Source organism: Azonexus hydrophilus (assembly GCF_038368255.1).
Lineage (GTDB): Bacteria > Pseudomonadota > Gammaproteobacteria > Burkholderiales > Rhodocyclaceae > Azonexus > Azonexus hydrophilus.
Window position 1 is genome coordinate 1,746,247 of sequence record NZ_CP151406.1, and the last position, 109,831, is coordinate 1,856,077.

115 protein-coding genes, 6 tRNA genes, 1 pseudogene and 2 riboswitches (2 of these 124 running past the window's edge) are annotated in these 109,831 nt (G+C 60.2%); of the genes and pseudogenes, 75 read left to right on the forward strand and 47 right to left on the reverse strand.

Annotation, left to right across the window (positions count from 1 at the left end; all coding sequences use genetic code 11):
• The 20 genes from AADV58_RS08335 to AADV58_RS08430 all read right to left on the reverse strand — a co-directional run.
• Nucleotides 1-173 carry the 5' portion of a hypothetical protein gene (locus AADV58_RS08335; RefSeq protein WP_341742877.1) on the reverse strand. The gene continues 292 nt to the left of window position 1, outside the view, so only the first 173 of its 465 coding nucleotides appear in the window; its start codon is at nt 171-173; the stop codon falls past the left edge of the window.
• Nucleotides 174-202: 29 nt separating this feature from the next.
• A complete protein-coding gene (locus tag AADV58_RS08340) occupies nt 203-583 on the reverse strand; it encodes a hypothetical protein (RefSeq protein WP_341742878.1) in 381 nt (126 codons plus the stop codon).
• 98 nt (nt 584-681) lie between these two features.
• Nucleotides 682-915 carry a hypothetical protein gene (locus AADV58_RS08345; RefSeq protein WP_341742879.1) on the reverse strand — a complete coding sequence of 78 codons (234 nt, stop codon included), beginning with the start codon at nt 913-915 and terminating at the stop codon, nt 682-684.
• Nucleotides 902-1,126: a hypothetical protein gene (locus AADV58_RS08350; protein WP_341742880.1), complete on the reverse strand. Its 225-nt coding sequence runs from the start codon at nt 1,124-1,126 to the stop codon at nt 902-904. The genes AADV58_RS08345 and AADV58_RS08350 overlap by 14 nt, the downstream gene beginning before the upstream one ends.
• The gene (locus tag AADV58_RS08355; protein WP_341742881.1) at nt 1,123-1,488 is read right to left on the reverse strand and encodes a hypothetical protein; all 366 of its coding nucleotides are present in this window, start codon (nt 1,486-1,488) and stop codon (nt 1,123-1,125) included. Before AADV58_RS08355 ends, AADV58_RS08350 begins: the two co-directional genes overlap by 4 nt.
• 260 nt (nt 1,489-1,748) lie before the next feature.
• Nucleotides 1,749-2,627: a hypothetical protein gene (locus AADV58_RS08360; protein WP_341742882.1), complete on the reverse strand. Its 879-nt coding sequence runs from the start codon at nt 2,625-2,627 to the stop codon at nt 1,749-1,751.
• A gap of 13 nt (nt 2,628-2,640) precedes the next feature.
• Entirely contained in the window at nt 2,641-5,607 is a 2,967-nt protein-coding gene (gene mobF, locus AADV58_RS08365; RefSeq protein ID WP_341742883.1) for a MobF family relaxase, read from the reverse strand.
• A gap of 54 nt (nt 5,608-5,661) precedes the next feature.
• The gene (locus tag AADV58_RS08370) at nt 5,662-5,952 is read right to left on the reverse strand and encodes a hypothetical protein (RefSeq protein WP_341742884.1); all 291 of its coding nucleotides are present in this window, start codon (nt 5,950-5,952) and stop codon (nt 5,662-5,664) included.
• 51 nt (nt 5,953-6,003) lie between these two features.
• Nucleotides 6,004-6,552 (reverse strand): hypothetical protein, encoded by a 549-nt coding sequence (locus AADV58_RS08375; protein WP_341742885.1) that lies wholly within the window; start codon nt 6,550-6,552, stop codon nt 6,004-6,006.
• Nucleotides 6,553-6,909: 357 nt separating this feature from the next.
• On the reverse strand, nt 6,910-7,212 hold the full coding sequence (locus AADV58_RS08380; RefSeq protein WP_341742886.1) for a hypothetical protein: 303 nt from the start codon (nt 7,210-7,212) through the stop codon (nt 6,910-6,912).
• Nucleotides 7,212-7,541, reverse strand: a complete 330-nt coding sequence (locus AADV58_RS08385) for a hypothetical protein (protein WP_341742887.1) — start codon at nt 7,539-7,541, stop codon at nt 7,212-7,214. Before AADV58_RS08385 ends, AADV58_RS08380 begins: the two co-directional genes overlap by 1 nt.
• A gap of 92 nt (nt 7,542-7,633) precedes the next feature.
• Nucleotides 7,634-8,047 (reverse strand): hypothetical protein, encoded by a 414-nt coding sequence (locus AADV58_RS08390; protein WP_341742888.1) that lies wholly within the window; start codon nt 8,045-8,047, stop codon nt 7,634-7,636.
• 48 nt (nt 8,048-8,095) lie between these two features.
• The gene (locus tag AADV58_RS08395) at nt 8,096-9,625 is read right to left on the reverse strand and encodes a type IV secretion system DNA-binding domain-containing protein (protein ID WP_341742889.1); all 1,530 of its coding nucleotides are present in this window, start codon (nt 9,623-9,625) and stop codon (nt 8,096-8,098) included.
• A gap of 36 nt (nt 9,626-9,661) precedes the next feature.
• Nucleotides 9,662-10,087, reverse strand: coding sequence for a hypothetical protein (locus AADV58_RS08400; RefSeq protein WP_341742890.1), 426 nt, complete (start codon nt 10,085-10,087; stop codon nt 9,662-9,664).
• Between the two features lie 420 nt (nt 10,088-10,507).
• On the reverse strand, nt 10,508-10,783 hold the full coding sequence (locus AADV58_RS08405) for a hypothetical protein (RefSeq protein WP_341742891.1): 276 nt from the start codon (nt 10,781-10,783) through the stop codon (nt 10,508-10,510).
• A 569-nt stretch (nt 10,784-11,352) separates the two neighbouring features.
• On the reverse strand, nt 11,353-11,559 hold the full coding sequence (locus AADV58_RS08410) for a hypothetical protein (protein WP_341742892.1): 207 nt from the start codon (nt 11,557-11,559) through the stop codon (nt 11,353-11,355).
• Nucleotides 11,556-11,975 carry a hypothetical protein gene (locus tag AADV58_RS08415; protein WP_341742893.1) on the reverse strand — a complete coding sequence of 140 codons (420 nt, stop codon included), beginning with the start codon at nt 11,973-11,975 and terminating at the stop codon, nt 11,556-11,558. The genes AADV58_RS08410 and AADV58_RS08415 overlap by 4 nt, the downstream gene beginning before the upstream one ends.
• Nucleotides 11,976-11,985: 10 nt before the next feature.
• Complete coding sequence (locus AADV58_RS08420) at nt 11,986-12,588, reverse strand: hypothetical protein (RefSeq protein ID WP_341742894.1); 603 nt, start codon at nt 12,586-12,588, stop codon at nt 11,986-11,988.
• Entirely contained in the window at nt 12,585-12,971 is a 387-nt protein-coding gene (locus AADV58_RS08425; protein WP_341742895.1) for a hypothetical protein, read from the reverse strand. The genes AADV58_RS08420 and AADV58_RS08425 overlap by 4 nt, the downstream gene beginning before the upstream one ends.
• A 439-nt stretch (nt 12,972-13,410) precedes the next feature.
• Nucleotides 13,411-13,501 (reverse strand) — tRNA-Ser (locus tag AADV58_RS08430).
• Between the two features lie 151 nt (nt 13,502-13,652).
• On the opposite strand from AADV58_RS08430, the gene AADV58_RS08435 reads away from it, so the two are divergent.
• Nucleotides 13,653-14,192 (forward strand): putative metalloprotease CJM1_0395 family protein, encoded by a 540-nt coding sequence (locus tag AADV58_RS08435; protein ID WP_028995816.1) that lies wholly within the window; start codon nt 13,653-13,655, stop codon nt 14,190-14,192.
• A 7-nt stretch (nt 14,193-14,199) separates the two neighbouring features.
• Here the strand turns inward: AADV58_RS08435 and AADV58_RS08440 are convergent, their stop codons facing one another.
• On the reverse strand, nt 14,200-15,012 hold the full coding sequence (locus tag AADV58_RS08440) for an inositol monophosphatase family protein (protein ID WP_028995815.1): 813 nt from the start codon (nt 15,010-15,012) through the stop codon (nt 14,200-14,202).
• A 70-nt stretch (nt 15,013-15,082) separates the two neighbouring features.
• Here AADV58_RS08440 and AADV58_RS08445 point away from each other — a divergent pair, with 70 nt between their 5' ends.
• Nucleotides 15,083-15,844, forward strand: coding sequence for an RNA methyltransferase (locus AADV58_RS08445; protein WP_028995814.1), 762 nt, complete (start codon nt 15,083-15,085; stop codon nt 15,842-15,844).
• Here the strand turns inward: AADV58_RS08445 and AADV58_RS08450 are convergent.
• Genes AADV58_RS08450 through rlmF form a run of 4 tightly spaced genes read right to left on the reverse strand, consistent with a single transcriptional unit; the run spans nt 15,841 to nt 18,485 of the window.
• Nucleotides 15,841-16,290 (reverse strand): YaiI/YqxD family protein, encoded by a 450-nt coding sequence (locus AADV58_RS08450; protein WP_028995813.1) that lies wholly within the window; start codon nt 16,288-16,290, stop codon nt 15,841-15,843. The two genes, AADV58_RS08445 and AADV58_RS08450, sit on opposite strands and share 4 nt — an antisense overlap.
• Nucleotide 16,291: 1 nt before the next feature.
• Nucleotides 16,292-16,597 carry a hypothetical protein gene (locus AADV58_RS08455; RefSeq protein ID WP_028995812.1) on the reverse strand — a complete coding sequence of 102 codons (306 nt, stop codon included), beginning with the start codon at nt 16,595-16,597 and terminating at the stop codon, nt 16,292-16,294.
• Nucleotides 16,594-17,457, reverse strand: a complete 864-nt coding sequence (gene asd, locus AADV58_RS08460; RefSeq protein ID WP_341742896.1) for an archaetidylserine decarboxylase — start codon at nt 17,455-17,457, stop codon at nt 16,594-16,596. Before asd ends, AADV58_RS08455 begins: the two co-directional genes overlap by 4 nt.
• Nucleotides 17,458-17,486: 29 nt before the next feature.
• A complete protein-coding gene (gene rlmF / locus AADV58_RS08465) occupies nt 17,487-18,485 on the reverse strand; it encodes a 23S rRNA (adenine(1618)-N(6))-methyltransferase RlmF (protein ID WP_341742897.1) in 999 nt (332 codons plus the stop codon).
• A gap of 166 nt (nt 18,486-18,651) precedes the next feature.
• Between rlmF and AADV58_RS08470 the strand changes: the two genes are divergently transcribed.
• Nucleotides 18,652-20,352 carry an ATP-binding protein gene (locus AADV58_RS08470; protein WP_028995809.1) on the forward strand — a complete coding sequence of 567 codons (1,701 nt, stop codon included), beginning with the start codon at nt 18,652-18,654 and terminating at the stop codon, nt 20,350-20,352.
• A 7-nt stretch (nt 20,353-20,359) separates the two neighbouring features.
• On the opposite strand, the gene AADV58_RS08475 is transcribed toward AADV58_RS08470, so the two are convergent.
• Nucleotides 20,360-20,560, reverse strand: coding sequence for a SlyX family protein (locus tag AADV58_RS08475; RefSeq protein ID WP_028995808.1), 201 nt, complete (start codon nt 20,558-20,560; stop codon nt 20,360-20,362).
• Between the two features lie 242 nt (nt 20,561-20,802).
• Here AADV58_RS08475 and AADV58_RS08480 point away from each other — a divergent pair.
• The 15 genes from AADV58_RS08480 (at nt 20,803) to rpoS (ending at nt 32,142) form a co-directional block, all read left to right on the forward strand.
• Nucleotides 20,803-20,879 (forward strand) — tRNA-Val (locus AADV58_RS08480).
• Between the two features lie 134 nt (nt 20,880-21,013).
• On the forward strand, nt 21,014-22,930 hold the full coding sequence (gene thrS, locus AADV58_RS08485) for a threonine--tRNA ligase (RefSeq protein WP_028995806.1): 1,917 nt from the start codon (nt 21,014-21,016) through the stop codon (nt 22,928-22,930).
• Nucleotides 22,931-22,955: 25 nt separating this feature from the next.
• Complete coding sequence (infC, locus tag AADV58_RS08490) at nt 22,956-23,483, forward strand: translation initiation factor IF-3 (RefSeq protein WP_028995805.1); 528 nt, start codon at nt 22,956-22,958, stop codon at nt 23,481-23,483.
• An 85-nt stretch (nt 23,484-23,568) separates the two neighbouring features.
• On the forward strand, nt 23,569-23,766 hold the full coding sequence (gene rpmI / locus AADV58_RS08495) for a 50S ribosomal protein L35 (RefSeq protein ID WP_028995804.1): 198 nt from the start codon (nt 23,569-23,571) through the stop codon (nt 23,764-23,766).
• A gap of 11 nt (nt 23,767-23,777) precedes the next feature.
• Nucleotides 23,778-24,137 carry a 50S ribosomal protein L20 gene (gene rplT, locus AADV58_RS08500; RefSeq protein ID WP_028995803.1) on the forward strand — a complete coding sequence of 120 codons (360 nt, stop codon included), beginning with the start codon at nt 23,778-23,780 and terminating at the stop codon, nt 24,135-24,137.
• A gap of 78 nt (nt 24,138-24,215) precedes the next feature.
• Nucleotides 24,216-25,262, forward strand: a complete 1,047-nt coding sequence (pheS, locus tag AADV58_RS08505) for a phenylalanine--tRNA ligase subunit alpha (RefSeq protein ID WP_298393278.1) — start codon at nt 24,216-24,218, stop codon at nt 25,260-25,262.
• Nucleotides 25,263-25,283: 21 nt separating this feature from the next.
• Complete coding sequence (pheT, locus tag AADV58_RS08510) at nt 25,284-27,668, forward strand: phenylalanine--tRNA ligase subunit beta (protein ID WP_341742899.1); 2,385 nt, start codon at nt 25,284-25,286, stop codon at nt 27,666-27,668.
• Between the two features lie 11 nt (nt 27,669-27,679).
• Nucleotides 27,680-27,988 (forward strand): integration host factor subunit alpha, encoded by a 309-nt coding sequence (locus AADV58_RS08515; RefSeq protein WP_205750560.1) that lies wholly within the window; start codon nt 27,680-27,682, stop codon nt 27,986-27,988.
• Complete coding sequence (locus AADV58_RS08520) at nt 27,972-28,349, forward strand: MerR family transcriptional regulator (RefSeq protein WP_298393282.1); 378 nt, start codon at nt 27,972-27,974, stop codon at nt 28,347-28,349. Before AADV58_RS08515 ends, AADV58_RS08520 begins: the two co-directional genes overlap by 17 nt.
• A 34-nt stretch (nt 28,350-28,383) precedes the next feature.
• Nucleotides 28,384-28,460: transfer RNA gene (locus AADV58_RS08525), tRNA-Pro, on the forward strand.
• Nucleotides 28,461-28,578: 118 nt separating this feature from the next.
• Nucleotides 28,579-28,896: an H-NS histone family protein gene (locus AADV58_RS08530; RefSeq protein WP_298393284.1), complete on the forward strand. Its 318-nt coding sequence runs from the start codon at nt 28,579-28,581 to the stop codon at nt 28,894-28,896.
• A 3-nt stretch (nt 28,897-28,899) separates the two neighbouring features.
• Complete coding sequence (gene surE, locus AADV58_RS08535; protein WP_298393286.1) at nt 28,900-29,640, forward strand: 5'/3'-nucleotidase SurE; 741 nt, start codon at nt 28,900-28,902, stop codon at nt 29,638-29,640.
• Nucleotides 29,628-30,299, forward strand: a complete 672-nt coding sequence (locus AADV58_RS08540; RefSeq protein WP_298393288.1) for a protein-L-isoaspartate(D-aspartate) O-methyltransferase — start codon at nt 29,628-29,630, stop codon at nt 30,297-30,299. The genes surE and AADV58_RS08540 overlap by 13 nt, the downstream gene beginning before the upstream one ends.
• Nucleotides 30,296-31,204, forward strand: coding sequence for a peptidoglycan DD-metalloendopeptidase family protein (locus AADV58_RS08545; RefSeq protein ID WP_341742900.1), 909 nt, complete (start codon nt 30,296-30,298; stop codon nt 31,202-31,204). The genes AADV58_RS08540 and AADV58_RS08545 overlap by 4 nt, the downstream gene beginning before the upstream one ends.
• Entirely contained in the window at nt 31,201-32,142 is a 942-nt protein-coding gene (gene rpoS, locus AADV58_RS08550; protein WP_341742901.1) for an RNA polymerase sigma factor RpoS, read from the forward strand. The genes AADV58_RS08545 and rpoS overlap by 4 nt, the downstream gene beginning before the upstream one ends.
• Here the strand turns inward: rpoS and mltB are convergent.
• From mltB to AADV58_RS08570, 4 genes are read right to left on the reverse strand one after another with little or no spacing between them, the layout of a single operon-like run.
• The gene (gene mltB, locus AADV58_RS08555) at nt 32,139-33,143 is read right to left on the reverse strand and encodes a lytic murein transglycosylase B (protein WP_341742902.1); all 1,005 of its coding nucleotides are present in this window, start codon (nt 33,141-33,143) and stop codon (nt 32,139-32,141) included. The two genes, rpoS and mltB, sit on opposite strands and share 4 nt — an antisense overlap.
• A complete protein-coding gene (locus tag AADV58_RS08560) occupies nt 33,140-35,083 on the reverse strand; it encodes a DUF3488 and transglutaminase-like domain-containing protein (RefSeq protein WP_341742903.1) in 1,944 nt (647 codons plus the stop codon). Before AADV58_RS08560 ends, mltB begins: the two co-directional genes overlap by 4 nt.
• On the reverse strand, nt 35,080-36,033 hold the full coding sequence (locus tag AADV58_RS08565) for a DUF58 domain-containing protein (protein ID WP_341742904.1): 954 nt from the start codon (nt 36,031-36,033) through the stop codon (nt 35,080-35,082). Before AADV58_RS08565 ends, AADV58_RS08560 begins: the two co-directional genes overlap by 4 nt.
• Before the next feature lie 5 nt (nt 36,034-36,038).
• A complete protein-coding gene (locus tag AADV58_RS08570) occupies nt 36,039-36,986 on the reverse strand; it encodes an AAA family ATPase (RefSeq protein ID WP_051295492.1) in 948 nt (315 codons plus the stop codon).
• Between the two features lie 123 nt (nt 36,987-37,109).
• On the opposite strand from AADV58_RS08570, the gene AADV58_RS08575 reads away from it, so the two are divergent.
• The 5 genes and pseudogenes from AADV58_RS08575 to AADV58_RS08590 all read left to right on the forward strand — a co-directional run bounded on the left by AADV58_RS08575 (nt 37,110) and on the right by AADV58_RS08590 (nt 41,218).
• Nucleotides 37,110-38,036, forward strand: coding sequence for a histone deacetylase family protein (locus AADV58_RS08575; protein ID WP_341742905.1), 927 nt, complete (start codon nt 37,110-37,112; stop codon nt 38,034-38,036).
• Between the two features lie 85 nt (nt 38,037-38,121).
• A complete protein-coding gene (locus tag AADV58_RS08580) occupies nt 38,122-39,342 on the forward strand; it encodes an aspartate kinase (RefSeq protein ID WP_028995789.1) in 1,221 nt (406 codons plus the stop codon).
• Nucleotides 39,343-39,399: 57 nt separating this feature from the next.
• Nucleotides 39,400-39,492, forward strand: a tRNA-Ser gene (locus AADV58_RS08585).
• Nucleotides 39,493-39,601: 109 nt separating this feature from the next.
• Nucleotides 39,602-39,796 (forward strand): annotated as a pseudogene (locus AADV58_RS18650) (DUF6538 domain-containing protein); the annotation flags it as partial.
• A gap of 24 nt (nt 39,797-39,820) precedes the next feature.
• A complete protein-coding gene (locus AADV58_RS08590) occupies nt 39,821-41,218 on the forward strand; it encodes a site-specific integrase (protein ID WP_341742906.1) in 1,398 nt (465 codons plus the stop codon).
• A gap of 30 nt (nt 41,219-41,248) precedes the next feature.
• Here the strand turns inward: AADV58_RS08590 and mobQ are convergent, their stop codons facing one another.
• Nucleotides 41,249-42,877, reverse strand: a complete 1,629-nt coding sequence (gene mobQ, locus AADV58_RS08595) for a MobQ family relaxase (protein WP_341742907.1) — start codon at nt 42,875-42,877, stop codon at nt 41,249-41,251.
• Between the two features lie 293 nt (nt 42,878-43,170).
• Here mobQ and AADV58_RS08600 point away from each other — a divergent pair, with 293 nt between their 5' ends.
• On the forward strand, nt 43,171-43,641 hold the full coding sequence (locus AADV58_RS08600; protein WP_341742908.1) for a hypothetical protein: 471 nt from the start codon (nt 43,171-43,173) through the stop codon (nt 43,639-43,641).
• 397 nt (nt 43,642-44,038) lie between these two features.
• Here AADV58_RS08600 and repC read toward each other — a convergent pair whose 3' ends face one another.
• Complete coding sequence (gene repC, locus AADV58_RS08605; RefSeq protein WP_341742909.1) at nt 44,039-44,905, reverse strand: replication protein C, IncQ-type; 867 nt, start codon at nt 44,903-44,905, stop codon at nt 44,039-44,041.
• A 157-nt stretch (nt 44,906-45,062) separates the two neighbouring features.
• Between repC and AADV58_RS08610 the strand changes: the two genes are divergently transcribed.
• The 8 genes from AADV58_RS08610 (at nt 45,063) to AADV58_RS08645 (ending at nt 55,036) form a co-directional block, all read left to right on the forward strand.
• Nucleotides 45,063-45,824: a HeH/LEM domain-containing protein gene (locus AADV58_RS08610; RefSeq protein WP_341742910.1), complete on the forward strand. Its 762-nt coding sequence runs from the start codon at nt 45,063-45,065 to the stop codon at nt 45,822-45,824.
• A 67-nt stretch (nt 45,825-45,891) separates the two neighbouring features.
• Nucleotides 45,892-46,236, forward strand: coding sequence for an H-NS histone family protein (locus AADV58_RS08615; RefSeq protein WP_341742911.1), 345 nt, complete (start codon nt 45,892-45,894; stop codon nt 46,234-46,236).
• 295 nt (nt 46,237-46,531) lie between these two features.
• Nucleotides 46,532-49,123 (forward strand): ATP-binding protein, encoded by a 2,592-nt coding sequence (locus AADV58_RS08620; RefSeq protein ID WP_341742912.1) that lies wholly within the window; start codon nt 46,532-46,534, stop codon nt 49,121-49,123.
• A 247-nt stretch (nt 49,124-49,370) separates the two neighbouring features.
• Entirely contained in the window at nt 49,371-50,744 is a 1,374-nt protein-coding gene (locus AADV58_RS08625; RefSeq protein ID WP_081700273.1) for an outer membrane beta-barrel protein, read from the forward strand.
• A gap of 21 nt (nt 50,745-50,765) precedes the next feature.
• Nucleotides 50,766-51,368, forward strand: a complete 603-nt coding sequence (locus tag AADV58_RS08630; protein ID WP_081700272.1) for a polysaccharide biosynthesis/export family protein — start codon at nt 50,766-50,768, stop codon at nt 51,366-51,368.
• Nucleotides 51,369-51,493: 125 nt separating this feature from the next.
• Entirely contained in the window at nt 51,494-53,641 is a 2,148-nt protein-coding gene (locus AADV58_RS08635; protein ID WP_051295490.1) for a GumC family protein, read from the forward strand.
• A 28-nt stretch (nt 53,642-53,669) separates the two neighbouring features.
• Nucleotides 53,670-54,395 carry a tyrosine-protein phosphatase gene (locus tag AADV58_RS08640; RefSeq protein ID WP_341742913.1) on the forward strand — a complete coding sequence of 242 codons (726 nt, stop codon included), beginning with the start codon at nt 53,670-53,672 and terminating at the stop codon, nt 54,393-54,395.
• A complete protein-coding gene (locus tag AADV58_RS08645) occupies nt 54,386-55,036 on the forward strand; it encodes a hypothetical protein (protein ID WP_028995785.1) in 651 nt (216 codons plus the stop codon). Before AADV58_RS08640 ends, AADV58_RS08645 begins: the two co-directional genes overlap by 10 nt.
• A gap of 8 nt (nt 55,037-55,044) precedes the next feature.
• Here AADV58_RS08645 and AADV58_RS08650 read toward each other — a convergent pair whose 3' ends face one another.
• Nucleotides 55,045-55,734: a transglutaminase-like cysteine peptidase gene (locus AADV58_RS08650; protein ID WP_028995784.1), complete on the reverse strand. Its 690-nt coding sequence runs from the start codon at nt 55,732-55,734 to the stop codon at nt 55,045-55,047.
• Nucleotides 55,735-55,971: 237 nt separating this feature from the next.
• Here AADV58_RS08650 and AADV58_RS08655 point away from each other — a divergent pair, with 237 nt between their 5' ends.
• The 4 genes from AADV58_RS08655 to AADV58_RS08670 all read left to right on the forward strand — a co-directional run bounded on the left by AADV58_RS08655 (nt 55,972) and on the right by AADV58_RS08670 (nt 61,909).
• Nucleotides 55,972-57,165, forward strand: a complete 1,194-nt coding sequence (locus AADV58_RS08655) for a lytic transglycosylase domain-containing protein (protein WP_341742914.1) — start codon at nt 55,972-55,974, stop codon at nt 57,163-57,165.
• A complete protein-coding gene (locus AADV58_RS08660; protein ID WP_051295487.1) occupies nt 57,165-59,243 on the forward strand; it encodes a putative bifunctional diguanylate cyclase/phosphodiesterase in 2,079 nt (692 codons plus the stop codon). The genes AADV58_RS08655 and AADV58_RS08660 overlap by 1 nt, the downstream gene beginning before the upstream one ends.
• Nucleotides 59,244-59,390: 147 nt before the next feature.
• Nucleotides 59,391-59,894 (forward strand): hypothetical protein, encoded by a 504-nt coding sequence (locus AADV58_RS08665; protein WP_028995783.1) that lies wholly within the window; start codon nt 59,391-59,393, stop codon nt 59,892-59,894.
• Nucleotides 59,895-59,953: 59 nt separating this feature from the next.
• Nucleotides 59,954-61,909, forward strand: a complete 1,956-nt coding sequence (locus tag AADV58_RS08670; protein ID WP_341742915.1) for a bifunctional diguanylate cyclase/phosphodiesterase — start codon at nt 59,954-59,956, stop codon at nt 61,907-61,909.
• Here the strand turns inward: AADV58_RS08670 and AADV58_RS08675 are convergent.
• Complete coding sequence (locus AADV58_RS08675; protein WP_341742916.1) at nt 61,906-62,277, reverse strand: Mth938-like domain-containing protein; 372 nt, start codon at nt 62,275-62,277, stop codon at nt 61,906-61,908. The two genes, AADV58_RS08670 and AADV58_RS08675, sit on opposite strands and share 4 nt — an antisense overlap.
• A 69-nt stretch (nt 62,278-62,346) precedes the next feature.
• Here AADV58_RS08675 and AADV58_RS08680 point away from each other — a divergent pair, with 69 nt between their 5' ends.
• From AADV58_RS08680 to AADV58_RS08755, 16 genes are all read left to right on the forward strand, one after another.
• The gene (locus tag AADV58_RS08680) at nt 62,347-63,594 is read left to right on the forward strand and encodes a pyridoxal phosphate-dependent aminotransferase (RefSeq protein WP_028995780.1); all 1,248 of its coding nucleotides are present in this window, start codon (nt 62,347-62,349) and stop codon (nt 63,592-63,594) included.
• A gap of 3 nt (nt 63,595-63,597) precedes the next feature.
• Nucleotides 63,598-64,908, forward strand: a complete 1,311-nt coding sequence (locus tag AADV58_RS08685; protein ID WP_028995779.1) for a homoserine dehydrogenase — start codon at nt 63,598-63,600, stop codon at nt 64,906-64,908.
• A gap of 140 nt (nt 64,909-65,048) precedes the next feature.
• The gene (locus AADV58_RS08690; RefSeq protein WP_051295485.1) at nt 65,049-65,321 is read left to right on the forward strand and encodes a DUF2249 domain-containing protein; all 273 of its coding nucleotides are present in this window, start codon (nt 65,049-65,051) and stop codon (nt 65,319-65,321) included.
• A gap of 1 nt (nt 65,322) precedes the next feature.
• Nucleotides 65,323-66,447 (forward strand): hypothetical protein, encoded by a 1,125-nt coding sequence (locus tag AADV58_RS08695; protein ID WP_051295484.1) that lies wholly within the window; start codon nt 65,323-65,325, stop codon nt 66,445-66,447.
• A 33-nt stretch (nt 66,448-66,480) separates the two neighbouring features.
• The gene (gene thrC / locus AADV58_RS08700) at nt 66,481-67,908 is read left to right on the forward strand and encodes a threonine synthase (RefSeq protein ID WP_281985172.1); all 1,428 of its coding nucleotides are present in this window, start codon (nt 66,481-66,483) and stop codon (nt 67,906-67,908) included.
• Complete coding sequence (locus AADV58_RS08705; protein ID WP_281985170.1) at nt 67,905-68,531, forward strand: SAM-dependent methyltransferase; 627 nt, start codon at nt 67,905-67,907, stop codon at nt 68,529-68,531. The genes thrC and AADV58_RS08705 overlap by 4 nt, the downstream gene beginning before the upstream one ends.
• A gap of 325 nt (nt 68,532-68,856) precedes the next feature.
• Nucleotides 68,857-70,197 (forward strand): Na(+)-translocating NADH-quinone reductase subunit A, encoded by a 1,341-nt coding sequence (locus tag AADV58_RS08710; RefSeq protein WP_341742917.1) that lies wholly within the window; start codon nt 68,857-68,859, stop codon nt 70,195-70,197.
• A 2-nt stretch (nt 70,198-70,199) separates the two neighbouring features.
• Nucleotides 70,200-71,414 (forward strand): NADH:ubiquinone reductase (Na(+)-transporting) subunit B, encoded by a 1,215-nt coding sequence (locus tag AADV58_RS08715; protein ID WP_028995773.1) that lies wholly within the window; start codon nt 70,200-70,202, stop codon nt 71,412-71,414.
• Nucleotides 71,404-72,189, forward strand: a complete 786-nt coding sequence (locus tag AADV58_RS08720; protein WP_341742918.1) for a Na(+)-translocating NADH-quinone reductase subunit C — start codon at nt 71,404-71,406, stop codon at nt 72,187-72,189. The genes AADV58_RS08715 and AADV58_RS08720 overlap by 11 nt, the downstream gene beginning before the upstream one ends.
• A gap of 2 nt (nt 72,190-72,191) precedes the next feature.
• Nucleotides 72,192-72,860, forward strand: a complete 669-nt coding sequence (locus tag AADV58_RS08725) for an NADH:ubiquinone reductase (Na(+)-transporting) subunit D (RefSeq protein WP_028995771.1) — start codon at nt 72,192-72,194, stop codon at nt 72,858-72,860.
• A gap of 1 nt (nt 72,861) precedes the next feature.
• Nucleotides 72,862-73,470, forward strand: coding sequence for an NADH:ubiquinone reductase (Na(+)-transporting) subunit E (nqrE, locus tag AADV58_RS08730; protein WP_028995770.1), 609 nt, complete (start codon nt 72,862-72,864; stop codon nt 73,468-73,470).
• A gap of 12 nt (nt 73,471-73,482) precedes the next feature.
• Nucleotides 73,483-74,709 carry an NADH:ubiquinone reductase (Na(+)-transporting) subunit F gene (gene nqrF / locus AADV58_RS08735; RefSeq protein ID WP_028995769.1) on the forward strand — a complete coding sequence of 409 codons (1,227 nt, stop codon included), beginning with the start codon at nt 73,483-73,485 and terminating at the stop codon, nt 74,707-74,709.
• Nucleotides 74,710-74,736: 27 nt separating this feature from the next.
• Nucleotides 74,737-74,967: a (Na+)-NQR maturation NqrM gene (gene nqrM / locus AADV58_RS08740; protein WP_028995768.1), complete on the forward strand. Its 231-nt coding sequence runs from the start codon at nt 74,737-74,739 to the stop codon at nt 74,965-74,967.
• Between the two features lie 2 nt (nt 74,968-74,969).
• Complete coding sequence (locus tag AADV58_RS08745) at nt 74,970-75,365, forward strand: CBS domain-containing protein (protein ID WP_028995767.1); 396 nt, start codon at nt 74,970-74,972, stop codon at nt 75,363-75,365.
• A 24-nt stretch (nt 75,366-75,389) separates the two neighbouring features.
• Complete coding sequence (locus tag AADV58_RS08750; RefSeq protein ID WP_028995766.1) at nt 75,390-76,283, forward strand: arginase; 894 nt, start codon at nt 75,390-75,392, stop codon at nt 76,281-76,283.
• 61 nt (nt 76,284-76,344) lie between these two features.
• Nucleotides 76,345-76,545 (forward strand): hypothetical protein, encoded by a 201-nt coding sequence (locus AADV58_RS08755; RefSeq protein ID WP_028995765.1) that lies wholly within the window; start codon nt 76,345-76,347, stop codon nt 76,543-76,545.
• A gap of 7 nt (nt 76,546-76,552) precedes the next feature.
• Here the strand turns inward: AADV58_RS08755 and AADV58_RS08760 are convergent, their stop codons facing one another.
• The 4 genes from AADV58_RS08760 to gcvT all read right to left on the reverse strand — a co-directional run bounded on the left by AADV58_RS08760 (nt 76,553) and on the right by gcvT (nt 81,547).
• Nucleotides 76,553-77,077 carry a DUF2946 family protein gene (locus AADV58_RS08760; RefSeq protein ID WP_043421625.1) on the reverse strand — a complete coding sequence of 175 codons (525 nt, stop codon included), beginning with the start codon at nt 77,075-77,077 and terminating at the stop codon, nt 76,553-76,555.
• A complete protein-coding gene (gene gcvP / locus AADV58_RS08765; protein WP_028995763.1) occupies nt 77,077-79,956 on the reverse strand; it encodes an aminomethyl-transferring glycine dehydrogenase in 2,880 nt (959 codons plus the stop codon). The genes AADV58_RS08760 and gcvP overlap by 1 nt, the downstream gene beginning before the upstream one ends.
• Nucleotides 79,957-80,045: 89 nt before the next feature.
• On the reverse strand, nt 80,046-80,432 hold the full coding sequence (gene gcvH / locus AADV58_RS08770; RefSeq protein ID WP_121459540.1) for a glycine cleavage system protein GcvH: 387 nt from the start codon (nt 80,430-80,432) through the stop codon (nt 80,046-80,048).
• 23 nt (nt 80,433-80,455) lie between these two features.
• Nucleotides 80,456-81,547: a glycine cleavage system aminomethyltransferase GcvT gene (gcvT, locus tag AADV58_RS08775; RefSeq protein ID WP_341742919.1), complete on the reverse strand. Its 1,092-nt coding sequence runs from the start codon at nt 81,545-81,547 to the stop codon at nt 80,456-80,458.
• Nucleotides 81,548-81,624: 77 nt separating this feature from the next.
• Nucleotides 81,625-81,704, reverse strand: a riboswitch (glycine riboswitch).
• Between the two features lie 108 nt (nt 81,705-81,812).
• A riboswitch (glycine riboswitch) is annotated at nt 81,813-81,901 on the reverse strand.
• 110 nt (nt 81,902-82,011) lie between these two features.
• Between gcvT and AADV58_RS08780 the strand changes: the two genes are divergently transcribed.
• From AADV58_RS08780 to pnp, 14 genes are all read left to right on the forward strand, one after another.
• The gene (locus tag AADV58_RS08780) at nt 82,012-82,851 is read left to right on the forward strand and encodes a 3',5'-nucleoside bisphosphate phosphatase (protein WP_028995760.1); all 840 of its coding nucleotides are present in this window, start codon (nt 82,012-82,014) and stop codon (nt 82,849-82,851) included.
• Nucleotides 82,852-82,855: 4 nt separating this feature from the next.
• Complete coding sequence (locus AADV58_RS08785; RefSeq protein ID WP_028995759.1) at nt 82,856-83,482, forward strand: L-threonylcarbamoyladenylate synthase; 627 nt, start codon at nt 82,856-82,858, stop codon at nt 83,480-83,482.
• An 11-nt stretch (nt 83,483-83,493) separates the two neighbouring features.
• Nucleotides 83,494-84,144: a site-2 protease family protein gene (locus tag AADV58_RS08790; protein ID WP_341744540.1), complete on the forward strand. Its 651-nt coding sequence runs from the start codon at nt 83,494-83,496 to the stop codon at nt 84,142-84,144.
• A gap of 13 nt (nt 84,145-84,157) precedes the next feature.
• Nucleotides 84,158-85,360, forward strand: coding sequence for a tryptophan--tRNA ligase (locus AADV58_RS08795; RefSeq protein ID WP_281985143.1), 1,203 nt, complete (start codon nt 84,158-84,160; stop codon nt 85,358-85,360).
• A gap of 43 nt (nt 85,361-85,403) precedes the next feature.
• On the forward strand, nt 85,404-86,273 hold the full coding sequence (locus tag AADV58_RS08800; protein WP_281985142.1) for a segregation and condensation protein A: 870 nt from the start codon (nt 85,404-85,406) through the stop codon (nt 86,271-86,273).
• On the forward strand, nt 86,242-86,787 hold the full coding sequence (gene scpB, locus AADV58_RS08805) for an SMC-Scp complex subunit ScpB (RefSeq protein WP_028995756.1): 546 nt from the start codon (nt 86,242-86,244) through the stop codon (nt 86,785-86,787). Before AADV58_RS08800 ends, scpB begins: the two co-directional genes overlap by 32 nt.
• On the forward strand, nt 86,774-87,784 hold the full coding sequence (gene rluB, locus AADV58_RS08810; protein WP_043421619.1) for a 23S rRNA pseudouridine(2605) synthase RluB: 1,011 nt from the start codon (nt 86,774-86,776) through the stop codon (nt 87,782-87,784). The genes scpB and rluB overlap by 14 nt, the downstream gene beginning before the upstream one ends.
• Nucleotides 87,785-87,923: 139 nt before the next feature.
• Nucleotides 87,924-88,364, forward strand: a complete 441-nt coding sequence (rimP, locus tag AADV58_RS08815; protein WP_028995755.1) for a ribosome maturation factor RimP — start codon at nt 87,924-87,926, stop codon at nt 88,362-88,364.
• A gap of 21 nt (nt 88,365-88,385) precedes the next feature.
• Nucleotides 88,386-89,858: a transcription termination factor NusA gene (gene nusA, locus AADV58_RS08820; protein WP_028995754.1), complete on the forward strand. Its 1,473-nt coding sequence runs from the start codon at nt 88,386-88,388 to the stop codon at nt 89,856-89,858.
• Between the two features lie 17 nt (nt 89,859-89,875).
• Nucleotides 89,876-92,635: a translation initiation factor IF-2 gene (gene infB, locus AADV58_RS08825; RefSeq protein WP_028995753.1), complete on the forward strand. Its 2,760-nt coding sequence runs from the start codon at nt 89,876-89,878 to the stop codon at nt 92,633-92,635.
• Entirely contained in the window at nt 92,635-93,012 is a 378-nt protein-coding gene (gene rbfA, locus AADV58_RS08830) for a 30S ribosome-binding factor RbfA (RefSeq protein WP_298393350.1), read from the forward strand. Before infB ends, rbfA begins: the two co-directional genes overlap by 1 nt.
• Nucleotides 93,013-93,019: 7 nt before the next feature.
• Nucleotides 93,020-93,925 carry a tRNA pseudouridine(55) synthase TruB gene (truB, locus tag AADV58_RS08835; RefSeq protein ID WP_341742920.1) on the forward strand — a complete coding sequence of 302 codons (906 nt, stop codon included), beginning with the start codon at nt 93,020-93,022 and terminating at the stop codon, nt 93,923-93,925.
• A gap of 104 nt (nt 93,926-94,029) precedes the next feature.
• The gene (gene rpsO / locus AADV58_RS08840; protein ID WP_028995750.1) at nt 94,030-94,299 is read left to right on the forward strand and encodes a 30S ribosomal protein S15; all 270 of its coding nucleotides are present in this window, start codon (nt 94,030-94,032) and stop codon (nt 94,297-94,299) included.
• Between the two features lie 247 nt (nt 94,300-94,546).
• The gene (gene pnp, locus AADV58_RS08845; protein ID WP_341742921.1) at nt 94,547-96,673 is read left to right on the forward strand and encodes a polyribonucleotide nucleotidyltransferase; all 2,127 of its coding nucleotides are present in this window, start codon (nt 94,547-94,549) and stop codon (nt 96,671-96,673) included.
• Between the two features lie 134 nt (nt 96,674-96,807).
• On the opposite strand, the gene dksA is transcribed toward pnp, so the two are convergent.
• Complete coding sequence (dksA, locus tag AADV58_RS08850; RefSeq protein ID WP_028995748.1) at nt 96,808-97,233, reverse strand: RNA polymerase-binding protein DksA; 426 nt, start codon at nt 97,231-97,233, stop codon at nt 96,808-96,810.
• A 165-nt stretch (nt 97,234-97,398) separates the two neighbouring features.
• Here dksA and AADV58_RS08855 point away from each other — a divergent pair.
• The 5 genes from AADV58_RS08855 to AADV58_RS08875 all read left to right on the forward strand — a co-directional run bounded on the left by AADV58_RS08855 (nt 97,399) and on the right by AADV58_RS08875 (nt 100,794).
• Nucleotides 97,399-97,475, forward strand: a tRNA-Pro gene (locus AADV58_RS08855).
• 21 nt (nt 97,476-97,496) lie between these two features.
• Nucleotides 97,497-97,573, forward strand: a tRNA-Arg gene (locus AADV58_RS08860).
• A 12-nt stretch (nt 97,574-97,585) separates the two neighbouring features.
• Entirely contained in the window at nt 97,586-98,767 is a 1,182-nt protein-coding gene (locus AADV58_RS08865) for a nucleotide sugar dehydrogenase (protein ID WP_341742922.1), read from the forward strand.
• A 3-nt stretch (nt 98,768-98,770) separates the two neighbouring features.
• Complete coding sequence (locus AADV58_RS08870) at nt 98,771-99,778, forward strand: NAD-dependent epimerase (protein ID WP_028995746.1); 1,008 nt, start codon at nt 98,771-98,773, stop codon at nt 99,776-99,778.
• A 77-nt stretch (nt 99,779-99,855) separates the two neighbouring features.
• Complete coding sequence (locus AADV58_RS08875) at nt 99,856-100,794, forward strand: diguanylate cyclase (RefSeq protein WP_341742923.1); 939 nt, start codon at nt 99,856-99,858, stop codon at nt 100,792-100,794.
• Nucleotides 100,795-100,801: 7 nt separating this feature from the next.
• Here the strand turns inward: AADV58_RS08875 and AADV58_RS08880 are convergent, their stop codons facing one another.
• Nucleotides 100,802-101,764, reverse strand: a complete 963-nt coding sequence (locus AADV58_RS08880; protein WP_281981233.1) for a hypothetical protein — start codon at nt 101,762-101,764, stop codon at nt 100,802-100,804.
• Nucleotides 101,765-101,914: 150 nt separating this feature from the next.
• Between AADV58_RS08880 and AADV58_RS08885 the strand changes: the two genes are divergently transcribed.
• Complete coding sequence (locus AADV58_RS08885) at nt 101,915-102,586, forward strand: SIMPL domain-containing protein (RefSeq protein WP_341742924.1); 672 nt, start codon at nt 101,915-101,917, stop codon at nt 102,584-102,586.
• A gap of 5 nt (nt 102,587-102,591) precedes the next feature.
• Here AADV58_RS08885 and AADV58_RS08890 read toward each other — a convergent pair whose 3' ends face one another.
• On the reverse strand, nt 102,592-102,984 hold the full coding sequence (locus AADV58_RS08890) for a hypothetical protein (protein WP_341742925.1): 393 nt from the start codon (nt 102,982-102,984) through the stop codon (nt 102,592-102,594).
• Nucleotides 102,985-103,046: 62 nt separating this feature from the next.
• Entirely contained in the window at nt 103,047-103,904 is an 858-nt protein-coding gene (locus AADV58_RS08895) for an SDR family oxidoreductase (RefSeq protein ID WP_341742926.1), read from the reverse strand.
• Between the two features lie 90 nt (nt 103,905-103,994).
• Here AADV58_RS08895 and AADV58_RS08900 point away from each other — a divergent pair, with 90 nt between their 5' ends.
• A complete protein-coding gene (locus AADV58_RS08900) occupies nt 103,995-104,405 on the forward strand; it encodes a helix-turn-helix domain-containing protein (RefSeq protein ID WP_341742927.1) in 411 nt (136 codons plus the stop codon).
• A gap of 7 nt (nt 104,406-104,412) precedes the next feature.
• Here AADV58_RS08900 and modC read toward each other — a convergent pair whose 3' ends face one another.
• The 4 genes from modC to AADV58_RS08920 are packed head-to-tail and all read right to left on the reverse strand — an operon-like array spanning nt 104,413 to nt 107,763.
• The gene (gene modC, locus AADV58_RS08905) at nt 104,413-105,483 is read right to left on the reverse strand and encodes a molybdenum ABC transporter ATP-binding protein (RefSeq protein ID WP_341742928.1); all 1,071 of its coding nucleotides are present in this window, start codon (nt 105,481-105,483) and stop codon (nt 104,413-104,415) included.
• A gap of 1 nt (nt 105,484) precedes the next feature.
• Nucleotides 105,485-106,162 (reverse strand): molybdate ABC transporter permease subunit, encoded by a 678-nt coding sequence (modB, locus tag AADV58_RS08910; protein ID WP_341742929.1) that lies wholly within the window; start codon nt 106,160-106,162, stop codon nt 105,485-105,487.
• Nucleotides 106,163-106,175: 13 nt separating this feature from the next.
• Nucleotides 106,176-106,922, reverse strand: a complete 747-nt coding sequence (modA, locus tag AADV58_RS08915) for a molybdate ABC transporter substrate-binding protein (protein ID WP_341742930.1) — start codon at nt 106,920-106,922, stop codon at nt 106,176-106,178.
• 22 nt (nt 106,923-106,944) lie between these two features.
• Nucleotides 106,945-107,763 (reverse strand): TOBE domain-containing protein, encoded by an 819-nt coding sequence (locus tag AADV58_RS08920; protein WP_341742931.1) that lies wholly within the window; start codon nt 107,761-107,763, stop codon nt 106,945-106,947.
• A 176-nt stretch (nt 107,764-107,939) separates the two neighbouring features.
• Here AADV58_RS08920 and AADV58_RS08925 point away from each other — a divergent pair, with 176 nt between their 5' ends.
• On the forward strand, nt 107,940-108,368 hold the full coding sequence (locus tag AADV58_RS08925; RefSeq protein ID WP_341742932.1) for a TOBE domain-containing protein: 429 nt from the start codon (nt 107,940-107,942) through the stop codon (nt 108,366-108,368).
• Nucleotides 108,369-108,382: 14 nt separating this feature from the next.
• Here AADV58_RS08925 and AADV58_RS08930 read toward each other — a convergent pair whose 3' ends face one another.
• Nucleotides 108,383-108,901 carry a DUF2478 domain-containing protein gene (locus AADV58_RS08930; protein WP_341742933.1) on the reverse strand — a complete coding sequence of 173 codons (519 nt, stop codon included), beginning with the start codon at nt 108,899-108,901 and terminating at the stop codon, nt 108,383-108,385.
• A 137-nt stretch (nt 108,902-109,038) separates the two neighbouring features.
• Here AADV58_RS08930 and rimO point away from each other — a divergent pair, with 137 nt between their 5' ends.
• Nucleotides 109,039-109,831: the 5' portion of a 30S ribosomal protein S12 methylthiotransferase RimO gene (gene rimO, locus AADV58_RS08935; RefSeq protein ID WP_298393072.1), read on the forward strand. It continues 530 nt past the right edge of the window; the window shows 793 of its 1,323 coding nt (coding positions 1-793); its start codon is at nt 109,039-109,041; the stop codon falls past the right edge of the window.

A 109,831-nucleotide genomic window follows, 5' to 3' on the forward strand; every position in this document is an offset into this window, starting at 1 on the left:
GTGTCCGGCTTGATTTCGACCGGCCGCACGCTGACGACGTGCATTTCGGCGGCTTTGCCGGCGCTCTGCGCTTGTTTGCCGGCGTAGCGCGCTTGGTCAAACTCGTTGCGCGGCTGAGTCGTTGTGCATGCCGCGCTGGCGAGCGCGGCGAGGAGGACGATTGCTGTTTTCATGATGTAGCTCCTGGTGTTGAAGGTCTGGGTTATGCGCCGTCGAGATAGATGTGCGTCGGTGGCGTCGGCAGCTTTTCCCATTCAGCGGCGGCATCGCACAGGGTTGCTCTGAAATCGTCGAAACCACTCGGCATCGCCGCCAAAAAATCGCTCAAGGCGCTGAGCGGGAGAGACAGTGTCGTGTACGCACGCTTCTCGCCGTCTTTATAAACGCTATAAAATCCGACGCCGGCGATCCCATTGCTCGCGTTGCGAAGCAAGGTGCAGTCGGGGCGCGACAGATGCTCGATCACTGCTTGCATGATCTTTGCTGGTACTGCGATTTTTGCTGTTACTCGCTCAGTCACACTGATCTGCTCGTTGATAACTCTGCTGACGGTCCCCATGAGGACGTGCGGTGCTGTTTTCATGACTTGCTCCTTTTGATTGAGGTGTACGGGTTATCGGCGGCGCTGGTCGCCTTGGCCGGCCGGGAGGCCGGGGGTCTTGCGCCTCCGGCGCGCGGGCGTCAGGCGAGCATGTCGTCGAGGCGCTCGATGACCTCGCGCTGCTCTTCGAGCGTCAGGCGCAGGGACTGCCGCCAGGCTGCGAGGATCACGTCAGCGTCGGGCGCGCGGCCGTGCAGTTCCATTGCTGCGGCGGCGATCTGGCGAGGCGTGCGAGCCTGGCCGATGCTTGTTTCTGCTTGCAGCAAAACGGCAAGCGACGGCGAGCGCAATTCAAGGAGTTCAGCTGTTTGCATTTGAGAGTCCTCCGAAAAAATCTCGAATACGGTCGATGAGCCCGCCGGCTGTGCCGTTCGCCGCGAGGTTTTTTGCTAGCGCGGCGAGCTCGTGAAAACCGTCGGTGATGTGGCTAACGACGGTGTCGATGATGTCGCCGCCCAGGAAGTGGCCGGCGAGCATCAAGAGCAAAACCACGGCGATGCCGTGGATCAGGAGGCGCAGGATCATTTCGTCGCCGGGCGGGATTCGCCGCCGTCCATCAGTGCATCGCGCATCGCATTGAGGCGAAGAAGAGTGGAGAATTGATCGAGCGCGGCAGGCTCTTTGTCGCGCGCCGCTTGTAGCTGTTCGAGCGCCTCGCGGTATTTGTTGAGCGCCTGGCCGGTCCGCGCCTCCGCGGCTGCGAGTTGCTTGCAGATGTTGTCCGGCGTCTCGCCGGGCGGGAGGCGGACGGTGTATTCGTCGCTCAGCTGCCAGAGTTGATAGCGCTCGTTCACAATCGTTGCGCCGGCGAGGACGCCGATTGCGAGTGCGGCGAGCAAGGGGAAAAACTTTTTGGCGAATGCGCCGGCGCGTTCGTGCTTGTTCATTTTGTGCTCCTGGTGGTGGTTGGTAGTGATCGTTATGGGCACGGCCGGTCATCGCGCAGGCGCTGCGCCCGGGCGGCGGCTTTTCGCTTGTCGATTTCGGAAAGTGATTTCCGATTCGCTTTCCGATTTGGAATACGATTGGCGGGCATGAAAAAACCCGCCGGGGTCCGGGAAGCCTTGCGGAGCAAGGCTTACGGGGCGGCGGGTTGGGGTTGGAGGTTTCCGATTCGGAATCCGAATCGGATTCGGATTGGTGCGGGTCAGCGGCTGTAGCCGGTATCGCGCTCGGCTGTTTTGCTTGCTTCCTGGCCGGCGGATTTTTCGGGTTCGGGGGCTGCGCGCTGGGCCAGTTGCTCGGCTTTTTCGAGCGCCTGGCGGCCGATTTCATCCGACGGGCGATCGTTGGTGTTTTCTGAGTCGCGGGATTTTTCGTCGCGCGTCGATTGCCGCTGCTCGGTTTTTTCGTGAGCCTTCGGCTGCTTGGCTTGCTCGGCGGCTTTGACTTTGGCTTCGAGGTCTTTCGTCGCTGCCTTGATCGCTGCCCTTTGTTCCAGTTTCATTTGGATTTTGGCGGTCAGCGATTCGATAGCCCCGGCTTTTTGCCAGTTTTCCATCTTCTTGAGCGCGTTATCCGTCGTTTTCGCGCCGAATTTCTCGATAGCGTTGCCTTTTTCAAGGTTTTTGCGGTTCATGTCGCGCAGTTTTCCGGCAAGCTCGCTGGTCAGTGTGCCGCCGGACTTGATGATGCCGTTGCCTGTGTCGACGTATTTTGTTGACGTGAGGCCCAGGTGATTCAAGTTGCGGCTTGTCGTTGATGTGGCGGACCGGTTGAGCGATTTTGCATAGACCGCGCCGGTTTTCTTGTTCTCAAAATACTGTCGGCCCTCGCTGTCTTTCGTTGGTTTGATATCGCCGCGCTTGATCGCTGTTTCGAGCTCCTTGCCGCGCGGCAGTTTGTCGCCGGCGCGGTGGGCTTCCAGTGCGCGGCGGGCGAGCTCGCCGTCGCGGATTACGTTAGCCTCTTTCGTCGCTGGGGTCATGCGGACCGGTTCGGCCGGCGGGCGGGGCTCTTTGGCTTTTTCGATTGCTGCTGCCTGCTTCGCCTGGGCGGCGGCGAGGCTGGCTTTGGCGGCGCTCATGTCTGAGCGCGCATCAGCCAGCTGCCGCTCGATCTTTGCTAGCTGCTTTTCGCTGCTTCGCGAGCCGCCTTCTCTGCTGCTCGCTGCTCGCTGTGCCGCCCTGGCTTCTTTCTCCGCTTCGTACTGCGCCCGCTGTTCTTGCCGCTGCACCGCTCGCTCTGCTCTGAGCTTCGCTTGCATCAAGAGCATTTCCCGGCCGTCGCATTCCACGATCGGGTTCAGTTCGCCGGACTGCCAGCTGATGACGTTCATTGCTGAGCAGTGGCATTTCATCGAGTCGTCGAGAGCCTGAAAAAACGTCGCGGCCGGACAGGTTTCGCAGCTCGTAGATGGGGACGGGCGGTACGGGTCGGGCAAGTAGCGCATTAGTGCTGTCGGCCCCGCGTCCGGGAATTGAGACATCGCGTTGACTTGCTGCGTTTGCGTATCTGTCATGTTGTTGCTCCTTGAGTGTGGGTTGGTCGTGGGGGTTATGCGTTGGCGCGGACATCGCCGCTGCCTTGGCTTCGAGCTCTGTGATGCGTGCCGCTGCTTTGTCGATTCGTGCCTGGGCGCGGTCGATTTCGCCCTGGTGCGGCTGGACCTTGTTGTAAGCCGCGCTCGTGTCCTTGGCTTGCGACTTGCCTAGGTTTTTAGCGAGCTCGCCGCGTTGATCGCGGGTAATGTGCATCTGCACGCTCTCACGCTGTCTGCTCAATGCGACGTAGCTCATTTCGCGGTGCGTCATGCCGCTGGGCGCGTAGTGCGCTCGATCGACGGTGACGCCTTGGCTCTTATGCACGGTCATCGCATAGCCGTGGTCGAGGCGGTTGTATTTCTCTTGCTGCACGTCGACGCGGGTCTCTTTGCCGTCGAGCTTGACGACAAGCCGGCCGTCTTCTGACTTTTCGACACTGCCGGTCGTGCCGTTCTTCACCCCGAGTTCTTTGTCGTTTTTGAGGAAAATAACCCGGTCGCCCGGCGCGAATTCACGGGCGCCGCGTTCCGCTTGGAATGATTTATCTTCGCCCTGGACGATGCCGGCGGCTTTGGCGTTTTCGCGGGCAATCTGATTGATGTTGTGCACTTCGGCGCGCGACTCAGCCAGCGCCAGCGAAGTTTTGCCGTTTTTGAGATCGTCGATTGTCGCGGCAGCCATCGCTTTTGCGACATCCGTGCGGGTTTCGTGCTCGTGCAAGCGGCCGTTTTTGTCGAGGTATTCAACGACTTTGTCTGTCCTGCCGGCCTTGGCGTCGTGAACCATCGCTTTTTCGGCGGCGTCGCCCTGGCGTCGGATTTCGTTCATTTCTGCCCAGCGGCCGACGGCGTCGCGCTGAGCGCGCATTGCGCCGCCGGCGTCGATCGGCTGGAGCTGTTTTGTATCGCCGACAAGGACAAGCTTCGCGCCGGCGCGGTCGACATGATCTTGCAAGCGGGACATGAGCCGGCTGTCGCACATGCCGGCCTCGTCGACAACGACGATGCTTTTACTGTTGAGCTGCAGCGAGCCGCCGTCGAGCTGGGCGAGCGTTGAGTGGATTGTCGCGCTCTTGATGTTGGACGATTCTTGGAGGCCTTCGGCTGCTTTACCGGCGAGCGCGCAGCCGTGGATCTGGTAGCCCTCGCGCTGCCATGCCTCGCGGGCGGCGTCGAGCATGTAGCTTTTGCCCGCCCCGGCAGTGCCTTCGATGATCGCCAGGCGCTCGCTGCCAGTGACATGCTTCAATGCAGCGGTCTGCTCTTCGCTCAAGCCGTCGCCCCGGCCTGCGGCTTGAGCCTTGGCGGAAAATTCATCGAGGACTGATTGCACGGTTTCTGCGCGCACGTCGTGCGTGTGTTCGCGCGACATTGCGCCAGCGCGCTCGGCGATTCGCTGCTCGATTTCGTACATCTCGCGCGACGTGTAGCGGGTATTCCCGTCGTTGTCGCGCAGTTCGATCAGTTCGCCGGACTGCTTGAGTTGGTCAAGGTATTCGCGGGCGCCGGCGATGTCGGTGATGCCCTGGGCGGCTTGGTAGACTTGGGCTTCGAGCTGCTGGGGCGTGAGTGTGGATGCTTGACGCGTGATCTCGCTTGCGAGGTCGGCGTGCGTTGGCATTTCGCGCGGCTCGTGTTGCTGTGACGACTGGCGCAGGTCGTTGATTTTGTCGGGCGTGATGCCGTATTTTTCTGCTGTCAGCTGCGCTTGGGCGAAGAGTTTTTCGCGGTCGACTTCGCCTTTGTTTTCGCGGGTTGCGAGCGTGGCGGCCGCGCTTGCTTTGCCGCCGGACATGCCTTTGTCGCGTAGCTCTTTTTCGATTTCTTGTCGGCGAGTGGAGAAGTCGCGTTCTAGTTCTTTTGGAATGTCGGCGATGCGGAAACTTGATTTGTCGCGCTCGATCTGGAAGCCCAGCTTTTGCAATTCTGTTGCGAGCTCGGCGCGGTAAGCGGCGCCCAGGGCCATTTTTTGTTTGCCGTCGAAATCGATATTTCGGCCGCTGTCGCTGATGTTCAAAACGATGGCGTGAGTGTGCAACTGAGGATCGCCGTTGCGGCTGGTTGAGTGCTCGAACGTCGCGACGGCAAGGCCGCCGGTGTATGCCTGTTTGTCGATGCCGTTGTGGCCGTGCTGTGTGCGAAATGCGCCGGACTGCTCGGCGTGTTTAATCGCCGATTCAACCGCTCGTTGCTGCGCTTCGCTGATTGCTCTGCGCGTCGCTTCGTCGCCGGCCGCCCAGGCGATGGAAACGGATTTTGGGGCGGAGAAGGTTAAATCTTCGCCGGGTTTGTGTGCATCGCCGACGCGGGCGGTCAGCGCTTCTCCGGTGCGCGGGTGGAAGCCTTGCATTGCGGCGCCGAGTTCGCCTTTTTGGACGTGGCCGGCAAGTTCGAGGCGTTCCGCTCCGCTGCCGATCCAGTGCCCGGGCGGTTCGCCGCCGGCGGTGTAGTAATCCTCTTTTGCGAGGTTGTCGTAGTAGCTTGCGGCGTCGCTGCCGGCTTTAATGCCCTTGCTTGAAAGCATGCTGTTTTTCTCCGGGTTGCGGGATTCGCCCGGCGGCTGGCCGGGCGGTTTTCGTCACAGCGCGGCGGTGTCGATGCCGCCGGTTTCGCCGCTTACCAGTTCCGCCAGCGGCCGGGCTTGCGGTTGTTCTCGCGCTGCGTGTTCTTGCGTTTCACCCAGCCGCTTGAGCAATTCGTCGAGGGGCGTTTCGAGCAAGCCACGCGCTTCGAGCGCGGCGACGAGTGCTTTCGTTTTTGCGGCATTTTGTTTTTCCCTTTCTGCGGCGATTGCGGCGTCGAGCTGCTTGATTTGCTGCGCCAACGCGGCGCGTTTTTGCTGCATTGCTTCGATTGATTTGCGTGCCATGTCATTGCTCCTGCGAGGGTTGAACGTGTGGGTTATGAGCAGGCTTGGTCTTCAAACCGGGCCGTACTGTTGCTCGTAAATTTTTCTCACTCTGAGCATCCGGGCGGTGGCGGTTTCACCCTCGAATGCGAACGGCTGCGACTGCAGCCAGGCGGACCAGTCCGGGCGCCCAGGGACCGGCTTGAGCGGCGCCGATGGCGTCGGCGGCGGCGTTTTTACTGCGCCAGTGCGCGCCCAGGCTTCGTCGCTGCGCGGGTCGTTAACTGAGCCGGCGGCGGCGCCGTAGCCGCGCGCGTTTTGGAGTTTTTCGACGGCGCCAGCGAGCGCAAGAATTGCTTTTTCTTGCTGGTGCAGGCCGGCGATAATTTCGCCGAATTGTTCGCTGCCTGCCGTTGCCGTCGGCGCGGTTTCGAGCGATTCGAGACGCGTAGCGAGCGCGGCGAATGCTTCGATAAATGCCTCTGTTTGTCCGCTGCTTCCGCTGCCGACGGCAAGCGCTCTGACGGTTTCTGCGATGCTCGCGCCGGCTGCTGCTGCACGGGTCTGCACGGTTTTGTATTCAGCTTCGGAGAGCCGGATCGTGATTCGTTTTTGCTGCATGCTTCACTCCTGATTTTCGGGTGGCTTTCATGCAGTTATGAGCGCCGTTGGGCGCGAAATGCCGGCAGCCGGCAAAAGCCCGTTTTTGCTGGGCTTGCCGCTGGGGTGGCTGCCACGCGGCAGCCGTGGCACGAAGGTCCGAAAAGCCCGTGGTTATTGAGCGCGCGCGGGTTTTTACATCTGTCGGCGGCAGCCGGCAGATAAGGCAGGTGTGTTAATTAATTGCTTTTGCTGGTTGGGCTTAGATTGCAGCGGGGTTTGCCGCCCCAGCTTTGTGCTGTTGCGTGCAATTTGTGATGATTGCTGACGTAAAAAACCCGGCTGGTTTTGCCGGGTTGGGGTTGAGGGCTCGGGTGCTTAATGCACTGCTGTTGCCGGTGGCGGGGTGGGCGGCAGGATGCCCAGATCAACGAGCGCCGCGTCGAGTTGATCGCGTGTTGCACCGATTGCTGCAGCGACGTGCTCCACGTCGTGGCGGCCCGGAAAATAGGCAAGCTCGGCAGCGCTCTTGATGATGTTGACCGCGCCCTGTTCGTCCGTTTTGTATCGCGCCGCCAGGGCGGCAACCAGCGCCCGGCGGGCGGCGTAGCACGACGCGAAATAGTCGGCGTACGGCTCGTCGACCGGCGAGCGGCGCGGGCGTGTTTTGCGCTGGCTCATCACTGCGCGGGCTCGATGATTTTGTTTTGCGGGTCGCGGCACTCTGCGGCAGGGAAATCGACTGCGCCGAGGATCGGCGAGATGTCGAAATTTTCGCCGACGCGGGTGATGATGATCGTCGCCGGCTGGCCGTCGCGATGCGTGCCGATTACAGCGAGCTCAGTCGCGCCGCGCGTCGCATTGGTGCAGATGTGCGAGAGGTCCGCGCCGTGATTGTGAAACGTCAGCACAGCGGCGAGCACGGCGGCTTCCGGGGTGTCGAGTGGGGACGCCTGGGCGGTTGCGATGGCGGCGGCGGACAGGGTGATTGCTGCGAAAATCTTTTTCATGATGTAGCTCCTTGAGGGGTGGTCGTGACTGTTATGAGAGCAGCTGGACGTGGCGAAAAAAGCCCGGCAGGTGCCGGGCTGGGGCCGTGGCATTACCAGCCCGGCGGCGAGTGCGGGTATGTGATGTGCAGCTCGAGTAGCGTTGTTGCGGCTGGCGAAGCTAAATAGCAATACATGCCGGCAGCACGGTTGAACAAGACCGGCTCGCCGTTTATTTCCCCAGCTATTTCCGGATCTGCCTCGCAAAACTCCATCCATTCCTTGAGCGGCAGAGTCGTAAAGACGACGTGGCTAGCAACCCAGCTCGCGATTGTCTCGCCGGCCTCGATTGCGCTTCTCAGCGTCGGCCCGGAGCCCCCTTCTGCGGCGCCCCTGCGCTCAAACAAGTGGTGCAAGTAATTCATTTCGAGGCCGGCAGCGTGCGCTGAAACGAGCTCGGCGAAAGTCGCACGAGCAGCCGGGGGGTAATCGCGCTCGACTTCTTGCCTGATCTTTGAGTTATCCATTTTGTTCGCTCCTGAAGTAGCCCGGCAGGTGCCGGGCTGGGTGGTCGGTTACGCGGTCTTGCGGATGAATTCCGGTGCTACTGCCGGCGGGTTGATCGGCTCGATCCGGACAGCGCAGGGAGGGATATCGCCCACGATATTCAAGAGGGCAGTCAAATCTGGAAGCTGTTGCAGCTCTGACGGCAGAACTACTTTGTCTGTGCGAAGTTGGTAGCTCGTAGCGTCGCCGCGCTCAGTGCCAAACTCGCGCGAATTTTCCGAATGCTGCGCTTCGATTCGTTGTTCGTCGCCAAAAAGCTGGCTGGCCCACTCCGCTGTCGCGGGGTCCGGGAGTCGGAGCACAACCTGACTGCCGAGACAGCTACAGAGCGTGTTCGTCACGTCGCGGCCGTAGTGAGTGAACATCTGCGAAATGGACTGAATCACGACGATCGCGAAGCCGCCGAAGCGCCGGCCGCGGGTGAGGAGTGAGTCGATGCCTTGGATGCGCCCCAAGCTGTCAAATTCGTCCATCACGAACGCAATACGGCGGTCCGGATCTTCTTTCAGCGACAGCAAAGCGGAGATTGCCAGCGAAAAAACTGCGGTGATGATGGGCTTGAGTTGAGAAATGCTGCGGTCGGTAAAATTGCAGAATAGCCAGCTTGTCGAGCCCTCGCGCTCAACCCACTCTGTCACGCTGAACGCGTCAGCCCCGGCGTTTTTATCAAGCATCGCCAGGGGCGTCGCGTACGTCGCGCAGATCGCCATGACTGAGCCCATCATTTTCGAGTTTTCGTCGGCGAGCATGCCGGTCACCGGTAGGCCGGCGAGCGCTTCGCGCAGCTCACTCAACGGCATGCCTGTAAGCATGTGAACGATGTCCGAATTCGTCCCGCCGGCTTCATGCACGCGCTGCAGCACAGCAGCAAGGATTCGTTGCGCGTACAGCTGCCACTCTGCCGCGCTGCCTTCGCCGTCTGGGATGATCGCCTTCGCGATCAGCGGGTAATCTTCCGGCCCGCGCACTTCAGCCAGGGGGCTCCAAGGCACGCTGCGAGCGTCGAGAGGGTTTAGTACGATGTCGCCTTCGCGATAAAATTTCGAGACGAGGTTCCCGCCGATGTCGACACAGAGCGCGCGGGCGGACGTTTCGCGCAAGGGCTTGAGAATACCAAGCAAGACCTTCGTTTTCCCGACGCCGGTACTGCCTGCAAGGAGCATGTGCCTGGTCTCGAAGCGCTCCGGGAATGGCACGCCGCCGATTGAAAAACGCGATTTTTCGCGGGCTACCATCTGCTTGACTGTGTCGGCGCTGACAAGCTGATTGCCGCGCACGTGCCCGGTGTTTTCAGCGGCTTGGTGGATGCGCCAGCGGAAATACTCGCTGAGCGCGACGATCATGACAGAGAGGTAAAGCGTTGTGCCCAGGAAATCGCGCGAGCCTGCGGCGAGGAGTGCGGCGAGACCGACGTAAGCCGCCAGGCGGATGGGCAGGCTCAGTGCATTGAAGCCGACGGTTTCGAGCGCAATAGCGGGCAATGCGATCAATTTGCCGAGGCCGGCACCGAGCAAGCCGCCGAGTTTGAATGCTGACATTTTTAAATCTCCTTTTTGATTGAGGTGTACGGGTTATCAGCGGCGCCGGGCGTCGGCGAGCGGGCTGCGTTTTTGTGCGTACGGATCTAGCTTGCGGCGGCGGCGGATGAGCGCCAGCAGGCCGGCGATGGTCAGCGGCAGGCCCAGGGCGCCGACGCCGGCGCCGGTGGCCATTGCGGCAGGGAACTCGTCAAGCTGGGCGGCGAGATCGGGCGCGTTGCGCTGCGCGTGTGCTCGCGTTGCGAGCCAGGCGTTGGGGACGATTGCCGGCGGCAGGCGGGAGAGGTTGTGCTGTGCGATGTAATTCGCGCTCAGAACCGTCTGCGCGGGCTCTGGGAGCGTTTTGAAGTGAATGGCAGGGGCTACCCCTGCGCCGGCGACTGCGCCGGCCAGGGCGAGCGCTAGCGTGATTTTTGCGTTTGCGCGTGCGTCGTTGAGCGCTTGCGCGGTTGTGAATGACATTTTTGACCTCCGGTTTTGTCGACTGACATGAGTTATCGGAGGTCGCGGTCATGCGCAGCTATCCACGCCCTGCCCGCGAGGGCGAGACGCCAGGGCGGCGAGTTAGGCCGGGCTCTGCACAGAGCAAAGGCCGGTCGGGGTGTGGAGAGTTGCCTGTTTTTTGTGCAAACAACCGCCGGCGCTGGAAAAGCAAGGGGTTTGCCTGGGTGGGTCACCCGGTTGTCCACAGAATCTGGGGATAACCGGGCGGCAGTGGCCGGCGGGTGGCGGCTCGATGCCGCCCTAGACGGCCGGGGTTACAGGGTGCGGCAGAGGGTGCGCCACACCGTGTGGCGCAGGGTGTGGCGTTGATAAATTTTTGGCAATAAAAAACCCAGCGGCGTTAGTGCTGGGCGGTGTGTGAGGCTGGGTGCTGCAACGCTACTTCGCGAGCAGGCGACATTGTCGCCGGAATCTCTCTTCTGACTGGCTAGAAAGCCGCATTGTGCTGGCGACTGCGCGTTCGCATTTGTCGATCAGTTCGCGCGTTCCATGAAAACAACGGACCTTTCGTGACGCTTCTTCATCTGGCGACATGCGCGGCGCGGCGGTCACGCTCATGAGGCAGCTGTCCACCTCGGTGATGGTCTTGACCTGGGCGGGTGCGGCGAGCGGAAAGAGCGCCAGGGCGCTCAAAAGCGAAGCGGCGAGTTTCATGACTTCGTATCCAAAGCCTTAATTCTGAAGTCATTTGGCATTTTGTACAACTGGCGTCCTAACCTTCCGCCCGCTCGGGCGGTGGTCTTGCGCCGCTGGCGCGCTAGGGAGTAGCCCGCCCTTTCTTGCTCGCTCAGCGGCCCCGGAGGGGCCAAGACATGGCAGCGCTCAAGGCAAACGAATTGAGCAAGGCGACACACGCTCGCCGCTGGCGGAGGCGGGCGCAGCCCGGCGAGCGCATGCAGAGTAGTCTCTGTGTACTCTCTGTTTGTAATCTCTGTATATAGAGAGTGGTTGTTTTTGCACCGCCGGGTGGTTGATTCCTCAACTCCGGATTGTCGATTTTGCACACTGTAGAAAATCAATGACTTAGCAAAAACACCCGGATTGCTGTTTTTGCACACTGTAGAAAATCAATGACTTACGTTACACCACACGGTGTGGGACATGGTGTGGGACATGGTGTGGGACATGGTGTGGGACATGGTGTGGGACATGGTGTGGGACATGGTGTGGCGGGCGTAAAAAAACCGCCAGGGCGGGCGGTTTGGCGAGAGGGGGGATTGTTGCTAGATCTCTTTTAAAACTTCGTCGCGTAGCTGCTGCAGCCCGGCGGCGATTAGTAACCCCTCGGCGGCGGATTCCGGCGTTTGAGCGACGCCGGCGCGCACTAGGTAATCGACAAGGCTTTCAGAGCGTCGCGGCGGCGGCAGGTGGCGCATGTCGAGTTTGCCTGCGGCACGCAGCATGCGGCAGGCTAGAGAGTGAGGAGTCATGCCGCTTTTTTGTCCTTGCATTTTTCTTTCTTCTCGCGTTTTTCTTTCTCTTTCGCGTCGTCCGCGTCGAGCGCTGCAGCGAGTTTGTCCCAGCGGACGCGGAACGTGAGCGTGTTTTTAAATAAATCTATTTCTAGCTTGCGCATGTCGCTTTCCTCGATCAGCCCGCGGCCGGTTAAAGCGCTGCGGGCGGTGCGCTGCTCGGCGCGCGTCAAGCACGTCTCTTGCTCCCACTCCGCTGCGTCTTTATAGATCCAGCCTTCGGGGTGCTTGCCTTTCCCGCTCCAGTAGATGAGTTGGCTGAGAAAAAGCCCGGCGGCGGCGCTGCCGCCGACTCTAGCGAGTGCCGGGTGAAAAGCGATTGTTTGCTCGAAGCGCTGTTCCAACTGTGCTTTTTTCTGTTCGATCTCGTTCATTGCTCGGTCCTCAGAACAGCGCCGGTTGCTCGGCAGCTGGCAAGGTTGGCGCCTGGCGTCGAGGCTGGCGAGGCTTGTTGCTCGCGCGGGTCGGTTCTGCCGGCAAGTCGAGCGATAGCGCCGGCTGGCTGGGCAAGCCGCCCGCTTGTGCCAGCGCGACGATTTCGGCGCAGGCGCGGCGAATCTGACGCTCATCAATGCCCAGCAGCTCGGCTGCTGCTTCGCGGTCAAAGCCGGTAACGACTAGAGCGCGCGCTTTGTCGCGCAGCTCAACAGGCAGCGCGTTAATTTTCTCGATGTGCTCTGCGGTGATGTGGCCGTCGCAGCGCTCATCGTCGTCGTCGGGCTGGTACCCCGTTTTATCCCAGAGTTCTTCGCAGAAGATTAGCCGGCCTGAGCCGTACGTCTGGCGCGCTTCGTGTTTGTAGCGCGACAGCAGGAACGTTTCGAGCGATGCGCCGCGGCTGGGGTCGTACTGCCCGGCGTGGCGCAGGATTGTGTCTTCGAGATCTTGAAGAATGTCCTCGGGCGTGATCGAGACGTAACCGCTAGTCAGTGCGTAAGCTGGCTTAAACATCGCCCGAGCGAGCGGGGAGTAGTCGCGGGGGCTCATGCTGCACCGCCTGCTGCGCGGGCGCGGTACTCTTTAACTGACAGGCCGGCAGCCTCAGCCGCCTCGCGCTCGATTCTTGTAGGAGCGCCGCGCTTTCCTTGCGCAGCTGCATGAGCAATTTCATTGCGCTGGGCGGTGGCGGTGACACCCTTGCCGCCGCGGAGCCGTGGACGATCTTCCGCGCGGCGCATAGTCTCCAGCCACGCCTCAAGCTCGCGGCGGTCCCAGAGTTGAGTGCCCGGAATGGCGAGTGGCGGCGGGAAGCCGTGTTCGCGTATTAATCTAGCTTTCGCGTTGCGGAAAGTTTTTTCGGACTGACGCAGGACGTACTGTGCAACATCCGCAGCATTGAGCGTCAATAGCAGAGGTGGGTGATTAGACACAGCGAATCTCCGGTGAGATTCGCGCAAGTCGGGAGATGCGCTGGCGACTATCGCCAGCCTCCGGGGTGTCTGTACTACCTACCGCCCCGCCCGACGCCTTGGCGCCGGGACCGTCCTTCGCCGGCATCCTCGCTCGCCGGCTATCTACGTTGTGTCAGTTCCAATTATTACTATTTGCGTGGGCAGTGTCAAGTAAAATTTTAAAATATCCCTTAATATTCAGTTCGTTATATATAAACGGAACGGTGTTGTGTTGCACCGGGCACTATTCGGGCACACAGTGCCAACGGGAATTGTTCGGGCACTACGCGGGCACACTTTGGGCACACTTGAAATTGTGCCCGAGCTAATAACCCTTTGCCTCTGTCGGGTAATATTGGCGGCGCAGAAAAAGAAAAACCCCGCTAATCGTTTGATTTAGCGGGGTTTTTATGTGTTCTGGCGGAGAGGGCGGGATTCGAACCCGCGGTGGGCTATTAACCCACACACGCTTTCCAGGCGTGCGACTTAAACCGCTCATCCACCTCTCCGGAAGCCGCGCATTGTAGCAGAAGCGCGGAGTGGGTCAATCAAATGTCTGTGAATTTTGTATTCAGTGAGCTTTCTGGCCGGCGCGAAAATTGATTAAATCGCGTCAGCGCCTAAGATGAATCACGGGCATTGGTTTTCAACAGGGTTTTGATGAACGTTTCAGGTGTCAGTGCGGGAGGTAGCGCCTATGCATCGGTCGCCAGTCGATCGGGGCAGGGTGGTGCTGCGTCCGGTGCGGCGAAAACCCTGACGCCGGAGGAGCAGCAACAGGTCGCCGAGTTGAAGAAGATCGATCGTCAGGTTCGCCAGCACGAAATGGCGCACATGGCGGCCGGTGCCGGGATGGTGACTTCGGGGGCCAGCTACAGTTACCGCAAGGGGCCGGACGGGGTGAATTACGCCGTGGCCGGTGAGGTGCGGATCGATACCTCGCCGGGGCGTACGCCGGAAGAAACGGTGTCGCGGGCACAGCGTATCCGCGGGGCGGCGCTAGCCCCATCTGATCCTTCTCCGCAGGACAGGGCGGTGGCCGCTGCCGCTACCCAGATGGAAGTTTCGGCACGTATGGAAATGGCTCAGCAACGCTCGGCGGAAATGCGCGGCGAGACGGATGACGGACGAGGCCGTCTGGCGGCCTACGATTCACGGCCCAGGTCGGCCGCAGGGACTACGGTCAATACCTGGGCCTGAAGCGGGTTCAGCCGCGGATCGATTCCGGCAGCTTGTCCTCGATCAGCTTGAGAAGCGGGGCGAAGACCTTGGGTGTGCCGGCGATCAGGTTGCCGGTTTCCAGATAGTTGGCTTCGCCGCGCAGATCGCTGACCAGGCCGCCCGCTTCCGAGATCAGCAGGGCGCCGGCAGCCATGTCCCACGGGGCCAGACCGAACTCCCAGAAGCCGTCGTAACGGCCGCAGGCGACATAGGCCAGATCGAGCGAGGCGGCACCGGGACGGCGCTGGCCGGCGGTCTTTTCCGCCAGTTCCTTGAAGATGGCCAGGTAGAGGTCGATCTTGTCGAATTCGCGATAAGGGAAGCCGGTACCGATCAGGGCTTCGCCCAGGCGGGTGCGCCGGGAGACGCGGATGCGGCGCTCGTTGAGGAAGGCGCCGGCACCCTTGGAGGCGGTGAATAGCTCATTGCGGTTGGGGTCGAAGACGACCGCGTGTTCGAGGACGTTGCCACGGGCCAGGGCGATCGACACGGCGTATTGCGGCATGCCGTGGATGAAGTTGGTGGTTCCGTCGAGCGGATCGATGATCCACTGGTACTCGGCGTCGCGGCCGCCCTTGGCCGGGGTGACACCGGACTCCTCTGCTAGAATGCCGTAATTCGGATAAGCCTCGGTCAGCACTTCGATGATCGCCGCTTCGGCTGCCTTGTCGACCTCGGTGACGAAGTCGTTCGGCTGCTTCGACGAAACCTTGAGCATGTCGAGGTCGTTGGAAGCACGGTTGATGATCTGGCCTGCGCGACGCGCGGCCTTGACGGCGATATTGATGACTGGATGCATGGCTTATGAAAGAGCGATCGGTGGGCCGTGACCCGCCGATTCATATTTGGGAAAGCGCGAATTTTACACCATGAAACCAGAAGTCCTGTTGTCCCGCATCAGGGTGGTCCTGTGCCGCCCCAGCCACCCGGGAAATATCGGTGCGGCGGCGCGGGCGATGAAGACCATGGGGCTGTCCGACCTGCGTCTGGTCAGCCCGAAACAGTTTCCCGATCCGGAAGCCGATACCCGGGCGACCGGCGCCGTTGACCTGCTGGCCAACGCCAGGGTCAGCGACTCGCTGGCCGAGGCCCTGCACGGTTGCGTCTTCGCCGTTGCCCTGTCGGCGCGGCAGCGTGATCTGGGGCCGGCTATCGGCACGCCGCGCGACACCATGGCGCGCTTGCTCGAACGGGCGAGCCTGGGCGAGGTGGCGCTGGTGTTCGGTAACGAAACCATGGGCCTTTCCAACGAGGAAGTCCTGCAATGCCAGGCGGCGGTGACCATTCCGACCAGCCCGGATTTCAGTTCGTTGAACCTCGGCGCCGCCGTCCAGGTGCTCTGCTACGAATGCCGGATGGCGGCGTTTTCCGGTGCCGCGCCGCTGCGCGAGCAACTGACCACCCCGTTCACTGCGCCGCCGGCTACACATGACGAGATCGAGGGCCTGTACGGCCATCTCGAGGCGGTGATGACCGACACCGGCTTTCTCAATCCGGCCCAGCCCGGCCGGCTGCTGCCGAAGTTGCGTCGGCTGTTTGGCCGGGCCGATCTGGAGCGGGACGAGGTCAACATCCTGCGCGGCATCCTGGCGGCGACGCAGCAGCGCACTGGCCACGGTCGCAAGGGCTAGCCGGGAATTTTCGCCAGGAAGCGGTCGAGCTGGTTGGCGAAGGCCTGTCGGTCGGCCTGGCTGAAAGCCGCCGGGCCGCCGGTCTCGATGCCGGCGGCGCGCAGGCCTTCCATGAAATCGCGCATGTTCAGGCGCTCGCGGATGGTTGCCGTGGTGTACAACTCGCCGCGCGGGTTGATCGCGTACGCGCCGCGTTCGATGACCTGTGCAGCGAGCGGGATGTCGGCGGTGACGACGAGGTCGCCGGCGCTCAGTTGATCGACGATGTGCGCGTCGGCAACGTCGAAGCCGCTGGCCACCTGGATGGCGCGGATGAACTTCGATGGCGGCGTGCGCAGCATCTGGTTGGCCACCAGCGTGGTTTTGATCTGCTTGCGCTCGGCGGCGCGGTAGATGATTTCCTTGATGACGCCGGGGCAGGCGTCGGCATCGACCCAGATCTGCATCTCAGTCGTGGAAGGCCAGCCAGGCGGCGAGGCCGAAGAAGACAATCATCAGGTAGCCGGCGATGCCGCCGATCAGCATCTGCTTGTCGCCTTGACGGCCGAGCGGCAGCATCTCGGTGACCTGGACGCGGCGACCGTAGCGCGCTTCGCCGGCCTGGCCGATGCGGATCGAAACCAGCGAGGCGGCGATGCCAAGGGTGATCAGCAGCGGCACCGGGGTGTACGCCCAGGCGATCCACAACATCGGCAGGAAAATGGCCAGGGCGCTGACGCAGCGCATCAGCAGGATGGCGCGCTTGTCGTTCATGCGCCCTCCCGTGCGATCTTCTGCCCCATGGCCTCGCCCATGCGGATGGCGCGGGCCGGTGCCCAGTCAGGATTGAAGCTCAGGGTGTTCTTCGGGAACAACATGACGACGGTCGAGCCGAGCAGGAAGCGGCCCATTTCCTCGCCCTTCTTCAGCCTGACCACGGTCTCGCCGTCGTAGCGCCATTCGCGGACGACGCCCGGGCGCGGCGGATTGACCACGCCGTGCCAGACGGTGGCCATGCTGCCAACGATGGTGGCGCCGACCAGCACCAGCACGAAGGGACCGCTGGCGGTGTCGAATACGCAGACGACGCGCTCGTTACGCGCGAACAGTCCGGGCACGCCGCGCGCCGTGGTCGGGTTGACCGAAAACAGCGCGCCGGGAACGTGGATCATCCGCGTCAGCTGGCCGTCGCAGGGCATGTGGATGCGGTGGTAGTCGCGCGGGCTGAGGTAGAGCGTGGCGAAACTGCCATTCTCGAACTGCGCGCCGAGTTCGCGGTCGCCGCCGACCAGCGCGGTGGTCGAATAGCTGTGGCCCTTGGCTTGGAATACCTGGTCGCGCTCGATCGCGCCGAACTGGCTGATCGCGCCGTCGACCGGGCAGAGGAAATCCGCTGCCGCCGGCAGCCGGGCGTCATCCTTGAGCGGCCGGGTGAAGAATTCGTTGAAGCTCTTGTAGCTGGCAATGTCCGGATTGGCTGCCTCGGCCATGTTCACCCCGTAACGGCCGACAAACCAGCGGATCACCGCGGTGGTCAGCGCGCCGGCTTCAGCGGAAGCCAGTCGCCCGGCGAGGCGGGTCAGCGCCTGTTTCGGTAGCAGGTATTGGGGCAGGACGGCAAGGCGATCGGACACAGGCAGGATTCCAGTACGAAAACCAGGGATTATAAGGGCTCGCTTGCCGCCGGTATGTCATCGCCTGTGACAGGCGTGCCAAATGCCGGGCTCGACGCCCAGCGCTCGCGCCGCCACTTCTCCCGGTCACCGTTGGCACAGAAGGTCCAGGCAATCAGCCGGCTCTGCTTCTGGCCCTGCGCCATCGGGATGATGCGCGATTCGACGACCTTGGCCCTTTTCAGCGCGGCTTCGATGTGCGGCAGGTTGTCGGCTTGCGACAGCAGGCTGGTAAACCACAGCACGCGCTTGGGAATGTTGCAGCTCTGCTCGATCATCGCTTTGACGAAGGCGCGTTCGCCGCCGTTGCACCACAACTCGGTGCCGCCACCGCCGAAATTGAGGCGCGGCTGGGTGCTGCCCTTTTTGGCGCCGGGTTTGCCGAGGTTGTTCCACTTGCGCTGGCTGACCGCCAGCACCTCGTCCGGCGAGTTGTGGAAGGGCGGGTTGCAGATCGACAGGTCGAAATTTTCACCGCTACGCAGCAGGCCAGTGAAGATGTTGTCCCAGACCGGCTGGTGGCGCAGTTCGATGCTGCCAGCAAGTTCCGGGTTCTTGGCGAGGATTTTCTGCGCGTTGGCCAGCGCCGCTTCGTCGATATCGACGCCGAGGAAGGACCAACCGTATTCGGCGTGGCCGATCAGCGGGTAAACCAGATTGGCGCCGGTGCCGATGTCGAGCACGCGCACGCCGGTGCCGCCGGGGATGTTCTTCTTGTTGCAGCTGGCGAGCAGGTCGGCGACGCTGTGCAGGTAGTCGGCCCGGCCGGGGATTGGCGGACACAGGTAGCCTTCCGGAATCTCCCAGCCCTTGACCTGGTAGTGGTGCATGAGCAGCGCGCGGTTGAGTGCCTTGACCGCCGCCGGGTTGGCAAAATCGATGCTGGCGGTGCCGGCTGGCGTGGTCTTGATGTGCTTCGCCAGTGCCGCCGAAGTGGCGGTCAGGGCGGCGAGGTCGTAGCCGTTGGCGTTCTTGTTGCGCGGGTGCATGGCGGTCCTTCCTTCTGCGGGGTCGGGATTGTCCCACGAAAGCCTGTCGCAAGCACGACAATGGCGGCTTGCGCCAATTGTCTGATTTTTAATGCTTTGGCCGCGTCGGTCGCAAGGCACGAAACTGGCTAGTTGTTGCTCAGTTCACTTGCCAGGGAGGCAGCCGATGAAGCTGCAGATCGACCGAGCGCACATCGAAACGATGCTGCAGCGTTTTCCACGTCTTGAATTCGTCCGCGAGCAGTTGCGTTTCGGCAACCGCGTCGAACTCGGCTTCCAGCAACTCGAAGCGGCCGAGCTCGATTTGCTGCAATCCCTGTACGCGACCGGCGACGCCGAACTGCGCGCGCGTGCAGCGCAGATCGCCACCTTGCGCAGCGCGTTTGCCGAGGGCGGCAAGCGCTTCGCAGCCGAAGAACTGGAAATGGCGGTGCCGGCGATAGCCCGTTATCTCGCCGAAGACGCCACGCGCGGCTGGGTGTTTTCGGCGGCGATTACCGGCAAGCCGCTGGCCTGGGTGGTGACGCGGCTCGATTACACACCGCCGTCGGAAGAGGAAAGCGGCAAAATATTTGTCGAGCTCAAAGCCAATTCGCGCGCCCGGATGGCCATGGTCACCGTGCGCATCACCGGACCGGACATTGCTGGCCGGACGATTCCGGAAATCCTGGCCGGCAAGGGTTACGTCAAGGAAACGCCGGGCCTGCTGGCGAGCTACGACGAAGCGGCCACCCTGTATTTCGACTGGCGGGCGCAGTACGGCGCGCAGTTCTCCGGTACCGGCACCGGCTGGTTCGCCGAGAACCCGACGGCGACGCACCGTGACACTGACTATTCGCGCAAGGACCAGATCATCCTGTCGTCGACCGGCTCGCCGGCGCGCCTGGTCAACGACGAGAGCATCCTCGGCGAGCGCGTGCTGGCGCTCGATGCCAGCGGCGACATCCTGGCCAAGTTCGTGCGCCGTGTGCAGCGCAACTCGCGGCTGTCGGGCAAGGATGAAAGCGAGGTCGAGGAAACCCGTGACTGCATCGCCAAGGGTTTGTTCACCGAACTGCCGGTGCATTTCTACATCCTGATGTTCCACCTCGACCTGCACCATTACGTCTGGGTGCATGTGGACGACATGGCGCCCTATGCCTACCAGCCGGAACTCAAGGACAAGCTGGTGCTGCCGCCGGAACAGACCGACCTGATCGACATCCTGACGGCAGAGATGGACGTGCTGATGGACGACATCGTTGCCGGCAAATCGGGCGGCACCACGGTGCTCTGCGCCGGGCCGCCGGGCGTCGGCAAGACGCTGACCGCCGAGGTGTATTCGGAGATCATTCGCCGGCCGCTCTACCGCGTGCACTCCGGCCAACTCGGGCTGAACGTCGCCGAGATGGAAAAGACGCTCAAGGAAGTCCTGACCCGCGCCCAGCGCTGGGGTGCGGTCATGCTGATCGACGAGGCCGACGTCTACATCAAGCGGCGCGACGACAACATCACGATGAATGCCGTGGTCGGCGTCTTCCTGCGCGTGCTGGAGTATTTCAACGGCCTGCTGTTCCTGACCACCAACCGGGTAGACGATATCGACGAGGCCATCGTCTCACGCTGCATCGCGCTGATCCGCTTCCATCCGCCCAGCCGCGACGACCGCCGGAAAATCTGGGGCGTCATGGCGGCGCAGTTCGGGCTGGCCGTCGACGGGGCGCTGCTCGACCGTCTGCCGGATATCTTCCCGCAGGCTTCCGGGCGCGACATCAAGGGGCTGGCCAAGTTGGTGGCGAAATATTGCAGCCAGAAACAGGTGGCAGCGAGCGAGGACGTGTTCCGCCGCTGTTCGATGTTCCGGGCGTTGGAGCAGACGGAGGGGTGAGCCGCTATCAGTAGTGCGGCGGGATCTCGTCGCGCAGACTGCGGAATTCGGTCGGCTGGAGGCCGTTGACCTGATCGCGCAGCGTGCGCACTTCATTGACCAGAAACTCGATCTGCTGTTGCTGGCGGTAAACGATCTTGTTCAGTTCTTCGAGCTGGTCTTCAGTGAAGCTGATCTTGATTTCCAGTTCGGTCAGGCGTGATTCCATGGTGTTCTTCCGTAGGGCTGGCCGGTGGCCGTTGGCGTTCCCTGCGCTGAGTCTGGCGTCGTTCGTGAAGCAGGGGCAGGGTGGCGCCGATCAGGGTCAATGCGCACAATCCGAATATCAGCCAGCCGGTGTTCATGTGTCGATAGGATCGTCTCGGGAAGCAAGCATGTTACTTCGGATCAAAAAAATTTCGTACGAAATGTTGACAAATCCCTTGGGGCGTCTATAATGCGCGCTTCTTCAGGCGGTTAGCTCAGTTGGTTAGAGCGCCACGTTGACATCGTGGAGGTCGTTGGTTCGATTCCAATACCGCCTACCAAATTCCTGACGGAGTCGTTTTGATCACTTTCCGAACTTGCACTGCAGTTCAGAAACTCTAATCGAGTCGGCTTTCGTTCATCCAAAAAAAGTGCGGCTCAGCCCGCACTTTTTTTTCGTCCAGAGAATCCTGTCATGCCCGATATCAAACTTCCCGATGGTTCCATCCGTTCCTTCGAGCAGCCGGTCACCATCGCCGAGGTGGCAGCCAGCATCGGCGCCGGCCTGGCGCGTGCGGCGCTGGCCGGCAAGGTCAATGGCAAGCTGGTCGATACCTCGTACCTGATTGAAGAAAATATCGATCTGGCCATCGTCACCGATCGCGACGCCGACGGCCTGGAGCTGATCCGCCACTCGACGGCACACCTCCTGGCCTACGCGGTCAAGGAGCTGTTCCCGGAAGCCCAGGTGACCATCGGCCCGGTTGTCGAGAACGGCTTCTATTACGACTTCGCCTACAAGCGCCCGTTTACACCGGAAGATCTGGTTGCGATCGAAAAGCGCATGGCCGAGCTGGCCAAGAAGGACATTCCGGTGACGCGCGAAGTCTGGAATCGCGACGACGCGGTCAATTTCTTCCTCGGTCAGGGTGAAAAGTACAAGGCCGAACTGATTGCCGCGATTCCTGCCGATCAGCAGGTGTCGCTGTACCGCGAAGGCGATTTCATCGACCTCTGCCGCGGTCCGCACGTACCGTCGACCGGCAAGCTCAAGGTGTTCAAGTTGATGAAGGTGGCCGGTGCCTACTGGCGTGGCGATCACCGCAACGAACAATTGCAGCGCATCTACGGCACCGCCTGGGCGAAGAAGGAAGACCTCGACGCTTACCTGCACATGCTGGAAGAGGCGGAAAAGCGCGATCACCGTCGTCTGGGCAAGCAGTTCGACCTGTTCCACATGCAGGACGAGGCGCCTGGCCTGGTCTTCTGGCACCCCAAGGGCTGGTCGGTGTGGCAGGAGGTCGAGCAGTACATGCGCAAGGTGTACCGCGACAACGGCTATCAGGAAGTCCGCTGCCCGCAGATTCTCGATCGTTCGCTGTGGGAGAAATCGGGGCACTGGGATCACTACAAGGACAACATGTTCACGACCTCGTCGGAAAACCGCGATTACGCGGTCAAGCCGATGAACTGTCCGGGGCATGTCCAGGTGTTCAATTCCGACCTGCGTTCCTATCGCGAACTGCCGCTGCGTTACGGCGAGTTCGGTTCCTGCCACCGCAACGAACCGACCGGCGCGCTGCACGGCCTGATGCGCGTGCGCGGTTTCGTTCAGGACGACGGCCACATCTTCTGTACCGAAGACCAGATCGAGTCCGAAGTGACCGCGTTCAACGCGCTGGTCAAGCAGGTTTATGCCGATTTCGGTTTCAACGACGTCGCCGTCAAGCTGGCGCTGCGTCCGGAAGGGCGGGTTGGTTCCGACGAAGTCTGGGACAAGGCCGAGGATGCCTTGCGTCAGGGCTTGCGTGCTTCCGGTCTGGAGTGGACCGAGCTGCCGGGCGAGGGGGCTTTCTACGGGCCGAAGATCGAATTCCACATCAAGGACGCGATCGGTCGCTCCTGGCAGTGCGGCACCATGCAGGTCGATTTCTCGATGCCGGGCCGGCTCGGTGCCGAGTACGTGGCCGGCAACGACGAGCGCAAGGTGCCGGTCATGCTGCACCGGGCCATCCTCGGTTCGCTGGAGCGCTTCATCGGCATCCTGATCGAGAACTTCGCCGGTGCGCTGCCGCTGTGGCTGGCGCCGGTGCAGGCCGTGGTGCTGAATATTTCGGAAAAGCAGGCGGATTACGCCGCCGATGTTGCGCAAAAGCTGCACCGGGCAGGCTTCCGGGCCGAAGCGGATTTGCGCAACGAGAAAATTACCTATAAAATTCGGGAACATAGCTTGAACCGGCTGCCTTATCAGCTTGTTGTAGGCGATAAGGAAAAGGCGGACGGACTGGTGGCCGTGCGTACACGCGGCGGTCAGGATCTCGGACAGATGACTGTCGAGGCACTGATCGAGCGACTTCAAGGGGAAGTCGCGGCGCGTAGTGGCACGGCTTAATTATTGATATTTCGGGGGTTTTACCATCGCTCAGAACAAGGCCCATCGTTTAAACGATGAGATTACGGTGCCGGAGATTCGTCTCCAGGGTTTGGAAGGTGAACAGCTAGGGATCGTCAGCATCCGTTCTGCGCTGCAGATGGCCGAAGAGGCCGGTGTCGATCTCGTCGAGATCGCGCCGACGGCGAAACCGCCGGTCTGTCGCATCATGGATTACGGCAAGTTCAAGTACCAGGAACAGAAGCGCGCCCACGAAGCCAAGCTGAAGCAGAAACAGGTGCAGGTCAAGGAAATCAAACTGCGCCCGGGTACCGACGAAAACGATTACCAGATCAAGCTCAGGAACATGACGCGTTTCCTGGAAGAAGGCGACAAGGTCAAGGTGACCCTGCGCTTCCGGGGCCGCGAAATGGCGCACCAGGAATTCGGCATGCGCCAGCTGGAACGGATCAAGGCAGATCTCGACGCGATTGGTGCAGTCGAGCAGATGCCGAAGATGGAAGGTCGTCAGATGATCATGATCATCGGGCCGGCCAAGAAGAAGCAAGCGTAGTAAAGAAGTAGTTATTAGTGCTTTCGGGTAGTACAAGCGTTCCCGCCGGGAACCACCTGACGGCATGACATTAAGGAGCATCAAAATGCCCAAGATGAAGACCAAGAGCAGCGCCAAGAAGCGCTTTTCGGTCCGCGCTGGTGGTTCCATCAAGCGTGGTCAGGCCTTCAAGCGTCACATCCTGACGAAGAAGACCACCAAAGTTAAGCGTCACCTCCGTGGTGCCGCAGCGGTGAACGAGCGTGACGTCGCATCCGTTCGCGCCATGATGCCCTACGCGTAAGGAGATAGCACATGTCCCGAGTTAAACGTGGTGTAACGGCTCGCGCCCGTCACAAGAAGGTTCTCGCACTGGCCAAGGGTTACCGCGGTCGTCGCAAGAATGTATACCGTATCGCCAAGCAGGCGGTGATGAAGGCTGGTCAATACCAGTACCGTGACCGTCGTCAGCGCAAGCGCCAGTTCCGTTCCCTGTGGATCGCCCGTATCAATGCCGCCGCTCGTGAGCTGGGCATGAAGTACAGCACCTTCATGAACGGTCTGAAGAAGGCCAACATCGAAGTCGACCGCAAGGTCCTGGCCGATCTGGCCGTCTTCGATCAGCCGGCTTTTGCCGCCCTGGCCGCACAAGCCAAGGCCAAGCTCGACGCCTGAGCAGAAGCTTGAAGAAAAAAAGGAGGCGCAAGCCTCCTTTTTTGTTTGAATATCGTGCAGTCACGTTGGTAGAAGTCCATGGACAATCTTGATCAGATCGTTAACGAAGCCAAAGCGGCTTTTATTGCCACCTCGGATCCGGATGTGCTGGAGCAGGTCAAGGCCCGTTATCTGGGAAAAACGGGGCAGATCACCGAGCTCCTGAAGGGCTTGGGCAAACTTCCGCCCGAAGAGAAGAAGACCGCCGGTGCGGCGATCAACCTGGCCAAGAATGCAATCGAGGAAGCGCTGAACGATCGGCGTGAAGCCTTGCGCAAGGCCGCGCTCAATGCGCGCCTGGCCGAAGAAGCCCTGGATGTCACCTTGCCCGGTCGCGCCGAAGCGCGCGGTGGCCTGCATCCGGTGACGCGCACGCTGGAGCGCATCGAATCCCTGTTTGCTTCCATCGGCTTCGAAGTCGCCGACGGCCCGGAAATCGAAGAGGATTTCCACAATTTCACTGCGCTGAACACGCCTGAGGATCACCCGGCGCGTTCGATGCACGACACTTTCTATCTGCAGAACCCGGACGGCTCGCTGGCCGACAAGGTGCTGCTGCGCACCCACACCAGCCCGATCCAGGCGCGCTACATGCAGGCGCATGTGGCCAAGTACGGTCAACTGGAAACCATGCCCGAGATTCGCATCATTGCGCCGGGCCGGGTCTATCGCGTCGATTCCGACGCGACGCACTCGCCGATGTTCCATCAGGTCGAAGGCCTGTGGGTTGGCGAGAACGTCTCCTTTGCCGACCTCAAGGGCGTGATCGCCGATTTCCTCAAGAGCTTCTTCGAGACCGACGATCTGACCGTGCGTTTCCGCCCGTCCTTCTTCCCGTTCACCGAACCCTCTGCCGAGATCGACGTCGCTTTCATGAGCGGCGCGCTGAAGGGGCGCTGGCTGGAAATCGCCGGTTGCGGCATGGTCCATCCGAATGTGCTGAAGATCGCCGGCATCGATCCGGAAAAATACACCGGCTTCGCTTTCGGCTTTGGCCCCGACCGCCTGACCATGCTGCGTTACGGCGTCAATGACCTGCGTCTGTTCTTCGAAGGTGACCTGCGCTTCCTGCGTCAGTTCGCCTGATTCATCTTTCGGGACATCCCCATGAAATTCTCCGAATCCTGGTTGCGTACCCTCGTCGATCCCAAGCTGTCGAGCGAGGAGCTCTCCCATCTGCTGACCATGGCCGGGCTTGAAGTCGAGGAACTCGAGCCGGTCGCGCCCGCCTTCACCAGTGTTGTCGTCGCCCAGGTGCTCGAGGTCGTCAAGCATCCCGACGCCGACCGACTGAACGTCTGCCAGGTCGATATCGGCAGCGGTACGCCACAGCAGATCGTCTGCGGCGCGCCCAATGTCGCCGCCGGCCTGAAAGTGCCGTGCGCGCTGCCCGGCGCCGAACTGCCCGGCGATTTCAAGATCAAGATCGCCAAGGTACGTGGTGTCGAGTCTTCCGGCATGCTGTGTTCCGCCAAGGAGCTCGGCATTGCCGAGGATGCGTCGGGCCTGTTGATCCTGCCGGCCGACGCGCCGGTCGGCCAGTCGATTCGCCAGTATCTCGACCTCGACGATCATCAATTCGAACTCAAGCTGACGCCGAACCGTGCCGACTGCCTGTCGCTGCTCGGCATCGCCCGCGAAGTCGGTGCCATCACCGGTGCCGCGACCTGCCTGCCGGTTGTCGCGGAAGTGCCGGCGAGCATCGCCGATACGCGCGCCGTCGTGCTCGACGCGCCGCAGGCCTGCCCGCTGTACTGCGGGCGCGTCATCAAGGGCGTCGATGCCAAGGCGCCGACGCCGGAATGGATGAAGCGCCGCCTGGAACGCAGCGGCATCCGCGCCATTTCGGCCTTGGTCGATATCACCAATTACGTGATGCTCGAACTCGGCCAGCCCTTGCATGCCTTCGACAACACCAAACTGGAAGGCGCGGTCCATGCCCGCCTGGCCAAGCCCGAAGAAAAACTGCTGTTGCTCAACGAGCAGACGATCGCTGTCGACGCCGATGTGCTGATGATTGCCGACGACGTCAAGCCGTTGGCCATGGCCGGCATCATGGGCGGCGAGGAGAGCGGCATCACGCTGGAAACCGGCGAATTGTTCCTTGAGTCGGCTTTCTTCGCGCCGAAGGCCATCGCCGGTCGCGCCCGTCGCTACGGTTTTGGCTCGGACGCTTCGCATCGCTTCGAGCGCGGCGTCGATTTCGGCGGCACGCGCCGCGCCATTGAGCGCGCCACGCAACTGATCCTTGAAATCTGCGGCGGCCAGGCCGGTCCGGTGGTTGAAGCCAAGGCCGCATTGCCGGTCCGTCAGCCGGTGCGCCTGCGCACCGCGCGTGCCGAAAAGGTGCTCGGCCTGCCGCTCGGCGCCGAGCGCATTGCTGGCCTGTTCAAGGGCCTGGCCCTGTCCTTCGAGCAGCAGGGTGACGATTTCCTAGTGACGCCGCCGTCGTGGCGTTTCGACATGGAGATCGAGGAAGATCTGATCGAGGAAATCGCCCGTCTCTACGGCTACGACAACATTCCGTCGCCGGCGCCGCGCGCGCGGATGGCGATGCTGCGCCAACCGGAAGCGCAACGGCCGGCATTCCGCATCCGCCAGATGCTGGCTGACCGCGGCTACCAGGAAGTGGTCAATTTCGCCTTCGTCGAAACCGAATGGGAAGCCGATTTCGCCGGCAAGACCGCCGAAACCGACCTGATCCGCCTGGCCAACCCGATCGCCAGCCAGATGGCGGTCATGCGCTCGAACCTGTTCGGCGGCCTGATCGCCAACCTGGTGACCAATCTCAAGCGCAAGCAGACCCGCGTCCGTCTGTTCGAAGTCGGCCGCACTTTCCATCGCGATGCCGCCGCCGTGCCGGTGGCCGGTTATCGCCAGCCCTGGCGCCTTGGCGGTCTTGCCTTCGGCGGTGCCTTGCCCGACGGCTGGGCCAGCGGTGGCCGCAAGGTCGATTTCTTCGACGTCAAGGGCGATATCGAGGCCTTGCTGGCCCCGGCCGTCCTGCGGTTCGAGAAGCTCGCCCATCCGGCGCTGCATCCCGGTCGCGCCGCGCGCATCATGCTTGATGGGGTCGATATCGGCTGTATCGGCGAACTGCATCCGGAATGGGTGCAGAAATACGAACTGACTGCCGCGCCCGTGTTGTTCGAGCTCGAATTCGATGCACTGAAGGCGGTCGTCGTGCCGGCTTATTCCGAGGTTTCGAAGTTCCCGGCGGTGATTCGCGACCTGGCTGTGGTCGTTGATCGCGATCTTGCCTTGCAGGCCATGTTCGATGGTCTGAGAAGCGCACTTCCGGCTCTTGTCACCGATCTTCAGTTGTTTGATGTGTACGCCGGAAAGGGCGTTCCTGAAAACAAGAAAAGTCTTGCGTTACGGGTAGTTATGCAAGATACTCAACGCACTTTGCAAGATTCGGAAGTTGATGCGGCGATGCAGCAACTGATCGCCTGTCTGGAGAAGACCTTCGGCGCCCAACTGCGAGCCTGAGGAAAGATAAGATAACGATGACGCTCACCAAAGCCGAACTCGCCGACCTGCTTTTCGAGAAAGTCGGTCTCAACAAACGCGAGGCCAAAGACATGGTCGAGGCCTTCTTCGAAGAAATCCGCAATGCCCTGGAAACCGGCGACGGCGTCAAGCTGTCCGGCTTCGGCAACTTCCAGTTGCGCGACAAGCCGCAACGTCCGGGGCGCAATCCCAAGACCGGCGAAGAAATTCCGATCACCGCGCGGCGCGTGGTGACCTTCCACGCCAGCCAGAAACTGAAGTCCGATGTCGAGCTTGCCTTTGATGGAATCGCGGCCTAAGTCCCCCGGCAGCGAAGATCTGCCGCCCATTCCCGCCAAGCGCTACTTCACCATCGGTGAAGTCAGCGAGTTGTGTGGCGTCAAGCCGCACGTGCTGCGTTACTGGGAGCAGGAATTCAACCAGTTGAAGCCGGTCAAGCGGCGGGGTAACCGCCGTTACTATCAGCATCACGAAGTGCTGCTGGTGCGTCGGATTCGCGAGCTTCTTTATAATCAGGGGTTTACCATCAGTGGTGCGCGCAATCGTCTCGACGAGGGTGGTGCCGTTGAGCGCCCTGTTGCGGGCGCAGAAGCGGCGCAGAAAAAATCTGCCGGTCTGCGTGACGAATTGAAGTCAATTATCGAGATGTTGTCGGTTTGAATTTTCCGGATTTGCGCTATAATGCTCGGCTTGTCGGGGCGTAGCGCAGCCTGGTAGCGCACTTGCATGGGGTGCAAGGGGTCGCGAGTTCGAATCCCGCCGCCCCGACCAAAGATAAGAAAACCGGCTCAGGCCGGTTTTTTTATTTCCTGTTTCAATTTTTATATTGAAAAATATATCCGGCTAAATTAAATTAGGTCGCTGATTTAATATTAACCAGGAGATTATCATGGATTTGTCTGCACTTTCCCTTGCCGAATTGCGCGATCTGCAGCAGCAGATTCCCGCCGAATTGAAGCGCCGCGAGGCTGCCGAAAAGGCAAATGTCCTGAATGAAGTCCGCGCTTTTGCCAAAGCCCGTGGTTTTGCCATCGAGGATTTGCTGGGCAAGGAAGTCAAAGTAAAAACGTCTACCGGTGGCAAGGTCAAAGTCAAATACCGTCATCCGCAAAATGCCGAGCTCGAATGGACCGGCCGTGGTCGCAAGCCGAAATGGGTTGAGGCATGGCTCGCTCAGGGCGGCAATCTGGACGCACTGCTGGTTTGATTCATGCGCATTCTGCTCAGTAACGACGACGGTTATTTCGCGCCCGGCCTGGCGGCCTTGCATGAGGCGCTCAGCGGGCTCGGCGAGATCGTCGTCGTTGCGCCGGAGCAGAATCGCAGCGGGGCCAGCAATTCGCTGACGCTGGATCGGCCATTGATGTTGAAACAGGCGGCCAGTGGGTTTTATTTCGTTAATGGTACCCCGACCGATTGTGTTCATCTGGCGGTAACCGGCATGCTGGATTCCTTGCCGGATATTATTGTTTCCGGAATCAATTCGGGCGCCAATATGGGCGACGATACGATTTATTCCGGAACGGTTGCGGCGGCGACCGAGGGATATTTGTTCGGTATTCCATCGATTGCCGTTTCGATGACCAGTTTCGACGGTTTGAATTTTGCCACCGCCGGACGGGTTGCCCGCGAACTGGTCGAGCGCCAGATCCGGAATCCGGTTTCCGGGCCGGTATTGCTCAACGTCAATGTTCCGGATATTCCCTACGAGGCATTGACCGGGATGGAAGTGACCCGCCTCGGGCGCCGCCACAAGGCCGAACCGGTGGTGCGCATGACCTCGCCACGCAAGGAAACGGTGTACTGGATCGGCGCAGCCGGCACAGCCGCCGACGCCGGGCCCGGGACCGATTTTCATGCGATCGAACAGAACCGGGTGTCGATCACGCCGCTACAGATCGATCTGACTCATACGGGACAGTTGCCGGCAATCCGGCAATGGATGGCTTGATCATGCACGGCCTGCAGGGTATCGGTATGACCTCGCAGCGCACGCGTGTGCGCATGGTCGAGCGCCTGCGCGAAAAAGGCATCCGCAACGAGCAGGTGCTGGCGGCGATGGCTGCCGTGCCCCGCCATGTTTTTGTCGAGGAGGCGCTGGCCTCGCGGGCTTACGAGGATACGGCGCTGCCACTGGGCATGGGGCAGACGATTTCCCAGCCCTACATCGTTGCCCGCATGATCGAATTGTTGCTCAACGCCCGCCCCGGACTTGGCAAGACGCTGGAGGTCGGTGCCGGTTGCGGTTACCAGGCGGCGGTGCTCGGGCAACTGAGCAAGGAAGTCTATGCCGTCGAGCGCATTGCGCCCCTGCTCGAAAAAGCCAAAGCCAACATGCGTACGCTGCAGCAGTTCAATGTCCGTCTGAAACACGCCGACGGACATTGGGGGCTGCCTGAAGCTGCGCCATTCGATAGCATCATCGTCGCTGCCGCCGGCGCCTCCATCCCGCCCGAGTTGCTCAAGCAACTGGCGCCGGGGGGGCGCATGGTCTTGCCTGTCGGGGGGCAGGCGCAGTATCTTTGCCTTGTCGAACACACGCCGACCGGCTTCACGGAAACGCGGCTGGACCCCGTCCGCTTCGTTCCCCTGCTACCAGGAACCCAATGACCCGATTCCTCGCCCCCATTGCTGTCGTATTTTTTCTCACTGCCTGTACGCAGGCACCTGCGCCGACCGTCGATCGCACGCCGACCGCTCAAGCCAGGGTTGCCGGTGCGGGCGAGTATGCCGTCAAACGTGGCGATACCCTGTACCGAATTGCCCGTGAGAACGGCATGGATCACAATGAACTGGCGGCGATCAACAACATCTCCGATCCGACGACCTTGCGCGAGGGGCAGATTCTTCGTCTGACCCGTGCCGTCGGCCAGACAGCGGAAGTTGCTCCGGTGGCAACTCCGATCGGCGTCGGCAGCGGGGTCGAAGCCCGACCGCTTGATGTGCCTGTGCCGGTGAAGCAGGGCACTGTCCTGCGTGAGCCGCGCGGCGGCAAGGAAGCCTATTCCGACGAGGCGCATGCCCGCCTGAGTTCGACCCCTGCAAGTGCACCGGCGACGCCGCCTGCTTCGCCTGCCATGCCGCCCCAACCTGCGGCAACGGAGTCTGCGCCGACACCGGCTGCGTCGGCCCAGACAGCTCAGGTGGACGGCATTACCTGGGCTTGGCCGAGTTCGGCGAAGATTCAGTCGCCTTACAACGGCACCACCAACAAGGGCATCGATTTCGCCGGTCGCGTGGGTGATCCCGTGCTGGCTGCGGCCGACGGGCAGGTGCTGTATGTCGGCGAAGCGCTTGCCGGCTACGGCAAGCTGGTCATCGTCAAGCATGGCGCCAACCACCTGTCGGTGTACGCCCATAACAACCGCATCCTGGTCAAGGAAGGCCAGTCGGTAAAGCTGGGGCAGAAAATCGCTGAAATGGGCAGTACCGGTACCTCCGGTGTCAAACTGCATTTCGAGATCCGCAAACAGGGCAAGCCGGTCGATCCGGGTCCCTTCCTGCCGGGTCGATGAGTCTGGACGAAGCGGGCGAGGAGCAGAACGGCGACGAGCTACCGCTCGCCGCCGACGGTGAGACGCTGTTCCCGCTGGCCGCCGAAACCGCCCTGGCCGAAGCCAGTCTGCTGGAGGACGTCACCCAGATCTACCTCAACGAGATCGGTGCCCGCCCGCTGCTGACACCGGAGGAGGAACTGGCGACCGCGCGGCTGGTGCGGGCCGGTGACTTCGCCGCCCGGCAGAAAATGATCGAGCACAACCTGCGGCTGGTGGTGAATATCGCCAAGCACTATCTCAATCGCGGGATACCCTTGCTCGATCTGATCGAGGAAGGGAACCTCGGCCTGATCCATGCGCTGGAAAAATTCGATCCGGAACGCGGTTTCCGTTTTTCGACCTACGCGACCTGGTGGATACGTCAGGGCATCGAGCGCAGCATCATGAATCACTCGCGGACCATCCGGCTGCCGGTGCATGTGGTCAAGGAAATCAACCTCGTCCTGCGTGCCATGCGCCACCTGGAATCGGCCGATAGCCGCGAGTCGACGGTGGAGAAGGTGGCCTTGCTGCTCGACCGGCCGGTCGAGGAGGTGCGTCGCATCCTGTCGCTGAACGAGCACATCGCCTCGCTCGACGCGCCGCTCGATATCGATCCCAACCACACCATGGCCGAGTTCATCCCGGATGATTCCGGCGACGATCCGGAAAGCCTGCTGCAGTCCAGCGAAGTCGGTTCCCTGCTGGCTTCGTGGCTGGACGAACTGAGCGAGCGCCAGCGCCAGATCATCGAGCGCCGCTATGGCCTGAACGGCTGCGAGATTGCCACGCTCGATGCCATCGCCGGCGATCTCGGACTGACCCGGGAGCGGGTGCGCCAGATTCAGCTGGAAGGTCTGGACCGGCTGCGCAAGATCATCCGGCGCGGCAACATCACCCGCGATTCGCTGCTTTAGCGCATGGCCTCGCGGATGGGCGGCGGCATCGCCCGACGGATTTCCTCGGCCAGCTGGAACACCGACATGGCGTAGAAACTCGAGCGGTTGTAGCGGGTGATCACGTAGAAATTCTCGAAACCCAGCCAGTATTCCGTGGCTTGTCCGGGGCTGACCAGATCGACCAGCGTCACCGTCGATTCGGGGGCTGCCGTGGCCACGATGCCGCGCTCGAACAGGTCGGCGACGCGCAGGCTGGGGCGGATACCGGCCTCAAGCAGCGACTGATCCGGCGTGCCCGGTAGTCGCGCCGGCACGGCCACCGGTTGTCCTGCTTGCCAGCCGTGTTGTTCCAGGAAGCGGGCAACGCTGCCGATGGCATCGGCGACGCTGTTGCTCAGGTCGATGCGCTGGTCGCCGTCGAAATCGACGGCATAACGGCGCTGGCTACCCGGCATGAATTGCGGGATGCCGATGGCGCCGGCAAAGGAGCCCTTGACGGCAAGTGGGTCGAGGCCGTTCTCGCGGGTCATCAGCAGGAATTGTTCGAGTTCGCTGCGGAAGAACTCGGCCCGGCGCGGGTATTGAAAGGCCAGCGTGGCGAGTGCCTCAAGCACACCGAAACCGCCGGTATTGCTGCCATAGACCGTTTCGACGCCGATGATGGCAACGATCACTTCTTCCGGCACGCCGTAGAGGGCGCGGGCGCGCGCCAGCGTCAGCGCATTGTCCTGCCAGAAGCGCACGCCGCCAGCGATGCGCTGGGCGTTGACGAAGCGCGGGCGGTAGCGTTCCCAGGAGCGCTGGGTCGGCGAACTCGGCGGGGCAATCAGTTGCAGGACGCGTTCGTTGGTCCGGATGGCGGAAAACTGTTCAAGCAGCCTGCTGGCATCGAAGCCTTGGCGCTGGGCGAGATCGTTGGCGAAAGCCGCCGCTTCGGGGAGGTCGGCGATGCTGCCGGGCGCGGCGACGGCAAACTGTGTGGTCAGGGTGAAGGCCAGGGCGGCCAGGGTCTTGCTCAAGCGATTCTCCGTCTGGGAAGTCGTTTCACGGCGGCGGCGAGGGCGGCCAGCGAGTTAGGGTTGTCCGGGGCGTAGCGGGCCAGCATGAAATGCCGGACCACCGGGTCGAAACGTGCTGCCAGCGCCGGATCTGCAGCACGCAGGCGGGCAGCGAAGGCCAGGGGCGTTTCACCCGGCGCGCAGTGTATACCGATTCGTCGCTGGGCACGATGCCAGAGGCGTATTTCCGGCGCCGGGCGTATCCGTTGGCGCAGGCTCCAGGCAGTCACCAGGGCCAGGATGAGGGCACAGGCCAGACCCAGGGCGATGACCAGTTGACGCCAGTCGACCGCAAAGCCGAGGCGCGACAGCAGGTCGCGTTGGCGTTGCGTGTCATAACCCAGGATATGCTGGTTCCAGGCATTGTTCAGGGCTTCCCAGCGATGGCGCAGGTCGTGCAGCCAGTCGCCGTGACGCAGCAGGAAGGCCGGCAGGGGTTCGCCGGCCGGCAGGGCATCGACGATGCCGCGCTCGATACGTTCCGGGGCGACTGCGGCGGTCGGGTCGACGCGTATCCAGCCACGTTGTTCCAGCCAGACTTCGGCCCAGGCATGGGCTTCCGACTGGCGGACGACCAAATAGCCGTCGCGCGGATTCATCTCGCCGCCCTGGTAGCCGGTGACCACCCGGGCCGGGATGCCGGCGTTACGCATCAGGACGACGAAGGCGGCGGCGTAGTGTTCGCAAAAGCCGCGCCGGGTGCGGAACAGGAAGTCGTCGATGCCATCGCGTCCGAGCAGGGGCGGTTGCAGGGTGTAATGGAAGGGTTCTTCGCGGAAATGGCGGAGTGCCAGCGCGATCACTTCGGCCGGGTCATTTGCTTGCGCCTGCCAGTTGCGGGCGAGTTCCCGGGTTTGCGGATTGTTGTTGGCGGGCAGGCGCAGGTTGTCACTCAGGCTGAGCGGCGATTCCGCAGTGTTGAGACGATAGGCCGGGCTTGAGCTCAGGCGCAGGCGCTGGCGCTTCTCCACCGGGCGGCTGGCCAGTGCGGCCAGGCGTCCGTCGAGGTTGGCGCCAGCGGGCAGGGTGACCGGGGCGTCGAGGGCGAGCAGCCAGCGCTGGCCGTGCGCTTCCAGCGTCATTTCGTAGGCGATGCGCGGGCCGAGTTCCTCGATACGCTCGGGATTGGCCGGCCGGGTCGACTGGCGCCAGGTGCGCCCATCGAAACTCTCCAGTACCGGACCTCGCCAGTAAAGTTGCTGGCGTGCCGGTAGAGCCTCGTCGAAGCGGACGCGGAAAGCGATTTCGCCGCTGCGCACCAGATTGGCAATGTTGCCTGGGGCCATGCTGTCTGAAAGACCCGTCTGGCCGGTAAAGGCATCGGCAGGCAGGCCCCAGAGCGGGCCGTTGATCCGCGGGAACAGCAGGTAGAGTACGAGCATGAACGGCAGTGCCTGGGCCAACAGGCTGCCGGCCTGGACCAGGTTTTCCCTGGGCGGCATGGTTGCCGCCTGCAGTCGCACCAACGCGGCGGTAACCACCCAGAGTGCGAACAGCAGCCAGAGTCCGGTGGGGATGTCCTGGCTATGGAAGTAGTGTGTCAGCAGCAGGAAGTAGCCGAGCATGACGATGACCGTGGCGTCGCGCCGGCTGCGCAATTCGAGCAGTTTCATCGCCATGAACAGGACCAGCGTGGCAACCCCGGCTTCGCGTCCGAACAGGGTGCGGAAATCGGCAAGGATGGCAGCGACGCCGGCGACGACCAGGGCCAGCAGGATCCAGCGACCGGGTAGGCGACGGTCCTCGCGCCACAGCAGGAAGGCCCAGGCGAACAGCAGCGCACCGAAGGCGCTCAGCCACCAGGGTTGCTGCAGCGTGTGCGGCAAGGTGGTAACCACCGCTGCGGCGAACAGCCAGGGCGTCTGCTCGCGGCTCAGGGGATCGGGCTGGCTGCTTTTCATGTCCGGAACAGGGCCAGGGCTTCCAGGCAGCGCTGCCGGTGGGCCGCGCCGTTGCCGGCCGGGATGTTGACGCCGGGCAGGCTCAGGCTGAAAGGGATGCGTCCCTGGTCGGCGGCGAGCACCCAGCCGGTGAGCACGGACAAGCGCGTTTCATCGTCGACGGTCGGGTCGGTGGCCGACCAGGCGAGCTCGAGCTGGCTATCGCTGCCGCCGGCGAATTGCTTGACCAGCAAAGGTCGCGAACCGTCGTCGCGGGCACTGGCTTTCCAGGCCACATGGCGTAGCGAGTCGGTGGCCTGTCGTTCGCGAAAGCCGGCGAAGTCTTCTTGTCCCCCGTTGCTGTTGCCGCTTCCCTGATCTGCCCACAGGCCGTCGGGTAGGGCTTGTGGTAGCGGCTTGGGGTAGACCAGGCAGCGCATGCCTGGCTGCAGATAACTCCAGGCGGTGAACAGGCCAAGCGGATAACGGGTACTCAGGCGCGTGCGCGGCAGGGGTAGCCAGCCGCGTCGATGGGCATGGACCGGGACGCCGACGCTGGCCTGATTGCCGCCACCGACACTGCTGCTGGCGCTCAGTCCTTTTTCGGCTTCAAGCATCAGGCCGTAGCGCGATCCCGGGCGATCGTTGTCGAGCAGTAGCTTGAATTCGGCCGTTTCGCCAGCGAAAACCGGGGCGCAGCGGCCGGGCGTGATGCGCAGGCCATGAAGGTTGCGAAAGGTGTGCACCATGCCGACCAGACCGAGTCCAGCCAGCAGGAAGACCAGGGCGTGACCGAGTGCCAGGTTGTAGTTGATCGCCGCGAGCAGCATGACGAGCAGGGTCAGGGCAAACAGCAGGCCGGCGCGCGACGGCAGGATGAAGATGCGGCGCCGGTCGAGTGTGACCGGCGTCAGCCCGTCATCCGGGTTGCCGAACAGGCGTTGCTGCAGTTCCCTGAGGTTCAGCCGCACGGGGGTCAGGGAATGGCAACGGTGGCCAGCAGGGCATCGATTTCTGCCCGGCTGGCGAGTGTGCCGCCTTGGGCACCGTGCAGGCGGTGGCGGGCGACCGGGGCAAAGACGGCCTGAACGTCGTCGGGCAGGACCATGTCGCGGCCGGCCAGCCAGGCCCAGGCGCGGGCGGCCGAGAGCAGTGCCAGGCCGGCGCGGGGCGACAGTCCATGGCGGAAGCCGGCGTGGTTGCGGGTGGCTTCGATCAGCGCCTGGACATAATCGATCAGCGCCGGTGAGACGTGCAGGGCCGCGACTTCGGCCTGCAGTTGTGGCAACTGTTCCGGCGTCAGCAGGCTGGCCAGCTGGTCACTGGCCTGGCGGCGACTGCCGGCGGCGAGCAGGGCGCGTTCGGCATCGCGGCCCGGGTAACCCAGTTCGATGCGCATCAGGAAGCGGTCGAGCTGGGATTCGGGGAGCGGGAAAGTGCCGATCTGGTCAGCCGGATTTTGCGTGGCGATGACGAAGAAAGGGCTGGGCAGCGCCCGTGTCTCGCCCTCGATGCTGACCTGGCCTTCTTCCATGGCTTCGAGCAGGGCGCTCTGAGTCTTCGGCGTGGCGCGGTTGATCTCGTCGGCGAGCAGCAATTGGGAGAACACCGGTCCGGGAATGAAGCGGAAGCTGCCGTGTTCGCGATCGAAGATCGAGACGCCGGTGATGTCGGCGGGCAGCAGGTCGGCGGTGAACTGGACACGGGCGAATTGTAGGCCGAGCAGGCGGGCCAGGGTGTGGGCCAGAGTGGTTTTGCCCAGGCCGGGCAGGTCTTCGATCAACAGGTGACCACCGGCCAGCAAGCAGGCGGCGGCCAGGCGGACTTCGGCTGGTTTGCCGAGGATGACCTGGTTGGCGGCGTCGAGTATCGGGGTGAAGGCGTGGGGCCGTCCGCCGAGTATGGGTGTATTTTTGCTGCTCATGCAGGATTTCCGTGGGGGGCTGCGGGACACTCCATTCTAATGCTTGAAGCGCCCGCGCAAATAAGACGATAATGACCCTTCGACGAGCGCCATTCGCGGCGCCGCATCGCAGAGAGAGAACAAGTGACGACCACTGCCTTCATCACCCATCGCGACTGCCAGTTGCATGACATGGGGACGCATCACCCGGAATGCCCGCAACGCCTCACTGCCATCAACGATCACCTGATCGCCCAAGGCATCGATGCCTATTTCGTTTATTACGACGCGCCGCTGGCGACTTTCGAGCAATTGCTGCGCGTTCATCCGGCGGCGCATCTGGAACGCATCAAGCGCGCCTCGCCGGAAATGGGGATCGTGCACCTCGACCCCGATACCGCGATGAATCCGCATACCTGGCAAGCGGCCTTGCGTGCAGCGGGCGCAGGTTGCATGGGAGTGGACCTGGTGATGAGCGGTGAATGCGAGAACGCCTTCTGCGCCGTCCGTCCGCCAGGCCACCATGCCGAAAAAGCCACGCCGATGGGCTTCTGCTTCTTCAACAACATCGGCGTTGCCGCCATGCATGCGATCAAGGTGCATGGACTGGAGCGCGTCGCCATCATCGACTTCGACGTGCATCACGGCAACGGTACCGAGGATTGCTTCGCCGGTAACGATAAAGTGCTGATGTGCAGCATTTTCCAGCATCCCTTCTATCCCTATTCGGGGGCCGACAAACCAGCTGCCAACATGTGCAACGTGCCGCTGGCTGCCGGTTGCGGTGGCGAGGAGTTCCGCGATGCGGTGCTGCAGGTGTGGACGCCACGGCTCAAGGAATTCAAGCCGCAGATGATCTTCATCTCGGCGGGGTTCGATGGTCACTACGAGGACGACATGGGCGGCCTCAAGCTGCTCGAGCGGGATTTCGCCTGGTGCACCGAGCACCTGAAGAAACTTGCTGCCGAAATGTGCGACAAGCGCATCGTTTCGATGCTCGAAGGTGGTTACGTGATGACCTCGCTGGCCCGGAGTGTCGGCGCGCATCTGCGTGTTCTGGCCGATCTCTGACGGCGTCTTCCTTTTGTAAAAAGGCGGGCTGGGGTAAAATCCGGCCCTCTTTTTTCATGTTTCCAACGTTTTTACGGATGAATCCATGGCGTTGATTGTTCAGAAATACGGCGGCACTTCGGTCGCCAACCCGGAGCGCATCAAGAATGTCGCCCGGCGTGTTGCCCGTTTCCGTGCGGAAGGCCACCAGGTCGTGGTCGTCGTCTCGGCGATGAGTGGTGAAACCAACAAGCTGATTGCGCTGGCCAAGGAAATGCAGGCCACGCCGGATCCGCGCGAACTCGACGCCGTGGTCTGTACCGGCGAGCAGGTCACCACCGGCCTGCTGGCCATGGGCCTGAAAGCCATCGGGGTCGATGCCAAGAGCTACACGGGTGCCCAGGTCAAGGTTCTGACCGACAGCACCTTCACCAAAGCGCGAATTCTGTCGATTGACGAAGCCAACATCCGCCGCGATCTCGACGCTGGCAAGGTGGTCATCGTCGCCGGCTTCCAGGGCGTCGATGCCGACGGCAACATCACCACGCTCGGCCGTGGCGGTTCGGATACCTCGGGCGTGGCCCTGGCGGCGGCCCTGAAGGCCGACGAGTGCCAGATCTACACCGACGTCGATGGCGTCTACACGACCGATCCGCGTGTCGTGCCGGAAGCGAAGAAGCTCGATACCATCACCTTCGAGGAAATGCTGGAAATGGCCAGCCTCGGCTCCAAGGTGCTGCAGATCCGCTCGGTCGAATTCGCCGGCAAGTACAAGGTCAAACTGCGCGTGCTGTCCAGCTTCCAGGATGAAGGCGAGGGCACGCTGATTACTGTTGAGGAAGACAAGAACATGGAACAACCGATCATTTCCGGTATCGCCTTCAATCGCGACGAAGCCAAGCTGACCATGCTCGGCGTTCCCGATACCCCGGGCATCGCCTACCAGATCCTCGGCTCGATCGCCGACGCCAACATCGACGTCGACATGATCATCCAGAACGTCGGTCACGACGGCACCACTGACTTTTCGTTCACGGTCAACCGCGGCGACTATGCCAAGGCCCAGGGCATCCTGGAAACCGTCAAGCAGAAGCTGGGCGCCCGTGAAGTGACCGGCGACAACAAGATCTGCAAGGTCTCCGCCGTCGGCGTCGGCATGCGTTCGCACCCGGGCGTTGCTTCGAAGATGTTCAAGGCCCTGGCCGACGAAGGCATCAACATCCAGATGATTTCCACCTCCGAAATCAAGATTTCCGTCGTCATCGACGAGAAGTATCTGGAACTGGCCGTGCGCGTCCTGCATCGCACCTTCGGTCTGGATCAGTAAACGTTTGACCAAAGGGCGCGGAGACTATATCATCCGCGCCTCGTTGCAAGACGGTTAGGAGACGTGGCCGAGTGGTCGAAGGCACACCCCTGCTAAGGGTGCATCCGGGCAAAACCTGGATCGAGGGTTCGAATCCCTCCGTCTCCGCCAGAACTGTCGCAACGAGTAAAAAAGCCCTTGATTTTCAAGGGCTTTTTTATTTTCTAAGTTCGCATGTTCGATGGTGATCCATTGAAGTGATCCATACGGTGACACAGACATGCGAACCATACCGAATGCACCTACCTACCTGTCTATCAGTAGGCACGGCATCTATTACATGCGTGTAGCCACGCCCAAGGCGTTAAAACAGGCTCACCCATACCTACCCTCAGAAATCCGTAAAAGTCTCCATACGCGCTCATTGCGTGATGCTGTTGTACGTTCTCGCAAGTTGGCTCTAGACTTCAGGCTCCTTTTCACTGAAGCACTAGATGCCATGACTACAAAAAAACAGGGAGACATAGGACAGTTTCAGATTGACCGGCATCCGGACGGTCGCGTGTCCTACAAGTTCGAAGAGGGCGATACACCTGAAAAAGTGAAGGAGTACATTCACTTGATGCAAGTGACTGGGCAATTACCCTTAAACGCCAATGCAATGGATTTGATGGGTCATGAGCATCCGACAGATGAAGAATTGCGGGAAGTGCGTTTAAAAGCAAAATCCATCAAATCAGGTGGTATATGGTTATCTGACCTAATTCAAGCCTTTGCAGATGAAAAACTCGCAACCGAATGGGGTACAGAGAATACATGGACTCAGACATATCAACCGCTGTTGCGTGATTTCCGTGAAATCGTATCTAAGTCGAAACGTGAAATTAAGAACAAAGACGGTTTAGACGAATTGATATGGGATATTTACGCTAGGGAACTAGGTGAGGAACATTTGCAGATATATACAGATGCTATGTTCAAGTTCCCAAAGAATTATGGTTCCATGAAGGGTTTAAGCGACGCAAAACAAGCTTTGAATGCAGGATTGCCGGCACAATCGAGAGCCAATGCATTTAAGAAAATCCGGATGCTTAAAACGTTTCTGTTGTGGGCATATAAGAAACGCAAACTATCTGAACAACTTGACGACCTGTTACCAACAGAAACCCAAGACAAGAAACGCGACAAGGCTAAAGATGGTTATCAACCATTTACCAATTCAGAACTTAAATTGATATTTGAACGTTCTGACTATCCAACAGAAGGATACAGATACTGGACGCCGCTACTAGGTTTATATACCGGTGCGCGTGCAAATGAAATTGCACAATTGCAGGTTGATGATGTAATTAAAACTGAAGCCGGTATTGATTGCATCAGTATCATGGATTTAGAAGATGATGTTGATGACAATGAGCCTTTGGATGTACCTGATGACAAACCAAAGAAATCATTGAAAACCGCTGCAAGTCGCCGTTGGGTTCCAATTCATCCAAAGCTAATTGAAGTTGGTTTTTTGAACTTCGTGAAGGATATGAAGGATAAAGGGGAAGTCCGTTTATTCCCTGAATTGACATATTCAAAAGTTGGTGGATATGGTCGTAACCTATCTCGTAACTTTGCAGAAGTAACGAAGTCGTTAGGTATTTGGGTAGAGCGCAAAAAAGTATTTCACAGTTTCAGAAGCACATTTAATGGTCGTTTGCTAAAAGAAGGAACGCCACAAGAATTGAGAGAGTTCTTACTTGGACATAGCAACGAATCAATGAATGTGCAGAAATATGGGAAGCTAATATCAGACCGTCCATATCAAGTAATGCTTGATGAAGTCAAGAAGTTAGATTTTGGATTGGTTCATAAGCCATGGGAACCTAGCATCGAATTACCGCCACTGTAATTAAAAAAGCCCACTTCGGTGGGCTTTGTTTTACCATGGATTGAATCCACCTGTATCCCACGGATTTTTAGGCTTTGGATATGCGTATGGGTCCGGATATGGGTTAAATGGTTTTACCGGGGCCGCTTCCTCAACATGCTTTTGTTGAGGTGGCGGAATATTTGGCGGTGGATTACGTACAGGCTCAATTGTAGGTGCAACAGGTGCAGGCTTAACCGGTTCTGGTGTGGGTTCAGGTTTTGGTTTATCAACTATCCATATAGCCGAACTTGGTTGGTCAGGTAGCACATGAGCTTTTTTGAGTTCATCTGCAATGACACTATTTACCGTATCTTTGTACCTATCTGGTACAGCCCTAACTAACTCTTGCAATTCCGGACCGTGTTGATGGAAACACATGCGAGCATATGAACGCCACCAACTATGCATAGCGCCATGTTTCAATTTGCACCCGTCCTTGACTTCATCATAGAAATCACGCCATGCGTAATCCATTCCAACAAGTCTTAATGCTTGTTGTCGTTGGTTGAATTCTGTATTAGCTTCTTTGACACCTAGAATTGACCGTAATGCATAGCATCCTTGAGCATCCATGGGATGTTGCGGGATGTTGAATGCGTAAGCCTTTTCAATTCCGGATTCTGATAATTCAAACTTTGGTGCATGATAAACAACCATTGCAGTTGATGTAGATTGATATACACCGACAGACTTAACAGACTGCAATATCCTCTTGTTGATATTTGCAAGCTTGATTGTTGGCGCAGGCTCTATATTTGATTTAATTATATTAGGTAGCGGCTCGTTATCGTTTTTCGCTAATGCAACTGATACAGGCTTTAGCGATTTCAGCATCTTCTGTCTGACTATCTTTAATGCACTTTGTTCAGGTGTATTAGCCGCAGCAATTTGCGACTCAATTTCTGCCAATTCAATCTTGTTGGATTTAATCTCACTTCTAATTTGGTTGCGTTCTCTGATTCGCCTATTTTGACTTCTGCGAGATTCAACCTTATCTGAATTGGCTTTGCCGATACCTTCACGACCTTCATGCTTAGTAGGCTCAATATCGAGGCCTTGAGCCGCATAGCTTCTATGGTCAATACGAGCATCAATACCAGCTTTTTCAAGATGCTTATTAACTAGCTCGGCCCAAACCTTGCGGCACTCTTCAAGATACGTTTTATCATTCCATTCCCGGTTTTTATTTCCAAACCCATTTTCATCTACATCACGCATGGTTGTCATGATATGCACATGTGGGTTACCGGGATTCAAGTGGATTGAATAATCCGCAATTATTCCGCGCATAGTCATAGTTCTATCTATGTACTCACGCATCAATTCTTTTTGCTGCTCCAACGTTAGTTCAATTGGGAGGGCAAGTTCATGCTCACGAAACAATTGGGCATCACGCCTTATTTCCTTGCGCTCAACTTCATTCCATAGGGTTTGACGGTCTTTAAAACGCTCGGGGACTTTTTTGGGCGTCCGGATTTCACTGAACACGACCTCAGATTTACGAGAGTAATTATATTTATTACCCGATTCCTCATCTATCAACATAGTACCAGCACGATAGGCCGCGCTACGCACAGCATGATTAGATGATGCGTTTGCACGGGAATGTACCTTAATACGATTGTGATATATGGTCATGCGTTCATCCAATTCAAATGTGAAAAGTAATGAACGTAGATAAATCCGTATTGCCAGCTTTAGCTGGCTTGAACATGCGAATGCATGTTCGGGGGAGCCGTGCATCCGTAGGATGACACGGGGGGCTTTAGCCCCCACACATCGACAGGGTTACCGTCGATGTATAAGTGCGCTTTGCCGTTGGCTTTTATCCTCGTTTAAAACTATCACAATATTTAATATATCACGAAAATGCTGATTGTCTTTAAATAACGTGATAATTTGTTTAGATGACAAAAACAATAGGAGGATATATGTCAGATACTCAAATCAAAAGAACCAAAGTTGAAATACAGAAAGACGCATTAGCCAAGCTTGAAGCTGAGGCCGAGAAAAAACGAAAACAAATTGCAATATTAGAATCCCGACAGAAGAAAGCTGATGAAATTAAGCAGCGCGAAATTGACAGCCGTCTAAAGCTTCATTCAGGGGGGATAGTGCATATGGTTGGTTTGCACAGATATGTCTATTCAGACGTTGATGTACGTGATAACCCACAGGATGCGCTTATAGCCAATTTATTAGTCGGTTGCTTACTCAAGGTATCCCAAGAGCTAGAAAATGCGTCTATAGACGATTTAAGGAGCCTTTGGGATGCTGGTAGAGCATTCCGGAAGAAGAAGCAGGTAGATAGAATAACTGCAAACCTAAATCCGCACATACGCGAACTTGAGGAATATTCAAAAATGATATTGCAGAAAGATATAGTAGCTTCTGCAACCTAACGGAGATGAATCGGCATCGTTTTATTGACGCCGAGTCTAATAGACTCGCAATATTGAAACATATCTAATACGGCCTATCACGAATGTTTGCTTAACTTTGATATAACGACAACGTTATGTAGCGCTCCGCGCATACATGGTTTTTCTGGCTAGTTGCGTTTTGTAATTTTAGAGTTTAGCAATTGCATATAGTTGATTTGTTTGCAAAGCAACTTTCGTAAAAAAGCGGCTATTTAAGGCCGCTTTTTTACTATAGTTATTATAGTAACTATAGTAGAGCTAATTTGTTCTTTGCCAAGCCTAGATATTCAACGCAATCCGAAATCATGGCGTTCCGCTTACGACGGTATAGCGTTCTGCTTACGACGGTACAACGTTCCGCTTACGACGGTAGTTATTATTCAATTCTACTTAGTTTTAACTCGCCGTTATTTTCATTTATGTCCCAACCATCCAGTGCATTCAATTCAACTATAGATTTGCGGAGCATATGCCTACGTTTTCGAAGCGTTGCAGATTCGGCCATATCACACCACACATGTGGTACAAGCTTATCAAGTTCTATTTTTCGAGTATCTCCTGCACGCATCCAACTTGATAACCACAGATGCAATCGTTTCGTTATATCGCCCTGCAATATTCGTTGTTCGGCCATTGATACATTACAGAATAGCCCACCAGTCAAAGCTTTGCCGAGCATAGGGTTAATTCCGACATGTATTTTTCCATCCTTTCCAGCTAGGCGCGAAAAAAGATTGGTTTTGAAAAATGTATCTTCAATTTTGTTGCCTTTGTAAATCAAGAAGCATACACAAGATAGTTTAATCAATGATTTTTTTATCATTGATAGATTGGCGCCGCTGTCGGTATATCCCATGATTTTTGCAATTTCGTAAAGTGTCGTATCTAAAACTAGACAGGCACTTTTGGCGGCATCTTTTTCAAGCTGTAAGGCCGAACGAACTTCTTTCATAACCGGTGATTCATGTTCTTCATCAACTCGCTCTACGCGTCCTTTGTCAGATGCGAGTTTATGAATTGCGAGAAATACGGATTGGTCAACGATATTCAATTTGCAGTAATTTAGCCACCGCATCGTATATCCCATATAGACGTGCGTTACATCTAGCGGTTCTCGTTTCGGCGCTCTGGACAGTGGTCGAAATAGACCATCTGTAAGGCAATGCGAAGAGTCAACCTTTGCATTATCGAACGAAATATTGTTATCGGTTGATTTGCGATTTGTTTTTTCGTTGTTTTTCATAATTGTCTCCGCATATCAATTGAATTATTTACAATATTATTGTATTTGGATTGCGCATTGTCCAGTGCTTAGGCGTAATTGATGTTAGTTGTATGGCATTTTTGGCCGTAGTTGTATATGATGACGTGTCGCAACTTGTGCATTCATGGGGACAGCTATGGGATTGTTCGACTTCCTGAAGTTTGGCAAAGCTAATGTAGGTACTAGCGAGGCCGCAAGGTCTATACCAACAATCACTCCAGATGGCGATATTTTTGATTGCTATGCTGAAGTTTTCAAAAAAGTCATTGACAGCGTTACAGGCATAACGCCTGTTGAGAAATCAGAAATTTATGATTTGATTTCGAAATCGGATGGCGGTTTTCAAAACATGGGTGCCTACCATTCGAAAATCTATGATAAGTATTTTAAAGGCAGGGATTGGGCTTGGGTTGAATACGATAAGTGGAATAATTTATTTTCCAGCATTGGCAGATTTCCTAATTCATTTCAATCGAAAACAGGCCCTATATCCGTAGAGGGTGCGCTTGGATTACTTACGGTCGCAGAACTCAAAGAATTATTGAAGTCGAAAAACATTGAGTTTAAGGCAAAGGATAAAAAGCCAGATTTGATTTGTCTGGCAAATAATATTGCAGATATTGATTGCGAAAATATTATTAGAATCAAAATTGCAGAAGAGTTAGAAAAAGAAAAACACGATATTTACACCATCCTGATGCGGACAATCAATTTTCGCGGCAAGAGTCTGTATGATTACAGGCGTGCAAAAAAAATTGGAGTGAAGAAGTTTGAGATTGTCCAAACCTTCGAATCTGATAGAGAGTTTGCGGATATTGCTTTGAAAGAGAACTCAAATGCACTCCCGCCGTTATATCCGTATGACTTAAGCTATTTGAAATCAGTAATTGATTTTTGATGCAAAAATATCGGCGTTGCAATATTATTGTTATCTGCTCGCTATGTAATCATCTATGGAGACGTTCATGACTTCGAAGGTAAAAGATGCGAAAGCCGCACTGCTCAAAGCTCAACAGGCATATCAGGACGCGCTTAAAGTAGAGCGTGAATCTGCAGTTGAGCAAGCAAAGGAATTGGTAGATACATTTGGCATCACTGCATCTGAGTTGGGATTCAAAGCAAAACGGGCTAAACGTGGTACTTCTGTTAAATCTGAAACATCTACGTCCAAGCTTCCGGCGAAGTATGCGAATCCAGCCAATCCATCTGAAACTTGGACAGGTCGTGGTGCTAAGGACAAGCGACCGAAATGGGTGTTGGACTATATCGCCAATGGCGGAAAGATTGAGGATTGCCTTATCAAGACCTGAGCTGTAGAATGCGCAGCTTCCTAGCGTGAGGTGCGCCAATAGGTGCGCCAAACGGGTGATACAATCACCAGCTAGAAGCCACCATCGAACGGCTTAGAATATTGATTTTTAAGGGATATTCTAGTGGTGGTAGAGACGGAACCAGAATCCCTCCGTCTCCGCCAAGCAACAAGAGAACCCCTGAAATTCAGGGGTTTTTCTTTTTTTGTGTCCCCGATTCGGCGGCTACTGCTGCGACGAAAATGCAATAATCCAATCTCCCTGTTACTAATCGGGTAAATCCCGGGATCGTTGCATGTTGTTCTCCTCTCACCCCGTAACGCGTTCGGGGTTTTCGCATCCTGTTTCCAGGTTCCAGGCATGGCTGGTCGTCAGCGTCTTGCTGCTCAATGCGGTGATGGCGACGATTGGTTTTCAGAGTCTTCAGGCGAGTCGTGAGCGCGTCTTCAGCGAGGTCCAGACGAATACAGCGAATTTGGCAGCCTTGCTGGAGTTGGGGGCGGCGGATTCGATCCGGCGTATTGATCTTGGCTTGCTGAGTATCGTCGATGTGCTCGAATCGCAGGCTTCGCTCGGTGGATTGTCGGATGAGGCAATCGAACACCTCCTGCAGTTGCATCTGGCACGACACCCGGCTGTTGATGCATTTCGCGTGAGTCAACGCGATGGGGTGTTGAACTGGGGAAAAGGGGTTGATCCTGCATCGCCGGTTTCCGTCGTTGATCGGCCTTTTTTTTCCGAGCACCGGGCTGCGCCAGGTGCCGCCCTGATTGTTGCAGAACCGGTAATGGGGCGGGTGTCAAAAATCTGGGTGGTGGCGTTTACGCGTTCCTATCGTGATGCACAAGGGGAATTTGCGGGCGTAGTGACTGCTGCCGTGACGCTCGATCATTTCACCCGTTTGCTGTCACCTTTGAGTTTGGGCAAGAACGGGGTGGCAGAGATTCGTCATCGCAGTGAAGCATTGCTGACACGTTATCCTCCGATTGACGGGCGTCATGGAGAGCCTGGTTCGGTTGGTGTTTCTCCTGGCCTGCAGGCCTTGCTTGATGCCAAGGTGGAAGCCGGGTTTTTCAGAGGTGCTGGCGAAGACGGTGTGCAGCGCATTCACGCTTTCCGGACAATTCGCGATACGCCGTTCATGTTGACTGTCGCGATGGCTCCCGTCGATTTTCTGACTGATTGGCAGCGGGAGGTTCGTCATACCGTGGCCTTGTTGCTGATGTTCTTTCTGGCAACGCTATGTGCTGCATGGATGTTACGCCGGTATTGGGGGCAGATTCGCAATCAGGGCTTGTTCATGCAGACACTCGTCGAGAGTTTGCCGGTTCCTTTTTTCTACAAGGATGCAGAAGGTCGCTATCTGGGATGTAATCAGGCATTCGAACGTCTGTTGGGAAAGACGCGCGAGGAAATCATCGGCAAATCGGTATTCGATATGGCGCCGGTCGAAATCGCCCAGCGCTACCATGAGATGGATGCAGCCTTGTTCGAACATCCGGGAGCTCAGACTTACGATTGGGTGATTCAACAGCCCGAAGGGCTGCGGCATGTGATTTTTCACAAAGCGACTTTTCTTCATGCCAATGGCAGCATCGCCGGCTTGATCGGGGGTATCACGGATGTTACGGAGTTGAAGCAGGTGCAACAGGAGTTGCAGTTGCATCGTGACAATCTGGAAGCGCTTGTGGCTGAGCGGACGGAGCAGTTGAAGGATGCCAAGGAAGCTGCCGAGGCAGCAAGTCGGGCAAAGAGTGCCTTCCTGGCAAACATGAGCCATGAATTGCGGACGCCGATGAACGGGATCATGGGGATGATCGATCTGGTCTGGCGACGGACCGGCGATTCCAAAGCACGTTCGCAATTGCTCAAGGCCAAGCAGTCTTCCCAGCATTTGCTCGCCTTGATCAACGATATTCTCGATATCTCGAAGATCGAAGCGCAGCGGATGACCCTGGAGTTGTCGCCATTTCGTTTGCAGGATGTGATTGACAACATGGATGGTGTACTTGCGCACCGGGCTGAGGAAAAGAACTTGCGCCTATTGGTGGCGCCTTTGCCGCACACCATTCCGGATTATCTTTTGGGAGATCCGCTCCGTCTCGGTCAGGTGCTGATCAATCTGGTCGGCAACGCAGTCAAGTTCACGAATTTCGGGTCGGTGTCGGTGCGCTTTGATGTTACTGATGAATCTACCGCAGACATTTTGTTGCGTTGCGAAGTTATCGATACCGGGGTTGGCGTAAGGCCTGAGGACGTCGATCGTCTGTTCCAATCCTTCGAGCAGGCCGATAGTTCAACGACTCGCCGTTACGGTGGGACCGGGCTTGGTCTGGCGATCAGTCGTCGTCTGGTGGAGTTGATGGAGGGCAGGATGGGCGTGGAGAGCCAGTTTGGGGCTGGTAGCACGTTCTGGTTTGAAGTACGTCTGCAAAAGTATCAGGTGTTGTCCGGGGTGGCGGCGGGCAGTACGCTGAATGAACTGCCGGAACTTCAGTTGCGCAGGGAATTTACGGGGACGAGGGTGTTGCTGGTTGAGGATGAGCCGATCAACAGCGAGGTTTCATGTTGTCTGCTGGAAGAGGTGGGTTTGGTCGTCGATCTGGCCGTGGACGGTTTGCAGGCAGTGGAGATGGCGCGCCAAAACTGTTATTCGGCGATATTGATGGATATGCAGATGCCGAACCTCAACGGTGTCGATGCGACTCGGGCAATCCGGGCTGATTCGCTCAACCAGCGTACGCCGATCCTGGCGATGACGGCGAATGCCTACGAAGAGGATCGTCAGGCCTGCTTTGCCGCAGGTATGAACGAGCACCTGTCCAAGCCGATTCACCCCGAGCAGCTTTTCGCGGGCTTGCTGAAGTGGCTTGGCAAAACTGTCTGAGGAAGGCTTGTCGGCTTCCCCGGTCTCTTCCATGTTGTAAGTGTGCTGAAAAAAATATACCAAAAATATTATCAGTGTTCGATATTCATCTGTTTGTGTGAGTCCATCTCGTAAAACGCTGTTTTTTGGTGGTTTTGCGGTGCACCATCATGTGGACTCGTCTATGTCGCCGGGTTATCATTATGTCGGTGCGCCATGTTTATGACATGGCCGGGTGGATAACAAGTGGAGGTGTATCTTGCACACGATGGAAACGCGTTCTGCAATCGGACTCATTCTCGCGCTGGGAATGTTGGGTAATGTCATGGCGGCTGACGCAGCATCTGGCTCTGCAGCGCCAGCGGAAGCCGAAGTGCCGTCGCTGAATGTGCCAACAGTCCGGACGCCGGTTATCGGGGGAGATGCCTCGGTCGGTGCTGGTCAGCGCTCGGCCAGTGCCGGTTATGAACTCTCGGGTTCGGGTATCGGCAGTGCCAGCACGCCGGAGCAAGGTGCCATTCTGACCAATGCGGGCAAGGGGCGTCCGATCCGTTTCCAGAACGGGATTTTTGTCTATCCAGCAGCAAGCCTGGCGATCGGTCACAACGACAATGTCGGCGGTACTGCGACCAATGAAAAATCATCGAGCGTCGTTATTCTTAGGCCGGAAGTGGTCGCCGAGATGAAGCGTAGCGGCGACCGCTATACCTTCAGTTACGCCGGTAACTATGGACACTACGCCGCTTCGTCGGATGATGATTTCCAACATCATGATATCTGGCTTGCTGGCGACAATTACTTCACGACCCGTGCTCGTCTTGGCTGGGGAGTGGGTTACCAGTGGCGTTCCGATGCGCGTGGTTCGACGGATCGCGTCAGCAGCAGTTCTCCCGATGAATGGCATGCGCCGGTGGCTCGTTTGGTCGGTATTTATGGCGCGCCAGGGGCAGTCGGGCGCCTAGAACTGGAGTCTTCGTGGATGCAGAAACGCTACACGAATAATCGCGCTTTTACGCAGGATTCCGACGTCGATATGCTGATGCTTTCCGGGCGTTTCTTCTATCGCGTGATGCCCAAGACCTCGCTGGTTTTCGAAGCGCGTAATACCCGCAGTGATTACGTTTCAGCCACCTCGACCAGTGACAATGATTATCTCAAGTTGCTGATCGGCGCGACCTGGGATATGACGGCGAAAACGACCGGGATGATCAAGCTCGGGCGTGCCTACAAGAATTACGACGATGCATCACGTCGTGATCCTTCCGCGGCAACGTGGGAGGCCGGTGTGACCTGGGCGCCGCTGACCTATTCCGAATTCAGTCTGCAATCGGCGCAGGATATTGCCGATTCGAGCAGCGGCGCCGGTAACTACTACATCAACAATCGTAGCCATTCCCTGAGTTGGAACCACAAATGGGCGAGCTACATATCCTCCAGTGTCAATGCTGGTGTGGTTCGTTCGAACTACAATGGAATTGCCCGCGACGATACGACCAAGAATTTCGGCATCGGTTTCTATCGTGAGCTTGGTTACAACTTCCGCGCTGGCCTTAACTGGAATCGCACCAAACGTGACTCCACTGTGAACGTCAATGATTTCCAGCGTGACGTGTTCATGTTGACGCTCGAAGCTGTCCTGTAACCAAGGGGGAATGTGCCGGTGATGTTGTTTCGTTGGTTGATAGCACTCGTTTTTTCCTTTGGCGTGGCTCATGCCTATGCCCAGACCAACCCGGAGAGCGAATCGGTTCCGTCCTTGACATCCGAGGCGCCGTTGGCTGTTCAGGCGGCGATTACCGGCCTGTCAAACTATCGTTTGTCATCTGGCGATGTGCTGACTGTCCGGGTGCTGGGTGAAGAAGATCTGAGCAAGGAAAAGGTTCGCTTGACCGATGCTGGTACCGTTTCGTTGCCGGCTATCGGCGAAGTGCGGGCCTTTGGCCTGACTATCGGAGAGCTGGAACGCACTGTCGAGGATGCCTTGCGCGGCCGTTATCTGGTGAATCCCAAGGTCTCTGTCAGTATTGACGAATACCGCCCTTTCTACATCAACGGCATGGTCGAGAAGCCTGGTGGTTATCCTTATCAGCCGGGTTTGACGATACGCAAGGCAGCCTCGCTGGCTGGCGGATTTCGCGAACGGGCTTCCCTGACCAAAATCTACATCATCCGTGAACGCGACGTTACCCAGCGTTCGCAGCGCGTCGACCTGAATACCCTTGTTTTCCCTGGCGACATTGTCACGGTTGACGAGAGCTTTTTCTGATCTTCTGACTTTCCATATTAGTTTTGACGCAAGTGAGCGCCATGTCTCAATCTCCAGTAGCAGATTCCGAAAACCACAAGCCCCTTTTCCTCCACGACCCAGAGGATAGGGAAGAAAAACTGGAGTTGCTCGAATATTGGCGCAGCATTCTCAAGCGCAAGAAGCAGATCATTGGCTTTGGGCTGGTTGTTGCCTTGCTTGCCGTCGTGATCGTTCTGGTCATGACGCCGGTTTACCGTTCTACGGCAACTGTTCTGATTGAAGCAAACAAGTCCAAGCTGTTGTCGATCGAGGATGTCTATTCCGGTATTTCGCAGAACCGCGAGCATTTCCAGACCCAGGTGGAGATCATCAAGTCGCGTGAAGTGGCGATCAGGACAATCGAGAAACTCAAATTGTGGGAACACGAGGAATTCGATCCTCGCGCGAAAGAGGGGTCCCTACTGGCCAGTATTGGCTTCAGTGACGAGCCTAAGGAGTGGACCGACAAATTGCTTGCCGAGGCAGTTTACGAGAGTTTCTCCAGCAAGCTGACAGTAGAACCGATCCGGCTCAGTCAGTTGGCCAAGGTCAGTTTCGACTCCAGCGATGCGGCCTTGGCCGCACGGGTGGCCAATGTGACGGCCGAGGTGTACATCGAGACCGATCTGGAGGCTCGTTTCAAGTTGACGCGCCAGGCCAGTGGCTGGTTGCAGGATCAATTGAGCGATCTGCGCAAGAAACTCAACGATTCTGAAAAGGCTTTGCAGGAATTCCGCGAGCGCGAGGGTATTGTCGATCTCAAGAGCGTTACCCAGAGCGGCGCCGGGCGGCAGATCGAGGAAGTCATGGGGCGTCTGGTTGAAGCCCGCATGAAGCGCGCCGAGGCCGAGGGAGCCTACCAGCAGATCCGTTCGGCGCCCAAAGGTAGTGATTTGAGCAGCTTGCCGGCGGTATTGCGCAATCCTATCGTGGCCGATGCCAAGCGGGCCGAGGGTATTGCTGAACGCAAACTGTCGGAAGTCAGTCAGCGTTACGGCAAGGAGCATCCCCGTTACGTTCAGGCTGAAAGCGAACTGGAGTCGGCTCGGGATAACCTGCGTCGTCAGGTCGATTCGATTGTCGCCAGCGTGATTCGCGAGTACGAGGTGGCGCGCGGTACGGAAAGTACCCTGGAGGGGGTACTGAATTCGGCCAAGGGTTCTGTTCAGGTGCTGAATCGCAAGGAAGGTGAGTTGAGCATTTACGAGCGTGAGGTCGAGGCCAATCGTCAGATGTACGACATGTTCATCAAGCGGACCAAGGAAACCAACGTCACCGGTGACTTGCAGACGCCGATTGCCCGCGTGGTCGATCCGGCGGTTATCGCCGACAAGCCGATCAAGCCGAAGAAAACCCAGATTGTCGTGATTGCCTTTGTGCTGGGTTTGTTCCTGGGCGTGCTTGCTGCACTCTTGCGTGATCGTCTCGACAATACCCTGAAGACAACGGAAGACGTCGAGGCGCGTTTGAAGCAGCCGATTCTTACCACGCTGCCCCTGCTCAGCAAGGAAGAGGTGCAGCGAACCAAGACGGCACGAATTTTCCTCGATCAGCCAAAATCCATCTATGCCGAAGCCATCCGGACAGCTCGCACCGGCGTGCTGCTGTCGGGCATTGATTTGCCGCGGCGCACGCTCCTGGTGACTTCCAGCGTGCCGGGTGAAGGCAAGACGACCTTCTCGATCAACTTGGCGATGGCGCATGCCCACACCAAGAAGACCCTGCTGATCGACGCCGACATGCGTCGTCCGGCGGTTTCCAAGGGGTTGGAAATTCCGGTCGGGGCCAAGGGGTTGTCGAATTTCGTGGCTGGTTCGGCGACCTTGCAGGAATGCCTGCAATCCGTCGAAGGCTCAAGCCTGATGTTGATGCCGTCCGGCAGCATTCCGCCCAATCCGCTCGAATTACTGTTGTCGCAGCGCTTCAAGGAAACACTTGAGCATCTGGGCAAGCATTTCGAGGTGATCATCATCGATTCGCCGCCGGTGGAACTGGTTTCCGACGCGCTGGTGATTGCTGCGCTGACCAATGGAACGATCTACGTCAGCAAGGCCGAGTCGACGCCCTATCAGGTTGCGCGCAAGGGTATCCAGCGGATTCGCCGTGCCGATGGCCAGATCCTCGGCGTGGTACTCAACCAGTTCGACATGGCCAAAGCCGGCAAATACTATGGTGACTACAGTGGTTACGGTTACCAGGGGTATCAGGGAGGTTACGGCGTGACCTATGGCGAAGAAAGCGGCAAGGCCTGATGCATCCTGCTTTCGGGCAGTACCCGGCATGATCGATCTGCATTCGCACTTGCTTCCCGGCGTGGATGACGGTGCGCAGACGCTGGAGGAGGGCCTGGCGCTGGCACGACTGGCGGTCGATGATGGCATCAAGGTCTCGGTGGTGACGCCACATGTTCATCCTGGTCGCTATGAAAATTTCCGGACCGCGTTGTTGCCGCGCCTGACTGCTTTCCAGGAAGCGCTGGTGGCAGCCGGAATTCCCTTGCAATTGCGTTTGGGTGGGGAGGTTCGCCTCGGTGTCGAGTCGCTTGAGTTGCTACTGGACGGTGAAATTCCCTTCCTGGGCGAAATTGACGGTTATCGCGTGATGCTGCTCGAGTTTCCCCATCAGTCGATTCCCGTCGGTAGCCAGCAATTTATCGAGAAACTCGGGCAACTGAAAGTTCGCCCACTGCTGGCGCATCCGGAACGGAACAAGGCCATCATGGCCCAGCCTGATCGTCTGGTCGGTCTGCTTGAAGCCGGATGCTGGCTGCAACTGACAGCGGGATCGATTGCCGGGCGTTTTGGTGAAGCATCGCAGCAAGTGGCCAGGCGCATTCTTGAAAATGGCTGGGCGCACGTGATCGCCACGGATGCACATAATCTTCAGCATCGCCCGCCGCGCTTGCGCGAAGGGTTTCTGGCGGCAGCTGATATTGTTGGCGAATCTGCCGCCTGGAAAATGGTCAGTCAGCGACCGGCGGAAATTCTGGGATTGCCATGCAATTGACGGCAAGGCGCGGCCATTTTCTGGCTTTTCTTGCGCTGTTGCTGATATTCGGCAGCGTTTCCGCGTATACCGCACTAAGACACGCAGCCGGTGACTTGGCCAGCCTCAAGGCGCGTTCGCAAATCGAACGCTGGCAGCGGGACGCTCGTCTGAAGCCGCAGATCCGGGATATCGGGCAGGCGCGCAATGCCTTGGTCAAGGCCATCGAGCGTACGCCGGACGATCCTGGGCTCCATGAGAATCTGGCTTATCTATACGGTTTGCGTGCGCTCATGGCGAGGAGTCTGCCCGAGCTAGAACATGCCATGCTCGACGAAGTATTGACGCATTCCCGTATGGCCGGCGCGCGCCGACCGATGGCGCCGTATGCGTGGGCCAACATTGCCATGGCATTGCACAGGAAGAGCGAAGATCCCGTAGCCATGTGGGCGGCACTTGACCGGGCATTGGCCTACGGTCGCCGCGAAGGCGGCGTTCAAATCCGGGTTGCCGGCATCATTCTGGCCCGATGGGATGAGGCGGGGATCGAGCGCCAGACCGATCTGCGCAACATGCTGCTCAACAGCCGCGGACGCGCTGCCAAACAGTTGCGCCAGATGCTTGATTCGGCAGGTCGTCAGGATTTGTTGCCGCAAGGCTGAGCGGCGATTCACATCGCCTTTTCTTTGGCCAGTTTCTCCAGTAATTCGCGCCACAGGCGGACATTCGATGCGCCGCCCTTGCGCGAGTTGCCCGACGCCAGCCACAGATCGTCGTCATTGAAGCTATACACAGGCTCAAGATCCGGGCGTTGCGACGCGGGGCGAAGCTCGGGTACAAGGTTATCCATGATCAGAGGTTCGGCATCCGGGGTCGGATAATAGGCCAGCACCATGTGTGCTTCATCCAGTGTCTTGGCGCGGACGTAAGTAATGCGCAAACGCTCGATGGGGATGCCAAGTTCCTTCAGCGACAGGTACTTGGCAATCGAGTAATCCTCGCAGTCGCCACCGTAGGATGAGAGCATTTCGACTGGCGTGGCCCAGTAATCATCCTGTCGCCAGTGCTGCATGTCCCGGTAATAGGGGACCTGGTTGAAAAAACTGTTGATCTTGCGCAGGGTCAGCGATTCCGCTCGGGTATCGTGCTGGATCGCCCCGGGGGCATCGGTATGGCGCATATCGTTGACCAGTCGCTGCCAGATCATCAGGCGTTTTGGGGCATCCGGTGAAAAACGCTGGGCGACGTGGCGTAACAGGCCTTCGGAGAATGCAACAAGACTCGCGGTCACCGGTAGGGCGATGGCGATCAGTAAAGCGGCGGTAGCGATGTATTTGCGTCTGGCGCTTGCTGTCGGCATCTACGCATATGGTCTTGGGACAGCTGCATTGTACAGGTAGAGCAAGCCTGAAGCGTGCTATGACCTTGGTTGTATTTGTTAATTTTTCATTCAGGGGTAAAGTCAGCAGGTTTTCCTTATGACGGCTTCAACTTGAATTTTCTCGCCCGGACCACTCTTCTGCTACTGGCCTCACTCGTACTTTCCGGGTGTGCATCGGTATTTGATGCGCCCTACGTGGAGGTCGAGCAAACGCCTGTGGCACTCAGTGTGCCCGATGTGGAGATTGAGCCGGAAGCGCCAGCTGCCGAGGTGACGGCAGAGGCCAGGACATACCCGGACATCTGGGCGCGTATCCGCGAAGGTTTCAGGCTCGAAGGCATCGATGGCGATGCCGAGGTTCAGGCGGTTGCCAAGCGTTTTGGCGCCAACGGCATCGTCCAGCGCATTGCGGAACGGGCCGGGGGATTGCTGTATCACGTGGTCGACGCGGTCGATGCCCGTGGCCTGCCGATGGAACTGGTGCTGGTTCCGTTTGTCGAGTCCGGCTATTCGCTGCATGCGGCATCGCATGCCGAGGCACACGGGGCCTGGCAATTCATCGAGAGCACGGCAAAAAACTACGAAATCGGTATCGATCGTTTCCGCGATGATCGTCGCAACCTGGTGGTTTCGACGCGTGCTGCGCTGGATTACCTGCAGGCCTTGCATGCTATGTTCGACGACTGGCAGCTGGCGATGGCCGCCTATAATTGCGGTGAACGCAGGGTGCAGAACGAGATTGAGCGGGCCAGGCGTCGCGGTGTCGCGAAACCGGGGTTCAAGGACATCGCCGCCGCCTTGCCGCAGGAAACCCGTGAGTACGTACCGCGCATCCTGGCGGTGCGGCGCCTGTTGCTCGATCCAGTCGAATATGGCGTCAAACTGCCGGCAATCCCGAATGCCCCGCAATACAGCGTGGTGGAAATTCACCGCGACATCGATGTGCTCCTGCTGGCCAGGCTGGCCGGCCTTACTCAGGACGAATTGTTGCGCCTCAATCCTTCGCTGAAGGCACCGGTGATCATCGGGCGGCATAACGTCAACCTGCTGTTGCCTCCTCAGGCGGCACTACGACTGGTCGACAACATGGCGACTCATGTCGGCCCATGGGTGACTTGGCGGATGCTACGGATCACGCGGCCAGCCACGCCACAGGAAATTGCCGAACGGAACAGGTTGTCGCTGAGTACGGTCCTGCAGGCAAATCCGCTACCAGAAGGGCATTACTACGAAGTGGGCTCCACCCTGCTCTTGCCGGCCGGGCGCCAAGGCGGAATTGATCCCGCGCAGGCTCAGCGGGCCGTGTTACTGACCCGGGCTTCTTCGGAATGCATGGTTCTGCAAACCTGTGCTGGCGATGCGGCAAAGGTGGTCCCGCCAGCAACCGTCAACGGCTTGCCGCGCCGCTGATGAGCATCCAGAGTAATTCCAGCTTGCTCTCCCAGGCTCGCGTTCTGGTGGTCGGGAGTGATCCTGGGGTGTGTTCCGACCTGATTCGCATACTGACGCCACAGATTGCGGAGCTGATTCAAGCGACCGATGGAGAAACCGGGCTCGAACGTTGGAGTAAGTTCAGTCCAGATGTCGTGATTGCCACTCAGGTGTTGCCAGATTTTGATCCGTTTGGGATGAGTGAGAAAATCCGGGCGCTGGATCCTGATGCCTTGATCATGATCGTTTCTGCTGCCGCGAGTAATGACTTCCTGCATCGGGTGATTGAACTTGGTATCGATGCCCATCTTCTCCTGCCGCTCGATTGTTCGCAGCTACTTGATATGCTCGCGCGCTGCCTGCGGGATCGTCAGCGGGTGCTTGACCTTAAAATGGCGAGCATGGTTTTCGAGGTGGTCAATGAGGGCATCCTGATCACCGATGATCAAGCCAGGATACTCGCGGTGAACCCGGCATTTTCCCTGCTGACAGGGTATCGTCCGGATGAAGTGGTCGGACAGCGCACGTCATTGCTGTCCTCGGGTTTGCATCCCCCTGAGTTCTATCGGACGATGTGGGAAACCTTGTTGACCCATGGGCGCTGGTCGGGAGAGATTACCAATCGGCGCAAGGATGGCGTTCTTTACGATCAGTGGTTGTCGATTGCCGCAGTCGATGGCGAAATTGGCGTGCCGCAGCGTTTTGTCGGGTTGGTTTCCGATATCACCGAGCGCAAGCGCGAGGAAGAGCGCATGCGGCGTCTTGCGCATTTCGATAGCTTGACCGGTTTACCCAACCGGGTTCTGTTCCTTGATCGTCTGCAGCGCTCGATTGCCCGGGCTCGTCGCTATCGCCACAAGCTGGCCGTGCTCTACCTGGATCTTGATCATTTCAAGCTCATCAACGACAACTGGGGTCATGCTGCCGGCGATGAAGTGCTTAGGGTATCGTCGTCACGCATGCTTCAGGCCTTGCGCATGAGCGACACTGTCAGTCGGCGCGGGGGGGACGAATTTGTCCTGATCCTTGAACAAGGTGATGCACCAGAGCGCATGGACATCATCTGTCAGAAGCTTCTTGACGAGATTTCGAAGGAAATTCCCTACGGCAACACAACCCTGAAGATTGACGCGAGTATCGGCGTTGCCATCTACCCTGATGATGCCGAGGATACGGATGAGCTTCTTGTTGCTGCCGATCTTGCCTTGTATGAAGCCAAGGCCGCGGGCAAGGGGTGTTTCCGTTTTTTTCATCCGTGGGAAACGCTGCGTTCCCATGGTCGTCGCGACATGGAGCGAGCCTTACGCGAAGGGCTGACGGATTGGCGCTATACCCTGCGTTACCTGCCTGAAGTCTCCCTGAAAACGGGCCGAGCCGAGTACGTTGAAGCGTTGCTGCGTTTTCAGCATCCGGAGTTCGGCTTGCTTGATGCCGGTCGATTTCTCGAGATTGCCGAGGAAATCGGCATCATGCCGGAGCTCGGCCGCAAGGCCCTGGCGCAGGCCGCCGGGGAATTGAACAATATGAACGGTGATCTGGGCTTGGTCATTGACCTCTCGGCCAAGCAACTTTCGGCGCCTGATGCAGTGGGGCACCTGTTGGCGACTTTGGCGGCGGCGGGGGTGCCAACCCGGAGGATTACTTTCGAGTGCTCTGAAGCCGCATTGACCGGTAACGAACGTGCAGTCAAAACGCTGCTTGGACTGGCAGATTCCGGATGCAAGTTCTCGCTCGATGATTTTGGTGCTGGCTACTGTTCCTTCAGCTTGCTCAGCCAGTTGCCGATGAGTTCGATCAAGATCGATCGCTCTTTTACCTGCGAGATTACAGTCAATCCACAAATGCGGGAATTGGTGGCGGCGCTGGTGGCATTTGCCCAACGTCTCGGGGTCAGGGCGGTGGCTGAAGGGGTGGAGACGCCTGAGCAATTGGAAATGCTGCGTCAGATAGGCTGTGATGCCGTGCAGGGGTATGTCTTTGGCAGACCACTCAGTTTCGATGAGTGGCGGGTCTGTGCGCTCGCCATCGACGGTGATTTCGGCATTGTCTCCGGATAGCAGGAGGGCTTTTGGGGGCTGTATTTCACATGTTGAAAAGTGTTGTATTGAAAAGATTTTTCGCTCATGTTTATGCGAAATTGAAGTTGACGAACGGGTAAGTCGGGTGCTAATCTGATGCCATATCAAACCTTGTCGGGGGATCGAATGAAGACCTTTAAGAAGATTGCACTGGCAGCCGGTATTACGCTGTCGAGTTTCGCGGCTGTAGCTGCGTTTTCACCGAACATGACGCTGGCTCAGGTCGATGCTGAAGTTCAGCAGAACCTGGCCGCTGGTCAATCGCTCTCCGCGATTGCTGCTGCAGCCAAGAAGGCCGGTGTTTCTGAAGCTTCGCTGATCAGCGCGCTGCTGAGCCAGGGCGCTGATCTGCAATCGGCGATCGGTGCGATGGTTGCTGCCGGCTACCAGCCTGCTGCCGTGGTTTCTGCCGCGATTGCTGCTGGTGCTTCTCCGGCTGCGGTGACCCAGGCAGCGCTTGCCGCCGGTGTGGATCCGCAGATCGTGACGGCTTCCACGGCTGCCGGTGGTCCCCAGGGCGGTGACACGGTTGGCGGCCCGAGTGGTTCGGGTAATTTCGGTAGCTCGCCGGGCTCCAATTTCAGCGGTGGCGGCGGCGGTAGCGGTGGCGGTAGCGTCAGCCGCTCCTGAGTTTGTTGTTTTGTTGAAAATGGCAGCCTTGGGCTGCCATTTTTTTTGAGGGTGTGTTCATGACCTTGAGACGGCAGCTTTTTCTCGGGATTTCGGTCATCTTTCTCGGCGTATTCGTGGGGCTGGCGATACTGGGAGTTTCCGGAACGCGTACTTACCTTGAGGAACAACTGGGCTCGCATGCCCAGGATGCCGCGTCGTCGCTGGTTCATCCGCTCTCCCAGTCGCTGGCCGACGGCGACATGATCCTGGCAGAAACCCAGGTGGCAACCCTGTTCGACCGGGGGTATTTCCAGCGTATTGCGATTCTCGGCCTGGATGGTTCGGTCATCGTCGAGCGCGAACTGGCGGCCAAGGTCGAAGGCGTGCCCATGTGGTTCACATCGCTGGTGACCTTGCAGGCGCCGGCTGGCGAGTCTTTCCTGACGGCGCGTTGGCGTCAGTTGGGCAAGGTCGTCGTGCTCTCCCAACCGACGCATGCCTATCAGTATCTGTGGAAGTCAGCACTGGAAATCTCGGGCTGGATGTTGCTTGCCTATTTCCTGGCGCTGGCGCTGGTGCGCATGGTGTTGCGCTGGATCCTGAATCCCCTGTCCGAAATTGAACGTTCGGCCGTCGATATCCAGCAAAAACATTTTGGCCAGATTGCCGTCAAGCCTCGAGCCCTGGAATTGGCCAGGGTGGTTGGTGCGATGAATGACATGTCGCGGAAAATTTCCGAGTTTCTTGATGCAGAATCGAGAAAGGCCGAGAAATTCCGCCGTGAAGCCTATCAGGACGATGTGTCCGGCCTGGATAACCGGCGCAGCTTTGATTTGCGTCTGGCGCAGGCGCTGAGCGGAGAAATTGCATTTTCCGACGCTGCATTGCTCGGCATCGAAGTGAACAATCTCAAGGATTTCAACACCGAGGCCAGTTATCGCAAGGGTGACCAGTTCCTGGCCTCGGTGGCTGCCGCTGCCCGAGAAACGCTGGGTGACAAGGCTTCGATTCTCTGCCGTATTGGCGGTAGCTCTTTCGGCTTCGTGCTGTTTGATCAGAATACGGTGACCTTGGCCGATATCGGTCGTCAGTTGCGTGACCGTCTGCAGCAGATTTTTGATGCTCTGGAAGGTGGCAATGATTTTTCCTTCAGTATCGGCATGGTCCATTTCCGCCACGGCGAGGAGCGGGCACGGGTGTTGTCCCGGCTTGATCTGGCCATCGAGAGTGCGCGCCAGTCGGGGCGGAATGGCTTGCAGTATGTGGTCGATGTGGGCTCCTCGGAGTCTTCGATCGGTTCGCTGGCTTGGCGTGAGTTGATCCGTAACGCCCTGGCCGAGAATCGGTGGACGCTGCTCGGTCAGCCGGTGGTTTCCTTGTCCAGCGGTGAAGTGATGCAGCAGGAAATCATGACGCGTCTGGTCGGGAATGACGGCAATTTGGTGCCGGCGTCGGTGTTTCTACCGATGGCGATGCGCCACAAATTGATGCCGGATATCGATCAGGCCCTGTTGTCGCTGGTCTTTCGCCGCCTGGAGGAGCGGGGTGGCAATGAGTGCGTCAATCTGGCGGTCAATCTCTCCAACCAGAGCCTGGATAACCGCGAGTTCCTGACCTGGATTGGTGGGCGCCTGTCGCGCCTGAATCAGCGGGGAGTCCGTCTGTCCTTTGAATTGACCGAATACGGTTGCTCGCTCGACATGGAAGCGGCGCGTCAGTTTGCTGACATGCTGCGTACGCACCAGGTGCGCTTCGGGATCGATCATTTCGGTCTGATGCCAAGTTCGCTGCAGTTGCTGCGCGATTTGCCGCCGGATTATGTGAAGCTTAACGCCGGACTGGTCGCCGAAGCGCCGGAGAACGAGGCTGCACGGGCGCTACTGCGCTCGATCGTGTCGCTGGCGTCGTCGCTTGAGGTCGAAGTGATTGCCCAAGGCGTCGAGAACGCCGAGCAGGTGGAGATGTTGCTCAAGGACTCGGTGAAGGCCGGGCAGGGCTACCATTTCGGTGCGCCGTCGGCCGACCAACTCTAGTCGAAAAGCAGCGCCGCAGCGACTTTGCGGCCTTCGCCTGCGAGAATGTTGTAGGTTCGACAGGCGGCCTGCAGATCCATGATTTCCAGGCCGATGCCGGCTGCTGCAAACGGGCGCATCCATTCGACCGCAGGGAAACGCAGGCGTTTACCGGTGCCGAGCAGGATGATGCCGGCGCCCAGTTCGAGCAGTTTCTGGCGGTCAGCCTCGGTCAGGGCATCGACGCGGGCGGTTGACCAGTCGGCGATGATGCTTTCAGGACACACGATCAGGTTGTTCTCGTGCTTTTGATGATTGACCGCAACGTAGTCGTCACCGTAGGCGGTGAACAGATTGAGGCCGTCAGTGCTGGATGTATGGAGTTTCACTTTGCGGTGCAGCATTCGTAATAGTAGGATTATACCTTTGGCCCAAACCTCGCCAATCCGGACAATTTCATGAAGCACGTCAAGAAATCCGCCAAACTTGCCAATGTCTGCTACGACATCCGCGGCCCTGTGCTGCAGATGGCCAAGCAGATGGAAGAAGAAGGCCACAAGATCATCAAGCTGAACATCGGCAACCTGGCCTCGTTCGGTTTCGATTCGCCCGAAGAAATTCAGCAGGACATGATCCGTAACTTGCCCAACGCAGCCGGCTACACGGATTCGAAGGGTATCTTCGCGGCGCGCAAGGCGATCATGCATTACACCCAGCAGAAGCACATCAAGGGGGTGACGCTGGAGGACATCTACGTCGGCAACGGCGTGTCCGAACTGATCGTGATGGCGATGAATGCCTTGCTCGACGCCGGCGACGAAGTGCTCGTGCCGGCCCCCGACTATCCGCTGTGGACTGCGGCGGTCAGCCTGTCCGGCGGCAAACCCGTGCATTACCTGTGTGACGAAGAGAAGGGCTGGCTGCCCGACCTCGACGATATCCGCAGCAAGATCAACAAGAACACGCGGGCGATCGTCATCATCAACCCGAACAACCCGACCGGCGCGCTGTATCCGGACGACCTGCTGCACGAGATCATCGAGATCGCCCGCCAGCACCACCTGATCATCTACGCCGACGAGGTGTACGACAAGGTACTGTACGACGGCGTCACCCATACCTCGATCGCGGCCCTGTCGGAAGACGTGCTGACCATCACCTTCAACGGCCTGTCGAAAAACTACCGTTCCTGCGGCTACCGTGCTGGCTGGATGGTCGTTTCCGGCGACAAGCGTCATGCCAAGGACTATATCGAGGGCCTCGACATGCTGGCCTCGATGCGCCTGTGCGCCAACGCGCCCGGCCAGCACGGCATCCAGACCGCACTGGGCGGTTATCAGAGCATCGACGATCTGGTGCGCGACGGCGGTCGCCTGCGTCGCCAGCGCGATCTCGCACACGAACTGATCACCGCGATTCCCGGTGTCTCCTGCGTCAAGCCCAAGGCGGCGCTGTACATGTTCCCCAGGCTTGATCCCAAGATCTATCCGATCAAGAACGACCAGCAATTCATCGCCGAACTGCTGCAGGAAGAAAAGGTCCTGCTGGTCCAGGGGACCGGCTTCAACTGGCCGCAGCCCGACCACTTCCGGCTGGTCTTCCTGCCGCACGAGGACGATCTGCGCGAGGCCGTCGGCCGCGTTGCCCGCTTCCTCGAAAACTATCGCAAACGTCACAACACCAACCATCTCATCAACAAAGACTGAGCTATGAAACCCATCAATGTAGGCCTAATCGGCATCGGCACCGTCGGCGGTGGCACCTGGACCGTTCTCAACCGTAACGCGGAAGAAATTACCCGCCGCGCCGGCCGCCCGATTTGCATTACCGCCGTGGCCGACAGGAATGTGGAACTCGCCCAGCAGATCACCGGCGGCAGCGCCCGCGTCACGGCCGACGCCTTTGCCCTGGTCAATGACCCGGAAATCGACATCATCGTCGAACTGATCGGCGGCTACGGTGTCGCCAAGGATCTGGTGATGCAGGCGATCGCCAACGGCAAGCACGTCGTTACCGCCAACAAGGCGCTGCTCGCCGTGCATGGCACCGAGATCTTCACCGCCGCCCAGCAGAAAGGCGTCATGGTCGCCTTCGAAGCGGCCGTCGCCGGCGGCATCCCGATCATCAAGGCGCTGCGCGAAGGCCTGACCGCCAACCGCATCGAATGGGCGGCCGGCATCATCAACGGTACCACCAACTTCATCCTCTCCGAGATGCGCGACAAGGGCCTGCCCTTTGCCGACGTGCTCGCCGAGGCGCAGCGCCTGGGTTATGCCGAGGCCGATCCGACCTTCGATATCGAAGGTGTCGACGCCGCCCACAAGGCGACGCTGATCGCCTCGATCGCCTACGGCATCCCGGTCCAGTTCGACAAGGCTTACGTCGAAGGCATCACCAAGCTCGAAGCCTCCGACATCAAGTACGCCGAACAGCTCGGCTACCGCATCAAGCTGCTCGGCATCGCCAAGCGCCGTGAAAATGGTGTCGAGTTGCGCGTGCATCCGACGCTGATCCCGGCCAAGCGCCTGATCGCCAACGTCGAGGGCGCGATGAACGCTGTCGTCGTCAAGGGCGACGCCGTCGGCACCACGCTCTACTACGGCAAGGGCGCCGGCGCCGAGCCGACCGCCTCGGCAGTGATCGCCGACCTGGTCGACGTCACCCGTCTGGCCACCGCCGACCCGGAACACCGCGTGCCGCACCTGGCCTTCCAGCCCAACGCGATGTCCAATCTGCCGATCCTGCCGATGAGCGAGATCGAGACCGGCAACTACCTGCGCCTGCGCGTCGAGGACAAGGCTGGTGTGCTCGCCGACGTCACCCGCATCCTCGCCGACCAGGGCATCTCGATTGACGCCATGCTGCAGCGCGAGCCGGAAGAGGGCGAGGGTGAGACCGACATCATCATCCTCACCCACGTCTGCAGCGAAAGCGCCGCACTCGCCGCGATCGCCAAGGTCGAGGGACTGGCTGCGGTCAAGGGCCAGGTCAAGCGTATCCGTCTGGAAGAACTGCAGTAAATCTGCCGGTCTGTGCATGGAGAAAGGGGGCTGCGGCCCCCTTTGTCGTTCAGGGCGATGCAGATCAAGGAAACGACCGGCCGGGGTCGGCAGAATCAGGGCTCTTGCTGCTTGCGGCAGCTTCTTACAAGGAAATCCCCATGACTCACGCCATCCATGCCTGCGACCGTCCCACCGCCGAGGCGCTTTATCCCTTCGACGCCCGTGGTGTTGCCAAGCGTTTTCGTCATGCCGCCATCTTCGGCGCGCTCGAGTCGCTGATGCCGGGCGAAACCATGCGTTTCTGCAACGACCACGACCCCTTGCCGCTGCTTGCCCAGATGCAGCAGCGCTATGGTAACCAGGTGTCGATCGAGTACGTGCAGCGCGAACCGGGCGCCATCGTCATCGACTTCAAGGTGATCGGCGGCTGATTTGCTGATAACCGCTGCCCTGACGCTACTGGCCGTGCTCACAGCCGCTTCGCTGGCGGCGGTCGGGGTCGGCACGCCGGCAGCGGTGGCGCATCTGGTGTTTGCCGTCGGCATCGTGCCGCTGATTTTTGCGGCAATGACGCACTTCGTGCCCGTGCTCACGCGAACCGGCGATGCGCCGGCAATCATCCGGTGTTTGCCGGTGTTTGCCCAGTTGGCTGGGGTCCTGCTGGTGCTTGCATTGCAGGGCATATTCCCCTACGAGCTGCTGCAACTGGCAGCCGCCATCGATCTGGCACTGGCCGGCGGCTTGCTCTACTGGATCGTGCGTCGGGCACGTGCCGCGTTGGGGCGGCCGCATCCGGGCTGGCGATGGTATGCGGCAGCACTTGCTGTACTGATGCTGGCGCTAGTGGCCATCCTCGCGATGGCGCTGTGGCCGGCGCATTGGCAAATCTGGCGCCTGCTGCATCTGCACCTGAATACGCTGGGCCTGGTCGGCCTGGCCGCATTCGGTACGCTGCCGGTTCTTCTGCCGACCGTGCTTGGCCGAGGTGACCCGGGGGCAGCACAATGGCTGCAGCGTTACCTATGGCCCATGCTGCTGGCCGTGCTGACGCTGGTTCTGGGCATTGCCGTTCATTGGTCGCTGGCGGCCGTCGGGGCGTCGGTGCTGCTGGTCTTGGCCGGCCTGCTGCTGGTGCGCTGGTTGCAATGCTTCGGATGGCCGCGACTTCCTGGCGATGGTGCGGCGGTATCGCTCATTGCCGCCGTGCTCGGCTGGATGTTGGGTTTGCTCGCCGGTGTGTTGCATGGCGGCGGGGCGATGCCGGCCATGCCCGGGCTGTGGGCCTGGGTGGCAGCGTTCCTGCTGCCGCTGGTGACCGGTGCCTTGAGCCAGTTGCTGCCGGTGTGGCGCTGGCCGGGGCGGCAATCCCCGGAGCGCGACGCGATGCGCAGCCGCCTGGTCGCCCGTGGGGCGCTGCGGGCAGGCTTTTTCCTGCTGGCTGGTGCTGCGTTTCTGGGCGGTTTTGTATTGCCCGGCATGATCTTGGCCATGCTCGGCTTGCTGCTGTTTATTGTTTCCGTGCTGCAGACCGTGCGAATCCGGCAGTCGACGCGTTAAAATCATCGTTTTTCCGCTTTCCAGGGTTTCACCATGCGCTACATCTCGACTCGCGGGCAGTCCGCCCCTCAGGCCTTCTGCGATATCCTTCTCGGCGGTCTGGCGCCGGACGGTGGCCTGTATCTGCCGGAATCCTACCCGCAAGTCAGCCGTGCCGACCTCGATGCCTGGCGCCAGCTTTCCTACGCCGATCTGGCGTACGAAATCCTGTCCAAGTTCATCACCGACATTCCGGCCGACGACCTCAAGGCCATCGTCGCCAAAACCTATACCGCTGATGTCTATCGCTTCACCCGTAACGGTGGCAACGCCAGCCAGATCACCCCGCTGACCAAGCTGGATGATGGGCTATACACGCAGGAGCTGTCGAACGGTCCGACGCTGGCCTTCAAGGACATGGCGATGCAGTTGCTCGGCAATCTGTTCGAGTATGTACTGGACAAGCGCGGCGAGTCGATCAACATCCTTGGCGCCACTTCCGGCGACACCGGTTCGGCCGCCGAATACGCGATGCGCGGCAAGCACAACGTCAAGGTTTTCATGCTGTCGCCGGACGGCAAGATGAGCGCCTTTCAGCGCGCCCAGATGTACTCGCTGACCGATGCCAACATCTTCAACATCGCCGTGCGCGGCATGTTCGATGATGCCCAGGACATCGTCAAGGCGGTTTCCAACGACGCAGCGTTCAAGAAGCAGTACAAGATCGGCGCCGTCAATTCGATCAACTGGGCACGTGTCGCGGCGCAGATCGTCTATTACTTCCAGGGCTATTTCCTGGCGACCCAAACGAACGATGAGCAGGTCTCGTTCTGCGTGCCGTCGGGCAACTTCGGCAACATCTGCGCCGGTCACATCGCCCGCATGATGGGCTTGCCGATCAAGCAACTGGTGCTGGCGACCAACGAAAACGATGTGCTCGACGAGTTCTTCCGTACCGGCATCTACCGCCCGCGGACCTCGGCGGAAACCAGCGTGACCTCCAGCCCGTCGATGGATATCTCCAAGGCCTCGAACTTCGAGCGTTTCGTGTTCGATCTGGTCGGCCGCGACCCGGTGGTGATCCGCGACCTGTGGTCCAAGGTTGATCAGGGCAAGGCCTTCGATCTGAGCACCACAGTCTATTGGAAGGATCTGCCGAAATTCGGTTTCGTTTCCGGGCGCAGTTCGCACACCGATCGCATCAACACCATCCGTTTTGCCCAGGGCCGTTATCAGGTCATGCTCGACACGCATACCGCCGACGGACTCAAGGTCGCGCTGGAAAAACGTCAGCCGGGCGTGCCGATGATCGTGCTGGAAACCGCGCAGCCGGCGAAGTTCGAGGAAACCATCCGTGAAGCGCTGGGCGCCGAACCGGTTCGCCCCGCCGAACTGGCCGGTATCGAAAATCTCGAACAACACGTCGTGGTCATGGATCCGGACGTCGAGGCGATCAAGCGCTTCGTGGTCGAGCGCGTGTGAGTTCCGGACACGAAACTTTCTGGTCGGCACGTTATCGCGATGCCGGCGACGAGTATCTGTTCGGTACGGCGCCGAATTCTTTCCTGGCCGGGCAGGCCGAACGTTTCAGCGCCGGGATGAGGGTGCTTTCGGTAGCCGATGGTGAAGGACGCAATGCGGTCTGGCTGGCAGAGCAGGGGTGTGAGGTCACGGCCACTGAGATTTCGCCTGTTGCGCTGGAAAAGGCGAGAAAGCTGGCTCGTGCCAAACAGGTCGTCGTCGAATTTGTCCAGGCGGACATCCTGGACTGGGCCTGGCCGCAAGAGGCTTACGATGCCGTGGTTGGCATCTTCATCCAGTTCGTTGGGCCGGACGATAGGGAGCGCCTGTTTGCTGGCATGCAGGGGGCGGTCAGACCTGGCGGTCGCTTGTTCTTGCACGGCTACACCCCGAAACAACTCGAATACCGTACAGGAGGTCCTTCCTCGCTGGAGAATCTATATACCCGGTCCATGCTGGAAGCGGCATTTTCCGGCTGGGAAATCGAGACATTGCGTGAGCACGAAGATGTGATCGCCGAAGGGTGTGGTCACGCAGGTAAATCTGCGCTGATTGATCTCGTGGCGCGTAAACCGGTGGCATGATAAGGGCGGGTTGGTGGTAGGCAAGGTGCGAGTTGCTGTCACCGATATCGGACGCCTGGTCAGATAACGCTTTAGTGCATGGGAGCCCCTTTCTTCAAGATATTGGGAGGGGGGTTAATTTGTTCTATGCCATTGCTCGCAAATATTAACGATCCATTATTTTCCCTGCTTTTGTTCCGGTTGCACGCCGAGTCGGCTAAAATCCGAAGGTTTGTACATTTCTGCAAAGATTTGGCGGCAAGGGCGGTGCGGTGTGCAGTCTGCGGAGGCTGGGTAGCGCGAAATACGGCCTTGCGTTGTGTTAACCTCACTTCGGGCTAAGCGAATGATCAGAATTAAACGCGGTCTGGACTTGCCCATCACCGGGGCGCCTGAACAGCGTATTGAGGCCGCAAGGCCGGTACGCAGCGTGGCGGTCATCGGCTTCGACTACCATGGTATGAAGCCGACGATGTCCGTTCAGGTTGGTGATCGGGTCAAGTTGGGCCAGGTACTGTTTTCCGACAAGAAAACGCCTGGCGTTCATTTCACTGCACCGGGTGCTGGCGTGGTCAGCGCCATTCATCGGGGCGAGCAGCGGGTGCTGCAATCGGTGGTGATCGATCTGGATGGCGACGAAGCCGTCGAGTTCGCCAGCTACTCGGATGCCCAACTCGAAACCCTGAGCGCCGGGCAGGTTCGTGAAAACCTGCAGCAATCGGGCTTGTGGACCGCGTTGCGGACGCGCCCGTTCAGCAAGGTGCCGGCCGTGGATTCGACGCCCGCCTCGATTTTCGTGACGGCCATCGACACGCATCCGCTGGCCGCCGATCCGGCAGTGGTGATCGCCGAATCGGCCGAGGATTTTGCCCGCGGCCTGCGTGTGCTGGCCCGTCTGGCCAAAGTCTTTGTGTGTACTGCTGCCGATGCGAAGATTTCCGCCGCCGGCATCGCCAATGTCCAGGTCGAACAGTTTGCCGGTCCGCATCCGGCCGGTCTGGCCGGCACGCATATCCATTTCCTCGACCCGGTCGATGCGCACAAGACGGTGTGGACGATCGGTTACCAGGACGTCATCGCCGTCGGCAAGCTGTTCGTCAGCGGTCGTCTGGCGGTCGAGCGCGTCATCGCCCTGGGCGGTCCGATGGTCGACAAGCCGCGCCTGCTGCGCAGCCGTCTCGGCGCCAGCCTGGATGAGCTGACCGCCGGCGAACTGAAGACCGGCAAGAAGGTGCGCGTCATCTCCGGTTCGGTGTTCGGCGGTCGTACTTCGCGAGGCGCCTGTGCCTGGCTGGGACGTTACCACCAGCAGGTGTCCTGCCTGGAAGAGGGGACCGAGCGCGAGTTCCTGCATTACCTGCGCCCCGGCGTCGACAAGCATTCGGTGCTCAACCTCTACGTCTCCAAGCTGATGTCCGGCAAGCTGTTCGATTTCACCACCAGTACCAACGGCAGCCCGCGGGCGATGGTGCCGGTCGGCAATTACGAAGAAGTGATGCCGCTCGACATCCTGCCGACGCAGTTGCTGCGCTACCTGATCGTCGGTGATACCGAGATGGCCCAGAAGCTGGGTTGCCTGGAGCTCGACGAGGAAGACCTGGCGCTGTGCAGCTACGTCTGTGCCGGCAAGTACGAGTACGGTCCCATCCTGCGTGACAATCTCACGCGCATCGAGAAGGAGGGTTGAGCATGGGCCTGCGCTCCTGGCTCGACAGCATCGAGCATCATTTCCACAAGGGCGGCAAGTACGAGAAGTGGTACGCCCTGTACGAGGCCGTTGATACCGGCCTGTTCAAACCCAACAGCGTGACCAAGACGACGGCTCACGTGCGCGACGGCCTCGACCTCAAGCGCATGATGATCACCGTCTGGTTGTGCACCTTCCCGGTGATGTTTGCCGGCATGTGGAACGTCGGCTTCCAGGCCAACTCCGTCTTTGCCGCCAGCCCGGATCTGCTGGCTGCGCAGGACAACTGGCGTCTGAGCCTGATTGCGCTGTTTGCCGGCTTCGATCCGACCTGCCATTGGGACAACCTGGTTCATGGGGCAGCGTATTTCCTGCCGATCTACGCCGTGACCTTCGTTGTCGGTGGTTTCTGGGAAGTCTTGTTCGCGTCGATCCGCAAGCACGAGGTCAACGAAGGTTTCTTCGTCACTTCGGTGCTGTTCGCGCTGACGCTGCCGCCGTCGATTCCGCTGTGGCAGGTGGCGCTGGGCATCAGCTTCGGCGTCGTCATCGGCAAGGAAGTCTTTGGCGGTACCGGCAAGAACTTCCTGAACCCGGCGCTGACCGGCCGTGCCTTCCTGTTCTTTGCCTATCCGGCGCAGATTTCGGGCGACGCGGTGTGGACGGCCGTCGATGGTTATACCAGCGCGACCATCCTGGGTACCGCGGCAGCCGGCGGCATCGAACTGGTGACGGCCGGCGGCATTACCTGGTGGGATGCCTTCCTCGGCAACATCCAGGGCTCGATCGGTGAAACCAGTACGCTGGCCATCTTCATCGGTGGCGCGGTCCTGCTGATTGCCCGGATCGCTGCCTGGCGCATCGTCACCGGCGTGATGCTGGGCATGATCGCTATGAGCCTGCTGCTCAACATGATCGGCTCGTCGACCAACCCGATGTTCGCGATGCCCTGGTACTGGCACATGGTCGTCGGCGGCTTCGCCTTCGGCATGATCTTCATGGCCACCGACCCGGTGTCGGCGTCGATGACCAATACCGGCAAGTGGATCTTCGGCGCGCTGATCGGCGTCATGGTCGTGCTGATCCGTGTCGTCAATCCGGCATTCCCCGAGGGCATGATGCTGGCGATCCTGCTCGCCAACCTCTGTGCCCCCTTGATCGACCACTTCGTGGTCGCGGCCAACATCAAGCGGAGGGCTGCACGCCATGTCCAATAAAGAATCCACCAGCCGCACGCTGTTCGTCGCCCTGGCGGTCAGTCTGGTCGCTTCGGTCTTCGTCGCCGGCTCGGCCGTCGCGCTGAAGCCGGTGCAGATCGAGAACCGCCTGCTCGACAAGCAGCGCAGCATCCTCGCCATTGCCGGCATCGGCGGCGACAAGCTGTCGTCGCGCGAGGTCAAGGACCTGTTCAACAGCCGCATCAAGGCCCGCGTCGTCGATCTCAATACCGGCGAATACAACGACAGCCTTGATCCGGTCACCTTCGACCCGCTCAAGGCCGCCAAGGACCCGAAAACCTCCGCCGCCCTCAAGGGCAGCGAGGATCTGGCCCTGATCAAGCGCCGTGAGCAATTCACGACGGTGTACATGGTCGAGCAGAACGGTCAGCTCGAATCGCTGATCCTGCCGATCCGTGGCTACGGCCTGTGGTCCACGCTGCACGGCTTCCTCGCCGTCAAGCCGGACCTCAATACCGTGGTCGGTCTCGGCTTCTATCAGCATGCCGAAACCCCGGGTCTCGGCGGTGAAGTCGATAATCCCAAGTGGAAGGCCCAGTGGCCGGGCAAGACGCTGTTTGACGACAGCGGTAAGCCGATCATCAAGATCGTCAAGGGCGGTGTCGATCCGGCCAGCCCGGATGCCGGTCACCAGATCGATGGTCTGGCCGGTGCCACGCTGACCAGCAATGGTGTCGACCGTCTGATGCAATTCTGGCTCGGCGAACAGGGCTTCGGTCCCTACCTCGCCAAGCTGCGCCAGCAGGGAGCTTGATCATGTCCAAGCATACAGCCAAGGAAGTACTGCTTAACCCCGTCTTCGCCAACAACCCGATCGGTCTGCAGATCCTCGGTATCTGTTCGGCGCTGGCGGTGACCTCCAACCTCAAGACGGCATTGGTGATGTCGATCGCGCTGACGCTGGTGACCGGGTTCTCCAACCTGTTCATCGCGTCGATCCGGGCGCAGATTCCGGGTTCGATCCGGATGATCGTGCAGATGGTCATCATCGCCTCGCTGGTCATCGTCGTCGATCAGGTGCTCAAGGCCTTCGCCTACAGCCTGGCCAAGCAACTGTCGGTGTTCGTCGGCCTGATCATCACCAACTGTATCGTCATGGGCCGTGCCGAAGCCTTCGCCATGCAGAATCCGCCGTGGATTTCCTTCCTCGACGGCATCGGCAACGGCCTCGGCTACAGTGCCGTGCTGATTTCCCTCGGCATCGTGCGCGAGCTGTTCGGCGCCGGCAAGCTGATGGGCATCGAAGTCCTGCCGCTGGTCAAGGATGGTGGCTGGTATGTGCCGAACGGCATGCTGTTGCTGCCGCCCTCGGCATTCTTCCTGATCGGCCTGCTGATCTGGGGCCTGCGCATGTGGCGCCGCGAGCAGATCGAGAAGCCGGCGTTCCGCATGGCGCATCAGGTCGTCGACAAGGAGGCCTATTAATATGGAACATTATCTCAGCCTGTTCGTCCGCGCCGTGTTCATCGAGAACATGGCACTGGCCTTCTTCCTCGGCATGTGTACCTTCATCGCCATCTCGAAGAAGGTTGAAACCGCCATCGGTCTCGGTGTCGCCGTGGTTGTCGTGCAGACCATCACCATTCCGGCCAACTACCTGATCTACGCCTATTTGCTGCGTGACGGTGCGCTGGCCTGGGCCGGCATGCCCGATGTCGACCTGTCCTTCCTCGGCTTGCTGTCGTATATCGGGGTCATCGCCGCGATCGTGCAGATCCTGGAAATGCTGCTCGACAAGTATGTGCCCAGTCTGTACAACGCGCTCGGCGTGTTCCTGCCGCTGATCACGGTGAACTGCGCGATCATGGCCGGTTCGCTGTTCATGGTCGAGCGTGACTACAACTTCGGCGAAAGCGTCGTCTATGGCCTCGGCTCCGGGTTCTCCTGGGCGCTGGCGATTGCGCTGCTGGCCGGTATCCGCGAGAAACTGAAGTACAGCGACGTGCCCGAAGGTCTGCAAGGCCTGGGCATCACCTTCATCACCATCGGGTTGATGTCGCTGGGCTTCATGTCCTTCTCCGGCGTTCAACTGTAAGGAGGGGCAGGGATGAATATTCAGGAAATCCTGCTCGCGATCGGCATGTTCACCGTCATCGTGCTGGCACTGGCGATGTTCATCATCGCCGCCCGCGCCAAGCTGGTGTCGAGTGGCGACGTGACCATCGAAATCAATCACGAGCGCACCATCACCGTACCAGCGGGCGGCAAGCTGCTGCAGACGCTGGCCAACAACAACATCTTCCTGTCTTCCGCCTGCGGCGGCGGCGGCACCTGTGCGCAGTGCAAGTGCCAGGTCCACGAAGGCGGCGGCGAGATGCTGCCGACCGAGGAATCGCACTTCACCAAGCGCGATGCCAAGGCCGGCTGGCGCCTGTCCTGCCAGACGCCGGTCAAGCAGAACATGAAGATCGAAGTGCCGGAAGAAGTGTTCGGCGTCAAGAAGTGGGAATGCACGGTCGAGTCCAACCCGAACGTCGCTACCTTCATCAAGGAACTGACGCTGCGCTTGCCGGAAGGCGAGAACGTCGACTTCCGGGCCGGCGGTTACGTCCAGCTCGAATGCCCGCCGCACGTTGCCAACTACAAGGACTTCGACATCCAGCCCGAATATCGCGGTGACTGGGACAAGTTCAACATGTGGCGCTTCGTTTCCAAGGTCGACGAGCCGGTCATCCGCGCCTACTCGATGGCCAACTATCCGGAAGAGAAGGGCGTCGTCAAGTTCAACATCCGTGTCGCTTCGCCACCGCCCAACCGTGACGATATCCCGCCGGGCAAGATGTCCTCGTTCGTCTTCAACCTGAAGCCGGGCGACAAGGTCACCGTCTATGGTCCGTTCGGCGAGTTCTTCGCCCGCGAAACCGACAACGAGATGGTCTTCATCGGCGGCGGTGCCGGCATGGCGCCGATGCGCTCGCACATCTTCGACCAGATGAAGCGCCTGAAGTCCAAGCGCAAGATCAGCTTCTGGTACGGTGCGCGCTCGATGCGCGAAGCCTTCTACGTCGAGGAATTCGACAAGCTGGCCGAGGAAAATCCGAACTTCAAGTGGCATCTGGCACTGTCCGATCCCTTGCCGGAAGACAACTGGACCGGCTACACCGGCTTCATCCACAACGTGTTGTACGAGCACTACCTCAAGGACCATCCGGCGCCCGAGGATTGCGAGTTCTACATGTGCGGACCACCGATGATGAACGCCGCCGTGATCAAGATGCTGCTGGATCTCGGCGTCGAGCGCGAAAACATCATGCTCGACGATTTTGGTGGTTAAGGACGGAACAAGGGAAGGAGGATCGGCATGGAAATGTTCCTGATCACTTTCGGAGTCATCGTCCTGCTGGTCCTGTTGATGGCAGTCGGCGTGCTCTTCGGACGCAAGCCGATTGCCGGCAGTTGTGGCGGCTACAAGGCGATCGACGTCGAGTGTGCTGCCGGCTGCAAGAATCCCTGCGACAAGCGTCTGGCCCGCATGAAAGCGCAAGCCGAGGCGCAGGAAAACGCGCAGGAAAGTGCCCAAACAAAGGAATAGGCATGCTCAAATCGTTGCTCGTCAAGGATTACATGACCGCAGATCCGCTGGCTTTCAAGCCGGAAATGGATGTGCTCACCGCCGTACACCAGTTGCTCGAACATCGTCTGACCGGCGCGCCGGTGGTCGATGCTGAAGGCAAGCTGGTCGGTTTCTTCTCCGAAAAAGATGGCCTGAAGGTCGCACTCAACGCTTCCTACTACGAACAGCCGGGCGGCCCGGTTGGCCAGCACATGACCGTTCAGGTCAAGACCCTGTCCGACACGTCGTCGATGGCCGATGCGGTCGAACTGTTCGTCGCCCATCACTATCACTGCTATCCGGTGGTTGCCGATGGTCGGCTGGTCGGTCAGTTGTCGCGCACCGATGCGCTGAAGGCGCTGGAAAAGCTCTGGTAAGCCCATCGGGTCGGCTTTCATCCCATGAACGCTGATCGGCACCAAGGTCCGGGCGGCATCCGCATCATCGGTGCCGCCAGCGGACTGGGTGCCCAGGATCGGGCCTGTGCCGATGGGCCCGTTGCATTTCACCACTCCCAGGCCTGGCACGAACTGGCCAGGCATCCGCAACTCGACTGGGGGCGGACGCTGTATGCACCGCCTCCGGCCGGCGGGCAGGCTCCGGTGCAGCGGATCGCGGCACTTTGCCGGCAGCTCGCCGACGAGGTTGCCCAGACCCTGAAGGCGGGGAATTTCCCGCTGGTCATCGGCGGCGATCATTCGGTCGCCATCGGCACCTGGAGCGGCGTCGCTGCGGCACTCGGCGCACCGCTCGGCCTGCTCTGGATCGATGCCCACCTCGACAGTCATACCCCGGAAAGCACTTATTCGGGCGCAATTCACGGCATGCCGCTGGCCTGCCTGCTCGGTCAGGGAGACAAGCGTCTGCTTGGCCTTGGCCTCAAGGGCGCGCAGCTCAGTCCGGCGCATACCGTCGTGCTCGGCGCCCGCAGTTACGAACCCGAAGAATTCGATTTCCTGGCACGCGCCGGGGTGCGCGTGATCATGGCCGAAGCAATCGAATCGCGCGGCTTCGCCGCCTGTCTCGACGAGGCCGTGGCGCTCGTCAGGGGCGCGCCGGCGGGCTTTGGCGTGACCCTTGACCTCGATGCCATCGATCCGCGACTGGCGCCCGGTGTCGGTAGCCCCGAACCCGATGGGCTGATGGCCAGCGATGTCCAGACTGCCTTGCACTGGATTGCCACCCAGCCTGGTTTGCGGGCGATGGAAATCGTCGAGTACAACCCGGACCGTGACCGCCATGGAAGTACCGCCCGGCTGATCTCGAACCTGATCGGTGCCTTGCTCGGCCGCTGAAGGCTTGCCCGCTGCCCGGGCGTGCGGGATACTGCAGTCGAGACTGCGGGAGGACAACAAGATGACCCATGAACAGATCCGCCAGGCCATCCGATCGGGCTGGCCGTTTTTCGGCGTCACCCGGCAAGGCCAGGTGATGGCACGCTACGTGCCCTACGGCCCGGTATTTCGCTGGAAACGCAACCAGATGATCCCGACCCCGCTGCAAGGAGAAGATTTGCTGTGGTGGTTGCAGGCCAACGACGAAGGCGAGGAGCCTTGAGCCGGCTTCAGCCGCGCGGCTGAGCGACGAAACGGTAGCGCGCGGCCAGTTCGGCCGCAGCAATGCGTGTGAGTGGCAGGTCGCGCCAGCGTACCGGCGGAGCAGCATCACGCAGGAAAGCGAGCAGGCTGGTTTCGTCGTCAGGTGAGCATTCGGCCAGACAGGCGGCCAGGTCGCGGTCGTCAAGCAGACCGATACCGAGTTCGGCTTCGATCAGGAAGCTGCCTTCGTCGTCGAGCAGCACAGCGCGAACTTCGCCGGCCGACGCCCCGGTGTGGCTGACGAAACCTTCACCGTCGCGGCGAAAAACCCACGGTGTGCAGGCAAGATCGACATAGACCCGCTGCGGGCCGTTCTGGACGAACCAGCGGCCGGCCTCGTCCGAACCATACTGCCGGTTCATGAACTCGACCAGGCCGTGGTGCGTCACCCGTTCTCCCTGCAATCGCCAGTCCCCGCGCCGGTCGAGCGAAAGCCACTCGAAACAGTCGGGGACGTTGGGCCATCTGGCGATTGCCGAGAAATCGACCATCAGTCCTCGTAGGCCGAAAGCGGCGGACAGGCACAGTTCAGGTTGCGGTCGCCATACACATCGTCGATGCGGTTGACGCTCGGCCAGAACTTGTTGGCGGCCACCCAGGGCAGCGGGAAGACGGCTTGCTGGCGGCTGTACGGATGCAGCCAGTCGGCGTCGATGACGTCGGCCTGGGAGTGCGGGGCGTTCTTCAACGGATTGTTGTCGGCCGTCCACACGCCGTTCTCGATCTGGCGGATTTCTTCGCGGATGCTGACCATGGCTTCGATGAAGCGGTCCAGTTCAGCCTTCGATTCCGATTCCGTCGGCTCGACCATGATCGTGCCGGCGACCGGGAAGGACACCGTCGGTGCGTGGAAACCGTAGTCCATCAGGCGCTTGGCGATGTCGATCTCGGCGATGCCGGTGGCGGCCTTGATCGGGCGGATGTCGAGGATGCACTCGTGCGCGACGCGGCCGTTCTTGCCGACGTAGAGCACCGGGTAGTGGTCCTTGAGCTTGGTGGCGATGTAGTTGGCGTTGAGGATGGCGACCTGGGTCGCCTTCTTGACGCCGGCGCCGCCGAGCATCGCCAGGTACATCCAAGAAATGGTCAGGATCGACGCCGAACCGAAGGGCGCCGCCGAGACCGCGCCCTGGCCGCCGTGCGGACCGTCGATGGCGGCGACCGCGTGGTTGGCCATGAACGGTGCGAGGTGGGCCTTCAGGCCGATCGGGCCCATGCCCGGTCCGCCGCCGCCGTGCGGGATGGCGAAGGTCTTGTGCAGGTTCATGTGGCTGACGTCGGCGCCGATGAAGCCGGGCGAGGTCAGGCCGACCTGGGCGTTGAGGTTGGCGCCGTCCATGTATACCTGGCCGCCGTTGGCATGGACGATGGCGCAGATCTCGCGAACCGCTTCCTCGAACACGCCGTGCGTCGATGGGTAGGTGATCATCAGGCAGGCCAGGTCGTCCTTGTGTTCCTCAGCCTTGGCCTTGAGGTCGGCGACATCGACGTTGCCGTTGTCGTCGCAATCGACGACGACGACCTGCATGTTGCACATCTGGGCGGTGGCCGGGTTGGTGCCGTGCGCCGATTTCGGGATCAGGCAGACCTTGCGGTGCGCTTCGCCACGGCTGGCGTGGTAGCGGGCAATCGCCACCAGGCCGGCGTATTCGCCCTGGGCGCCGGAGTTCGGCTGCATGCAGATGGCGTCGAAGCCGGTCACCGTCTTCAGCCATTCGGTCAGGCCGGCGATCATCTCGTGGTAGCCGGCGACTTGCTCGCGCGGGGCGAACGGGTGGATGCCGCCGAATTCCGGCCAGGTGACCGGGATCATTTCGCTGGTCGCGTTCAGCTTCATCGTGCACGAGCCGAGCGAGATCATCGAATGGTCGAGCGCCAGGTCCTTGTTCTGCAGCGACTTCAGGTAGCGCAGCATCTCGTGCTCGGTGTGGTGCGTGTTGAACACCGGGTGCGCGAGGATCGCGTCATCGCGCAGCAGGGCGGCCGGCAGCGCCGGGTCGGCGGCGGCGAGCTGAGCGTCGAAGGTTTCCATGTCGAGCGTGACCTGGGTGATCAGCTTGAACAGTTCGGCAACATCGTTGCGCGTCGTCGTTTCGTCGAAGGAGACGCCGAGGACGCCGGCCGAGACGCGGCGCAGGTTGTAGCCGGCGGCGACAGCCGCCTGATGGATGCTCTCGGCGCGGGCGCCGAGGTCGATATGGACGGTGTCGAAGAACTGCCCGGTGAGCAGCTTGACGCCGGCGCGCTTGAGGCCTTCGGCGAGGATCGCGGTCAGCCGGTGGATGCGCGTGGCGATCGTCTTCAGGCCTTGCGGGCCGTGGTAAACGGCGTACATGCCGGCCATGTTGGCGAGCAGTACCTGCGAGGTGCAGATGTTGGAATTGGCCTTCTCGCGGCGGATGTGCTGTTCGCGCGTCTGCAGCGTCATGCGGTAGGCAGTCTTGCCGCGTGCGTCCTTGGAAACGCCGATGATGCGGCCCGGCATCGAGCGGACGAAGGCTTCGCGGGTGGCGAAGAAGGCGGCGTGCGGGCCACCGAAGCCCATCGGGATACCGAAGCGCTGGCTCGAACCGAGGGCGATGTCGGCGCCCATGGCGCCCGGCGACTTGAGCAGCACCAGCGCCATCAGGTCGGCGGCGACGGCGACCGTGGTGCCGCGTGCCTTGAGGCCGGCGATGATCGCGCTGAGGTCGCGCACTTCACCGTTGTCGTTCGGGTACTGGAGCAGGGCGCCGAAGAATTCTTCGTCTTTTACCGTGTCGACCGCAGCGATCACCAGTTCGAAGCCGAAGTAGGCGGCGCGCGTCTTGACCACGTCGATGGTCTGCGGGAAGCAGGCGGCGTCGACCAGGAAGCGGTTCGACTTCGACTTGGAAACGCGGCGGGCCATCGTCATGGCTTCGGCGGCGGCGGTGGCTTCGTCGAGCAGCGAGGCGTTGGCGATTTCCAGCCCGGTCAGGTCGACGACCATCTGCTGGAAGTTCATCAGCGCTTCCAGGCGGCCCTGGGCGATTTCGGCCTGGTAGGGCGTGTAGGCGGTGTACCAGCCGGGGTTTTCCATGACGTTGCGCAGGATCACCTTGGGCGTCAGCGTGTCGTAGTAGCCCATGCCGATGCACGACTTCTGGATCACGTTCTTGCTGGCGATCGCCTTCAGGTCGGCGAGTGCCTCGTGTTCGCGGCGCGGGGCCGGCAGCGGCAGGTCAGCCGGCAGGCGGATGGCGGCCGGGACGGTCTGGTCGATCAGCTGGTCGAGGCTGGCGGCACCGATGGTGGCCAGCATCTCGGTCATTTCAGTGGTGCAGGGGCCGATGTGACGGTCGATGAATTCGTCGTGCTGCTCCAGGGCGCTCAAGGGCAGGGTCTTCATGTGGATTGTTTCTCGCGGGGGCTATGCAGCGGAACAGCCCGGCCGGTTACGGTCGACCGGGCTGGTGGAGGAAAAACGGCGGGCCGGGATCAGGCGGCGTCGGCGACAGCCTGGTAGGCGGCGGCGTCAAGCAGGGCGTCGACATCGGCGATGTTGTCCGGGGTCATCTTGAACAGCCAGGCGGCGTAGGCGTCGGCATTGACCGACTCCGGCGCATCGACGGCGGCCTGGTTGACTTCGGTGACGGTGCCGGCGATCGGCGCGTACACGTCGGCGGCGGCCTTGACCGACTCGACCACGGCGATTTCCTTCTCGGCATCGTAATGGGCGCCGACTTCCGGCAGCTCGACGAAGACCAGATCACCCAGGGCTTCCTGCGCGTGGTCGGAAATGCCGACGGTGACGGTGCCATCGGCGTTCTTCAGGACCCACTCGTGGGAGGCGGCGTACTTGAGGTTGGACGGGACGTTGGACATGGTTTTCTCCTGAGTGGGGTGAATTAGATGACAGCTTTGCCGTTGCGGGCGAATACGGGTTTGGTGACCTTGGCCTTGAGCAGTTTGCCGCGAATGTCGACCTCGACTTGATCGCCGATGGCGACGCCGAGTGGCAGGCGGGCGAGGGCGATGGATTGCTGCAGCGTCGGCGAGAAGCTGCCGGAGGTGATCTCGCCGTCGCCGTGGGCGGTGACGACTTTCTGATGGCCGCGCAGCACGCCCTTGTCGAGCAGGATCAGGCCAAGGAACTGTTTCTGCTGGCCGTTGGCGGCCAGTGCGGCACGGCCGACGAAATCGCGCTCGTCCTTCATGGCGACGGTCCAGGCCAAGCCGGCGTCGAGCGGGGAAACCGTCTCGTCCATATCCTGGCCGTAGAGATTCATGCCGGCTTCCAGGCGCAGCGTGTCGCGGGCGCCCAGGCCGCAAGGCGCGACGCCGGCTACCTTGAGCGCGTTCCACACGGCTTCGGCTTCGCTGGCCGGGAGCATGATCTCGTAGCCGTCTTCGCCGGTGTAACCGGTGCTGGCGATGAAATACTGATCGACTTCGGCGGCGAAGAAGGGTTTCAGGCCTTCGCTCGCGGCCTTCACTTGCGGCAGCACCTGCCACACCTTGGCGCGGGCGTTCGGGCCCTGGACGGCGATGATGCCGAGATTGTCGGCGCCGTCGCGGCGCTGGGTGATGCTGACGTCCATCTTCCATTCGGCGGCCTTGGCCTGCATCCAGGCCAGATCCTTGTCGGCGGTGCCGGCATTGACCACCAGGCGGAACTTGGTGTCGGTGAGGAAATAGATGATCAGGTCATCGATGACGCCGCCGGCCTCGTTGAGCATGGCGGCGTAGAGCGCCTTGCCGGAAACGGTCAGCTTGGCGACGTCGTTGGCGACCAGGCGCGAGAGGAAGGGGCGGCAATCGGCGCCGACCAGATCGACCGGGCACATGTGCGAGACGTCGAACATGCCGCAGTCGTTACGGACGGCGTGGTGCTCCTCGATCTGCGAACCGTAGTTGACCGGCATGTCCCAGCCGCCGAAATCGACCATTCGGGCGCCAAGTGCGCGATGGGCGGCATTCAAGACCGTTTGCTTCAGCATATCAATCCTTTACTGACGTTTGTTAACGTCGATTCTGGAAACAGAAAAGGGGTGAAACGTAAAACTCGCGTTTTGCGTTTCACCCCTCTGTCCTCGATACCTGAGAGATTTGCCCCATCGGTGGGCGCTGTCTACGCCGCTCTCCAGAGTTTCAGGGGGCGACATGCGCATTGCCAGCGATACGGTGTCGACTGCGCCTCGTCGTGCTATTCGCACTGTCTTCGGCTTGTCTTCGTGTCTCGCAGCCAATGCGCATGCCGCCTGGCCTCATCTTGTGGTCCTTTTGCCTGAGCGTTTTCGGGTGAAATTGCGCCTTCGGCGGCAGACGGATCTGCGCTCTCCCACAGGATGGCTCGCACTATATCCGGTCGTGGCTGTCCAATCAATATGTTGCGCCGCACAAGGCGTCTCGGTGAGGGGCGGCCTTCGTGCTAAACTCCGCGTTTGCCCGTGTCTTGCCATCCGTGAACCCAGCCAATTTCGATTTTCATTGCCATTCGTCCGTGTCCGACGGTTTGTTGCCGCCGGCGGTGGTGGCGCGCCGGGCGGCGGATAACGGTGTCGATTTCTGGGCCTTGACCGATCACGACGATATCGGCGGCTTGGCGCCAGCGGCGGAAGCCGCGGCAGAAGCCGGGATGCGCTTCGTTCCCGGGGTGGAGATTTCCATCGAGTGGCGGGAAACGCCGATCCATATCGTCGGTCTCGGCTTCGATCCGGCCAATCCGGTGCTGGTCGGCGGCCTCGAAGCGCTGCGCAGCGGTCGTCTCGAGCGCGCCCGGCGGATGGGCGAGGCGCTTGACGCCATCGGCATTCATGGCGTCTTCGAAGGGGCCATGGGCTACGTGACCAATCCGAACCTGATTTCGCGCGCCCATTTTGCCCGCTATCTCGTCTCCATCGGCATCGCCCGGGATATTTCCGGGGTGTTCCAGTATTACCTGGCACCCGGCAAGCCTGGCTATGTCGACCACCGTTGGGCTTCCCTGGCCGATGCGCTGGGCTGGATTCACGCGGCCGGCGGTGTCGCCGTGGTGGCCCATCCCGGGCGCTACAGAATGTCCGGTGGTGACATGCGCAAGTTCCTCGACGAGTTCAAGGATCTGGGCGGGCAGGCGATCGAGGTGGCCAGTGGCAGCCATTCGCCCGACCACCTGCTGCATTTTGCCCGGCTGGCACGCCATTACGCTTTTCATGCCTCGCGCGGCTCGGATTTTCACGGGCCGGACGAGAGTTACGTCGACCTCGGTCGGGCGGCACCGCTGCCGCCGGACCTCAAGCCGGTCTGGCGCCTGATCGATTGAAACCATGGCCCGCGTCGTCAATATCCATCCCGATTCCCCGCAGCAGCGCCTGCTTGCCCAGGCGGCCGACTTCATCCGCAAGGGCGCCATCGTCGCCTTGCCGACGGACTCCTGTTACGCACTGGCTTGTCATCTGGGTGACAAGGAAGCGCTCGACCGCATCCGCCTGATCCGCCAGATGGACGAGCGTCACCACCTCACGCTGATGGTTCGCGACCTCTCCGAGATCGCCCATTTCGCGCGTGTCGACAACGCCCAGTACCGCTTGCTCAAGGCGGCAACGCCGGGCAGCTACACCTTCATCCTCGAAGGCAGCAAGGAGTTGCCGCGCCGGGTCATGCACCCCAAGCGCAAGACCATCGGTGTGCGCGTGCCGGATCACCCGGTCGCCCTGGCCTTGCTGGAAGAGTTGCAGGAACCCCTGCTGACGACGACGCTGCAGTTGCCGGGTGAGGACAGTCCGCTGACCGAGGGCTGGGAAATTCTCGACCGTCTCGACGACCAGCTTGAACTAATCCTCGATGCCGGCACCTGCGGTATCGAACCGACCACCGTCATCGACCTGACCGGTTCGGCGCCCGAACTGGTTCGCGCCGGTCGCGGCCCGCTCGCCCCGTTCGGATTCGACTGAACATGCTCGACATCAACGCCCTGATCCAGACCATCGCCATCGCTGCATTGCCGGTGATCTTCGCGATCACCCTGCACGAAGCGGCGCACGGTTACGCGGCCCGCCATTTCGGCGATCCGACCGCCTGGCAGATGGGGCGGATCAGCCTGAATCCGCTGCGCCACATCGATCCGATCGGTACCATCCTGATTCCGGTCGCCATTCTCGTCTTCTCGGCGGGCAGCTTCCTGTTCGGTTACGCCAAGCCGGTACCGGTCGATTTCACCCGCCTGCGCAATCCCAAGCGCGACATGCTCTGGGTAGCTGCCGCCGGGCCGGCTGCCAACCTGTTCATGGCATTGTGCTGGGCCTTCATGCTCAAGCTGGCCTGGGAAATGCCCAGCACCGATTTCACCGTGCCGCTGTCCGAGATGAGCAAGATCGGCATCGTCATCAATTGCGTGCTCATGGTGCTCAACCTTTTACCCTTGCCGCCGCTTGACGGCGGGCGCATCGCCGTCAGCCTGTTGCCGCACCGCCTGGCCTGGCAGTTCTCGCGCATCGAGCCGTGGGGCTTCCCGATTTTGCTGGTCCTGCTGTTCACCGGTATCCTCAGCGACATCATGAGCCCGCTGGTGCTTTTCTCGGCGCGCGCCATCGAAACAATTTTCGGTCTTTACTAAACGACAAACAGCTATGTACGCAGAACGTGTCCTTTCCGGCATGCGTCCCACCGGGGCGCTGCATCTCGGCCATTACCACGGCGTCCTCAAGAACTGGGTTGAACTGCAGCAGGAATATCCCTGTCTGTTCTTCGTTGCCGACTGGCACGCCCTGACGACCCAGTACGACAATCCCCAGAACATCGAGAAGGCAACCTGGGACATGGTTATCGACTGGCTGGCGGCCGGTGTCGATCCCAATCAGGCGACCCTGTTCATCCAGTCGCGCGTGCCCGAGCATGCCGAACTGCACCTGCTGCTGTCGATGATGACGCCGCTCGGCTGGCTGGAGCGCGTGCCGACCTACAAGGATCAACAGGAAAAGCTGTCGAACAAGGATCTGTCGACCTACGGTTTCCTCGGTTACCCGTTGCTGCAGGCGGCCGACATCCTCATCTACCGCGCCGACAAGGTGCCGGTCGGCGAGGACCAGGTGCCGCACATCGAGTTCTCGCGCGAAATTGCCCGCCGCTTCAACCACCTCTACGGCCGCGAACCCGGATTCGAGGACAAGGCCCGCGAGGCGGTCAAGAAGCTCGGCAGCAAGCGCGCCCGCCTGTATGAAGAACTGCGCACCCGCTACCAGCAGGAAGGTCAGCGCGAAGCGCTCGAACAGGCGCATGCCGTGCTCGACGAAATCCAGCACCTGTCGGTGGCCGACCGCGAACGCCTGTTCGGCTACCTCGAAGGTACCGGCAAGATGATCCTTGCCGAGCCGGGGGCATTGCTCACCGCTGCGTCGCGCATGCCGGGCCTGGACGGGCAGAAGATGTCCAAGTCCTACGCCAACACCATCACCATGCGCGAATCGGAAGACTCGGTCGCCAAGAAGGTTAAGAGCATGCCGACCGACACCAATCGCGTGCGCCGCACCGATCCGGGCGATCCGGCACGCTGCCCGGTGTGGCAACTGCACCAGGTGTACACCGACGAAGCCACGCGGGCGACGCTGGAGCAGGGCTGCCGCACCGCCGGTATCGGCTGCATCGACTGCAAGCAGCCGGTGATCGAAGGCATCCTCAAGGAACAGGCGCCGATGCGCGAGCGTGCCCAGCTGTATCTCGACGATCCGGTGCTGGTCAAGAACATCATCGCCGACGGTTGCGAGAAGGCACGCGAACTGGCGCGCGAGACGATGCGCGACGTGCGCGAATCGATGGGCCTGGAATACCACTGATGTCTGTTGCGTCGTTCCGCTTCCGCTGTTCGGCGGTCGACGCATGAATCTGGCGGTCGATCTGCCGCCGCCATCGCTGTTCGAGCCGGTGGCGCGCATCTACGGCGAGCCGATGGAGGCCATGCCGCAGGATCTGTACATCCCGCCGGATGCGCTGGCGATCATGCTCGACGCCTTCGAAGGCCCGCTCGACCTGCTGCTCTACCTGATCCGCAAGGCCAACGTCGATATCCTCGATATTCCGATGGCGCCGCTGACCCGCCAGTATCTCGACTACATCGAGAACATGCGGGCGCAGAACCTGGAGCTGGCGGCCGAGTATCTGGTGATGGCGGCGATGCTGATCGAGATCAAGTCGCGCATGCTGCTGCCGCGGCCGAAGATCGGCGACGATGGCGAGGTCGAGGATCCGCGTGCCGAACTGGTCCGTCGGCTGATGGAATACGAGCAGATGAAGCTCGCCGGCCAGAAGCTCAACGAAATGCCGCAGGCCGAGCGCGAGTTCTTCTGGGTCGAGACTCTGGTCGAGAAGTCACTGCTCATCCGGCAGCCGGAAGTTTCGGTCGAGGACATCAAGGAAGCCTGGATGAACGTGGTGCGCCAGGCGGTGCTGAAACGCAACCACAAGATCAGCCGCGAAGAGTTGTCGGTGCGCGAACACATGGGCATCATTCTTCGCCATCTGCAGGAAAAGGGCGGTTTCGTCCAGTTCGAGACCCTGTTCGATCCGGCCATGGGGCCGCCCGGACTGGTCGTGCATTTCATTGCCATGCTCGAACTGGGCCGCGAAAAGCTGATCCGCATCACGCAGACCGAAGCCTTTGCGCCGATTTACGTCAATCTGCGCGACGGCGAGCCGGAACCGGTCATGGAAGAGGAAGATGGAACCGAGTCAGGTCAAGAAGATTCTTGAGGCGGCATTGCTCGCGACGCACGAGCCGATGTCCACGCACGACATGAAGAAGATGTTCGACGAAGAACTGTCTTCCGATACGCTGCGCAAGTTGCTCGACCAGATCCGTGAAGACTGGGCCGAGCGGCCGGCCGAACTGATCCAGCTCGCCTCGGGCTGGCGTTTCCGTACGCGGGCCGAATATCTGCCTTACCTGGAGCGGCTGAATCCGGAAAAGCCGCCCCGTTATTCCCGTGCGGTGCTGGAAACCCTGGCCATCATCGCCTATCGTCAACCGGTAACCCGTGGCGACATCGAAGAAATCCGCGGCGTCGCGGTCAATTCGAATGTCGTCAAAACCCTTGAAGAACGTGGCTGGATCGACGTCGTCGGCCACCGCGACACCCCCGGTCGGCCGGCGCTGTTTGCCACGACCAAGCAATTTCTCGATGATCTGGGCCTGCGCAGCGTCAGCGAACTGCCGCCGCTTGAACAAATCAGCCAGACACTGGAGCTGAATCATGAAAACCAATAAACGCACGCCTTTCCGTGCCCCGGTCGAGGCCGCCGCCGTTGGCCAGCGCCCGCGTCGCGGCGCCGGTCGCAGCACGCCACCACCCCGGGAATTCGTCGAAGCGCCGCCTGGCGAAGTCGATCAACAGCAGGAGGTGTCAGCCAAACCGGCACCGCGGCGCAAGCCGGCACCGAACACCGGTGGGCGGGCCAACCGTGGCGCCATCGCGCGTGACGGGCGGCCGCTTGCGGCGGCCAAGCCCGAGCGTCTGCAGAAGATCCTGGCCCAGGCCGGCGTCGGTTCGCGGCGTGAGATGGAAGAGTGGATCGCCGCCGGCAAGGTCAGCGTCAATGGCGTCGTCGCCACCATTGGCCAGTCGGTGATTCCGACCGACAAGGTCAAGATCGGCGGGCGCCTGATCAACATCCGTTTCACCGGCAGCAGTTCGCGTCCGCCGCGCGTGCTGATGTACCACAAGCCGGAAGGCGAGATCGTCTCGCGCGACGATCCCGATGGCCGCCCGTCGGTCTTCGCCGCACTGCCGCGCATGCGCGGCGGTCGCTGGATCAACGTCGGCCGTCTCGACTTCAATACCTCGGGCCTGTTGCTGTTCACCACTTCCGGCGAACTGGCCAACAAGCTGATGCACCCGAGTTCGGAGCTGGTTCGTGAATACGCCGTCCGCGTGCTCGGCGAACTGACCATGGAAGCCCAGCAGCAATTGCTCGACGGCGTCCAGCTTGAGGACGGGCCGGCCAGTTTCTCCAGTCTGGTCGATGCCGGCGGCGAGGGCGCCAACAAGTGGTACCGGGTCAGCCTGTTCGAAGGGCGCAACCGTGAAGTCCGGCGCATGTTCGAAGCTGTCGGCTGTACCGTCAGCCGCCTGATCCGTGTTCGCTACGGTCCGTTCACGCTGCCGCCGCAACTCAAGCGCGGTCGCTGTCGCGAACTCGACGAGACCGAAGTCAAGTTGCTGATGCGTGAGCTGGCGCGCTCGGAAAAGCCGAAACAGGCCTGATCGAGCGTCTTGCCAACGTGCTGGCGATTGTGAGGAAGGAATAAACTCGTTATAATTCACGGGTTTGTTCCTCCCGCTGTTTTTGGCGGGCATCTTATTTTTCTGAGGTGGGCGTTTCGCCCATTTTTTATTTGTGCCTATGGATTTGAATTCGCTGCTTGAAACGACGGTAACCGGTCTGGGTTATGAACTTGTCGACATCGAAATGTCGCCGCGCGGCAGGACCATCCGCGTCTTCATCGATGCCCCGGAAAAAGAAAAGGGCGTCGACGTCGAGGATTGCGCCAAGGTTTCCAACCAGTTGACGCGCCTGTTCGAAGTCGAAAACATCGATTTCGACCGCCTCGAAATCTCGTCGCCCGGTATGGATCGTGTCGTCAAGAAGGAAGCTGATTTCGCGCGTTTCGCCGGTCAGGACATCCAGATCAAGCTGCGCATTCCGCACAACAACCGCCGCAACTTCCAGGGGCAACTGCTCGGCTGTGAAGCCGGCAAGGTCGGTCTTCGCCTGGACAAGGAAGACGTGGAACTCGAATTCAACAATATCGAAAAGGCACGTCTGGTGCCGAAATTCGACTGAAGTACCTGGAGGTTTTAGCCCATGAGCCGTGAACTGTTGCTGCTGGTCGATGCATTGGCCCGCGAAAAGAACGTCAACAAGGAAATCGTCTTCGGTGCCCTTGAACTGGCGCTCGCATCTGCGACCAAGAAGCGTATCCACGACGAAGCCGAGGTCCGTGTCGTCATCGACCGTGCCACCGGTAGTTACGATACCTTCCGTCGCTGGCTGGTCGTTGCCGACAGCGAGTACGTCAACGAATACCACCAGATTCCGATGTCGGAAGCCTGCAAGGACGATCCGGAAATCGAACCCGGCGATTACCTCGAAGAACCGCTGGAGCCGATCGACTTCGGCCGCATCGGCGCCCAGGCTGCCAAGCAGGTCATTCTGCAGAAGATCCGCGACGCCGAGCGCGAGCAGATCCTGTCCGACTTCCTGGATCGCAAGGAACACGTCGTTTTCGGTACGATCAAGCGCATGGAACGTGGCAACGCGATCATCGAAGCCGGCAAGATCGAAGCCGTGCTGCCGCGCGACCAGATGATCCCCAAGGAGAACCTGCGCATCGGCGACCGCGTTCGCGCCTACCTGCTGCGTATCGATCGCGGTGCCCGTGGCCCGCAGATCATCCTGTCGCGTACCGCACCCGAATTCGTGATCAAGCTGTTCGAACTCGAAGTCCCGGAAATCGAAGACGGCCTGATGGAGTTGAAGGCCTGTGCCCGTGACCCCGGTATGCGTGCCAAGATTGCCGTCAAGTCGAACGATCCGCGTATCGATCCGATCGGTACCTGCGTCGGTTTGCGCGGCTCGCGCGTTACCGCCGTGCGCAACGAGATCGGCGGCGAGAACATCGACATCGTCCTGTGGTCGGCCGATCCGGCGCAGTTCGTGATCGGCGCGCTGTCGCCGGCCGAAGTGACCTCGATCGTCGTCGACGAGGAAAAGCATGCCATGGACGTCGTCGTCGACGAGGACAACCTGGCCATCGCCATCGGCCGTAGCGGTCAGAACGTCCGTCTGGCCTCCGAGCTGACCGGCTGGACCATCAACCTGATGACCCAGGACGAGTCGGCCAAGAAGGCTGAAGCCGAATACGCCGTTACCCGCGTCATGTTCATGGAAAAGCTGGACATCGACGAGGAACTGGCCGACCTGCTGATCGAGGAAGGTTTCTCGACGCTGGAAGAAGTCGCCTACGTACCGCTCGCCGAAATGCTGGAAATCGACGGGCTGGATGAAGATATCGTCAACGAGCTGCGCAATCGTGCGCGCAATGTGCTCCTGACGGAAGCCATCGCCACCGAGGAAAAGTTGGAAAACGTTGCCGAAGACCTGATCGGTCTGGAAGGCATGACCAAGGAACTGGCGGCAAAACTCGCCGAACATGACGTCAGGACGCGCGATGATCTCGCCGAACTGGCAGTTGATGAACTGACGGAAATGACCGGCATTGAAGAAGAGCGTGCCAAGGAAATCATTCTCAAGGCACGCGCTCACTGGTTCGAGTGAGCAGGGAGGTAGTAAGTATGTCCGCAACAACCGTTTCACAATTTGCCGTTGAACTCAAAATGCCGGTCGAGTCGCTGCTCGAGCAGCTTGGCCGCGCCGGTGTCGGCAAGTCCGGGGGCAGCGATACGCTGACCGACCAGGACAAAACCAGCCTGCTCGACTATCTGCGCCGTTCGCACGGCGAGGCCGAGCCCAAGAACAAGATCACCCTGACGCGCAAACAGACCTCGGAGATCAAGGCCACCGATTCCCATGGTCGCGCCCGTACCGTTCAGGTCGAAGTGCGCAAGAAGCGCGTGCTGGTCAAGCGCGATGTCCATGAGCTGCATCCGGATGCAGCCGAAGCTTCGGAAGAGGCAGAAGTGATCGAGGCACTGGCGGAAGTCCAGCCAGAAGCCATTCCCGAGCCGGTGGTCGAGGCCATTCCGGAGCCGGTCGTTGAAGTTCAGCCCGAACCGGAACCCGAGCCGATGCCGGAACCAGAGCCCGAGCCGGAACCTGAAGTCGCCGAAACGCCTGCGGTTGTCGAAGCCGCCCCCGTCGAAACGACCGAAGCCGCACCGGTTCGCCGCACCATCGACCGCGCCAGCATCATTGGCGAGAAGGAACTCAAGGCCCGCGAAGAGGAAGCACGGCGCTTCAATCGCCTGCGCGAAATCCAGGAGCGCGAGCTCAAGGAGAAACAGGCTCGCGAAGCCAATCTGGTTGCGATGCGCCAGCAGGCCGAAGCGGCCGCTGCTGCCGCCAAGGCTGCCGAGCAGGCCAAGCAGCAGGCTGCTGCCCAGGCGCGCAGCGGTGAAGGCGAGAAGGGTACGCTGCACAAGAAGCCGGATGCCCCGGGCGCTGCCAAGAAGGGCGAGAAGGGCGGCCGTGCTGCCGATGATGGCAAGAAGAAGGGCGGTCTCAAGACCCGCGGCGCCGATGTCGGTAGCGGCTGGAAAGATGGTCGCCACGGTCACAAGAAATCGCACGGCAAGTCCGACGACGGTCAGGGTAGCTTCCAGGCGCCGACCGAGCCGATTTCCCGTGAAGTACATATCCCCGAAACCATTTCCGTTTCCGACCTGGCCCACAAGATGGCCGTGAAGGCCACCGAAGTCATCAAGACGATGATGAAGATGGGTTCCATGGTCACCATCAACCAGGTGCTCGACCAGGAGACGGCGATGATCGTCGTCGAGGAAATGGGCCACAAGGCGGTTGCCGCCAAGCTCGACGATCCCGATGCCTTCCTCGAGGAAAGCGCGGAGCACAAGGACGTGCCGCTGGTGCCGCGCGCCCCGGTGGTAACCGTCATGGGCCACGTCGACCACGGCAAGACCTCGCTGCTCGACTACATCCGTCGCGCCAAGGTGGCGGCTGGTGAAGCGGGTGGCATTACCCAGCACATCGGTGCCTACCACGTCGAAACCGATCGCGGCATGATCACCTTCCTCGACACCCCGGGTCACGAAGCCTTCACGGCGATGCGTGCGCGTGGTGCCAAGGCGACCGACATCGTCGTTCTGGTCGTCGCTGCCGACGATGGCGTGATGCCGCAGACCAAGGAAGCGATCCACCACGCCAAGGCGGCTGGTGTGCCGCTGGTGGTCGCGGTGAACAAGATCGACAAGCCGGATTCCAATCCGGATCGCGTCAAGCAGGAACTGGTTGCCGAAGGCGTCATTCCGGAAGAGTACGGTGGCGATTCGCCGTTCTGTCCGGTGTCGGCCAAGAAGGGTATCGGTATCGACGAACTGCTCGAACAGATCCTGCTGCAGGCTGAAGTGCTTGAACTGACCGCACAGAAGGAAGCGCCGGCCAAGGGCCTGATCATCGAAGCCCGTCTCGACAAGGGGCGCGGCGCGGTGGCCACCATGCTGGTTCAGTCCGGCACCCTCAAGCGCGGCGACATCGTGCTCGCCGGTCAGGTCTTCGGTCGTGTCCGTGCCATGCTCGACGAGAACGGTAAGCCGATCAACGAAGCCGGTCCGTCGATTCCGGTCGAAATCCTCGGTCTGTCGGACGTCCCGGCCGCTGGCGAAGAAGCCATCGTGCTGGCCGACGAAAAGAAGGCACGCGAAATCGCCCTGTTCCGTCAAGGCAAGTTCCGCGACGTCAAGCTGGCCAAGCAACAGGCGGCCAAGCTGGAGAACATGTTCCAGCAGATGGAAGAAGGCCAGGTCAAGACCCTGCCGTTGATCGTCAAGGCCGACGTGCAAGGTTCCCAGGAAGCCCTGGTGCAGACCCTGTCCAAGCTGTCCAACGAGGAAGTCCGCGTCCAGATCATCCACGGTGCGGTCGGTGCGATCAGCGAATCCGACGTCAACCTCGCGCAAGCCTCGGGTGCCGTCATCATCGGCTTCAACATCCGTGCCGATGCCGGTTCGCGCAAGCTGGCCGAGAACTTCGGCGTCGATATCCGTTACTACAACGTGATCTACGATGCGGTCGATGAGGTCAAGGCGGCACTGTCCGGCATGCTGTCCCCGGAGAAGCGCGAGCAGATCACCGGCATGGTCGAGATCCGTCAAGTCTTCCACGTTTCCAAGGTCGGCGCCATTGCCGGCTGTTACGTGCTCGAAGGCATCGTCAAGCGCAATTCGCGCGTTCGCCTGCTGCGCAATCACGTGGTTCAGTGGGACGGCGAGCTGGATTCGCTCAAGCGCTTCAAGGACGACGTCAAGGAAGTCCGTTCCAACTTCGAGTGCGGTCTGTCGCTGCGTGGTAACAACGACATTCAGGAAGGCGATCAGCTCGAAGTGTACGAAATCCAGGAAGTGGCGCGCTCGCTGTAATGAAGAAGCAGGCAAGAGGCTTTCAACGGGGAGACCGGGTCGCGGAGCAGGTGCGCCGCGATCTGGCCGACCTGATCCGCAGCGAACTGAAGGATCCGCGCGTCGGCATGATCAGTCTGACCGCCGTCGAACTGACGCCGGATTATGCGCACGCCAAGGTGTTTTTCACCACGCTCAATGTCGAGCATCTGCCCGAAATCGAGCAGGGCTTGAAGCGTGCCGCCGGTTTCCTGCGGCGTGAGCTGGGGCGGCGTATCCATATTCACACTTTGCCGGAACTGCATTTCATCTACGACAGTTCCCTGGAATACGGTGCCAGCATGACGGCGCTGATCCAGCAGGCCAACGCGCTCAGCGACCAGACGCCGGAAGACTAGGCCCAGCATGGAGCCGAGGGTCAAGAAAACCTGGAAGCAGGTCGATGGCGTATTGCTGCTCGACAAGGCGCAGGGCATGAGTTCCAACGACGCCCTGCAAAAGGCCCGGCGCCTGTTCTCCGCTGCCAAGGGGGGGCACACCGGTACGCTCGACCCGCTGGCCACCGGCCTGTTGCCCTTGTGCTTTGGCGAGGCGACCAAGTTCTCCGCCGATCTGCTTGATGCCGACAAGACCTACGAGGCCGAGCTCCTGCTCGGGGTGAGCACCGATTCCGGCGATGCCGAAGGCGTGGTCACGGCGACTGCCGAGGTCAATGTCACGTCCGCCGATATCGCCCGCGTGCTGCCGCAATTCACCGGCGACATCCTGCAGGTGCCGCCCATGCATTCGGCCCTGAAGCGCGACGGCCGGCCGCTCTACGAACTCGCCCGGCAGGGCATCACCGTCGACCGCGAGGCCCGGCCGGTGACCATTCACGTCATCGACCAGCTCGAATTCACCGGCACCCGCCTGCGCCTGTCGGTCAGTTGCAGCAAGGGCACCTATATTCGCGTACTCGCTCAGGATATCGGCGCCGCGCTGCGTTGCGGCGCGCATCTGACCGCCTTGCGGCGGACCCGGGTTGGTGACCTGGTGCTCGACGGCGCCATGACGCTGGCGCAGATCGACAGCATCGAGGAGGGCGCGCGTGTTGCGTGTCTGCGTCCGGTCGATGCGCTGCTGCAGAGCCTGCCCCGCGTCGATCTCAGCGGTGAAGCCGAACAGCGCTTCAGCCACGGTAATCCGGTCGACCTGCCGGACGGCTTGAGCGGCAAGATCCGGGTCTATGCCGGAGACCGGCTGATCGGCGTCGGCGAGCCCGGGCCGGGCCAGCGCCTGTGGCCGAAAAGACTGGTGCAACTGGCGCCGTAAGCTGGTACAATCCGCCGCTTTCCGATACCGTCGGGAAAATTTTCCAATTGGCGTTCGCTCTATCAAACCGGGGCTGCGTCGTTTTAATGAAAGAGGGTTTTGAAATGGCCGTTACCACCGAACAAAAGGCGAGCATCGTCGCCGAATACGCACAGTCCAAGGGCGACACCGGTTCCCCGGAAGTCCAGGTCGCACTGCTGACCGCCCGCATCAACGACTTGCAGCCGCACTTCAAGGAGCACAGCAAGGATCACCATTCGCGTCGTGGCCTGCTGCACCTCGTCTCGCAGCGCCGCAAGCTGCTGGACTACCTGAAGGGCAAGGATGTCGAGCGTTATCGCACGCTGATCACGAAACTGGGCCTGCGCAAGTAATTTCTTTCTTCCCCGGGCGATCCGTGGCTTTGTCGACTGCGCCTTGCCGTGCTAACGCACTGTCTGCGGCTGGTCTTCGCGCCACAATTCGCCCGGGAACGAAGTAAGCAGCCCTGAATTACCGCAAAAGCGGCCCGGAAAAATCCCGGCCGCTTTTTTGTTTTTTAGTTGTCCCATTGTTCTTTGTTGTTAGTTAAGTCGTTGTTATTGTTGCGTTGTTTAATGTGATGAGAGTGAAAGGAAGTCAATGTTTAATGTCGTGAAAAAGACCTTCGCCTACGGCGAACACCAGGTTACCCTGGAAACCGGCGAAATCGCCCGTCAGGCTGGCGGCGCTGTTGTCGTCTCGATGGAAGAGACCGTCGTCCTGGTGACCGTTGTCGGTGCCAAGAATGCCAAGCCCGGTCAGGATTTCTTCCCGCTGACCGTCGATTATCAGGAAAAAGTTTACGCTGCCGGCCGTATCCCCGGCGGCTTCTTCAAGCGCGAAGGCCGTCCTTCGGAAAAGGAAACCCTGACCTGCCGCCTGATCGACCGTCCGATCCGTCCGCTGTTCCCGGAAGGTTTCTACAATGAAGTCCAGATCGTCGCCACCGTCATCTCGCTGAATCCGGAAGTCGATTCCGATATCCCGGCGATGATCGGTGCTTCCGCCGCCCTGGCCATCTCCGGTATCCCGTTCGCCGGCCCCATCGGCGCTGCCCGCGTCGGTTACATCAACGGCCAGTACGTGCTCTGCCCGACGCTGTCGCAGCTCAAGGACAGCCAGCTTGACCTGGTCGTTGCCGGCACCGAATCCGCCGTGCTGATGGTCGAATCCGAAGCCGATCAGCTGTCGGAAGAAGTCATGCTCGGCGCCGTCGTTTTCGGTCACAACGAAATGCAGAAGGCGATCAACGCCATCAACGAGCTGGTCGAGGAAGCCGGCAAGCCGGAATGGGACTGGCAGCCGCCGGCCAAGGACGAAGCCCTGGTTGCCCGCCTGAAGGATCTGGTCGGTGCCAAGCTGGAAGAAGCCTACAGCATCACCTCCAAGCAGGCCCGCAGCCAGCGCGTCAAGGAAATCTCCGCCGAAGCCGTTGCCGCCCTGTGCACCGGTGAAGAAGGTGCGCCGGATGCCAACACCGTTGGCAACCTGTTCTTCGAACTCGAAGCCGGCATCGTCCGTGGTCGCATCCTGTCGGGCGCACCGCGTATCGACGGTCGCAACACCCGTACCGTGCGTCCGATCACCATGCGTTCCGGCGTCCTGCCGCGCACCCATGGCTCGGCCCTGTTCACCCGTGGTGAAACCCAGGCCCTGGCTGTGGCAACGCTCGGTACCAACCGCGACGAGCAGATCATTGATGCGCTGTCCGGCGAATACCGCGACCGCTTCATGCTGCACTACAACATGCCCCCGTACGCCACCGGCGAATGCGGCCGCGTCGGTACGCCGAAGCGTCGTGAAATCGGCCACGGCCGTCTGGCCAAGCGCGCCCTGCTGGCCGTGCTGCCGAAGCCGGAAGACTTCTCGTACTCGATGCGCGTGGTTTCCGAAATCACTGAATCGAACGGCTCCTCGTCGATGGCTTCGGTCTGCGGCGGCTGCCTGGCACTGATGGACGCCGGCGTGCCCCTGAAGGCGCACGTCGCCGGTATCGCCATGGGCCTGATCAAGGAAGGCAACCGCTTTGCCGTCCTCACCGACATCCTCGGCGACGAAGATCACCTCGGCGACATGGACTTCAAGGTGGCCGGTACCACCGCTGGCATCACCGCGCTGCAGATGGACATCAAGATCCAGGGCATCACCAAGGAAATCATGCAGGTTGCCTTGGCGCAAGCCCAGGAAGCCCGTCTGCACATCCTCAACCTGATGCAGGAAGCCGCTGCCGGTCCGCGTGAAGAAATGTCGGCCTACGCACCGCGTCTGTACACCTTCAAGATCAATCCGGAAAAGATCCGTGACGTGATCGGCAAGGGCGGCGCCGTCATCCGTGCGCTGACCGAAGAAACCGGCACCACCATCGACATCCAGGACGACGGCACGATCACCATCGCTGCCACCTCGGGCGAAGCTGCTGCCCTGGCGCGTGCCAAGATCGATGCGATTACCGCCGAAGTCGAAATCGGCAAGATCTACGAAGGCACCGTGCTCAAGATCCTCGACTTCGGTGCGATCGTTTCGGTCCTGCCGGGCAAGGACGGCCTGCTGCACATCTCGCAGATCGCCAAGGAGCGCGTCAACAAGGTCGAAGACTACGTCAAGGAAGGCCAGGTTGTACGCGTCAAGGTTCTCGAAACCGACGACCGCGGCCGCGTCAAGCTGTCGATGAAGGCAGTTGCTGAGGAAGAGGGCGCTGCCCAGCAGGAACAGCAGCAACAGCAGTAATTCGGCGATTACGCAAAAGCAGAAAGGGCACCGTGAGGTGCCCTTTTTTATCAGCCTGCGCTGGCGATTACTTCGCCATTTGCTTTTAGCTGCGACTAACCTGAAGGTAAGTCTGCGCTGAAAGCAATGGGCGATTATTTCGCCATTTGCTTTTCCTTGAGTTCGTCCAGCGTCTTGCAGTCGATGCACAGTGTCGCCGTCGGGCGGGCTTCCAGGCGCTTGATGCCGATTTCCACGCCGCACTTGTCGCAGAAGCCATAGTCGCCGGCTTCGATGCGGCCCAGAGTTTCGTCGATCTTCTTGATCAGCTTGCGTTCGCGGTCACGGTTGCGCAGTTCGATGGCGATGTCCGTTTCCTGGCTGGCCCGGTCGTTCGGGTCGGCAAACACGGTCGCCTCGTCCTGCATGGTATGCACCGTGCGGTCGATATCCTCACTCAGTTCCTGCTTGAGCGTTTCCAGAATCTTCCGGAAATGGGCGAGCTGCTTGTTGCTCATGTACTCCTCGTCAGCCTTCGGCTGGTAAGGAGCGAAATGTTTGTGGAGCAAGTCTTCTGCCATTTTGTGGACGCTTCCATAGACCAAAAAAGCGATTAAATATCAGAAAGCCAGCACCCAGGCAAGGAAAAGACATGCTGCAGCGCAATGTGACAATGTTCTAAACCGCCGTAATGCGCCATGGTGCTGGCGTGCCGCGATTGGCACTGATACAATGCGCACCTTCGTCGGGGCGTAGCGCAGTCTGGTAGCGCATCTGCTTTGGGAGCAGAGGGTCGTGAGTTCGAATCCCACCGCCCCGACCATTTTCCTTTGCGCCACATCCAGCGCCCGTAGCTCAACTGGATAGAGCAGCCGCCTTCTAAGCGGCAGGTCGGGGGTTCGAGTCCCTCCGGGCGCGCCACTGACTTGACCTATGAAAATCGCCATTGCCGGAACCGGCTACGTCGGACTCTCCAACGCCATCCTCCTGGCGCAGCATAACGAAGTGGTTGCGCTCGACATCCTTCCCGAGAAGGTCGAGATGCTCAATCGCCGGCAATCGCCGATTGTCGATGTCGAGATTGAGGACTACCTGGCGAACAAGTCGCTGAATCTGAAAGCCACGCTGGACAAGAACGAAGCCTTTGCCGGTGCCGACTTCGTCATCATCGCCACGCCGACGGACTACGACCCGGAAACCAACTACTTCAATACCGCTTCGGTTGAAGCCGTCATCCGCGATGTGCTGGCGATCAATCCCGATGCGGTGATGGTGATCAAATCGACGGTTCCGGTGGGCTACACCGCCAAGGTGCGCGAAGCCTTCGGGATTGCCACCGGCAAGCCGGTGAATCTGATCTTCTCGCCGGAATTCCTGCGCGAGGGCAGGGCGCTGTACGACAACCTGCACCCGTCGCGCATCATCGTTGGCGACAAGAGCGAACGCGCCCGGACCTTTGCCGGCTTGCTCCAGCAAGGCGCGATCAAGCAGGACATCCCGGTGCTTTACACCGACAGCACCGAAGCCGAAGCGGTGAAGCTGTTCTCCAATACCTACCTGGCGATGCGCGTGGCCTACTTCAACGAGCTCGACACCTACGCCGCCACGCACGGGCTGGACACCCGGCAGATCATCGAAGGCGTCTGCCTCGATCCGCGCATCGGCAGCCACTACAACAACCCGAGCTTCGGCTACGGGGGCTACTGCCTGCCCAAGGACACCAAGCAACTGCTGGCCAATTACCGCGAAGTGCCTCAGAACCTGATCCACGCGATTGTCGAATCGAACACGACGCGCAAGGACTTCATCGCCAGCGACATCATCCGCAAGAACCCCAAGGTGGTCGGCGTCTATCGACTGGTGATGAAAGCCGGCTCGGACAACTTCCGGGCGTCGAGCATCCAGGGGATCATGAAGCGGCTCAAGGCCAAGGGCATCGAAGTCATCATCTACGAACCGAACCTGGCCGAGAGCGAGTTCTTCCGTTCGCGGGTGGTCAAGGACATTGCCGCCTTCAAGCAGGAAGCCGATATCATCATTGCCAACCGCAACACCGATGACCTAGCCGATGTGGCGGCCAAGGTCTACACCCGTGACCTGTTCGGCGGAGACTGAACCATGAAAATCCTCGTCACCGGCGCTGCCGGTTTCATCGGCATGCACACCGCGTTGCGCCTTCTGGAACGCGGAGACGAGGTGGTCGGCATCGACAACCTCAACGACTACTACGAAGTCAGCCTCAAGGAAGCGCGGCTGGCTCAGCTCGCTGACAAGCCGGGTTTCCGCTTCGTCAGGATGGATATCGCCGACCGTCCGGTCATTGCCCAACTCTTCGCCGATGAAAAGTTCGACAAGGTCATTCACCTGGCCGCCCAGGCCGGTGTGCGCTACTCCATTACCAACCCGCACGCCTACGCCGACAGCAATCTGGTCGGCTTCGTGAATATCCTGGAAGGCTGCCGCCACAACGCCGTGCAGCACCTGGTCTATGCCTCGAGTTCCAGCGTGTACGGCGGCAACGCCAAAATGCCGTTCTCGGAACACGACAGCGTTGACCACCCGGTCAGCCTGTATGCAGCGACCAAGAAGGCCAACGAGTTGATGGCGCACACCTACAGCCACCTCTACCGGCTGCCGACGACGGGCCTGCGCTTCTTCACCGTCTATGGTCCGTGGGGCCGGCCGGACATGGCGCCTTTCCTGTTTGCCGGTGCCATTCTCAAGGGGGAGCCGATCAAGGTCTTCAACCATGGCGACATGAAGCGGGACTTCACCTATATCGACGACATCGTCGAAGGGGTGATCCGGGCCATGGACCGCAATGCCGAAGTCAATGCGGGCTACGATCCGCTGACCGCCGATCCGGCGACCAGCAATGCCCCGTACCGCGTATTCAACATCGGCAATAGCGATCCAGTGCCGCTGATGGATTTCATCGGCGCGCTGGAAAGCGCCATCGGCAAGCCGGCCGAGAAGATCTATCTGCCGATGCAGCCCGGCGACGTGCCGGCAACCTATGCGGATACCGCTTTGCTCGACAACTGGGTTGGATTTGCACCGGCAACCGCCATCAAGGACGGCGTAAATACCTTTGTTAATTGGTACCGAAAGTATTACTCAATCTAACAGGTATGACTTTCGTGCTATCCATGCTTCACTTGAAGAGGTATCCTGTCACCTGTAATCCGTAGCAGGCTCAATCAATGAAAATACTTCTGGTCGACGATTCGCGCGCCATCGCGATGGTCACGACCGCTCGCCTCGAATCCTTCGGGCACGAGGTCAAGCATGCGATCAATGGGCAAACGGCCATTGACCTGTTTCAAGCCGAACGTTTCGATCTCATCCTGATGGATATCGAAATGCCGGGCATGAACGGTTTCGAGACGACTACCCGCATCCGTTCGCTGGAAGGGCATGAGCCCTGGGCCTGGACGCCGATCATCTTCGTCACCGCCACCGACAGCGATACCAATCTGGTGACCGCCATCGAGGCCGGCGGCGATGACTTCATTTCCAAGAGTTCGCCGGAAAGCGTGCTGCAGGCCAAGATGAAGGCGATGTCCCGGATTGCCGCGCTGCGTTCGCGCCTGGCGCTGGCCAACGGGAAATTGCAGGATCAGGCCAATCGCGACGGCCTGACCGGCCTGCTCAACCGGCGGGCGATGGACATGCGCGTCGATCACCTGTGGGAAATGGCCGTTCAGCAGGGCGCGCCCTTCAGCCTGCTGATGGTCGATGTCGACAACTTCAAGAATTTCAACGACCACTACGGTCACCAAGCCGGCGACGAGTGCCTGTGCGCCGTCGCTGCCTGCCTCGAAAAAGTTGCCGAGCAGGCCAACCAGGACCAGATGGCCCCCGGCGTGTTTGCCGCGCGCTACGGTGGTGAAGAGTTTTCGCTGATCATTCCCGATGCGGCACCGGGTGTGCACGTGGGTATTGCGATGGCGATCGTCGAGGCGATCGCCGCGCTCAACATCCGTCACGACTGGAATGCCGATTGGGGTCGGGTGACGGTGTCGGTCGGTGCCATGTGCATGGCACCCGCCAGCGGTCAGGTCAACCAGATGTTCCGTCTGGCCGACGAACTGTTGTACAAGGCCAAGGAATCCGGCCGCAACCGGCACGAGGCCAACTGAGGCAGGATCAGTCCTGGCGGAAGAAGGCCAGCGGCGCGTGCCCGGTGGTGCGGTAGGCTTCGCAACGCGAGACGAAGTCGCGGGTGCTCTTGGGCATCGGCGTACGGGCGCGGGTGATGTAGAAAATCAGGTCGCGTCCCTGACGGAACAGTTGCAGGCCTTCCGCTGTATCGTGACGGACGGCTTCGCTGTCGGTGGCGACCGGATGCGGCGTCAGGTTGTCCAGACGCTCGCCGGCGGTGACCATGATGGCCCACACGTCGAAAATATCCGGATCGGTACGCAGCGTTTCGGTCTTGATCTTGGCGGCATTGGCCAGATCGGTGATGGCCGACTCGGCGCCGGCAAACGCGGGCAGTTGCGCCAGGTTGGTGATCATGCAGCGGGCGATCAGGTCGATGTCGCGCATCGTCTGACCGATCTTGATGTAGCGGCTCTCGTAGAAATCTTCCAGCGGAATCGAGAAGGCACGGAATGGTTCGCCCCACAGTTCGTCGATACCTTCCTCGCCGCTGCGGTGCAGCACGTTGCGGCCGAGTTCCATGGCTTCGAGCAGGCAACGACCGCATTCGCGCATCAACGGGTTGTCGCTGAGGATCTCGATGCCGCAGGCCTGCAGTTCGACCAGCTTGCGGAAGATGTCGGCGGCGCGGTTGAACAGTGCGCCGGCCAGCATGGCGCCCTTGACGCGCCGGCGCGCCGGGTCGGTTTCCGCTTCAAACGTGCTTCTCGCCTCGGCCAGTCGGGTGCCGGGAATGTTCAGCCCATGTTCGGTATGGTTGAACAGGCGGCGGGTGAGGGCATCGATCAGGCGCTTTTTGGCTTCCAGCGTATCCGCCGGCACCTTGTATGCCTTGATCCAGTAACCGTCGTAGTAGACGCGCTCTTCGCCGTTGATGACGCGACGGGCTCCTTCCACCGGAGTATCTTCCTGGTTTGGCACGCGATTGAGTTGAAGCACATTGATCATGGGGGTCAAAGTATTACAAAAGGCAGGGTCCGATACAAGCAAAAATCCACTGAGGACTTTCGTGCGGGAAACATATTTTTACGGATTTCCCGTGGCGACGGCCTTCGGCGGCAGATAAGATTCCCATGTCAAAAATCGGAGCACTGACTCATGAAGGCAATCAAGACGGTAATTTTCCTCAGCGGCTTGCTGGCGCTCGGCGCCCAGGCGGCAACGACGGTCGATCTGGCCGCCGAAGCGGCGCGACCGGCAGTCAACGACCAGGTTCGGGCAGTCGTCTATAGCGAGGTCCAGGGCAATAATCCGGCCGATCTGGCGCGTCGCGTCAATCAGGAGATCGCCGGCGGGCTGCAACTGATTCGCGGCAAGGCCGGGGTGACGGTCAAGTCCGGCAACCAGTCGACCTACCCGGTCTATGGTCGCGACCAGAAGATCGAAAGCTGGCGCATGCGCAGCGAGCTGGTCATCGAATCGCGCGATCTGGGTGCCGTCTCCGAACTGCTCGGCGAACTGCAGCAACGTCGTCTGGCGGTGGCTCAGGTCAGCCAGATGCCGTCACCGGAAACCCGCCGTCAGGTCGAGGACGAAGCGACGCGCGATGCGATCAAGGCCTTCCAGAGCCGCGCCGAGGTCATTGCCGGCGCCTTGGGCAAAAAGTGGAAGATCAAGCAGTTGTCGGTTTCGCAACAGGGCGGTGCCATGCCCATGCCGGTGTTCCGTGCCGCCAAGGTCATGATGGCCGAAGCCATGCCGGCGCCGCTGGAAGCTGGCGAAAGCCTGCTGACGACCAGTGTCAGCGGCCAGATTGAATTGATCGACTGAGTTTCTCAGTAGCGCGAGAACAGGTCGCGCAGCTTACATAGCGTGGTGGTGATGTCGAAGCGCGGATCGGACAGCGCTTCGCCCGCCAGAATACGGGTGATGGCCACCGCCGGATCGGTTTCGCCGGTGACCAGTACCTCGCAGCCGCGCAGCTTCATGTGGCGGATGAAACCGTCGCCGGCACTGGCAACCACGGCGATGTCGATGCCGTCCAGCGGGTGCGGCCGGTCGTCGGTGAAGACATGCAGCACTTCGTCCTTGACCAGATCGATCAGCTGCGGGGCCGGCAGCAACTGGCTGGAACGGTGCTGCGACAGGTCATAGAGCAGCCACTGCCGGCACTGGCCGGCGTGGCCGCTGACTTCATTGAAATTCCGGGTGGCGATGGCGATTTTCATGCGTGTCGTAAACCAGACAGGAAATCACATACGCATGCAAGTTTCGCACCCGGAATCGCCGCTCAGCTTTTGCCCAGGGCGCTGCGCACCGAGTCGGCCAGCGAGGTGGTCGGCCGGCCGATCAGCTTGCCCAGTTGCCGGCTATCGTCGAACAAACCGCCCTGAGCCGCGCCGGTGTCGGATTCGGCGAGCAGGTCGGCCAGGCCTTCGGGCAGGCCGGCGTTGATCAGTATGCCCCGGTATTCGGCCTGCGGCAGGTTGTGGAAGGCAATCGGCTGGCCCGCCTGGGCGGCAATTTCAGCGGCCAGATCGGCGAGCGTGTAAGCCTGGTCGCCGGCCAGTTCGTAGGTCTTGCCGACGTGACCGCTGCCGCTCATCACCACGGCCGCGGCTTCGGCGTAGTCGTTGCGTGCGGCCGAGGCGATGCGGCCGTCGCCGGCACAACCAAGTACGGCACCGTGGGCGAGGATGGCGTCGATGCCGGCCAGATAATTCTCGCTATACCAGCCGTTGCGCAAGATCGTGACCGGCAGGCCGGACGCTCGCAGCGCGGCCTCGGTCGCCTTGTGTTCGGCGGCCAGGGGCAGCGGTGAAGTATCGGCGTGGAGCAGGCTGGTGTAGGCGAGCAGACCGACATTGGCGCGGCGGGCGGCGTCGATGACCGCCTGGTGCTGGGGCAGGCGGCGGCCGATTTCGCTGGATGAGATCAGCAACACCTTGTCGCCGGCGGCGAAGCTGCGGGCCAGCGTTTCTGGCCGGTCGTAATCGGCCTCGCGCACAGTGATGCCGCGCGCCGCCAGAGTGCCGGCCTTGTCCGGATTGCGCACCGCAGCGGCGATTTTGCTGGCGGGAACGCGCTTGAGCAGGTGCTCGATGACGAGTTGGCCGAGTTGGCCGGTAGCGCCGGTGACGACGATCATGGGACTTCCTTTCTTCATTTCGTGATGGGGAAGCGCAGGATAATGGCTATACTTACAAATAGTAAGTACGCACAAAAAGGTAAGTGCTCAATGAACGACCGAATTTCCCCCGAGCCGCCCGCCACGCTGGCCGAGCTGATGCGGCGCGGCAACGTCTTCGCCGAACAGTGTCCGTCGCGCGAGGTGCTCAAGCACGTCACCAGCCGCTGGGGCGTCCTGCTGCTGGTGGCCTTGCGCGACGGCACGCAGCGTTTCAGTGATCTGCGCCGCAAGGTCGGCGGGATCAGCGAGAAGATGCTGGCGCAAACCCTGCAGTGGCTGGAAGCCGACGGTTTCGTCGCGCGCATCGCGCATCCGGTGGTGCCGCCGCACGTCGAGTACAGCCTGACGCTGCTGGGCGAGGAACTGGCGCAGAAGGTCGAGGCGCTGGCCGACTGGATCGAATTCAAACTGCCGGAAATCATGGCGGCGCGCGCCAGCCGGGAAAACCCGGCGGACTAGCGCCGCCTCACTCCATCAGGGCGACGGATTTGACCTGGACGCGCACCGGCAGGCCTGGCGCGATCCCGAGTTGATCGGCTGAACGCCGGGTCAGTCGGGCGACCAGCAGGCTGTCGCCGACAGCAACGCGGACCAGCAGCAGGCCGGGGTGGTCGTCGGCGGCCAGGCTTTCGACCCGGCCGTCGAGGCAGTTCTGGATGCTGCTCGGGCCGGTGTCGCCAATCGCCAGGCTGACGTCGCGGGCGAGCACGCGCACCCGTACGCGGCGGCCGGCCGGCAGGCCGTTGTCGCGGGTCCACAGGCTGCCACCGGGGAAATCGACGCGGGCCAGGTGCCATGCCTCATCGATGGCGCCAACACAGGCGTCAAGGACGACGCCCGCATCCTCGCCAAGCCGGATCGGCAGGTCGATGCGCGCCAGTGTTTCGGCCAGCGGGCCGTGGGCAATCACCCGGCCGCCGTCGAGGGCGACGATGTGGTCGGCCAGGCGGGCGACTTCCTCGGGCGAGTGGCTGACGTAGATGACCGGAATTTCGAGTTCGTCGTGCAGGCGTTCGAGGTAGGGCAGGATTTCCTGCTTGCGCTTGAGGTCGAGCGCCGCCAGCGGTTCGTCCATCAGCAGGATTTCCGGGCCGACGGCCAGTGCCCGGGCAATGCCGACGCGCTGGCGCTCGCCGCCGGACAAGGCATCGGGCTTGCGCTCAAGGAGGTGGCCGATGCCGAGCAGTTCGATGGCCGCATCCAGGCTGACCCGGCCCGAACTGCCGCTGCGTTTCTGGCCGAAGCGCAGGTTGTCGAGCACATTCAGGTGGGCGAACAGGCTGGCTTCCTGGAAAACGTAGCCGATTGGCCGCTGGTGGGTCGGTCGCCAGGTCTTTTCGTCCTGCCAGGTCTGGCCCTTGAACACCACGCGCCCCGGTTGCGCCCGCTCCAGCCCGGCCAGGCAACGCAACAAGGTCGTCTTGCCCGAGCCGGAATGGCCGAACAGCGCGGTGACGCCGTTGCCCGGCAGCGTCAGGTCGACATCCAGGGTAAAGCCCGGCCAGGCCAGCTTGCAGCGAACTTCGATGCCGTCCATGTCAGGCCTCCCGCCGTGGCTTGTCGCGGCGCAGGTACATGGCCAGCAGCACGGCAAACGAGAAAGCCAGCATCACCGCCGACAAGCGGTGGGCGTCGGCATACTCCAGCGCTTCGACGTGATCGTAGATTTGTACCGAAGCGACGCGGGTGACGCCGGGGATGTTGCCGCCGATCATCAGAACGACGCCGAATTCACCGACAGTATGGGCAAAACTCAGGATGCCGGCAGTGACGAAACCCGGTCGGGCCAGCGGCAGAACGACCGAGAAAAAAGTGTCGAGCGGCGAGGCGCGCAGCGTCGCGGCAACCTCCAGCGGTCGTTCGCCAATCGCTTCGAAGGCGTTTTGCAAGGGCTGGACCATGAACGGCAGGGAGTAGAAGACCGACGCTACGACCAGGCCCCAGAAGGTGAATGGCAGCGTTCCCAAGCCAAGCGACTGGGTCAGCTGGCCGACCGGCCCGTTCGGTCCCATCGCCAGCAGCAGGTAGAAGCCGAGTACCGACGGCGGCAAGACCAGCGGCAGGGCGACGACGGCGCCGCACGGCCCTTTCCACCACGAACGCGTGCGCGCCAGCCACCAGGCGATCGGCGTGCCGATGATGAACAGGATGACGGTGGTGATTGCAGCCAGGCGGACGGTCAGCCAGATGGCCTGGAGGTCGGTATCGGTCAGCATGATGGGAAGAAGTCTAGCGGATTGCGTAGCCGAAGCGCCGGATGATGGCGCGTGCCTTGTCGCCCTTGAGATAGGCCTGCAGGGCGCTGGCGGCGGGGTTGCTCTCGCCGCGCTTGAAGATCACGGCATCCTGGAGGATGGGGTCATGCATTTCGGCCGGTACGATCCAGGCGGAGCCGCCGGTGATTCTGCCATCCTGGAAAACCTGCGACAGGGCGACAAAGCCCAGGTCGGCATTGCCGGTGGAGACGAATTGCAGCGTCTGGGAGATGTTCTCGCCCTGGACGAACTTGGGCTGCACCGCTTCGAGCAGGTTCAGTTTCTTCAGCGTTTCGACCGCAGCGGCGCCGTAGGGCGCGGTTTTGGGGTTGGCAATCGACAGCTTGTTGAATCGGCCGGACTTAAGGACTTCGCCTCCGGCATCGACGAAAGTGGCTTTCGACGACCACAGGACCAGCGTCCCGACGGCATAGGTGAAACGGCTGCCGTTGACGGCATGGCCTTCCCGCTCAAGTCTGGCGGGCGTCGAGTCGTCGGCGGCGAGCAGCATCTCGAACGGCGCGCCGTTGGTGATCTGGGTGTAGAACTTGCCGGTCGAGCCGAAGGATAGTTTGGCCAGGTGGCCGGTGTCCCGGGTGAATTCGGCGGCAATCTGCTTGGCCGGCTCGGTGAAGTTGGCGGCGACGGCGACCTGGACCTCGCCAGCGTGAACACCGGTGGCGGCGAGGAGGGCGGTGAAGAGAGCAGACAGGTGCTTCATGAGAGATCTCCTGGGTTGGGTTTCAGGCGTACTTGCAAAGGATGACGGACGAAGCCTTGAACACGGCGCAGGCCTGTCCGCCGACAGCGAGGCCGAGCTTGTCGACGCTGTCGTGGGTAACCACGGCGCACACCGATTTGCCCGTCTTCATGGCCAGCGTGACTTCGGAATTCACCGGCCCTTCGTGGATGCGGGTAATTTCGCCCCACAGGTGGTTGCGTGCCGTGGTTTTGACGGCGGGGTCGTTGAGCAGTAGCACCGACGAGGATTTGACCAGCGCGTTGATCTCCATACCGATGCTCAGGCCGAGGTTTTCCGCCGATTCACCGGTGATCACCGCGACCAGTTCGTTCTCGTCGTCGAGCTTGATGCGCACCTCGTAATCGACATGGCCCTCGCGCAGGCCGACGATGCGCCCGGCAAACTGGTTGCGGGCGCTGGTCTTCATCGACATGCGTTTGAGCAACTGACTGAATTGCTGGAAATCGCTGGCCTGGCCGTCGTTCATGCTCGCCGTCAGGCGGTCGAGTGCCGCCTGGTATTCGGCCTCGAGCGCCCGGTAGAGGGCGATTACCTTGCGTCCGTAATCAGTCAGCAGCGTGCCGCCACCGTGCTTGCCGCCGGTCGAGCGCAGCACCAGCGGCTGGTCGGCCAGGTTGTTCATCGCATCGACCGCGTCCCAGGCCGCCTTGTACGATAACGGCACGGCTTTTGCTGCCTGCGAGATCGAGCCGTGTTCGTCGATGGCTTCGAGCAGCCGGATGCGCGTGTCGCCCAGGAAATTGCCGAACGGGCCGTCGAATTCGAGCTTGCTGCGCAGGCGGGGAGCGGCTTGATTCATTTGGTTGTTTCCTTGCGTATATAACGAAATCGAGTTTACCGGAAAATTCTGCTGGCGCTATGGTTGATGCTATATCGCATTAAAGCTTAGATTGTCGGCAAGCCGCCAATCGCTCGCTGTTTGTTTCGTATATAGCGAAAAACGGGCCAGCCCGAGTCAGCCACCAGGAGAACGCCATGAATGTCAGCGCACGCAATGTTTTCAAGGGAAAGATCACTGCCCTCACCGACGGCGTCGTCAATGCCGAAGTCGAACTCACCCTGCCGGGAGGCGACAGGATTGTCGCAATCGTGACAGAGACCAGCGTCAAATCACTGGGTCTGGCCGTGGGCGGGGAGGCCGTCGCCTACGTCAAGGCGCCGTGGGTGATGCTGTTGTCCGGCCAGCCCGACGTGCATTTCTCGGCGCGTAACCAGCTGTCGGGCAAGGTCAGCGCGCTGACCAAGGGGGCGGTGAATACGGAAGTCGCCATCACCCTGGCCGGTGGCAGCGTGGTCCATTCAGTGGTTACCAACGAGGCCGTGCTCGAACTCGGGCTCAAGCTCAGCGAACCGGCGACCGCGCTGATCAAGGCCAGCCACGTCATTCTTGGCGTGCCGGCCTGAAGGGCGGTAACGGTCTAGCGGGCGCCGATGCTGCTGAGCCAGCGCTCCAGTTCGTCGATTGTCGCGCCGAGCTCGCACGCCATGCCGCCGGTGAAGTGGCGCCAGGCGGGCAGGTTGGGGGCCTGGACGACGGTGATGACCGGGATGCCCTGGCTCATGACCTGCAGCATTTCGTCGGCGAAGCCTTCGCCGTCCGCTTCCAGCCCGGAAAAGCGGTTGAAGACGGCGAGGTCGGCGCCTTCGGCGGCGATCCGGCGCATCACCTGGGTGGCGTCGGCAATGCCGGCGGCGTCGAGCGAGCAGGCGGTGGACTGGCTGCCGAGGTTCTGCGAGATCGGGTAGCGCTGGCCGGTTTCGATATCGCTCAGGCTGAACTTGCAGCCCCAGGATTCCGGACAGGCTTCCTGGACCAGGCCGCGTACGCGCAGGCCGCGCGCCTGCAGGTCGGCGATGAACTCGCGCAGCATGGCATCAACACGGGTGCCGGGCGGCGGGACGATGGCGGCGATGGCCGGAGCAGGGGTCAGGGGCATGGAGCGGATTTTAGGCGGTTTGTGGCGGATTGCACAAAGCGGGCCGGGCACTTTTCGCGAATTCGGCAGTCTGTGCGCTTCCCCGCGTAAAATACGCGCTTTGCTCGCCGGCCGCGCCGGAAATCCTGGAAAACCGCATGACCTCATCACCGAAAGTGCCCACCGTCGGCTTTGTCAGCCTGGGCTGCCCGAAAGCCGGCTCCGACGCCGAACTCATCCTCACCCGCCTGCGCGCCGAAGGCTACGAAATTTCGCCCAGCTACGACGATTCCGACCTGGTCATCGTCAATACCTGCGGCTTCATCGACGCCGCCGTCGAGGAATCGCTCGACGCCATCGGCGAGGCCTTGAACGAGAACGGCAAGGTGATCGTCACCGGCTGCCTCGGCGCCAAGGGCGACATCGTGCAGAGCACGCACCCGTCGGTGCTCGCCGTCACCGGCCCGCACGCGATGGAAGAAGTGATGGGCCACGTGCACCAGCACCTGCCCAAGCCGCACGATCCGTATTCCGACCTGGTGCCGCCGCAGGGCATCCGCCTGACGCCGGAGCACTACGCCTACCTGAAGATTTCCGAAGGCTGCAACCACAGCTGCACCTTCTGCATCATTCCCTCGCTGCGCGGCCCGCTGGTCTCGCGCCCGGTCGGCGACGTACTCGCCGAAGCCGAGAACCTGGCCCGCGCCGGGGTCAAGGAAATCCTCGTCATCTCGCAGGATACCAGCGCCTACGGCGTCGACCTCAAGTACCGTACCAGCTTCTGGGGCGGCAAGCCGGTGAAGAGCCGCTTGAAGGAACTGTGCGACGCGTTGTCGTCCTTCGGCATCTGGGTTCGCCTGCACTACGTCTACCCGTACCCGTCGGTCGACGACGTCATCCCGCTGATGGCCGAGGGCAAGATCCTGCCTTACCTCGACGTTCCCTTCCAGC

What these genes read in the sequence shown, in the direction of transcription:
- AADV58_RS08340 (WP_341742878.1), bottom strand. Translation starts at nt 583, where the DNA reads ATGAAAACAGCACCGCACGTCCTCATGGGGACCGTCAGCAGAGTTATC.
- AADV58_RS08345 (WP_341742879.1), bottom strand. Translation starts at nt 915, where the DNA reads ATGCAAACAGCTGAACTCCTTGAATTGCGCTCGCCGTCGCTTGCCGTT.
- AADV58_RS08350 (WP_341742880.1), bottom strand. Translation starts at nt 1,126, where the DNA reads ATGATCCTGCGCCTCCTGATCCACGGCATCGCCGTGGTTTTGCTCTTG.
- AADV58_RS08355 (WP_341742881.1), bottom strand. Translation starts at nt 1,488, where the DNA reads ATGAACAAGCACGAACGCGCCGGCGCATTCGCCAAAAAGTTTTTCCCC.
- AADV58_RS08360 (WP_341742882.1), bottom strand. Translation starts at nt 2,627, where the DNA reads ATGAGCGCCGCCAAAGCCAGCCTCGCCGCCGCCCAGGCGAAGCAGGCA.
- mobF (WP_341742883.1), bottom strand. Translation starts at nt 5,607, where the DNA reads ATGCTTTCAAGCAAGGGCATTAAAGCCGGCAGCGACGCCGCAAGCTAC.
- AADV58_RS08370 (WP_341742884.1), bottom strand. Translation starts at nt 5,952, where the DNA reads ATGGCACGCAAATCAATCGAAGCAATGCAGCAAAAACGCGCCGCGTTG.
- AADV58_RS08375 (WP_341742885.1), bottom strand. Translation starts at nt 6,552, where the DNA reads ATGCAGCAAAAACGAATCACGATCCGGCTCTCCGAAGCTGAATACAAA.
- AADV58_RS08380 (WP_341742886.1), bottom strand. Translation starts at nt 7,212, where the DNA reads ATGAGCCAGCGCAAAACACGCCCGCGCCGCTCGCCGGTCGACGAGCCG.
- AADV58_RS08385 (WP_341742887.1), bottom strand. Translation starts at nt 7,541, where the DNA reads ATGAAAAAGATTTTCGCAGCAATCACCCTGTCCGCCGCCGCCATCGCA.
- AADV58_RS08390 (WP_341742888.1), bottom strand. Translation starts at nt 8,047, where the DNA reads ATGGATAACTCAAAGATCAGGCAAGAAGTCGAGCGCGATTACCCCCCG.
- AADV58_RS08395 (WP_341742889.1), bottom strand. Translation starts at nt 9,625, where the DNA reads ATGTCAGCATTCAAACTCGGCGGCTTGCTCGGTGCCGGCCTCGGCAAA.
- AADV58_RS08400 (WP_341742890.1), bottom strand. Translation starts at nt 10,087, where the DNA reads ATGTCATTCACAACCGCGCAAGCGCTCAACGACGCACGCGCAAACGCA.
- AADV58_RS08405 (WP_341742891.1), bottom strand. Translation starts at nt 10,783, where the DNA reads ATGAAACTCGCCGCTTCGCTTTTGAGCGCCCTGGCGCTCTTTCCGCTC.
- AADV58_RS08410 (WP_341742892.1), bottom strand. Translation starts at nt 11,559, where the DNA reads ATGACTCCTCACTCTCTAGCCTGCCGCATGCTGCGTGCCGCAGGCAAA.
- AADV58_RS08415 (WP_341742893.1), bottom strand. Translation starts at nt 11,975, where the DNA reads ATGAACGAGATCGAACAGAAAAAAGCACAGTTGGAACAGCGCTTCGAG.
- AADV58_RS08420 (WP_341742894.1), bottom strand. Translation starts at nt 12,588, where the DNA reads ATGAGCCCCCGCGACTACTCCCCGCTCGCTCGGGCGATGTTTAAGCCA.
- AADV58_RS08435 (WP_028995816.1), top strand. Translation starts at nt 13,653, where the DNA reads ATGAACGTTTCAGGTGTCAGTGCGGGAGGTAGCGCCTATGCATCGGTC.
- AADV58_RS08440 (WP_028995815.1), bottom strand. Translation starts at nt 15,012, where the DNA reads ATGCATCCAGTCATCAATATCGCCGTCAAGGCCGCGCGTCGCGCAGGC.
- AADV58_RS08445 (WP_028995814.1), top strand. Translation starts at nt 15,083, where the DNA reads ATGAAACCAGAAGTCCTGTTGTCCCGCATCAGGGTGGTCCTGTGCCGC.
- AADV58_RS08450 (WP_028995813.1), bottom strand. Translation starts at nt 16,290, where the DNA reads ATGCAGATCTGGGTCGATGCCGACGCCTGCCCCGGCGTCATCAAGGAA.
- AADV58_RS08455 (WP_028995812.1), bottom strand. Translation starts at nt 16,597, where the DNA reads ATGAACGACAAGCGCGCCATCCTGCTGATGCGCTGCGTCAGCGCCCTG.
- rlmF (WP_341742897.1), bottom strand. Translation starts at nt 18,485, where the DNA reads ATGCACCCGCGCAACAAGAACGCCAACGGCTACGACCTCGCCGCCCTG.
- AADV58_RS08470 (WP_028995809.1), top strand. Translation starts at nt 18,652, where the DNA reads ATGAAGCTGCAGATCGACCGAGCGCACATCGAAACGATGCTGCAGCGT.
- AADV58_RS08475 (WP_028995808.1), bottom strand. Translation starts at nt 20,560, where the DNA reads ATGGAATCACGCCTGACCGAACTGGAAATCAAGATCAGCTTCACTGAA.
- thrS (WP_028995806.1), top strand. Translation starts at nt 21,014, where the DNA reads ATGCCCGATATCAAACTTCCCGATGGTTCCATCCGTTCCTTCGAGCAG.
- rpmI (WP_028995804.1), top strand. Translation starts at nt 23,569, where the DNA reads ATGCCCAAGATGAAGACCAAGAGCAGCGCCAAGAAGCGCTTTTCGGTC.
- rplT (WP_028995803.1), top strand. Translation starts at nt 23,778, where the DNA reads ATGTCCCGAGTTAAACGTGGTGTAACGGCTCGCGCCCGTCACAAGAAG.
- pheS (WP_298393278.1), top strand. Translation starts at nt 24,216, where the DNA reads ATGGACAATCTTGATCAGATCGTTAACGAAGCCAAAGCGGCTTTTATT.
- pheT (WP_341742899.1), top strand. Translation starts at nt 25,284, where the DNA reads ATGAAATTCTCCGAATCCTGGTTGCGTACCCTCGTCGATCCCAAGCTG.
- AADV58_RS08520 (WP_298393282.1), top strand. Translation starts at nt 27,972, where the DNA reads ATGGAATCGCGGCCTAAGTCCCCCGGCAGCGAAGATCTGCCGCCCATT.
- AADV58_RS08530 (WP_298393284.1), top strand. Translation starts at nt 28,579, where the DNA reads ATGGATTTGTCTGCACTTTCCCTTGCCGAATTGCGCGATCTGCAGCAG.
- surE (WP_298393286.1), top strand. Translation starts at nt 28,900, where the DNA reads ATGCGCATTCTGCTCAGTAACGACGACGGTTATTTCGCGCCCGGCCTG.
- AADV58_RS08540 (WP_298393288.1), top strand. Translation starts at nt 29,628, where the DNA reads ATGGATGGCTTGATCATGCACGGCCTGCAGGGTATCGGTATGACCTCG.
- AADV58_RS08545 (WP_341742900.1), top strand. Translation starts at nt 30,296, where the DNA reads ATGACCCGATTCCTCGCCCCCATTGCTGTCGTATTTTTTCTCACTGCC.
- rpoS (WP_341742901.1), top strand. Translation starts at nt 31,201, where the DNA reads ATGAGTCTGGACGAAGCGGGCGAGGAGCAGAACGGCGACGAGCTACCG.
- AADV58_RS08560 (WP_341742903.1), bottom strand. Translation starts at nt 35,083, where the DNA reads ATGAAAAGCAGCCAGCCCGATCCCCTGAGCCGCGAGCAGACGCCCTGG.
- AADV58_RS08570 (WP_051295492.1), bottom strand. Translation starts at nt 36,986, where the DNA reads ATGAGCAGCAAAAATACACCCATACTCGGCGGACGGCCCCACGCCTTC.
- AADV58_RS08580 (WP_028995789.1), top strand. Translation starts at nt 38,122, where the DNA reads ATGGCGTTGATTGTTCAGAAATACGGCGGCACTTCGGTCGCCAACCCG.
- AADV58_RS08590 (WP_341742906.1), top strand. Translation starts at nt 39,821, where the DNA reads ATGACTACAAAAAAACAGGGAGACATAGGACAGTTTCAGATTGACCGG.
- mobQ (WP_341742907.1), bottom strand. Translation starts at nt 42,877, where the DNA reads ATGACCATATATCACAATCGTATTAAGGTACATTCCCGTGCAAACGCA.
- AADV58_RS08600 (WP_341742908.1), top strand. Translation starts at nt 43,171, where the DNA reads ATGTCAGATACTCAAATCAAAAGAACCAAAGTTGAAATACAGAAAGAC.
- repC (WP_341742909.1), bottom strand. Translation starts at nt 44,905, where the DNA reads ATGAAAAACAACGAAAAAACAAATCGCAAATCAACCGATAACAATATT.
- AADV58_RS08610 (WP_341742910.1), top strand. Translation starts at nt 45,063, where the DNA reads ATGGGATTGTTCGACTTCCTGAAGTTTGGCAAAGCTAATGTAGGTACT.
- AADV58_RS08615 (WP_341742911.1), top strand. Translation starts at nt 45,892, where the DNA reads ATGACTTCGAAGGTAAAAGATGCGAAAGCCGCACTGCTCAAAGCTCAA.
- AADV58_RS08620 (WP_341742912.1), top strand. Translation starts at nt 46,532, where the DNA reads ATGTTGTTCTCCTCTCACCCCGTAACGCGTTCGGGGTTTTCGCATCCT.
- AADV58_RS08625 (WP_081700273.1), top strand. Translation starts at nt 49,371, where the DNA reads ATGGAAACGCGTTCTGCAATCGGACTCATTCTCGCGCTGGGAATGTTG.
- AADV58_RS08630 (WP_081700272.1), top strand. Translation starts at nt 50,766, where the DNA reads ATGTTGTTTCGTTGGTTGATAGCACTCGTTTTTTCCTTTGGCGTGGCT.
- AADV58_RS08640 (WP_341742913.1), top strand. Translation starts at nt 53,670, where the DNA reads ATGATCGATCTGCATTCGCACTTGCTTCCCGGCGTGGATGACGGTGCG.
- AADV58_RS08645 (WP_028995785.1), top strand. Translation starts at nt 54,386, where the DNA reads ATGCAATTGACGGCAAGGCGCGGCCATTTTCTGGCTTTTCTTGCGCTG.
- AADV58_RS08650 (WP_028995784.1), bottom strand. Translation starts at nt 55,734, where the DNA reads ATGCCGACAGCAAGCGCCAGACGCAAATACATCGCTACCGCCGCTTTA.
- AADV58_RS08660 (WP_051295487.1), top strand. Translation starts at nt 57,165, where the DNA reads ATGAGCATCCAGAGTAATTCCAGCTTGCTCTCCCAGGCTCGCGTTCTG.
- AADV58_RS08665 (WP_028995783.1), top strand. Translation starts at nt 59,391, where the DNA reads ATGAAGACCTTTAAGAAGATTGCACTGGCAGCCGGTATTACGCTGTCG.
- AADV58_RS08670 (WP_341742915.1), top strand. Translation starts at nt 59,954, where the DNA reads ATGACCTTGAGACGGCAGCTTTTTCTCGGGATTTCGGTCATCTTTCTC.
- AADV58_RS08680 (WP_028995780.1), top strand. Translation starts at nt 62,347, where the DNA reads ATGAAGCACGTCAAGAAATCCGCCAAACTTGCCAATGTCTGCTACGAC.
- AADV58_RS08685 (WP_028995779.1), top strand. Translation starts at nt 63,598, where the DNA reads ATGAAACCCATCAATGTAGGCCTAATCGGCATCGGCACCGTCGGCGGT.
- AADV58_RS08690 (WP_051295485.1), top strand. Translation starts at nt 65,049, where the DNA reads ATGACTCACGCCATCCATGCCTGCGACCGTCCCACCGCCGAGGCGCTT.
- thrC (WP_281985172.1), top strand. Translation starts at nt 66,481, where the DNA reads ATGCGCTACATCTCGACTCGCGGGCAGTCCGCCCCTCAGGCCTTCTGC.
- AADV58_RS08710 (WP_341742917.1), top strand. Translation starts at nt 68,857, where the DNA reads ATGATCAGAATTAAACGCGGTCTGGACTTGCCCATCACCGGGGCGCCT.
- AADV58_RS08715 (WP_028995773.1), top strand. Translation starts at nt 70,200, where the DNA reads ATGGGCCTGCGCTCCTGGCTCGACAGCATCGAGCATCATTTCCACAAG.
- AADV58_RS08720 (WP_341742918.1), top strand. Translation starts at nt 71,404, where the DNA reads ATGTCCAATAAAGAATCCACCAGCCGCACGCTGTTCGTCGCCCTGGCG.
- AADV58_RS08725 (WP_028995771.1), top strand. Translation starts at nt 72,192, where the DNA reads ATGTCCAAGCATACAGCCAAGGAAGTACTGCTTAACCCCGTCTTCGCC.
- nqrE (WP_028995770.1), top strand. Translation starts at nt 72,862, where the DNA reads ATGGAACATTATCTCAGCCTGTTCGTCCGCGCCGTGTTCATCGAGAAC.
- nqrF (WP_028995769.1), top strand. Translation starts at nt 73,483, where the DNA reads ATGAATATTCAGGAAATCCTGCTCGCGATCGGCATGTTCACCGTCATC.
- nqrM (WP_028995768.1), top strand. Translation starts at nt 74,737, where the DNA reads ATGGAAATGTTCCTGATCACTTTCGGAGTCATCGTCCTGCTGGTCCTG.
- AADV58_RS08745 (WP_028995767.1), top strand. Translation starts at nt 74,970, where the DNA reads ATGCTCAAATCGTTGCTCGTCAAGGATTACATGACCGCAGATCCGCTG.
- AADV58_RS08750 (WP_028995766.1), top strand. Translation starts at nt 75,390, where the DNA reads ATGAACGCTGATCGGCACCAAGGTCCGGGCGGCATCCGCATCATCGGT.
- AADV58_RS08755 (WP_028995765.1), top strand. Translation starts at nt 76,345, where the DNA reads ATGACCCATGAACAGATCCGCCAGGCCATCCGATCGGGCTGGCCGTTT.
- AADV58_RS08760 (WP_043421625.1), bottom strand. Translation starts at nt 77,077, where the DNA reads ATGGTCGATTTCTCGGCAATCGCCAGATGGCCCAACGTCCCCGACTGT.
- gcvP (WP_028995763.1), bottom strand. Translation starts at nt 79,956, where the DNA reads ATGAAGACCCTGCCCTTGAGCGCCCTGGAGCAGCACGACGAATTCATC.
- gcvH (WP_121459540.1), bottom strand. Translation starts at nt 80,432, where the DNA reads ATGTCCAACGTCCCGTCCAACCTCAAGTACGCCGCCTCCCACGAGTGG.
- gcvT (WP_341742919.1), bottom strand. Translation starts at nt 81,547, where the DNA reads ATGCTGAAGCAAACGGTCTTGAATGCCGCCCATCGCGCACTTGGCGCC.
- AADV58_RS08785 (WP_028995759.1), top strand. Translation starts at nt 82,856, where the DNA reads ATGGCCCGCGTCGTCAATATCCATCCCGATTCCCCGCAGCAGCGCCTG.
- AADV58_RS08795 (WP_281985143.1), top strand. Translation starts at nt 84,158, where the DNA reads ATGTACGCAGAACGTGTCCTTTCCGGCATGCGTCCCACCGGGGCGCTG.
- AADV58_RS08800 (WP_281985142.1), top strand. Translation starts at nt 85,404, where the DNA reads ATGAATCTGGCGGTCGATCTGCCGCCGCCATCGCTGTTCGAGCCGGTG.
- scpB (WP_028995756.1), top strand. Translation starts at nt 86,242, where the DNA reads ATGGAACCGAGTCAGGTCAAGAAGATTCTTGAGGCGGCATTGCTCGCG.
- rluB (WP_043421619.1), top strand. Translation starts at nt 86,774, where the DNA reads ATGAAAACCAATAAACGCACGCCTTTCCGTGCCCCGGTCGAGGCCGCC.
- rimP (WP_028995755.1), top strand. Translation starts at nt 87,924, where the DNA reads ATGGATTTGAATTCGCTGCTTGAAACGACGGTAACCGGTCTGGGTTAT.
- nusA (WP_028995754.1), top strand. Translation starts at nt 88,386, where the DNA reads ATGAGCCGTGAACTGTTGCTGCTGGTCGATGCATTGGCCCGCGAAAAG.
- infB (WP_028995753.1), top strand. Translation starts at nt 89,876, where the DNA reads ATGTCCGCAACAACCGTTTCACAATTTGCCGTTGAACTCAAAATGCCG.
- rbfA (WP_298393350.1), top strand. Translation starts at nt 92,635, where the DNA reads ATGAAGAAGCAGGCAAGAGGCTTTCAACGGGGAGACCGGGTCGCGGAG.
- truB (WP_341742920.1), top strand. Translation starts at nt 93,020, where the DNA reads ATGGAGCCGAGGGTCAAGAAAACCTGGAAGCAGGTCGATGGCGTATTG.
- rpsO (WP_028995750.1), top strand. Translation starts at nt 94,030, where the DNA reads ATGGCCGTTACCACCGAACAAAAGGCGAGCATCGTCGCCGAATACGCA.
- pnp (WP_341742921.1), top strand. Translation starts at nt 94,547, where the DNA reads ATGTTTAATGTCGTGAAAAAGACCTTCGCCTACGGCGAACACCAGGTT.
- dksA (WP_028995748.1), bottom strand. Translation starts at nt 97,233, where the DNA reads ATGGCAGAAGACTTGCTCCACAAACATTTCGCTCCTTACCAGCCGAAG.
- AADV58_RS08865 (WP_341742922.1), top strand. Translation starts at nt 97,586, where the DNA reads ATGAAAATCGCCATTGCCGGAACCGGCTACGTCGGACTCTCCAACGCC.
- AADV58_RS08870 (WP_028995746.1), top strand. Translation starts at nt 98,771, where the DNA reads ATGAAAATCCTCGTCACCGGCGCTGCCGGTTTCATCGGCATGCACACC.
- AADV58_RS08875 (WP_341742923.1), top strand. Translation starts at nt 99,856, where the DNA reads ATGAAAATACTTCTGGTCGACGATTCGCGCGCCATCGCGATGGTCACG.
- AADV58_RS08880 (WP_281981233.1), bottom strand. Translation starts at nt 101,764, where the DNA reads ATGATCAATGTGCTTCAACTCAATCGCGTGCCAAACCAGGAAGATACT.
- AADV58_RS08885 (WP_341742924.1), top strand. Translation starts at nt 101,915, where the DNA reads ATGAAGGCAATCAAGACGGTAATTTTCCTCAGCGGCTTGCTGGCGCTC.
- AADV58_RS08890 (WP_341742925.1), bottom strand. Translation starts at nt 102,984, where the DNA reads ATGAAAATCGCCATCGCCACCCGGAATTTCAATGAAGTCAGCGGCCAC.
- AADV58_RS08895 (WP_341742926.1), bottom strand. Translation starts at nt 103,904, where the DNA reads ATGATCGTCGTCACCGGCGCTACCGGCCAACTCGGCCAACTCGTCATC.
- AADV58_RS08900 (WP_341742927.1), top strand. Translation starts at nt 103,995, where the DNA reads ATGAACGACCGAATTTCCCCCGAGCCGCCCGCCACGCTGGCCGAGCTG.
- modC (WP_341742928.1), bottom strand. Translation starts at nt 105,483, where the DNA reads ATGGACGGCATCGAAGTTCGCTGCAAGCTGGCCTGGCCGGGCTTTACC.
- modB (WP_341742929.1), bottom strand. Translation starts at nt 106,162, where the DNA reads ATGCTGACCGATACCGACCTCCAGGCCATCTGGCTGACCGTCCGCCTG.
- modA (WP_341742930.1), bottom strand. Translation starts at nt 106,922, where the DNA reads ATGAAGCACCTGTCTGCTCTCTTCACCGCCCTCCTCGCCGCCACCGGT.
- AADV58_RS08920 (WP_341742931.1), bottom strand. Translation starts at nt 107,763, where the DNA reads ATGAATCAAGCCGCTCCCCGCCTGCGCAGCAAGCTCGAATTCGACGGC.
- AADV58_RS08925 (WP_341742932.1), top strand. Translation starts at nt 107,940, where the DNA reads ATGAATGTCAGCGCACGCAATGTTTTCAAGGGAAAGATCACTGCCCTC.
- AADV58_RS08930 (WP_341742933.1), bottom strand. Translation starts at nt 108,901, where the DNA reads ATGCCCCTGACCCCTGCTCCGGCCATCGCCGCCATCGTCCCGCCGCCC.